Origin of the sequence: Bartonella sp. MR100HLJHH (assembly GCF_042194215.1) — a bacterium.
Lineage (GTDB): Bacteria > Pseudomonadota > Alphaproteobacteria > Rhizobiales > Rhizobiaceae > Bartonella > Bartonella grahamii.
On sequence record NZ_JBHIMR010000006.1, the window covers coordinates 57,672 to 140,658 of the forward strand.

Genomic DNA, 82,987 nt, shown 5'->3' on the forward strand with positions numbered 1-82,987 from the left:
CTTTAAATGAAAGACCTTCCGTAAACATGCGTGTTAATATATAATTACAGGTTCCATTGAGAATACCATAAATTCGAGATATGTGATTACTGACAAGTGATTCTCTCATCGCTTTGATAACAGGAATTCCCCCTGCAACAGCTGCTTCAAAATGAAGAAAAATACCTTTTTTTTCTGCAATTATAGCCAGCTCTACTCCATGTCGAGCAAGAAGGGCTTTATTGGCTGTTACAACATGATGTCCCGCCTCAAGCGCTCTCTTAACAGCGGTGTACACCACATCCAATTCACCACCAATTAACTCTACAAAAACATCAATCTCATTAGAAGCAGCCAACTCCACAGGTGAATCAAACCATTTTATATCACTGAGATCAATTCCACGATTACGGTTTTTATCGCGCGCACTAACAGCAACGACTTTGATAAATCGCCCACATTGACAAGCTAAACTATTCGCTTTTTCACATAGAGCTCGAACAACTGAAGTACCAACCGTACCAAGTCCCGCAACACCAACTTTTAAAGCTTCTGCCATTATTAACCACTGATCCCTATCTTCACTGAAAAATCGTTTAAATGATGTGCCAATCAACACAAAGAGTACTTACATCCATAAGAACAAAAGAAATACTCCGCTCTATTCACTTCATGTTCTCCAATAGAATTATCCCCGCTTGTTCAATCAACATTCCTAAAAATATAATATTTATTGTCTTCAAAGATTTCAGAATCTTTATAAAATATCTAATTCAGAATAAAAATCTGTAAAACTGATAAATGCAAGTTGCCATAAAGAAAAGTTCTAAAAAATAATCAATAACAAGTTAAAGAATATTAAGGACTTAGTAAGAAAGAATAAAAACATCTCTTCTAAATTAACAAATACGGAACAAAAAACATTCTTTCATATGATAAATTAAGAGAATGGATAAAACAAAGTAGATCAGTAAATAATAACACATTTCTTCCTACCATTCCATAGTTTGAAATATAAATCTTTAATGCAAAAATCTTAATGCACTTATATATCAAAATAGAACCTTACATTAAAGTAAAAAACAAGACTTAATATGTGCACACCATAATTCTGAAATGTTATAAATATGGAGAATAAATTTGCAAAACTCAAATATTTTACCTAAACTTACTGCCACCCCTTTGAAAAACTAGCGAATTGAAATGACAAAAACCTCAATCTACCCTTTACCCATGCTAATTCATTTTCAAATAAATAACCTTCTCAACATTTGAGGGAACAAATGAAGGGGTTTTAATTTTAATTTCCTTATAAACATGTAAAAGTAAAGATAAGAAAAATATTTTTAATATATTCTGTAAAAATTGCTTTAATATTTTCATTTTCATCATACAGAATCTATTTATATTTTTAAAACTGAAACTAAGCTATGGCTTATGCCTCAAAAAACTTTTGTATGATTGGTATTATTTGTTTATTTGGTAATAAATATTGTCTTTTTACTTCACAAATTATACAGTTTTTTGCTTTATGATAAGTTCAAATGAGAAATCTTCTGTATAAAGGCTCTTTCAGGCAAGTTAAATAATATTCTCATGTGCAAGCAAAGATAACAAACGATAAAATATGCAAAAAATAAACACATTTAAAATAATATTTTGATCATTTTTGCCTACTACTCAAACTGAAAAGAAACAATCCAAACAGGAATTGCTCAAAAATTATTCAATAAAACACACTTTTTTCAAAAAAAATGACACAGAGGGCTTGCGAAGTAAAAAGATCCTCTCTATAAGCCTCATCAATGGTTTGCGCCCATCGTCTAGCGGTTAGGACATCGCCCTTTCACGGCGGAAACAGGGGTTCGATTCCCCTTGGGCGTACCATCATCTTTTTTTCTATGTGTAATACATTCATTTTATTCGTATTTTAAAAAATGAGGAATGCATAAATAAAAACGAGGGAATAAGATTTTTAAAGGGATCTCTTCGTAAAAAAGATACAAGAATCATTAGATAACTGATTTCTTTGTTGCATTTCGAGGATAGTGTTTTACTGCGCACAGTTAATAACAATAAAAATCGATAAAATATAAAAATTAGAGGGTTATAGCTCGTGATCCGGTGAGTTTATAAGCCATATTCTTGCGTATACCGTTAATTTTTAAATTAAAACCAGCCACATCATTTATACGTTTCTTCCAACCTTCAAAACTGAAATTTACCCCAAAACGCATTTTATATGAAGCATTTCTAATTACAGTGCCTGTGCATCACATTAAACTTTTCTATAAACAAGCAGACCGTAATCTTAGAATTGAAATGCGATATAAAAATAGATTCTTATTCACCTAACACAACAAATCAAGAAACTATAATTTAGAATACGATCAACTTATTAAATGGAAACTCTGATAATAAAAATGCATAATCCCTGCCCCCAGTGATCTAACTACCTTATCTATTAAACAGATTCTTCATCAATCATAGAATAATTATAGATTTGCAAACACATCACTTCTTTTCAAAAAACTTCTATTCAAAAATTAAACCCTCCAACAAAATTTACACTCTATTGATAATATATTCTAAAAATTGATAATATATTCTAAAAGCTCATATTTGAATGCTTTTTTCCCTTGTTTTTACTTTTCATTATAAACTTGAAAGTGCTATAAAGTAGTATCGCTTAAAAAAAAAGGACTTCTAATGGCAAAGATCAAAATAGAAAACCCCGTTGTTGAACTTGATGGGGATGAGATGACCCGTATCATCTGGAAATATATCAAAGATAAATTAATCCATCCCTATCTCGACATTGATCTCAAATATTATGATCTTTCCGTCGAAAATCGTGATGCAACCAATGATCAGGTAACAATCGATTCTGCCAATGCTATCAAAAAATATGGGGTTGGTATAAAATGTGCAACCATCACACCTGATGAGGCACGCGTTAAAGAATTTAACCTAAAAAAAATGTGGAAATCACCTAATGGCACAATTCGCAATATTTTAGGAGGAGTCATTTTTCGCGAACCCATTATCTGTAAAAACGTCCCTCGCCTTGTTCCTAACTGGACAAAGCCAATTATTATCGGACGTCACGCTTTTGGTGATCAGTACAAGGCAACAGATTTTAAATTTCCAGGAAAAGGGAAATTAAGTATTAAATTTGTAGGTGATGACAATCAAGTTATTGAACATGATGTTTTTGATGCCCCAAGCGCAGGGGTTGCTATGGCTATGTATAACCTTGACGAGTCAATTCGTGATTTTGCCCGCGCATCCTTTAATTATGGACTACAACGGAATGTTCCAGTTTATCTTTCAACAAAAAATACCATTCTAAAAACTTACGATGGTCGTTTTAAAGATATCTTTCAAGAAATATTTGATACGGAATTTAAAACTGAATTTGAAAACCGTAAATTATATTACGAACACCGCCTCATTGATGATATGGTTGCTTCTGCACTTAAATGGTCAGGGGGCTATGTATGGGCATGTAAAAACTATGATGGTGATGTTCAATCTGATATTGTTGCTCAAGGCTTTGGTTCCCTTGGTCTCATGACCTCTGTTCTTATGACACCAGATGGTAAAATTGTTGAAGCAGAAGCAGCACACGGCACAGTAACACGCCATTACCGTCAGCATCAAAGAGGCGAAGAAACATCAACAAATTCTATCGCATCTATTTTCGCATGGACACGTGGACTGGCGCACCGTGCTAAACTAGATAACAACGAGAAATTAAAAAACTTCGCCAAAACATTAGAAGAAGTTTGTATTAAGACCGTTGAAGAAGGTTTTATGACCAAAGATCTCGCGCTTTTGATTGGACCTAAACAAAAATGGCTTTCTACAACAGGTTTTCTTGATAAAATTGATGAAAATCTTAAAAAAGCTGTGAACAATTAAGTTATCACTTCATTTAAATTCCAAAGCTCTGCGAAAGGAGGGCTTTGAATCTTTTCTTGGCAAATTCAGATAACTGCCTTATAAATAAAAAAGGTCAACTCTTTACTGAATAGCAAAAACAGTGAAAAAAAAAAGCTGGTCTGCACTTTTATTAGGTAAAAATGGTATTCGCTTTTTAACGTTTATAGGCGGTGTAGTGTTGCACGCTACTAACGTTTATGTGGTTATTACTATTTTACCCTCTCTTATGAGTGATCTTGGCGATGGACTGTATTATTCTTGGGTGGCAACTGTTTTTATTACAGCGTCGCTCCTTGGGACTTCGCTTGCAACAAAAATATTAGAGAAAACAGGTCCTCGCAAAGCTTATGTGATCTCTGGTTTTATTTTTACTTTTGGTACCTTCATATGTGCTACAGCTTCGGCTATGCCATTATTTTTAATAGGGCGCTTTATTCAAGGATTTGGAAGCGGCTCTTTACTATCCCTATCCTATTCTATGGTGCGTCTTGTTTTTAGTCCATCTGTATGGTCACATGCATTGAGTATCATCTCTGGAATGTGGGGAATATCAACCTTGTTAGGACCAGCTATCGGTGGCATTTCTGTACATTATGGCGTATGGAGAGCATCCTTTTGGGTTATCGGCATATTAGCGATAATCTTCTTGCTCATAGCTCTTAAAGTTTTACCAAAAGAAAATGAAAGAGAGATTCCAACATCCCCTTTTCCTCTCCTACAACTCTCCATACTCATCTTATTAATTTTTATTATTTCTGCTGGTAGTGCTATAAATACCACAATTGCGCAAATTTGCGGATTAGTTATTGGATTAACCCTTTTCTTTGTTCTAGCAAAGATCGAATCATCCACACTTCATCCCATGTTACCGCATAAATCCTTTTCCTTCTCTTCTGAGTTTTTTTCTATTTATGCATTGATACTCGTTATGACGACAGTCGTGTATAGCGTAGAGCTTTATTTTCCACTTTTTCTTCAAGAGCTTCATGGACAAGCCCCACTTATTGCTGGTTATATAGCGTCACTCATGAGCTTAGGCTGGACATGCGGTTCTCTATCAAGTGCTGGTATATCCGCAAAAAAAGTTCGCAGCATTATTGTGTATTCCCCCATATTAAGCCTTTTCGGTATAAGCAGTCTTTTATGGCTCATTCCAATAAAAGATTCTACATCTGAACATATTTTTATCATTTGCTTAGCATTGTTTTCTATCGGGATTAGCGCAGGCATAGCGTGGCCGCATTTGTTAACACGGATCTTACAATGTGCAAACAATGAAGATACTCTACGTGCTAGCGAATCCCTTACCTCTGTACAGCTATTTTCAGCCGCGTTAAGTGCAACACTTGCAGGAACAATCACCAATTTTGCTGGTCTCTTTAATCCTGGAGGAATAGTAGGAATGATTTCAGCCGCCAAGACTCTTCTTGTCGTACTCATCGGTCTTTTATTTTGTCTTGGTATTCCATTTGCTCTACGCGTTTCCTATCGCATATTAAAAAACCCAACAGGACAATCAAATAACTAAATAAATAAAAAAATATTTTTTCTCTTAATAGTTAAAAGAAATGTTAAGTATGCTTCTCCATATACCATGAGACGCAAAAAATCATTAACCCACACAAAGTCAGAACACTTCCTAAAATAGCTGTATATTCATAACTATAGCCCAATTTTAAAACTAATGCTCCAGATTCTGCACCAAGAGCGTTGGCAATATTAAAAGCAGACTGCATTAATGCTCCTGCCAAAATCTGTCCCTGTAGTGCAACATCCATAATTTTTGTTTGTATAGAAGGCATAGCAGCAAAAGAAGTCCCAACAAAAAAGCATCCTACTGCCGCTGTTAACGGAGCATAGGATAAAAAGAAAAAAAGAAAAAAAACAAATACGCTCCAAAGCATAGAAAAAAATATCATCGGCGAAATACCAATTTTAACAGCTAATTTAGGCCCCAAGAGATTTCCTACCACCATTCCCAATCCAACTAGCGGCATGATAAATGGTACCCACTCAAGTGAAACACCAGAAATATGCATTAATGTTGACTTGATATAAGTGAAAACAGAAAATAATCCTGACGCTCCCACCGAAACCATAAACAAAAGAAGCCATACCTGCTTTTGCTTTAATGCACCCATTTCGTGCAAAGGATTCGTTTTTGGAAAACTTAAATCACAAGGCAAAAAATTCCAAATAAGCAAACAACATAATAAAGCAATCATACCAACAAGGACAAAAGCAATCTGCCAACCAATAAGTTGACCAATCCAAGTAGCACTGGGTGCTCCCAAAACGGTTGCAATTGTTAAGCCAAGCATAACATATCCAACAGCTTTAGAACGTTCTTTCATTTCTACCATTGAAGAGGCAACCATAGCCGCAAGTCCAAAATAGATTCCATGGGGAAGTCCACTGAGAAAGCGTAATACTACTAATATGCTAAAATCAGAAACAAAGGCACTAGCAATATTTGCTAAAGCATAAAAAAGCATCAATCCTATCAAAACAGTTTTGCGTGATACCTGAGCTGTTGCCACAGCTAAAAGAGGTGCTCCAATCACAACTCCTAATGCATAAGCAGAAATATATTGACCAGCGGTAGGAATATCAACATATGAACTTCGTGCCATCTCTGGCAGTAGCCCCATTGCAACAAACTCTGCAGTACCAATAGCAAAACTCCCCACGGCAAGAGCTAAAATTATTAAACGCCGTATTCTCGAATCAATTCCCAATGCAAGAACTTTTTGTTTATAAGAATCCCTCATATCATCACTTCTGGATAAGAGTTTTAACTGTAGATATCTGTAATATACACAAACAAAAATTCAAAACATTGTTATACGCATGCCCAATAGTCCCCAATAAAGTTTTAGAAATATTTTGATATATAAAGCATTTTATGGAGTTTTAAGTAAGTTCTTTAACGGAAAATCTTTGAAAACCTCAAAGTTATAGATGTATTCACCTATTTTTATCGAATCTGCCAGATAATAAAATTTGTCTCCTCTTTTCAGCAGTTCCGATTTTACAGTAAAACCTTTATTTTGCAACGATATCCTATACCCTATAAATAATTCTAAAATTTGTCGAATAATGCACTTCAAACAAGTGAACCACATCTCATCATTATCTTGATACAAAAATAAAACTTCTCCCAAAATTATTGTTGCATTATTTTTGTTATCTAAATGCAGATCATCCAAATTGATAAGCTATAATTTCAACTTTACGCCATTCTTATAAATTATTATAGAATCCTTTAAGAACTCTCATGATAATAGTGCTTGGTTTCTAGATTTATTAAATATCCTCTTTTAGGCAGCTTTACCCCTCCCTCCTCTAACAGAGGAATCGCATCAGATATCTAACTCATTATCTTTAAATTAAAATATTCACGTAAATATATATGCTTATTTTCAGATAAATTCTATAAACAGAGCAGAAAACAAATATAATAATTTTTATTTTAATATATTTATCGATATTTTATAAATATGGTAATTATCGTGATTAATGTTTAAATTTTTATGACATAATATATTTTTTTATTTTATATATTAATAATATTATATAAATCTATTGTAAGTAATACTTATATTAAGATATTAAAATAATGAAAACTTAAAATATACAATTATAATATTTAAAATGTTATAATCTTAGCTTAGTTTTATTTTAATTTTCTAAAATTTATCTATACGGTTGTATATAACCCATTCTTTACCTTTAGTAATAAAAAACACAAATTAGCTCATAAAAATACAATTTTCATACTTCTTTAAGAGTTCGCTAACGCCTCATTAACATTGTTGCTTTAAACAGTCATCAGAAACAGAAATAAACTGTTTTTCTCCGGATCAGGTAGCGCGTACCGGAGTAACAGTTTCTGTTTTATATAGTAATTAGAAAAAGAATATATGCCCTATAAAACCGCACTGCTATATCTTAGGATAGTGGAATTTATAATTTTGGAAGGTGTTTCTAATTTCATATTTTTAGCTAAATTTGTAAGTGCAAGAATAAATTCAATAAAAAAATGAAACGTTATATTACGATTAATATTTTAGCGTCCTTGTGCCCATAGCGTACGAGTTTCAGCGCAAAAATCAGCATAACAGCCTTCTTCAATGGCATCACGAATTCCCTGCATCAGTTGTTGATAATAAAAAAGATTATTCCAAGTCAACAACATACCCCCAAGAGATTCACCAGATTTGATCAAATGATGCAAATAAGCACAACTATAATCATGTGCTGCTGGACAAAGTGACTGCGAATCAAGAGGATGTGGATCTTCTGCATAACGCGCATTACGCAAATTAATTCTACCAAAGCGGGTAAAAGCTAAACCATGACGTCCTGCACGCGTCGGCATAACACAATCAAACATATCAACACCACGAGCAACACTTTGTAAAATATCATCAGGTGTTCCTACTCCCATAAGATAGCGTGGTTTATCCTCTGGTAAAATCGGACAAGTAGTATCCAATACTGCTGTCATAACACTCTGCGGCTCACCAACAGCAAGCCCTCCAATAGCGTAACCTTTTAAATCCATTTCTTTTAATGCTTGAGCAGAACGTTCACGCAGTTTCATATTATCACCACCTTGAACAATCCCAAATAATGCTTTATCTGGCTGATCTCCAAAAGCTGTTTTACAACGCTGCGCCCACCGCAATGAAAGTTCCATAGCTTCTTCCATTTCTTTTTCAGTTGCAGGTAATGCAATACATTGATCTAACTGCATCTGGATATCCGCACCAAGAAGTTCTTGAATTTCGATAGAACGCTCTGGACTCATTTCATAGTAAGCTCCATTAATGTAAGAGCGAAAAATCACACCTTGTTCAGTAATTTTACGGATTCCCGCCAATGACATAACCTGAAAGCCACCAGAATCGGTTAAAATAGGTCCACTCCAGCGTGAAAATTCATGTAATCCTCCCAAACGCGCAACACGTTCAGCTCCTGGACGTAACATTAAATGATAAGTATTCCCTAAAATGATATCTGCACCAAGATCACGTATCTGATCCATATACATAGCCTTAACGGTTCCCGCCGTTCCAACAGGCATAAATGCGGGTGTACGAACACATCCTCGCCCCGTTATAATTTCGCCTCGACGTGCATACCCATCTTGAGCAATTTTTCTATAATGAAATGTCTTTATCATAACTCTCGTCTTTTTGATTCCATCAATGCATATCTCTATAGAAAGAAAAAAGGTATCCCCTTACGAGCATTGTCATAAGCTTTATGAATTAATTTTTGATTCGCTCAATATTGTAACCAGCATAAAAAATTAAACGAGATAAAAGAACATTTCTTGTTAAGAAATCACCATAATAAAGTGATAATCTAGCTCCAGAAAAATAGTAAAATCTTTATAATATCATACCTCAAAATACCTACGCTTAACGCACTAAATCCTTAATAGAACTGCAAAATTATTATCACAATAATCTCATCTTCACATACTTCCATAAGCAGTAACTTTGTACGCATAGAAGAAAAATCTGAACGCATTGTACAGCTTACAATATTCTTTACTTTTACAGATAAAAATTTTTCATCTACTGGGCACGGCGATCCTCACGCTTAATAAAAGCGCAAATGAGCATAATCATTTATCCCCTCACAATATTGAGATAATTCACAAAAAAAATTAACGTGTAATAAAAACACTTAAAAAAACTAAAAATGCTTTTTGTAAAGATTCTCAAATACCAAAAACTCTATCGTAACATTAGAGGCTGAAAAAGCGTATGATGGTACCCGCTCTTGCTCCTTCACAAGCTTTAAAGATGGTAGTGCATAATAGATTTATACTATTATAGCTTTAAAACTATAAACGCCATAAACGTCATTGTGGAAGTGAATGTTGATATGCACTGAGAAATGCTTCTTAAAAAACACGTAAATATGCAACATAAGTATATTCCGTTTGGAACGTTCCTCTATTAAAAAGCGAGAAAAATAAAAGCGTAAGGCTATGCATAACCTTCATTATTTAAATGATATTGCTTTAGATACTTTTTAAAAAAGTAAAGCTGAATTAAAAAGGAGATGGCAAGACTAGCCATTTGTTTCACCTCTGCGCCTTTATATTCTTCTAAGATTAAACTGTCTTCTTGTTTTAAAGATTACACCAATGATATATAATATAAAAGCTGTTTTCCTACCTTGCTAGGAAAACTGGAGCAGCTAGTAAGGCTCTTATCCGTATTAATATGTGTTTCAAACATGCTGCTACATTAGGATTGGATGTTGATTTACAAGCAGCAACAAAAGCACACGCTCTCTCAGGAAAGTAACATCATAAAACCATTAATAGACCGACAATGAATTGAAGAGAAATGCCGAATTTTTTATAAAACACTTTTCCAAACAACAACCATAACACAACAGACTTTGCGTTTTCTTATTCTGACAGGTGTTTGTACAAATCCTTTGCATTATACTCTTCAGGAAGATCCGATTGAAGGAAATATATGGACAATTCTTAGCTCGAAATTATAAAAGGTAAGCGTGATACTACAAAAAAGTTTTGTGTGCCTTTATTGATCAGAAAAGAGTATTTTTTCTTAGAAACTTACAATTGAAATCAGTATAATTTACACTATTTTGCATCCGCAGCAATAACGGCTTTGGTAATTGAATCTGGATCTGCAACAGGTTCACCACGTTTAATTTTATCAACATTTTCCATACCTTCAACAACCTGTCCCCATATGGAATATTGACGATCAAGCCACGGAGCATCTGCAAAACAAATAAAAAACTGAGAATTAGCAGAATTTGGATTCTGACTACGTGCCATAGAAACTGTACCACGCTTATGAGAAAGATTTGAAAACTCTGCTGTTAAATTTGGTTTTTCTGCCCCCCCCATACCCGCACGTGATAAATTGAATTTTTCACTATCCTTCTTTCCAAATTGCACATCCCCAGTTTGCGCCATAAAACCATCAATAACGCGATGGAAAATAACATTATCATAAGCACCTTCACGTACCAGTTCTTTAATACGTGCAACATGACAAGGCGCTAAATCAGCCAAAAGATCAATAACAACTCTACCCTTTGTTGTTTCAAGAATTAAAGTATTCTCTGGATTTTTATTCTCAGCCATATGGAAAGCTCCTTTGATTCATTTCTCAACTTGTAAAGTAGCAGCATTAATAACATCAGGATTTTTTACAGATCCATTATTGCTTGTCGTACCTTTTTTTATTTTATCAACAACATCCATCCCCTTTATAACCTCTCCAACAACCGTATACTGACCATTTAAAAAAGCAGCATCATCAAAACAAATGAAGAATTGAGAATTCGCGGAATCCGGATCTTGTGACCGTGCCATCCCAACAGTACCACGCTTAAACGGCTGCTTTGAAAACTCTGCCGGTATATTGGGATAATTTGAGCCACCCATACCAACGCGTTTCAGATCAAAATCTCTACTGCCTTTTTTTCCAAACTTTACATCACCAGTTTGTGCCATGAAATTAGGAATAACGCGATGAAATACAACATTATTATAGGCCCCCTCTTCTGTTAATCTTTTAATTTGCGCAACATGTTTTGGCGCCAAATCAGGACGCAGACGAATAATGACATCACCATCTTTGAGAGATAAAACAAGAAGGCTTGCATCACTCGCTGGACTAGAATTACCGGCGACAGCGGACAATGAAAAAAAACAAAACACACATAACAAAACAGCAAAAATTCTACGAGACACAATTATTCTCCCCTAAAAGATTGGAATTTCGAGCTCAAAGCTTGTGCAATATTGGGCGGTACAAATGGTGTTACATCACCTCCCATAGAGGCAATTTGGCGTACCAATGTAGAAGTTATTGCACGCCCAGAAACGCTTGCCGGCAAAAAAACAGTTTGCAATTCAGGAGCCATAACGCCATTCATCCCTGCCATTTGCATTTCATAATCAAGATCAGTACCATCACGCAATCCACGAATGAGAAATGAAGCACCAACTTCACGCGCCTTCTCAATTAGAAGGTTGCTAAAGGAAAGAACCTGCAATCGATTAGAATCCGCACCAAAAAAGTCTTTCCCTACCTGCGTAATGAAATCAACACGCTCTTCAAAGCTAAAGAGTGTTTTTTTGTCAGCCTGTATCCCTATAGCGACGACCACCTTATCAGCTAACACAAAACACCCTTTCAAAACATCAAGATGACCATTTGTAAGAGGATCAAAAGAACCTGCGTAAAGAGCAATTTTCATGATTTTACTCCATCCTCTTCAAAATTATTTTTCTTCGCTCATATCAACTGTATCAGAATGCTTCTCACCTTCATCATCTAATGAACTCGTATCATCTTCAGGTTCAGAAATACGTTCAACCGATACGACTCTTTCACCTTTGGCTGTATTAAAAATTGTGACTCCCTTAGTTGAGCGCCCAGCAGTACGAATTCCCTCAACAGGAACACGAATAAGCTGTCCTCCATCTGATACCAACATAATTTGATCTTGCGCCTTCACCGGAAAAGCCGCTACTAATTTACCAATTTCAGCTGTTTTAGATGGATCCGTTGCACGAATCCCTTTTCCGCCACGTCCGGAAATCCGGAACTCATAGGACGAAGAGCGTTTACCATAACCAAACTCACTCACCGTCAAAAGCATTTGTTCACGTGCATGAAGTTCTGTATAACGTTCATCTGTTAACTCTGTTTCAGCACCCCCATCTTCCTCATCAAGAGTTACAATATCTTCAACATCAGCATCTGCACCAGAAGCACGCCGTTCATTCATTACACGTTTAATATAAGCAGAACGCTCAATGGACGTCGCCTCGACATGCTCCAAAATTGTCATCGAAATGACTTTATCGCCTTTAGCTAAATTGATACCACGAACTCCCACAGAATTACGCCCAGCAAAGACACGAACATCAACAACTGGAAAACGGATACATTGTCCATTAGCTGTTGTTAGAACAACATCATCATGTTCTGTACAGGTTTCAACAGAAAGAATTTCATCTTCTTCATCAAGTTTCATTGCAATTTTACCATTACGATTAACTTGAATGAAATCTGATAATTTATTACGACGCACAGTTCCACGTGTCGTCGCAAACATAACATCCAATGCACTCCAGCTCGCTTCATCTTCAGGCAAAGGCATAATCGTTGTAATACGCTCATCTTGTTGTAAGGGAAGCATATTGATCAAAGCCCGCCCACGCGATTGGGGTGTCCCCAGCGGCAATCGCCAAACTTTTTCCTTATAAACAATCCCACGTGATGAAAAGAAAAGAACCGGAGTATGCGTATTGGCAACAAACAATCGCGTTACAAAATCCTCATCCTTCGTGGACATACCAGAACGCCCCTTACCACCACGTCGCTGTGCACGATAGGTATTAAGAGGCACACGTTTAATATAGCCACTATGACTCACCGTTACCACCATATCCTCTGGTGCGATCAGATCTTCACTCTCCATCTCAGCGCTACCAAAACCAAATACGGTACGTCGCGGCGTTGCAAATTCCTCACGAAGAGCACTCAACTCATTCTTAACAATACACATAATGCGTACGCGTGATGCCAAGATATCAAGATAGTCAGCGATATCCACGCCAATTTTATTCAATTCATCAGCGATTTCATCACGCCCAAGGGCTGTCAATCGTTGCAAACGCAATTCTAAAATAGCACGCGCCTGTTCTTCAGAGAGATTATAAGTACCATCCTCATGAATAATATGACGAGGATCATCAATAAGTTTAATCAAAGGCGCGACATCCATTGCTGGCCAGCGTCGCTCCATTAACTGTGCACGTGCTGTCTGCGGATCAGGAGCTTTGCGAATAAGTGCTATAATTTCATCAATATTGGCAACAGCAAGGGCAAGACCAACCAAAACATGTGCTCGCTCACGCGCTTTACGCAAAAGATATTTTGTTCGCCGACTGACAACTTCTTCCCGAAATGAAACAAATGCACGAAGCATATCAAGCAACGTCATCTGTTCGGGTTTTCCCCCATTCAAAGCAACCATATTACAACCAAAGGAAGTTTGTAGCGGCGTATACCGATATAATTGGTTTAAAACAACTTCCGCAACGACATCTTTCTTTAGCTCAATAACAACCCGATACCCATCACGATCAGATTCGTCACGCAAATCAGAGATTCCCTCAATGCGTTTATCGCGCACCAATTCGGCCATTTTCTCAATCATCGTTGCCTTATTAACTTGATAAGGGATCTCACTCACAATAATTGCTTGTCGACCACTGCGAATTTCTTCGATCTCAACTTTAGCACGCATAATGATTGAGCCACGCCCTGTTTCATAAGCTGCACGAACACCAGAATGGCCGAGGATAATGCCTCCTGTAGGAAAATCCGGACCAGGAATAATTTCAATTATTTTATCGAGTGTGATATCGGGATTGTCAATCAAAGCGATACAACCATCAACGATTTCACCAAGATTATGGGGAGGAATATTGGTCGCCATTCCCACAGCAATCCCCCCTGACCCATTAACCAAAAGATTGGGAAAACGCGCTGGTAAGACAACCGGTTCACGCTCACGCCCATCGTAATTATCCTGAAAATCAACAGTATCTTTATCGATATCAGCTAAAAGTTCTTCTGAAACTTTTTCTAAACGACACTCAGTATAGCGCATGGCCGCGGGTGGATCACCATCAACGGAACCAAAATTTCCTTGACCATCAATCAATGGATTTCTTAAAGAAAAGTCCTGCGCCATACGCACTAAAGCATCATAAATTGAAGCATCACCATGGGGATGGAATTTCCCCATAACCTCACCAACAACACCAGCAGATTTACGATATGACTTATTGAAAGAAAGCCCCATCTCATTCATAGCATGAAGGATACGTCGATGAACAGGCTTAAGACCATCACGAACATCAGGGAGTGCACGTGAAACAATCACGCTCATCGCATAATCGAGATAGGAGCGTTGCATTTCATCAATAATACTGATTGGTTCAATACCGGTTAGCACATCACGTTCTGGGTGTGGAGTAAGATCGGTCACAATTTTAAAACTTTCAAAAAAGAATCATTTCACTTTATTTATATCGAAAAATACACCAAAATGCTAATTTCTCCCCCATGACAAAAAAGAAATTTAACAATATTTTTCAATATGTTATTAATTTATGTTAAAATTACCAATAATAATCAACAATTTTCACTTCGCTAAACTTCAAAAATCTGAAACAAACAAATCATAAAGTAATCATAATACGACAAATAAAGACTCTTAAAAAGGTACGTCATCATCTAATTTGTGTGAAAAATTTTCTCCCAATTGATTATTATTTTGACCAAACGTATTTCTCTGATTTGAGTTACTATCGGCAAAGCCACCACTATAACTCCCCCCTTGACTTGCTCCTTGCTCCCCGCCCGCGGCTCCCCGCCCATCAAGCATTTGTAATTCGCCACGGTACTTTTGCAAAACAACCTCTGTTGTATAACGGTCATTTCCATTTTGATCTTGCCATTTTCGTGTCTGTAACTGCCCCTCAATGTAAATTTTGCTGCCTTTTTTTAAATATTGCTCTGCAACTTTGACAAGGTTTTCATTAAAAATAACAATATTATGCCACTCAGTGCGTTCTTTTCGCTCATTTGTATTCCGATCACGCCAACTTTCTGAAGTAGCAATACGCAAATTTGCCACTTGGTCACCAGAATTCAAACGGCGGATTTCAGGATCCGCACCAAGATTACCAATCAAAATAACTTTATTAAGGCTACCAGCCATCGCATAAACTCCAAAATTTTAATTCGTAAAATACTCTGTTTTATAACAGTTATAACCATCTCGACCTTCAATTTACATGTCTGCAATTGACCTTCAATATGGATATTGCTATCCTTTCCCAATATTGTATCCGTGTAATTATAACAAAAGATGATAAAGACGCATAGTTTATTCCACCACGAGAGAATAAAAAGCTGCTTATTTGTATTTTTCTTTTCACAAAACTTATACCTTCCTTTAACATTAAAGCAGTTAAACACATTGTAATTCTAAAAAACAGTTTTATTCCATTTTAGGCGCTCAGTTTTTGTCACATATGCCAAGGATAAAATATGACTTATCAAAAATATATCTCCATTCGCGGTGCACGTGAGCATAACCTTAAAAATATTGATCTCGATCTGCCTCGTGACAAACTTATTGTTATAACAGGACTTTCCGGATCAGGAAAATCATCCTTAGCTTTTGATACAATTTACGCTGAAGGACAACGCCGCTATGTCGAAAGCCTTTCAGCCTATGCACGCCAATTTTTGGAAGTCATGCAAAAACCCGATGTAGACCGCATAGACGGTCTCTCTCCAGCTATCTCCATTGAACAAAAAACAACCAGTCGCAATCCTCGTTCAACGGTAGGTACCGTTACTGAAATCCACGACTACATGCGTCTTCTCTTTGCACGTATTGGTATTCCTCATTCTCCAGCGACAGGACTTCCTATTGAAAGCCAGACCGTAAGCCAAATGGTGGATCAAATTATGTCCTTACCAGAAGGAACACGAATTTTTATTATGGCACCCTTGGTGCGAGGACGAAAGGGAGAATATAAAAAAGAGCTAATAGAACTTTTAAAAAGAGGATTTCAACGAGCTAAAGTTGATGGCGAATTTTATGAAATCCCTGACATTCCACCTCTTGATAAAAAGTATAAACATGACATAGATGTCGTGGTAGACCGCATTGTTGTACAAAAGGATATCACCTCTCGCTTGGCTGATAGTATAGAAACCTGTTTACAACTAGCAAATGGACTTGCCATAGCTGAAATGGCAGACCAACCTTTGACACAAAAAGAAACGACAAAAGAATCTGCTCATAAATCAAAAAATGATACACACAAACGGCTCATTTTCTCAGAAAAGTTTTCCTGCCCTATATCTGGTTTTTCTATTCCTGAAATTGAACCTCGCCTTTTTTCGTTCAATAATCCTTTTGGGGCCTGTCCTCTCTGCGATGGATTGGGTATCAAAAAGGCAGTGGATCCACTAAAAATTGTGCCAAATAAAAATCTTACCCTAAAGAATGGAGCTATTGCTCCTTGGGCTAAATCGGATTCACTTTATTATAGACAAACCTTAGAAGCATTAGGAAAAGCTTACGGTTTCAAACTCACAGATCAATGGTGTGAACTCTCTAATGAAGCACAACAGGCTATTCTCTACGGTACAAAAAAAGATGAAATTTCTTTTATCTATAAAAATAATTCTGGTTCGCATAAAACGACCCAACCTTTTGAAGGAATCATCCCCAATATGGAGAGACGCTGGAAAGAAACCGATTCTGCTTGGTCTCGAGAAGAAATCGAACGTTATATGTCTTCTTCGCCTTGCCCAGCTTGTCATGGTTATCGTTTAAAACCAGAGGCACTTGCTGTAAAAATCCACGGAATGCATATTGGGCAAATATCAGATCTTTCTATTCTAAAGGCAGATGATTGGTTTGCCAATATTCATCAATATCTCACAGAAAAACAACGTAATATCGCCATACGTATTTTAAAAGAAATTCGCGAACGCTTAGCTTTTTTAAATCATGTAGGATTGGAATATCTTACCTTGTCTCGAAATTCAGGAACGCTTTCAGGTGGAGAAAGCCAACGCATTCGGTTAGCATCCCAAATTGGTTCTGGTCTTACAGGCGTTCTTTATATTTTAGATGAACCATCTATCGGTTTACACCAACGCGATAATGAACGCCTTTTGGAAATGCTGCGTCATTTACGCAATCTTGGCAATACAGTTATTGTTGTTGAACATGATGAAGATGCTATTCTCACAGCAGATTATGTTGTCGATATGGGCCCTGCCGCGGGCGTTCATGGTGGAGAAATCATAGCGCAAGGGACACCACAGGAAATTATAGAAAATTCAGCCTCTCTCACAGGGCAATACCTTTCAGGAAAAATGGCTGTTAAAATACCCGCTGAGCGACGCAAAATATCAAAAATGAAAACACTTAAAATCATCGGCGCCAAGGGAAATAACCTCAAAAATATCAATGCGAACATCCCTCTTGGAACCTTCACATGCGTAACCGGTGTTTCTGGAGGAGGAAAATCAACATTTCTTATTGAAACGCTTTTCAAAGCAGCTTCACATCATATCATGGGCTCTCATCACAGCCCTGCCAGCTATGACAAAATTGAAGGATTAGAATTTCTTGATAAAGTCATTGATATCAACCAGTCCCCCATTGGACGCACCCCACGCTCTAATCCCGCAACCTATACAGGCGCTTTTACACCGATTCGTGAGTGGTTTGCCGATCTTCCAGAATCAAAAGCCCGTGGTTATAAAGCTGGGCGTTTTTCATTTAATGTTAAAGGAGGACGTTGCGAAGCATGTCAAGGTGATGGAGTCATAAAAATTGAAATGCACTTTTTACCCGATGTCTATGTTACTTGCGATGTCTGTAAAGGAAAACGCTATAATCGAGAAACACTAGAAATAAAATTCAAAGGACAGTCTATAGCCGATATTTTGGATATGACAATTGAAAAGGCAGAGGAATTTTTCCAAGCTATTCCCGCTATTCATAATAAAATGGAAACTCTCATTAAAGTAGGATTAGGTTACATAAAAGTAGGACAGCAAGCAACCACACTTTCTGGTGGGGAAGCACAACGTGTGAAACTTGCGAAAGAACTTTCACGTAAAACAACAGGACGTACACTCTATATTTTGGATGAACCAACAACAGGTTTACATTTTCACGATATTTCCAAACTTCTTGAAGTGCTGCATGAACTAGTCGAGCAAGGCAACACAGTTATAGTCATTGAACATAACCTTGATGTTATAAAGACAGCCGACTGGATTATTGATTTAGGACCAGAAGGTGGAGATCGTGGTGGCGAAATTGTTGCAATTGGACGCCCTGAAGACATCATTAAGGTTCCCGCTTCCTATACTGGAAAATTTCTAAAAGATGTTTTACTGCGCCCCTCTCTCTATAATTCCAATTCTTAAAAACGCTTTCCATTGTAAATACAGCATACGAACAAAGCCTGTACTTTTATTGTTACCTGTAAACACCAACACCTAAATTCCAGTGGTGCAACATGTTTAAAGCAAAGACTGAAACAAGTTAGCGCTTTATAAGCTGTTTCAGTTTTCGTATTGCCCATAGGAACGCGCGCATAATTGCGTATTTATTCTCTGTTTTTTTATATCTGAAACGGCCAAACAGCCCAATTTGGAAAGAATACGAAGTTTTAAGGGGATAAATTAAGTTCCTATCTTTACATCTCCTTTTAATTTATCTTTACGATTTTCAAAGGCATCCGCAGCAGTATCTTATAATAAAGAGTGCCCATTGCTTCACGCTTTTGTTTATCGCGTTCCTTAATGGAATCACATTCCTCACGAAGAGACAAAACGCCCCAAACAAAATATATTTGCGTTGCCAATTCACACATCTGTTTTAAAGAAATATTTCTCAACGCTCTCAAGCCCATTTCACGACGGCACCTAATGCTATAATGAGAAATCCATTATTGTACACCACCATCTTTTCCAATATTTGTCTTCCCCTACTCCCTAATATTGTAAAACCTTTAGTTATCGAAAGCTTTCATAAAAAGCATTTTATTTTTTTCAAATATTTTTATCCACACACTCGTACTATTCATGATATACAAAGGCATCGTTTTGATTGATTGACGATAAAAAGATCTAAAATGAGAAAATCTTACGCTATTAGAGTTTCTCATTCAGTGTAGAAAACGTCGAATTATCATTATAAGTCAACGTATTATCTAACAAAAAAGAAACAAAACTTTTTTATTATATTATTTTAATTCTTGTACAAGAATTGTAAGATTTTTTCCAAAAAAACAGTATTTGACTTTATTCTACAAAAGAAACTCTCCTAAAAGAGTATAGAGTGTCATTATTTTCGACTTTTTGTGCACAAAGTATCTGTTGGACATCTTACAGTTGTCAATATAATGTGATGCAGTCTAAAAAGACAAAATAACGTTGGAGATAATTTCAGCATGAAAAAAATTGAAGCCATTATAAAACCTTTCAAACTTGATGAAGTGAAAGAAGCGCTTCAAAAAATTGGGTTACATGGTATTACAGTAACAGAAGCGAAAGGTTTTGGTCGTCAAAGGGAACATACAGAACTTTATCGTGGCACGAAATATGTTGTTGACTTTCTACCTAAAGTAAAGATTGAAATTGTTGTGTCCGATGAAAAACTAGAACAAACTGTTGATGCAATACGTAAAGCAGCTCAAACAAAACATATAGGAGATGGAAAGATATTTGTCTTTTCCATTGATGATGCCATTCGTATAGGCACGGACGAAACCGGTATCGATGCCCTTTAATAAATAACGAGAAAATTCACTTTTTTATCTATCTCAACGCCATATTAAGGAAATTGAATATGACAACCGCATCAGATATTATCAAACAGATTACAGACAACGAAATCCGTTTTGTTGATTTACGTTTTACTGATCCACGAGGAAAATTGCATCACATTACAATGGATATCGCAGAGATCAGCGAAGATACTTTTAGTGATGGTGTCATGTTTGATGGTTCTTCAATTGCTGGTTGGAAAACAATTAATGAATCTGACATGGTTTTAATGCCAGATCCAGAAACAGCACATATTGATCCTTTTTTTGCTCAATCTACTTTGGTCATATTTTGTAATGTACTTGATCCTGTCTCTGGTGAATTTTATCGTAGAGATCCTCGTTCTATTGCCAAAAGGGCTGAGGTTTATATGAAATCTTTAGGCATTGGAGATACAATCAATGTAGGTCCAGAAGCAGAGTTTTTTATCTTTGATGATGTGCGCTATAAAACGGATCCTTACAATACAGGGTTTAAACTCGATTCAAGTGAACTTCCCTCCAATGATGATACGGAATATGAAACAGGCAATCTAGGACATCGCCCACGAATAAAGGGGGGCTACCTTCCTGTTCCGCCGATTGATTCCTGCCAAGATATGCGTTCTGAAATGCTCACAGCACTCAAAGATATGGGCGTACAGGTCGAAAAACACCATCACGAAGTAGCAGCAGGCCAACATGAATTGGGTATTCGTTTTGATACACTCGTTCGCGAGGCTGACAAGATGCAAATTTTTAAATATGTTGTACATCAAATAGCAAACAGTTATGGGAAAACAGCAACCTTCATGCCAAAACCAGTTTTTGGTGATAACGGCTCTGGAATGCATGTTCACATCTCCATTTGGAAAGATGGCAAACCCATTTTTGCAGGAAATGAATATGCCGGACTATCAGAAACCTGTTTATTTTTTATCGGTGGTGTTATTAAGCACGCAAAAGCAATCAATGCTTTTACCAACCCATCCACAAACTCCTATAAACGTTTGGTTCCTGGTTATGAAGCCCCTGTTCTTCTTGCCTATTCAGCACGTAATCGTTCTGCATCTTGCCGTATCCCAATGAGCTCCTCACCAAATTCAAAACGCGTAGAAGTTCGTTTTCCAGACCCAACAGCAAATCCCTATTTGGCATTTGCAGCACTTTTAATGGCTGGTCTTGATGGCATCAAAAACAAAATTCATCCCGGACATGCTATGGATAAAGATCTTTATGATCTTCCCTTAAAAGAACTCAAAGAAATCCCTACTGTTTCAGGAAGTCTGCGTGAAGCGCTTGAAGCACTTGACAAAGATCGTGGCTTTCTTAAAGCTGGCGACGTTTTTGATGATGATCAGATTAATTCCTTCATTCAAGTAAAGATGCAAGAAGTCTTGCGCTACGAAACAACACCCCATCCTGTTGAATTTGACATGTACTATTCTGTTTAAACAATCAATACGCATTCTTTTGATTTTTAAAATGGAGGCAAAAGCCTCCATTTTTGTGGATATTCTTCTCATGCAAAAGCGCAAGAGGCTTTTTGCTCATCTGCTTTTCCTTTATAATGTGTTGAATCTCTTCAAATGAATTAACAAGGTTTCTAATGCCGCGAATTTGTTTTCTCGTTCCCCTTCTTTTATGCATTGTCTTTATCACATCAACAACTCAAGCATATACAATAACCAATCAAAAACTCACTGCCCTTGAAAAAGCGACATCCGCTTATAGTAAAGCACTTAAAAATGCCGATGCAAATGCCATCTTAAATGCTATTCCTCCCCAAATCATCAACCGTTTAACCGCCAAAAAAAATCTTAGTCAATCACAATTTCGACAAATCATGAAAAGCCAAATAGAACGGTTGGCAGAAAGTTACAAGATTGAAACGATCAACATTGACCAAAAACAAAAACGTGAAGGTACACTTGATAATGGCACCCCTTATTTTGTTATACCCGTGGAACTTGTAACCACAACAAATGCTGGAAAAAAGTGCTCTATTCACACTGAAATTATTGCCCTACTTCACGATAACCAATGGTATTTTATCCGCGGTAATGACGAAACGCTCTTAAACATAACCAATGAACTATTTCCTGGACTTGAAAAAGTAAAAATCAATCCTCAAAAAGTCACAAAAATACTCTGAGCGAAAAGAATGCACGTAAATAAAAGATTTACCCCTATAAGCAAGTTGTAACAATTGTAGCCGCAGCCTTAAATTCAACTTTTTTATGAGCACGACGCACCATTGTTTCTTTATCTATTCCCCATTGTTCCATCATCCAATCTTCATCTAAATGAGCAATAGACCAAGCATGATCAGCATCAATATTTCCCGCAGCAACAGCAAGAGCAATGAGAGCAGATCCCGTTAAGGTTGTCATCATATGAAGTGCAGCAAGCATATAAGGAGACTCAACGCTACGTAAATAATAACTCACAGCTTGAAGTGCTTCTGGTGATTGTTCCACATGCATCAGCCCTTCTGTCAAATAAAACCTTGAACCCAGTTTTTTTTCTGCCCAATCTAATAAAGGATCCCATTGTTCAGATTGTTTTTGCACCAGCTCTTTAGGTGTCTGTGCACGATAAAAGATCATATCACACGCAACGAAACGCAATAAATCTTCAAAAACAACCTGCATATCATCAGCAATACCATCAATAACAGTATTAACCAAACGCGTCATCGGCATTTTTACAGGATCAACAACGTGCTTTTGGCTCTCAAATTCTTGAGCAACGTATTCAGCAAACACTTCTGTTGGCACATGAAAACGACGCCTTGCAGGCGTTTTAACGGGACGTTCATCTAATAAGATAGTAAAACTCCCTTCCTCACAAGCAATCTTCACTTGTCTATAAAATCGTTTTGGGTGCGGCTGACATGAAAGATTTTGAATCTTTTGAACAGAACTCTTTTTATTCTTATTCAATGGCATATCAAAATGATCCAAAATCTCACGCATATTTGTTTACCTCTGATCTTTTCAAGAAAACGAATGTTTTATATACTTTAATAAAATTTAATCCGACCTTCCCATGCCTCAAAGAAGGAAAAAGACCTTGCCAATCCCAATCTGATTTAAGAGTTATATTTCATGTTTCTTTTACAAACAAGACAATGATAATATCTTTTCATATATTCAATACAGTCATGACTATAGAATAATTTTTAAAATATTATCTTAATTAAAAAGCTGAATATATTGAATTTGATTGTAAAAGTGTTCACGCTTTACCACTTTTCTCATTATCCACCTACAATAATGTTATCGATACGGACAGCTTCAAAAACAATTTTTGCAAAATATTAAAACAAAAAAGTTCATCATCAAAAAAATGATAGAGCAGTACGGTTTACGTGTCATTCACCTTCGCTTAACCATTCCAATAATTCTCTAACATATCCAATAAATACCCTGCATAGAATTTTTCCTGCTCAATTACTATCCTAAACGACGATGTTTTATGGCATAATAGGATAATGATAAGGCTAAATTATATCACAATTTTCTTTCACATATACATATATTTTGTAAATCACTAAATTATTTAACTTATTTTTATTGATATACTTCACATATTGCACTATATTAAATATATTCTTATACTTAAAAAGTATATAAGTCATACAATCTGAAAATAATACTTTTATCTATACACTTGGTCCTACAGATACTAACTGCACAGCTGCAGCACAATAGTGGCTTGACAATCACAATCAAAATATTTCTTCTGCTGATTTAGAATCACGTATTATCTTATACGCAACTCTTAAAAGAGCCTTTAATGAACTTGCTCAGAAAAAGGATGGATATCTCTTAAGCTGTGCTGCTTACCCTGATTTGCATACACTCATATTTACCCGTTTAAGTAATATGCAATTATTTGACAGCTTTATCATGCCTACTCACTCTATGGTTTTAGCTAAACGCAATAACATTGATGAAATTAAAACCGTAGCGACTCATCCTGCCCCGCAATCTCTGGTAGCTCATCAATATGACAAAGTATTTGCCAACAGCAATGCTGATGCAGCCGTTCTTTGTAAGGCTGAAAAAGCCGATGCTTGTATCACAACATCGGTTGCGGCAAATCGCTATAGGCTGAGTATTGTCGAAAATTTTGGACAAGTGCCAATGGCCTTTTTGCTCCACTCACTAAAGTCAACTAATCATGAAAAAATCTGAAGCGCTTCTTTCCATTGTTAACTTGGTTGACAAATTCCGTATGCGCCAAGAACGAGATGGGAGCATTAAGGAACCAACTTCGGTAGATAGTAATATGATCAATGAATTGATTACTCTGCTGAACCACCATGCCAATATTCTTGACGGATTATCTCCAAAACTTTTAGCGACCATTTCTGATGATCTTCATCAGTGGATGATCAGCGGTTTAACGACCCCTCCTAAATTTGATAACACTTTGGCTGCTTTCAAAGCCCCATTACCAGATGCTCCCTTGTTTTTCTTGGCTCCAATGCGTGCAACAAATGGACCTGATCCAGAAGGATTCCAGCTGGAATTAGTTACAGGATATCGTCATGAAACGGACTATCTTGCTGACGCCTCAAAATATACAAATAATTATGTATCACCATTTCAATGTATAAAAATGGGAATAGCGTCAAGAGGTTTTTTAGAAGGCAATTGCATTGTTCTATTCCCAGAATCTGTAGCGACTGCTAAGAAAATTGATAAGCAAGCATTTGCTTTGTTTTTTTTCAGTAAATTCTTTGATATTTACAACAAGCAAACAACTGTGGAAGCTGAACGTTTACTCGGTCGAGATAGTAAATTTCTGTTCGGTCAATTGCATAGTCGTAACTTATCTAAAGAAGACATTTACGATGCTCGCTGTTTGTGGGGCTATTACCATGACTATGCACATCATACTGGACCGCGGCCATTAGATAAAAATCTGTATATAAAATTAAATTGGTTCACAGGTCTTCTAGAAGAAACTAAAGTTGATTTAATTACAGTGCGTATTATGCTACAAAATCATCCAAAATTTTGGAAAGAAATAACTGAATTTATCCTATTAGAACGCATATTCCGTTATCCAAAAGATTCTGATCAGCATATGACATTCGATGCTGGTACAGGGATCTTGCTTTTTGAAATGTTAACGCGGAACAAAGCATTGATTGAAACAAATCAAGGTTATCTTCAATTTGATTTGGAGCGTCTTGAAAAAGTAATAATATTGATGATAGCAGATATAGAAGCACTTGAAACATTAGATGATGACGCTTATTTGGCAGGAGCTAAGGATTATATCCAAAATAATCTTGGTAAGCCGCAAACTTCACAGTCACGATTTAATTTTTCAACATCATATTATGCACAGCGAGTGATTAGGGGATTAAATCATTGAGTTTTATAAAAGGACGGTTACTATTATTTACTTTTGCCATTCTAGCATTGTTTTCCATAAGTTGGTTATTATCTAAGAATTTGGTTAGCAATATACCCGTCATGCATGCGGTTGGACTTAGGTTGTTTGCCACCGCTGCCACCTTATGGCTGATTGCAGTATTTCGTGAGAAAGCTGTTTTCAGATCCCTACCATTGCTTTCCATGATACCTTCTTTTTTAATTCTATCAGTGTTAGGATTCTCGTTATATTTTGTATGCAGCTTTGGTGCATTAAAATCGCTCAAAGCCAGTGATTTAACTATGGCTCTCGCTACTATTCCAGGTATTACCTACATATTGGGTGCACTGACGAATAGCCTTACGTTCTCATGGTTAAAACTTATCGGTATGATAATTGTCAGTGTAGCAGCTATAGCATTTAATATAAACAGTGCAGAGGGTGGATATTACAGCCTAATAGGAATAGCTCTTGCCTTAACAGCAGCACTTTCTTACTCTGCTTATGGCTTATTGTCTAAACGTTATCTTGAAAATCTACCTTTGCTCACCTCACTGGCTTGGATCACGACAATTTCTGCAGCATCATTTATGCCATTATTTATTTTTGATCCTACCCCACTCTTATATCTTAAGTTAGAAGACATACTTAGGATATTGATTTTAGGAGCTTTTTTATCATCACTAGGTTACGTATTGTACCAAAAAGTTTTAGCCGAAAGAGACGTATTATACACCAATACTATCGGCGTATTAGCTCCTTTTGCAGTCGTAGCATGTGAACGGATAATCGGTTCGAGCACTTCTCTAAGTGCTCTCAAAATAATTGCTATGATTGTAGTTGTTATAGGGATAATACTCTTAATTTATAGACGCGTCAAAAGTATCTGGATAGCAACTAAAACACCGTTCCAAAAATTCTAAATTATAAGGAAAAAATAAAATGAAAAAACTGGCGTTAGTATGTCAGCGTAATACAAAAATACCCTTTATATTTGAAGCTGCAAAAGCAGCTAACATCGAATTAATAATGATTTATGATATTGCTGAAAGTGCACCTATTCAGCTACCAGCGGCAGTAACCTCAACTTGGCAACTTCCTGTTTTTGATAATCCAGAGTTAGCCCTAGACGCTTTTGCAGCCGGAGTGAAAGAACGCAATATTGGTGGAGTTATGACCCTTTTCGAAAAAGCCATCCTATGGACAGCTTTAGCTGCAAAAAAAATCAATACTCCCAGTATTGAGCCAGAAGTAGCGGCATTAACCCGAAACAAATATCTAATGCGTCAAGCTTTTGCTAAAGCAGGGCTGAGAACACCAAGATTTTTTTATATAGATAATCCAGAAGATCTATCACAAGCTCATACTTTAGGCTGGCCGCTAGTCATTAAACCCGTTTCTGGAGCCGGTAGTATAGGCGTAATGTTAGCTAAAAATTCTGAAGAATTTCCTGATCTCATCAAAGCGGTATGGAATGTTCAGCATAAAGATATGGCACGTTTCAACGATAACAATAAATCTTTAGGTTTAGTAGTAGAACAGTATTTACCAGGAAAAGAGTTTGTTGTGGAATGCTTTGTCGATGCAGCAGGTGTGCATGTTCTAGCTATTGGAGACAAGGGACAGCCTGAAGGACCATGGTTCGAAGAAACAATTTATCGTCAACGCCGTGATATAGATGATCCTTTAATTATTGCTTTATGTGAGGCTGCATGCTCTGGAGTTAAAGCTCTTGGTATAAACATGGGAGCTGCCCATGTAGAGCTACGCTTAGATGCTAATAACTTACCTTATGTAATTGAGATCGGCGCTCGTATAGGTGGGTCAGGTGTTTCCCATTTTATTGTGGAGCAAGGTACAGGGATTTCATTTGCAAAACTATGTATGAATGCCGCTTTAGCTGAACAAAACTTAGACCTTCCCGATATACTCCCAGCTGAAAAAGTGGCGGCAAATTACATTATTCCTCTTCGTGGTCATGGAAGGTTTTCCGGATTTTCAGGTCTAGATAAGGTTGCACAGCATCCACTAACTGCTAGAACTATCATTTTCTTTGAAACCGATCATATTTCACCACCTCCACCAGCATTCGGTGGATATCCTGGTTTTATTTTCTCTGTTCATGACTCAAACGAAGAAGCACGCAATTACCACAAATGGCTCGATGACACCTTAAGCATCATATGGAAACACCATGTTTATCAATAGTCCGATAAAGATATTTCTACTGACGCTCAACTTTGATATAAATCTTATCGATACAAATGAAGTCACAATGCGAATGCGATTGCCTAAAACTTTGCAAACATTTTCCCATTAAAGATGCATATTTCAAAAACCAAGAATTGAGGAAGATATGACCTACTTTTACACCCCATTTTAATAAAAGCTCTTCAATATTTCTATATTTGAAACAATAATGAAAACTTATAAACGACTTTTTTGATACGACCAATTTCTTCTCCCCATATCTCAAAGAAGAAAAGAAAGATCTTACCGCCTCCACTCTAATTTAAAAGTTATATTTCATATCTATTTCACAAATAAGACATGATCTTGTTCATATATTCAATACAGCTATTAGAGTAATTTTTTTAAAGGATTTGTCCTTAGAAGAACGGAAGATGTTGAATTTGATTGTAAAAGTGTTCACGTTTTACCACTTTTCTCATTATCCACCTACAATAATGCGATTGATACGAACAGCTTCAAAAATGCTTTTTACAAAATTTTAAAGCAGAAAAATGTGCATCATCCACGAAACGATAGAGCTCTATATTTTACATATCCCCTCCTCTGCTTAACAGCAAAAGCTCTTAATCAGCAACCAATATCTCCCTGCCTTTCATGATTGATATCAGCTACCTCAAATGACAGTACTTTACAGCATGATAGGATAATAATAATAATAATATTTTAAGAAGCTGATGACGAATACATCTCCAATATTTATAGCCCAAATAACACAAATAGATTTACAGTCTCATTGTAAATTTTTTTGAAGCATTTAAGCACCCCTATCAACCAGATAAAAAACAAATCAACGTGATCCTTTTATACTTATTAAAACACATGATGCCATTATTAAAAGAAGTGACTAAAATTCTGCACCATCAATGGTTTTAATCCCGACAATAAAACAAAACTTTAAAAATCACATTTATTATTTTTAAAACGATTTATTAAAAATGATAGCGCAAACCACCAGAAAAATGAACTCCAGAAAAACCAGCCTTGGTTAACCTATGCTGATAGCTAAGATCACTGTGAAGTGTAACTTTAGAAGAAAACTGCGCATTAATACCCAAACCTGTTTCTAAAGAAGAACCAAAAGAACCCAACTGGAAAACATCTTTAAAATGAACAAATTGTTTTTTACCAAAACGATTAGAAAGATGAATATTACCATAAAAACAAATGGTACGATCCTTTTCAGATGCTGAAAATGTTTTATTTAAACGCCCCCCAATACGCACCAACCATTGACCTATTTTTTTCATCTCAACATCAAATCCATCAATATCACGAAACTTATCAAATTGAAGATGTTGATAAATAAGCTGGAGTTGCGGATCAAAAATAAGATCTTCATATCCTGTCATAAACACTTTACCAGCAGAAAACGAAACGTTCAAAGGATTTGCTTTTAATGTCGCCGTTTTACCCCAAGCATGGGTAAGCACATCCCCTTTAAACAAACCATAAGATAAAAGACCATCTACATAAAAACCAGTGTTGTGTTTCACACTACCGTATGTCGTAAATGACCATTTATTAAACGTACTCTTTTGGCTTTGTTCCACGTTACGAGGTTGTAAGGAAAGCTTTCCATAGGTTCCCATAATCCCAAAAGATGTCGTACTATATGCGCTCTCTATTGTTTTGAGCAAAATGTCTGTTTTTATAGCGTTATAATCAACATTACCATCGTACCCATATTTAAGTGTAGAAAGATCTGAGACATAACGATAACTCCCACCATAACCGTGGACAGATAAAGCAAAATTCCCTTCAACTTTTAATAATTTGCGAGGAATAGACTGCGTAACTTGCAATTCCTTTTGTTGATTACTGATATCCATGAGTCCAATATGAAACAAAGCATTTGGTAACAAAAGATAGGTTGGAACTTGTGGAACAACCTCTCTGACCTTTAACTCAGAATGAGGGATAACAGACACTCCCAAAGAAGGCTGAATATACTTACTTTCAAGGCGAAAATCCCAAAAATCTCCATTTCCTTCAACCAATCTTTGAGAAATTTGTGCATTTCCAAGCGTAGAATTTGGACCATAAGCATGAAGATAATATTGATAAGGCAACCCCTCTAATGCAATATAAGCACGATTTAACTGAAAAGAATCTTCTGCCGCTTTTCCAGAAACCTGAATAAGTGAAATACTATGAGCATTTTCACCGGTTGCTATCTCCCCCTGATTTCCTGCAACAAATTGCACATAAACTGTCGTTTTTCCAGAAACATCGCCATGTATCAAAAGCCGATCAGTCTTTTTATTATCGAGCAAACCCTCACTACTGAAATGTGTATTGAGATAAATATCTGCCCTATCTTGCGCACTATAAACTTCTTTTTCTCCCTTCCCAATATGAAGTGTCTGATACTCCTGAAACATTGGAGTCTCAAAAGCAATAAAACTATCAGAAATTTTTACAAATGAAATAAATGAATTTGTGCGGTTTGCAACTTGCGAATCTATCTCTCTTCTTTTTGTCAAAAACCATTTTGATCCCCCTGTCAAATAAAGCTCAGCAATAGAATTATCGGCAACACGAGTCCCTCCTATCAATGAAGAAGAATCAGCCAAAATCGCTACAGCCCCCCCCTTTTCAACTGTTAATAATAAGTCACCAAAAATTTTTGTACCTTCTGTTACTCCAATATAACTACGACTGTTATTACTATGAACAGCTGTCCCATCTGGAACCTCAAAAATCGTCCTTTTCAAAAAGACAAACCCCTGTTCATACGCATTATTTTCCCCATCCCTCTCAAAATACATACCATGTTTGTTACCTATTGCTTTAATTGTTGAATCTTCAATATTAACCCGCGAAATTAAAATATTTCCTTCCCTGCCATTATTGGACAGTGTATTAGAATCTTGTCCAACTGTTAAAACATGAACATCCGTAGAAATAATATTAGTATTTTTTAAATAAACAGAGCCCTGATGTTTTACATTGAAAACTGTATGTGCAATCTTTTTATTTGTATTTTCATTGTCTTCTGTTTTTTGATATTTTGAAGTAATGGTAACACCATCTAAAGTCGCACTCCCCCCTCTCCCCACATAAAGCGCAGCAGCATCATTCACATCAATAAATCCGCTTTTCATCTGAATACCCGCATCAGCCCTAACGAAAAGAGCACTCTCTTGACCGATACCCAAACCTTCCACTTTAATTTTTGTATTCGTTAACGTAACAGATGCTCCTCGCTTCTCTGCATAAGCTGCAATCTGAGAAGCCTCAATTGTTCCACGATTAACCTCAATCATTCCACTATCAGCTTTAAGACCTATTGACACATTTTTAAAAGCTGAATCACTCAAAACAATTCTTCCCCCTTGTGATACAGAAACACCATAAATATCTTCTATACCCGCAGTAGCTTCAACCTCTACACGCATTGCCTGAATAACTGTATTTGGCTCCTGCACTACTATAGCAGCAGGCAACATGAGAGAACTACCCTCCCCATTCTTTTCTTTAACAGGTACCGTGAACTTATATACTTTATCACTAATTGTATGCTTTACACCATCACTGCATTTATAAGGCAATTTGTTTTCGTCACATAACAGTGATACAAATGCATGAGAATGCGCCTCAATATTTATATTTAATAAAAAAGAAAAAATAGCTGCTGTAAAAACACACAAATACAAGTGATTGTTAGATACCTTGGTTATCATTGTTTTTCAAAACTTTCTTTTTTTCAACAAAACAAAAAATGCTGGCAAAAAATAAAACCACGAATTAAGCACAATAAGAATAAAACAAACAAAATTATTTTATTTTTTCTGATAAATTATAGCGTTTCATAATATGTTTTGTATTTTATGTAAAGAAAGAACAAAAAGTTTAAAAATACCATTTAGGATGACAATCTTTTTAAAGAGTACATCCCAAGAACCACTGAGAACTGCAATACGAAATGCAAAAAAACTAATCTCAAAAAAACGCGAAAAAATGCAAATTTTTAAGAGATATAATATTCAATTTATCTCACCACCGAAAAATAAAAATATAACAAAATGAGAATAATTTTTAAGATCTAAACAATCAAAACGTTTTAATAAAAACACGACATAATGAGATATAGTATATGAAAGCTATAACAGCATCATTTCTTCAACTACAACAAAAAAATAAAAAATCGCACACTAATGTATAAGCTAATGTACACAGTTTCTGTATTAAAAATGCTAGATATCTAATAAAAAATTTGAATAAATAAATGTAATACTTTATAAATATATTATCTCAAAAAAATATCATAAAATGAAAAGATCTTTATATCAAAATTACTTGTATAATACTTTAGATCTTTTGATAAAATCTAAAATACAGTAAAACACTCACCATCTTGAAATTAAAAAACACCAAAATAAAATTTCATCAAAATCAGTTTTATGAAAGCTATCTGTTTATTATCGTTAAAGAAGATATTTTAGAAAAGCTATTATTTACCATTCTTTATATTGAATAAATTTCTCTAAACAACAACTCACTATCCTCCGCTATCATCATCTGACAACAACACTATTGCTAATCTCGTAGCTGCTGAATATAATTATATTGGAGACAAAAGAGCCGTATTTCTCTCTTCTTCCGTTTAATATTTTCATTCAATTATTGCTTTAAAATGAATATTCTACTGTTGATAATCACTTGTGCAAAGCTTTTTTTATTTACTAGCGTTTTTTATTATTCATCAAGACGTAACATCTTTTTCGTCTAATTGGTTACACCAAAAATATCATTATCTATAGCCTGCTGATACCTTACTACCATTAAATTGGCTAAAAATGAATCACTTTGTGATACTGATAAAAAATAAATTCTCTTTGAATGTTACGATTTGTATCGATAACCTTCTTTAGTCATGCATTCATAAATTGCTGCAAACTCACTTGCACACAAATCCATATTTTCAGGAAAAGCGTAGATCGGCTGCCTGCCACATTTGAACAGTGCTTGTGAGATCGTAGATTTATTGACATTGGACTTTTCTCATAATGCCAAGATCGATTGGGGGAGATTTGCTAACACATCCAGCAGCGCTTAATAAAATTATAACACTCAATAATTTCAATATTTTTCATTTCCCCTCCTTCAATATTTACGATAGAAAGGCTGAAAAGCTTGCTAGTATTTTTTCGCATGCAATATGGCTAGTACATTAAAAAAGCAACCTCGCCCCCCATGCGAGAAAAAGAACACGAGAATTATTGATTACAGAAACATCAACACCTAAGGTTGACATTCAGGTTGTTCTTTATGCTCTTTACAATGAGGACTATTCAAACGCCTCTCTACACTTCGCTGAGGAATAACTGCATCAGGCTGACAAATTGGAAGATGTTCATATTTCTCACACCACTTCACCCTTCCCAATTTATCTCGGAAACCTGCTTGGATCATACATGCATTCTCTGCCTCCTCAGCATTGAATTTCTCATCCATACTTGTTTCTGTATCAAGACGACCATCAAAATGCTGCACTCCGCATTCCAACAGAGCTTTTTTGATCTCAAGCTGATCTGCGCCGGGCTTTTCCCATGCATCTACGGCTGTTCGAGAAGGCTGCTCTTCGTAACATCCAGCCATAACAAATAAAGTTATCCCGCTTAATAATTTTAAAATATGCTTCATTTTCCTATCCTTGAGTAATTTTGATATTACGAAACAATCTATAAATTATTTTACATGCTGTTTTTTTATTTCCAAAACAATGATGGATATTATCAACCTTTATTATTTTTACCTTTCCGAAGATTATACCATTATTGTTATATCAAAAATACGGTAAAATTATTACTAAAATCATATTCTATCAACAGCATACCTATAATTATTATCAATATTTTGATTACAACAAAAATAGATATTTTTATATTATTGCGCCTACAGTTGTAGTACCCATAAATAAATAGCATTGAAATGGTGAATTAAGTCCCCCCCCCCGCACAGGCATGAGAAACATGAAGGTAGTGATTGTTGATCATCACCAGCAAAAATTAAGGCTGGCATTCAGGTGCGGTTTTATATTTTTTACAAAACGAGCTGTTCAAACGCTTCTTGACACTTCGTTGCGGGATAACAGCACTAGGACGACAAATGGGGAGGTTTTCATCTTTATTAAGTATAACACCAATATAGTCCTCCCCATTTGTAGTGGAATTTTGCTTGGATCATGCAAGAATCAATGGAAGCCTCTGCATTGAGGCTTAACTTTTTATTTTCTGGAAAGACATCATACGAGGTTGGCATGCCACATTCTAACAGTGCTTTTCCTACCTCAGTAAAGTCTGCTCCAAGCTTCTCCCAAGCACTCAAAACTCCTAGTGGGGCTTGTAGATGTTATATCCAGCGACCTTTAACAGAATGAGACCACTTAATAATTTTAAGTTTTGTTTCATTTTTTTCTCCATAAATAACCTAAACCTAAATTATCTAAAATCGAATAAATTGGCATAATATGAAGCGTTCCATACTACCTTGCACACGTATAAGGCGCATGACTATAACAATTCTAGGATCATAGCCCGCCTAGCGCTCTCCCCTCCTTTCGCATGGGAATTGCTGGTGGAAATAATACATAAGGGAACTCCGAGGGTACCTTATAAAAAGTAGGTGGATTGTGACCAAATCCTATACCAATGGGGTTAAGTAAATGATTTTGTAGGTAGACATGATCTTTTTCGCCATCATTTACGACATATAATGGATTCGCTATCGGTAGAGCCTTATCAGCTGTTCCAAAAAGATAGATATCTGTTTTCTTTGCTATATTGTGAATGCCACGCTTTTTAAAGTCACGCAATCCTTTACCTACTGTTATGGCACCTGGAGCTATGTGCACGAACAATCGCTGCTCTATTGCCATTTAGTCCGCCAATCAAACCATTGCCGATTTTGTGTTTCACATCCCCATGAGCAAAACGTTTTGCTACATCTCTTGTATCTTTTATGGTACCAAGAATGCCCACATTGACAGATCCTGTCACACCAGCAAAGGACTTTTCAGGCATCTCTTGTGTCTTAGAGATATCATAGTTTTCCGAAAGCGTGATATTATTGCCAGCATCGACGTTGACATCACACTCTGCCGAAACATTTGTCGGCTTTCATGTTTACATCATGATCAGCAGTAATCCGCACATCTCCGCGCACTTTGAAATAGGATTGAACGGAGGTATTTTCCTATTGATCGCCATTGTCTTTCACACTCGTAACCCCAAACACCAATAGAAGCACCGTTGCTCTTTTCAAACTGAAAGCCAAAGCCTGTGCGCTCTTCCTGTGTACTCGAACTATGATTATTGTGACCCACAAACACATTGACATCATGCGCTGCCGAAAGGTTAATACCCTCCCCTGCAAGATCAGAGTCTACTACGCTCACATCTTTTTTCTTGAGCGTAATGTTGATATTACAGTTAACATTGAGAGAAGAGCCTTGATGTTCAAAACTCTCTTTATTTTTTGTCTTTGTTTCGCTCCCGTATATCGAAACAAAATTTTTGCCTGAACCCACATCAAAACCTGTTGCATGCGTCTGTAAATGGCTGCTATGATGGTCTATCATGCCAACAATCGTCACACTTTCTCCCATTACATTGATATCTTGACCGGAAATCAGATGAGAAACAATAATCATAGCATCTCCGTGTAAATCCGTATCAATTTTGCCCGTTGCCTCAAGGATAGAGGAAATCGTTGTGATATGCGTTTCAGAGCTATTGGAAGATTTCTCGTGTAAAAAGCCACTTTCCGATGATTTTTTTGCTGATCGTAGTGTTCTTGAGCACCTTTTATAATAATATTGAATAATTTTGCACCACAATACAGTTGCGGAGTGCATTTTGTCCTTCTCCACTTGTGATAAAAATTACTCCCGTATCAATTTTATAAAAAATAAGTTTGATCCTTGCTCTTTTGCTCGCAATAACAACAAGAATCGTAAAACTATCACACGTTCATTGTTCTCTTTAATTTACTCTTCTTAATTTACTCTTCTATGAAATTTTATTGTGATACCTTGCTGCTCTTTATTGAAGTTTTTGCAAACACAATGATACAATGCCTCCAATGACTTTATTATCCACTATTTTCTACCAACGCCAATCCTCTTTGAGAAAAAAATAATAGAAATAAAAAACTTCTCCCCTTTACCCCATAACAACCAAAATATCCTTTTAAAGGACACAGAAGACTCCAACCCTTTTTTTCAAGAGAATACATCAAGAACTTTATCTTCGCTTCTAAAAGCAATAGTAGTTCCTTAAACAACAAAATTTAAACAACCAATTTTTTAAAGAGCTTATAAAACAATAAAAATAATTCTTACAATAACTTATCTTGTAAAACAGAAATCCATTAATGCGTTTGAAAAAAGATATCTGCCTATAATCTTGTCTCTAGTAAAATCCATTTGCGTTGTTAGGCATTTTAACATGAAAGACTTATATTGATTGCAGAGCTCACCATCAAAAAACGCCTAATATTTATATGATTTGGTCATTACCATAAGCAATGGCTCACAAAAACTCCCAAAGTAAAATAATAACGAGCAGATTTTCTTCAATCTAGATTATACTAATCTTTAGAGAATAACAATCAAACAACTCTTCTCCTGATAACATCAGCTATTTGTTTTGAGTTTAATCTCTATTTACATTTTATTGCAGTTTCTTTTGCTTAAAATTATAAAGTTTAAGTGCATAAAAACAAATAACAAGCCAAGCAATCCAACTAAAACCTATAATTAAAACTGGTCGTGTCTCATCAAAATACCATAAGAGAATAAAAATAAAAACCATAAATAAAATAGAAAAAATCGATCCTATTGGCCAAAATGGAATTGGAAATTTTAAACTATTCTGTGCTTCTTTAGGCATCTTAATTCGCATAAAAACTTGTGAAAGTAGAATCATCATCCACACAAAAACTGTCGCGAATGTTGCCATTGCAGCAATAAGAAAAAAAAGCTTTTCATGGTAAAAATAATTAAGGACAGCACCAAGAAGAAAAATACCGAAGATCATCAAAATAACAAAAATTGGTATACCATTTTTTGATAAATATTGAAACTTCTTTAAAGCATAACCTTCCTGCGATAAACCATGTATCATGCGACAAGCACCATACATTCCACTATTCATTGCAGAAATAGCCGCTGTAACAACAACAATATTTAAGATATTTGCCGCATATGAAATCCCAAGATTTTCAAAAATGGATACAAAAGGGCTGTCCATAAGACCAATCTCATTCCAAGGATAAAGTGACATTAAAATAGCTAACGTCATGATATAAAAAAGCAAAATACGAACTGGAGTAGAATTAATTGCCTTTGAAATTGTTTGATGAGGGTTTTGAACTTCCATGACTGCCATCCCAATGATTTCTATACCACCAAAAGCAAAGACAACAACACTAAAGCAAGCTAAAAAACCAAACCAACCATTAGGAAAAATACCACCATTCTTCCATAAATTATGAACAGTAACAGTAGAAGAAACTGCACTTTCACCCCAACCACAAAAAATAATTACTATTCCTAAAATAATCATTGCAATGATAGCAATAACTTTAATAGAAGACAGCCAAAACTCTAGTTCACCATATACTTCTACGGCAGCTAAATTAATACCCGTGATAATTAACGTAATACTAAATGCCCATACCCAAGGAGCAACATCAGGATACCAAAAACCCATATAAGTCGCAAAAGCTGTAATATCAGCCAAACCAACAAGAATCATTTCAAATACATATGTCCATCCCGTTAAAAAACCTGCTAATGGCGATATGTAATTTGCTGCATAACGTGCAAAAGAACCAGGCAATGGATTATGAATAATCATCTCTCCTAAAGCCCGCATAACCATAAAAATAGCTAAACCAGCAATACAATAGGCAATCAAAACACTTGGACCCGCAAGCTTAATTGCCTGTGCAGACCCATAAAAAAGACCTGTTCCAATAGCAGAGCCAAGAGCTAAAAAAATAACTTGGCGCTTACTCATACCTCGTTTCAGTTCATTTCGTGCCATTACTTTCCTTCTTTATTGAAATGTTGACGAAAATCCACACCACAATAACAGCTTTATGATAAATAAAGCCTCATGTTTCTCTTTCGAAGATATACTTTAAAAGCATTCAACAATAGCCTTCCAGGTGCTTTATCCTAGGCAATGAAAAATACTTTTATTGCGAATGATTCAGCTTTTTATAGCCTAAGTTTTGTATCATTTTATTGAAATTACGTGATAATAAAATTTTTTATAATTGTCATTTAACTCATTTTTATATTTTCTATTTTTCTGCAGAAAATGTGGGATTGAATGCAAGATAATGTAAACATTTTTATTCATAAGGATAATTTATTGTTTTATATATTGAATTGGCTCCTCAATATCATAAGATTTTCTCTTTTCCAAACCTGTTCATATTGAAGCAATCAAAACTTTTCGTTTACACATTCTAAGCGAGATTGACGTGTGAATAAAAAACACATAAAGAAAGAAATAAAAATGCCTTTTAATAAACTGTCTCAAGTACAAAAAGCTGTCGAAACTCGGAAAATAGATTATCTGATAGTATCAACTCGTATCTTCGTAACATAAAAAATAATGATGCACTATTAATCTTATACTTTTCACGAGAGTTTTTAGATTATACCAGTCACGGATGCAACCCTGACATGTAAGCTTAAGTATTGAGGAAATATTTTCTTAAAACAAACCCGTGTACGCAAAAAACAACACTGTTTTACATGAGAGGCATAAGCTTCCATTCATCATATGTGTTTTTCAAGGCTATAAATAAAAACCTTAAATTGATATCATCGTATTCAAGAGAAACATGCGTTAAACTTTCTATTAATACCGTATAAACCTTCTATACTTTTTAGTTTGTCACATCATCATAAATTGCATTCAACACCACGTGCACTCATTTTTAAAACCAATTGATATAGCTTAATCAATGATAAAGTGAATCTCGCCATTCCTCAAAGGCGTGAGAAATTTTAGCCCCAGCCCATCTTTTAAAAACTCCAGCCGCTTTAAATACAAGCTTTCCAAGCAAAAGAGCAACTGCGGCAAATATCATCTTTTCAACCTTTGGTCCAACAAGAGAGCGACTATTATTTCCACTTCTTTGATCTGAAACATTCATGATAGCTCCTCTTGTTACCTGAACAAAAATATCTTTCTCCTGTACCCATATAGCAATAAAACCACCCTGTTGAGATCTTCCTCTCCAAAAATTCGCGTGAGCCTCCACAATTTGCGAAAAACAAACAATGATTGCCATTAAAATACATAATAGACGATTTTTAGACATTTATTTTCCCTTTCTCGTGATTTAAAAGTACAAAAATTATAAACTATCTTTTAAAAAGAGAAATACTCAATAGAAATATTAATTTTAGTAAGTAATAATAAATATAATACACTCATTCATAAACTTATCTAAATTAGTTTATATCAAAAGATAAGCGTATTAAAGAGATAATTGTGAATAAACACAATACATAACAGCCAATAAATGGAAAAATATTTATTAATTATTATAAAGATATATTCATCATCTCTCCAATTTTTGTATAAAGAAATCTCATAATTAGGTCTCTCCTTCTCTTTTGAACTCAAAAATAAATATTATTTGGGTTCTAGTGAAGGAAAAATTGTTTCTGGTAAAATAGATAATAAGTGCCCTTCACGCACAAGTATATGTGCTTGATGAAGATCTGGAGCCAGATAGCGATCTTCCTTAAGAGAAGCAACATTTCTGCGTAAACATTCCATAACAGATTGCAAAAAAGCACTTGTTTTTAAAGGTGCACGATATTCAATTCCCTGTGCTGCAACAAGCGTTTCAATGCCAATAAGTGTAAAAAGATTTTCGCTCATTACCAATAACCGACGAGCTCCATGGCAAGCCATTGAAACATGATCTTCTTGATTAGCTGAAGTTGGTGTTGAATCAACGGAAGCAGGATGAGCCATTTGCTTATTTTCAGACATTAAAGCTGCTGCTGTTACTTCAGCAATCATAAAACCTGAATTAAGACCTGCATTATACGCTAAAAAAGCTGGAAGTCCATAAGAAACTGCTGGATCAACCATCAAAGCAATACGCCGTTGAGAAATAGATCCTATTTCACATAAAGCAAGAGCAATCTGATCAGCAGCAAACGCTACAGGCTCAGCATGAAAATTCCCACCTGATACAACTTCACCATTCCTTAAAATCAATGGATTATCTGTAACAGCATTTGCTTCAATAATCAGTGTTTTTGCTGCTGCTAGCAAAATATCAAAACATGCCCCCATGACCTGTGGCTGGCAACGTATACAATAAGGATCTTGTACACGCTCATCACCACGTAAATGTGCTGCACGAATTTCTGAATCCTCTACAAGCTTTTCTAATGTTTTCGATACAGCAATCTGCCCATGATGTCCTCGTAAAATATGGATATCAGGATGAAATGGCGCCGTTGATCCCATAATGGCATCTGTCGTCAAAGCTCCTGCCAGCAATCCACCACACAATGCCCGATAAGCTCGAAAAAGACCGGCAAGTGCAAGAGCTGTTGATGTTTGCGTCCCATTAATAAGAGCTAGACCTTCCTTTGCCTCTAAAATAATAGGGGACAATCCCGCTTTCTCTAATGCAACCGCTCCACTCATACGAATATTTTGAAAAAATGCTTCTCCTTCTCCCATCATAACAGCCGCCATGTGAGCAAGTGGAGCTAGATCACCTGAAGCACCAACAGACCCTTTTTCAGGAATGATAGGAATGACACCCTTTGCAAGCATATTTTCCAGCAAATTTACCAATTCTAGACGAACTCCTGAAGCCCCTCTTCCTAAAGAGATAAGCTTTAAGCTCATTATCAAACGCACAATATTTTCAGCTAAAGGCTCTCCTACCCCACAACAATGGGACAAAATAAGATTTCTCTGTAAAACAGCGACATCGTCCGCATCAATTTTAATAGAAGCCAACTTCCCAAAACCAGTATTAATACCGTACACAGGCTCACTTCCAGCAGCAATTTCAGCAATGCGCTGAGCCCCTTTCTCGATAGCTAAATGCGTGTCATTATGAAGTTTACTCACTTCACCATTAAAATAAATAGCTTCAAGTTCACTAAGCGTCACCTCGCTCGGTTTTAGTATAATAGTCATAATTTACTTTCTTTTTTAATCAAAGTATAATGTTTAGCATTATTGATCCTCCTATAAAACAAAAAAACTATAACGACTCTTTAAAACAAGAATGCTTTCTTAAAGGCATTCCTTACAATGGAGCCATTATCCAAAAGTAGAATAGTTGACGATAAATGAAAATGAAATATTGACAAGCACAACCAAGGTCATGGATTTCAAAAATAGATAACGCATTAATTTATAATCATAATCTAGCATTATTCATATTGAATGAGAAAGCCGAACATCTTAAGATTCTCCCATTCTAAATCCGTGTACGTTGAATCAGTCAAAACCATTCGCTTGCACGTCATAAGCGAGATTGGCGTATGGATAAGACTGTACAAAAAAGAACTAAAAACTCCTCTTATGAACCGTCTCAAAGGCTGTCGCAACATTGGGAGATGATAAAGTGTGTGATGGTGCAGGCTTATTCTTGTGTATGAAGCGTAAAGGGAGGACTCAATGAATTTATCATATGGATATATCATTAAGCTATTCCTACTAAACTTATAAAAATCTTAGATAGATAGCTGCCACAATCTATCATGATTGCAAAAATTAAACTCTATAGAAAATTAAAAAACTTATTTACACATCACAACATAGAAGAAATTAAGCTTATTTACCACTTCTTTGCCACTTCTAAAATTGTATTTAAAGCGCCATATTGAAACCTGAAAAGCACATCTTCAATAAAACCACACAAGGCTCGAGCTAACCCGTTATTTAAAATAAAAATAAGATGTAATAAGATGTCAATTTGAATGCTGAAGAAGAAAAAACTCTCCCTCCTCAAAATCTGCCTTAATAATGCGTTAATCTCCTGAATACCGCCTACTCTGATGTGCTAAAAGAGCAAAAGTAATCATCGATATCGGATTATCCTGCATACATATAGAGCTCACTTCGATACAAAAGCTCCAAATTACCTTGCACTTCATATTTCTTTATCAATGCAACCAATTGCCGCAAATATTCTTCCCCATAGCAAGCAATAGCGCGTTGCGCTTGCGTTGAAGAGCGGCTCATTCCAATAAAAGCTTCAGATGGGATCATCATCATCCAATTGTGCGTATGGAAAAAAATCTTTTCTGGATCTACCCCAAAGCCATCACTCATTTCCTGTAAAAAATCAAAATTACGATAATACCGAGAATAGTTCGGACTCATTTTCTCTAACAATGTCTCATAAGCCTCTAGAAATTCACTATGCTTGAAATCACGATTATTTTGAATAACAGCCATGACACCATTGACTCGAAGTTGATCTGAAACAGAACAAAGCAACTTAGGACGATCCGTCCACTGAAACGCTTGCGCTGCAATGACAAAATCGACCTCACCAATTTGAGGCAATAGGTCTTCGGCACGGCCCTGATACCACTGCACCGTAGGAAATTTTCTTCGCCCCTTCTTAATCATATCTGCCGATACATCGATAGCATGATATTGGTGCTCATTTCCTAAAAATTTAACAATTCCCTCTAATGCGATACCTGTCCCAGCCCCCACATCCACAATGGACAAATGCTTTTTGTTCTTAAAAGGATGGAGCATGGTTTTAAATAAAGTGAGAGGATAGCGAGGACGATAACGATCATAATCATTAGCCAATCCATCAAACTTTTCACTTTGCCGTTGAACACTTTCTATCACAGGATTTTCCCCTCTTTCACAATTACTACCATACATAATTAAAAACCCTTTTTTATCCGATGTATTAAGCATAACTTCTAAAGGAGGGAAAATAAGAACTGCCCTACCTTCTATCTTTCCATAAGATTGATGCTTAAATTTTTCCCTTTTTCAATTGTTATCTGCACGTTGTGAAACACAAAAAATACTACAAAAATATATAATTTTCTGTAATAATAATTGATATGAATATCATTGATCTTTTATAAGATGATCTCTATATTACCATTATTATTTTAATATCAACAAATCACTTAAGCGTGCCTAAAATGCATAGAGATGTCGGTTTATTGATAAATATACCTGTTTATAAAATTTAAAATACTTTCCACCAAAAAGATAAACCCTATATATTACATAAAATATCTGTGGAGGCATCTTTATGTTAAACGTACAAACTTCTTCAATGTTTAAAATATTAAAACAATTTTCAATCGTGATTTTTTTGGCATGGTTAGTCCCATTTTTAAGTGGGTGCGGATTTAATACGATACCAACAAATGAAGAAAAAGCACACGCAGCATGGAGTGAAGTGCTCAATCAATATCAACGTCGTACAGATCTCATCCCCAATCTTGTAGAAACAGTTAAAGCTTACGCAGCTCATGAACAAAGCGTTTTCACAAATGTAATTGAAGCACGTGCAAAAGCAACGCAAGTCAACATTAATGCAGATATGTTGAATAATCCAGAAGTGATGCAGCAATATCTCAAAAATCAAGCAAATTTATCAAGTGCACTTTCGCGGCTTATGGCTGTTGTCGAAAACTATCCGGATCTTAAAGCAAACCAGAACTTTCTTGCTCTTCAATCACAATTAGAAGGAACAGAAAACCGAATTTCCGTTGCACGCCGCGATTATATTGAAACAGTACGTGCCTACAATACTGCACTCAAAACAATGCCGACGATGATTTGGGCAAAGCTATGGTTTCGTGATGCTAAACCTATGCCTACTTTTACCATCGATACTGATAGCCAACAAACACCAAAGGTTAATTTTAATTAATGAAAATATTTCAACACTCTATACAACGTCGTACTTTTCTACGTTTATGGGTTCCTTTGAGTATTCTATATTTGATCATTGCATTGGGGAATGTCACTTACGCACACACTAAGTTTCCTCCCTTAACCGGCCATATCAACGATATGGCTCATTTACTTGATCATGCAACACAAAGAAATTTAACGGAAAAGCTAGCTACACTCGAAGAGAAAACAGGAGATCAAATCGTTCTTGTGACGCTCCCTACTCTTTCGGGCAATGATATAGAAACATACAGCAATTCTCTTTTTCGTACATGGAGATTAGGTCAAAAACAAATCAATAACGGCATATTAATCGTCATTGCACCAAATGAACGCAAAGCACGTATTGAGGTAGGCTACGGTCTGGAAGGAGAACTAACAGATGCCATTTCCTCTGTCATTATTAATAGCTTCATGATTCCTAATTTTCGTGAAGGAAATTATCAAAAAGGAATTGTCGAATCCGTTCACGCAATTATCAAAGTGATCACACAAAGTGATGCTGATTTTTCTTTTCGAATCAATCAAAAAGCTAAAGCTGTTGAAGAACAACGCAAACAAGCTGAAAAAGAAGAAATGATTATAAATACAATCACGTTTCTCATTCTCTTTATAGTCGTTGGTTTGCCCATTCTTGCTATGATTTTTGGTAAAAAAATAGGTCCACGAAAGTATCTTTGGCTGGGTATTGTCTTCACACCTTGGTTTTTAAACTTAAATGCGAGCGGTAGAGGTTCTGGTAGAATCTTTGGCGGACCTTCAGGGGGAGGAGGATTCAGAGGTGGTGGTGGATCATCAGGTGGTGGCGGTGCAACAGGAAGATGGTAAAACGAGCATAATGATTTTTTTAATAAAATTCATTGCACTTCTTATAAACTATCTCTTAATCCTGTTCTTTTTTTATTTTTCTGATTACAATACAAACTCAAACATCAAGATAAATATTACCAATGACATTTGAATTAAAACATACGGATCGTAATCACTTATCACATCATTTTAATGCAATTCTAGGAAATCCACCCGTTGAATGGAAGATAAGTAATCATCTAGTTGAGTATCCTGAAGCTCTGCGTTATATGCAAGAACGTGTAGAAAAAATTCTTGCAAAAACCGCGCATGAACAAGTTTGGCTTCTTGAACACCCTTCCCTTTATACAGCAGGGACGAGTGCAAATAAAAAAGATCTTTTGGCGCCTAATTTATTCCCTGTTTATGAAGCAGGACGTGGAGGTGAATTTACATATCACGGTCCAGGACAGCGTATTGCTTATATCATGCTTGATCTTAAACGCCGAAAACAAGACATTCGTGCTTTCATTAGTGCATTAGAAGAATGGATCATACAGATGCTTGCAAACTTTAATATTAAAGGCGAACGCAGAGAAGATCGCGTTGGTGTCTGGGTTAAACAGTCTCATTGCCCATCAAAACAAAATGATCTTTCTTCCGAAGATAAAATTGCAGCTATTGGCATTCGAGTGCGCAAATGGATAAGTTTTCATGGAGTTTCTATCAATGTTAATCCTAATTTAGCCCATTATTCAGGAATTGTTCCTTGTGGAATTACAAACCACGGTGTAACAAGCTTTCTTGATCTAGGTTACCCTGTAACAATGCATGATATTGATATTGCTCTCAAACACGCCTTTGAACAAATTTTCGGTCCAACAATTGATGTTTCCTAAGTGCATTGATTTTTAAATAAAAAACAGGCATAAAATTACTTTAATAAATATTTTATTTTATGAGGTAGATAGTTAAACGCTATGAGCGATAACAAAAAGGATCTTTTTAGTGTTTTAAATAAAGCCCAATCTCGGGTAAATACAAAAGAAAACACTCTGCAGTCTCCAATGAAATCAAAAGCGATGATTTCAAAAAAAAGTGCAAAAGATACGCAAGAAGATGACTATAATGCCCTCTCTATTCGAGTGCTTGAGGGTTTAGAGCCCGTACGTTTACGCCCTGGAATGTATATTGGTGGAACAGACAGTAAAGCGCTTCATCATTTATTTGCCGAAATTATTGATAACGCGATGGATGAAGCTGTTGCGGGTTATGCAGATTTTATTGAGGTCTCATTAGATAGGAATGGTTATATAACCGTTACAGATAATGGACGTGGTATTCCTGTCGAAAATCATCCTCAAATGCCTGAGAAATCTACTCTTGAAGTTATTATGACACAACTCCACTCAGGGGGAAAATTTGATGGAAAGGCTTATCAAACTGCGGGTGGGCTTCATGGAGTAGGAATTTCTGTTGTCAATGCTCTTTCTGATGATATGGAAGTTGAAGTTGCACGAGAACGAAAACTTTACCGCCAACGTTTCTCACGCGGTATTCCTCAATCTGGATTGGAAGATCTAGGAGATGTTTATAATCGTCGTGGTACGCGCGTTCGTTTTCATCCTGATCGTGAAATTTTTGGTGAAAAAGCAGCTTTTGAGCCAGAAAAAATCTATAAGATGGCATGCTCCAAAGCTTATCTTTTTGGTGGCGTAAAAATTCGCTGGACTTGTGATCCCGTCATACTTGAAGGCGCAAAAAATATTCCTGAAAAAGCTGTTTTTCATTTCCCTAATGGGCTTAAAGACTATTTACTCTCGTCACTAAAAGATGAATATCGAGTAACATCAGAAATTTTTTCTGGCAAAACACAACAAAATAATGGCCATGGCTCCGTTGAATGGGCTATTGCTTGGCATGGTGGTGATTCTTGTGTGCAATCTTACTGCAATACGATTCCTACAGGAGAAGGCGGAACACACGAAATAGGATTACGTCAAGCTCTTTTGCGTGGATTGAAATCCTACGCTGAGTTAATAGGAAACAAGCGCGCAACAATTATTACGTCTGACGATATTATGATTTCAACAGCCGCAATACTTTCAGTCTTTATCAGTAACCCTGAATTTGTTGGACAAACAAAAGATCGATTAGCAACCATTGAAGCACAGCGTATCGTTGAGAATGCAATCCGCGATCCTTTTGATCATTGGTTAGCAAATTCCCCGCAAGAAGCAACAAAACTTCTCGATTGGGTTATTGAACGTGCTGAAGAACGTGTTAAACGACGCCAAGATAGAGAAATAAGTCGAAAAACTGCTGTCCGTAAATTACGTCTGCCCGGTAAACTTGCAGATTGTAGCCAGAACCATGCTGTGGGTGCTGAACTATTCATTGTTGAAGGGGATTCTGCAGGAGGATCTGCTAAACAAGCAAGAAATAGAGCAAACCAAGCAATTTTACCTCTTCGTGGTAAAATCTTAAATGTCGCCAGTGCTGCACATGAAAAAATGAACTCAAGCCAAACAATTAGCGATCTTATCCTTGCTCTTGGATGTGGAACACGCTCCAAGTATCGTGAAAAAGATCTCAGATATGAACGTATTATCATCATGACAGATGCTGATGTTGATGGTGCTCATATTGCGTCACTGCTCATTACCTTCTTCTTTCAAGAAATGCCTGACCTTATTCATCAGGGACATTTATATCTCGCCGTCCCTCCCCTTTATAGAATATCGCAAGGAGGAAAAGTTGCTTATGCTCGTGACGACATTCACAAGGATGAATTACTCAAAACTGAATTTACTGGAAAAGCTAAAGTCGAAATCGGGCGTTTTAAAGGGCTGGGTGAAATGCGCGCGGAACAACTTAAAGAAACGACTATGCATCCTCAAAAACGTACATTGCTTCGTGTTTCTATTGATCCCGTGGAAATGCAAGAAACGAAAAAGACTGTAGAAAGTCTCATGGGAACAAAACCAGAAGCACGATTTCGTTTCATACAAGAAAATTCTACTTTTGCTTCTAATCTAGACATCTAATGTAAAAAATATCCCTTTCAAACCACTGCGGCTGCGTCAATCACACGCAGTTGCGGATTGGTCGTTCCATTCCAATAATTCAAACTAAGATGACCAGCTAAATGAATCATTTCACCAATATTTTCAAAAAGAAAATCACCAAGAGATGTCCCTACAGAACGAAAAGCTATTCCTTGCAGTTTTTTTCCTTCAACATTAGATACAATGAGGCGAAGATGTCCTTTACCAACTTCAGATAGATTCACCAATCGATGAGAGGGAAGAACAAAAACAGGTGTTGCATTCCCTGTCCCAAATGGCCCTGCTTTTTCAAGCAACTCAAACAGCGCTTCATTAACACCAGAAGCAGAAAGAGAACCATCTATACTAAGAGACTTTTTAGCATGCAACTCAGAAACCCTTAAAGAAACTTTTTCTTCTAGCCATTTTCGAAAGATTTCAATTTTTGTTGATTGAATTGTAATTCCTGCTGCCATACTATGTCCCCCTCCTTTTTCTAATAAATTTAATGTAACAGCTTCACGAACGAGTGCTCCTAAATCTATACCATTAATTGAACGTCCCGACCCTACGCCATTTCCATCTTCTTTTAAAGCAATAGCAAAAACAGGACAAAAAAAACGCTCTTTGAGACGGGAAGCAAGAATACCAATAATTCCCGGATGCCATTCTTTATGAGAAATTACAAGTGACAAGGGTATTTCTTGATCTTGATAAAGAGAAGCAATATAAGATTCCGCTTGTGTTAATTGAATGTTCTCCATTTCTTGGCGTTCTTGATTAAGCCGATCTAATTGTTCTGCTATTCTGTCCGCTTCATCTTTATTCTCACAGCTAAGCAAACGTGCTCCCAAAGCTTGATCACCAATGCGCCCTCCTGCATTAATTCTAGGACCTAACAAAAAACCAAAATGAAAACTATTAAGCGGCTCCCCTATTCGTGCAACCTTTGTTAAAGCTGTTATTCCTGGATTATGCATAGAACGAGCAACTTGAAGCCCTTTTATCACAAAAGCACGGTTAACCCCCTGTAATGGAACGACATCACATATGGTTGCCAATGCAACAAGATCAAGCATACTTAAAAGATCAGGCAGCTGCCCTTGGAATTGTTTTTTCCGCAGCAAATGATGAACCCAAGCTAACGTAACAAAAACAACGCCCGCTGCACATAAATGCCCCTGTTTAGAAAAATCATCAGGACGATTAGGATTGACAAGAGCAACGGCTTCTTGATGAATCTCTGACATTTGATGATGATCTAAAATCACAACATCAGCACCAGCAAGCCTCGCTGCTTTTACCGCATCTGGACTGTTTGCGCCACAATCAACAGTGATAATTAACCGAGCACCTTCTTGCACAAGCATCCTCATTGCTTGTTCATTCGGACCATAGCCTTCAACAATACGATCAGGAATATAAATTTTGACTTCAATACCAAAATAACGAAAAAAACGCGCTATGAGTGCTGAAGAACAAGCACCATCAACATCATAATCACCAAAAACAGCAACCTGTTCTTGATTGAGAAGAGCCTTAACAATACGCTCTGCAGCGCATTGCATATCCCTAAAACTTTCTGGATCAGGCATAAGCGTACGTAATGTTGGATTAATAAAAGCAACAGCCTCAGCTTCATCCACATCTCTTGCTGAAAGTACTCGAGCTAACTGATCTGGAAAACCAAATTTTTGAGAAATAGCGCGCGCATTATTTATCCCTTGAACATCAAGGGCATCTAACCAAGCTTGACCACAAGCAGAAGATTCAACATTGAGAAAATAACGAGACCACTGCATTATTGCTCATTCTATAATGAAGAAAGATAAAATACAATCATGCGGTAAAGATAAAATAGTCTTTTGCAACATTCATTTTAAGTTTAAATGGTACACAAACTTCTTTTAATGAGGTATTATAATACCATTCTCATAACATATTGTTTTATAAAGTTTTTATTTTCTCTTGACGTCAATCAAAAGACATTATATCAGAGCAAGGTGTATGCGTTAAATATTTCGCTATGGTAACAATTTTCAACGCAAAACAGTAAAAATTCCCTTATATTAAAAGGGTTCTAATAAAGGATACTTCTATGGCAACTTTTTCACAAAAGCCAACTGAAGTGGTGAAAAAATGGGTTATTATTGACGCAGAAAACCTTGTTTTAGGTCGTCTTGCCACATTTGTTGCTAACCGCTTACGTGGCAAACATAAAGCTACATTTACTCCACATGTTGATGATGGTGACAACGTTATTGTCATTAATGCAAATAAAATAGCTCTCACTGGCAAAAAATATACGGATAAAAAATATTATTGGCATACCGGCTATATTGGTGGAATCAAACAACGTACAGCACGTCAACTTCTTGAGGGGCGTTTTCCCGAACGCGTTATTGAAAAAGCGGTAGAGCGCATGATTCCTCGTGGTCCTCTTGGTCGCCGTCAATTGAAGAATCTACGTGTTTACGCTGGAAGCCAACATCCACATGAAGCACAACAGCCTGAATCTCTTGACGTTGGTGCTTTAAACCGCAAAAACAAAAGGATTGCTTGATTATGGCTGAAATTAATTCTCTTTCTGAGCTTAGCATAGTAACAAGTATTACAGAAACACATGAAAATGTTGTTCCTGTCCACGTGCAAAAGCTTGATTCACAAGGACGTGCTTATGCAACAGGAAAGCGTAAAGACGCTGTTGCACGCGTATGGATTAAACCAGGTTCTGGAAAAATCACGATCAACAATAAGGAATTTGACAAATATTTTGCTCGTCCTGTTCTTAGAATGATTCTTCGTCAACCAATTGTTGCAACAAACAGGGATACCCAATTTGATATTATTGCAACCGTTGCAGGTGGTGGTCTTTCCGGACAAGCTGGTGCAGTGCGCCATGGCATTTCCAAAGCTTTAACCTATTACGAACCAGAACTTCGCTCAATCTTGAAAAAAGGTGGTTTTCTTACCCGTGATAGCCGTGTTGTTGAACGTAAAAAATACGGTAAAGCAAAAGCACGTCGTTCTTTCCAATTCTCAAAGCGTTAATTTCATTTTTTGTACAATGCATAAAGCCTCGGACAAAAACGGGGCTTTTTTTAACTGCTAAAACAGACCTTTCGTAGAGACAAATTTATATCTGTTAGAAGAAAACAAGAATGCAAAACAACCGATTCTCCTTAGACAAGAGCTAAAAAATAGATCAAAAAATTCAAAACCTCAGTTTCAATTTTTAAAAACTTGTATTTCTCTAATAGACGTATCCACGTGCTAGAATACAAAAATATCTGTAACATAACTTTTAGTTATCTCATAAGCTTTTCAATGTCTTTTTCTATCATTACTTAACAAGATTCAGTCCAAGAAATGCTTTACCATTGTGATAAAATGCGGGACAGAAATAGGTTTTGACATATATTCTTCACATCCACTTGCACGAATTCGTTCTTCATCCCCTTTCATAGCAAAGGCTGTTACAGCAACAACGGGAATCGATCTTAGTTCTTCATCTTCTTTTAATTGTTTAATAACATCTATTCCAGAGACCTCTGGCAACTGGATATCCACAAGGATAAGAGATGGCATTGATGAACGCGCCAAATCTAATGCCATAAGACCATTCCGCGTTTCAATGGTTTCATAGCCACTCGCTTCTACGAGATCACGGAATAGCTTCATATTAAGCTCATTATCTTCCACGATCATGACTTTTTTTGACATTAGTATAACTTCCACCCTTCTTAAACAAAGTAGAAATGAATCTACATTCTCTTTGCTTAAGATAAAATGATAAAAAAAATTGTAAACCACAAAGAGACTAAAAGCTTCCAATAAAAGCTTTTTACGCAAACATTTGTAATACTCATCACTATGCTTTTTCATTTCATAAAAATGAAACCCACAAATAGTCGTAAGATTGTATTACCGTATATTTTTTGAGTTAATATGCAAAGTTTATGGATATCTCAATTAATGCATTCGCGTTTTCATCATAAAAAAATATCAGCCACAAACTTAGCTCAAATGCGTATTTTAAAGAGGAAAAAATTTAAGTAGTCTTTAAAATAGCTGTTTAGTTAAATTTAATGTGCCATATACTGCCATCCCCCAAACAATATCTTAAGGATAAACTTATCAATATCATTAAGAGTAAAATATAAATAAACCGTGATTAAATATCACGGTTTATTTATATAAAATATTCAACAACAGAATAATTCAAAGTTCATCAAGTAAAATATCTTTTAATTCAAAGCCCATGCACTATAAGCAAAAGCATCGAATGTTCTTCCACCTGTCGTTCTTCCGGGACTCGGTGGCTTTCTAGTAAAGAAATATACAAGATATGCGATTAAACCAAAAATCGCTGCCTCCATCCCCATTAAACCCGCGACTTTTTGGACATTTTTCTCAGCCCCTTGTCCTCCAAATTGGCTAATAATCATATCAACAGCTTTAATAACTCTATTTTCCTGTGTCATTACAGAAATGAAACCAGCATTTTGAAATCTACCATTTAAAGAATCGGCATTGGCTCCTAAAACCTGTGAAAAGAAAATAGCGACTGCAACCACACATACTATACAATGCTTAAATATTTTCATCATAACCACCTATTGACAATGTTTAATAAAATAAATTTTCTTTACCGCCCCCTCTAAATAGAAAACATTACGTCATCTATAGATAAAGTATATTTATCTTCTTATAATAAAAAATATAATACAAAACTTTAATTAATAATTTTATTTTAATTGCTATTTTTATATTATATTACATTTACAATATACCCGTTACATATTTATCTTAAGTTTGTCAATTATTTTATTTGTGTTTTTATATTATACAATTTAATGCTAAAATGTATTAAATTAGAATTATTTTATTGTTTTTATTATAATTTTAGTTTTATTATCATAAATATTATTATGGTATTACAGTACAAAAAATACCAACGTGTTGTTTTTTAGTTACACGTACTGTTTTTTATTTTTTATATAATATAGTAAGATAAATATTTTTAAAATTTACAGAAAACAAAAAAATACTTTATTGAAAGATTCTGATAAAATTATTTTCATTATTATAAATTAGGAAGAAATAGCTGTCCCAGTAAAAAAATTAGCGTAAACTCCAGCTTAGCTCTTTGATTGAAAAAGCTAAATCAGATACAATAAGAGATAACTTTTGGTGAACGCGCCAAATCTAATGCCATAAGGACATTACACATTTTGACGATTTCACAGCCTCTCGTTTCTACAAGAACGCGGAATAATTTTAATAAAATTCTTTAATAAAGTTCATTGTCTTCCACGATTATAACTTTCTGACTTTTATATCATCCCCCTAATCCATTAAATTTACGAATTGTTTTTTTAAAACTTATGAAAGTCATGGCAATAAAAAGAAAAGTACTCAACAGAAGATATCCAATATTCCATTCGCCTTTACCAAATAACAGTGAAACGGGCAAAGAAGCAGAAAAAGCCATAGGAAGCATAAACAAAAACCATTTTACGATGCTTAAAGGATAAATGCCTATTGGTACAAATGACAGCTCGTAAATCATTTCATGAAAATATTCGACAGGCATCTTACGGCTAATAATAAATGTTATAAAATTAAACATCATGAAAAAACAAATATTGACGATAAAAACACAAAATATTGCAACAATAAAAGAGATCCATCTGAGCTTAAGATCGGATATATTCGGTAATGATACAAATAAATAGGCACTAACATAAAGAACAAAGAGCTTGATCAGATTAAGTGGTTTACACCAACCAAACAACATCAACAACCAGATTGAAACAGGCTTTATCAAGTATGGCTCAATTTTACCATCCGCTACTTTTTCAAAAAATGTTTCAATAGAATTAGTAAAAATATTCAAAAATATTCCAAGTAAAACAAAGACAACAAAGATAAAATGAATTTCATCTGTGCTATAGTTACCGATCTTTCCTGAAAAAGAAGATATTCTATCAATAAATATGAATTGAATAAAATAATAGCATAGAGAAAGAATAAACTCCCCAGCCAAATTCTTACCATAAACAATCTGTCGGCGGATATTCAGGCTGATAAAATGAAGGATTATTTTCATCTCAACCACCCGCTCCATTATATGCTTTCATTCCTTTATTCCAAGCAATATAAATTAAGAATAAAAGACACAAAATATAAGTAAAACTTCCGAAAATAAACTGCTGAAACAACGCTAAATTTTGCGTCGCGAAAAACTCGGCAGGAGCTGATATCATGAAACGATAAGGATTAAATTGCATAAGCGGAATAAGCCATACCGGCCAAAAAGATGGTGGTAAAAGAACACCCCCAAGAAGTGCTGAACTGAGAATACTGAAAGAGAGTAATATATTGTACTCAATCACCAAAAAGCTTAATAAGGCAATTCCAAAAGAGATTAAAAAACAAAGCAATTGTGATAGAATAACAATGAGAAAAAAGAATAGAAAAGCGATGACCAATCCCAGAATATTTTCATAGGATGAAACAAGCTTAACTACAAAAAGAGCCAATAACGGGATGCTATATAATACACTCTCCCCTAAAAAAGTAAAAAGCATTTGTGTCATATAACTGAAGGGCTTTGTAAGATATACTTCTAATTGACCTTCTTTAACATGATGAGAGAAAAACTTAATCACATTATAACCATTATTTAAGCGTCCTAGGACTAAAGCAAAAGCATAATAATACATCATATCATGAAAGCTAAAGCCATTTATGGTGTTGCCCATATCAGAGAAAAGTGCATTCCATAATAGAAGTTGAATAACAAATGGCGAAAGTGTCCCAATGATAATATCGGTAAAAAACATTACTCTATCACTTAGAACAGTGAGTAATCCATTCTTGGCAAAAAGAAACATACCAAAGCAGTGGTTAGATAAATTCTTTAAATTTAACACGGAGCATCTCTTCAAGCGAGGGAGTGGATACAGAGAACGTACAGTTCAGTTCGGTTGTAATTTCGCGTACAAAACGCGCAAAATCCTCACGGGGCAGCGAAACCTCCAGCGAGCATTCTTCAGCGTTAAAGTGCTTATCCTTTAAAGAAGTAGATGATTTCAACGCAATCTCATCAATTTTTTCTACAACAGATGAAGATGTAGCTACGTGTTCACAAAAAAGCGTCATTCTCACCAAAGAAGGAATGACATTTTTAAGCGCTTGAAGATTGCCATGAAACTGTTTCTTTCCCTTATGCAAGAGAATAATATCATCAACGTATCCATCAATATCTCCCATATCATGACTCGTGATGATATACCCTGTGCCGCGCTCCCTTTTCAGTTTTTTAAGAAGCTCCCTGATTTCATGCTTAGATGTAATATCAAGACCAATACTTGGCTCATCGAGAAACAACAGTTTAGGTCTAAAGGAGAGATTAAATGCCAATTCACTTTTCACTCTCTCACCCAGACTAAGCATCCGCACTGGCTTATCCATAATATGCTCAAGACCCAGCAACTCTGTAATCTCTCTAAGATCACGGGTAAAAGAGGCGCGTTCAAGACCATATAATGGTCGAACCATATCCAGACTGTAGCGTAAGGGTAAATCCCACCACAAACAATTCTTGTGACCAAAGACCACACCCAAAGACTTGAACAGATCTTTTTTTGCTTTATAAGGATCAACACCAAGGACTTTAATACATCCCTCATCAGCATATTGTATACCAGAAAGTATTTTAATCAGTGTCGATTTACCCGCTCCGTTAGGGCCAAGAATTGCTAATGATTGCCCTGAAAAGAGGGTAAAACTCATATCTTTTAACACATGATGATTTGTATAAACCGGCTTGAAGAGAGAAACCACCTTGTTTTTAAAACCAATTCCTCTGTCAATGTTGCGATATATTTTTGAGACGTTATTAACGTCAATCAATAATGATCCCATCAGTCACTCCTAATTTCAACTTATCCCCCCCTTTGAATGTTCCCATAATAAATATCTGTTTTTGTTCACTAGACAAAACAAAAGTGTTCAAGCCCTCCTTAGAGCAATAAAACGCACCTGACGTTTTATCTCCAATTTTTTGTCTAGATATTTTTTCAATGTGATGAGTTCACTTCAATGAAGCATTAAGATACTAAAAACTTATTTCTTCTTTTATGAAAGATAATCTTTTGGATAAACTAAGTAAGTAGAAAAATAATTGCTCATTGAAAGAAGAACTTTGCTAATAAACCTTCATATAAACAAAGATACAAAGCATAAATCTATACTATAAGCATATCAAACAACATTGATAACAAACCAAACTTCCTTGACAAAAGGAATTCCTTGAGAAGATACTTTTCCTCAGCATTACTATAAAATGCCTCAATTATCTCCCATGAAAAAATTAAAATCGCCTTCACTATTTTAGTAAATATCTTTCAGATTTTATCTAACTCATCTCCCTCAACAGACACGCCTCCCCAATATATGACCTCTGTAGATAATTCAAAGGAGCAGCTTCATCAACTCAGATTATTAAACAATACATCGTATCCCAAAATAACAATACAATCAATATGGATAAAGAGCTGTAGAAAGAAAACTTACAATATTCGAAAATTTCATCACTCAAAAACACAATTTTCTTATAGCGATTTACTTATCAAAAACTTTCTCCAAATGATGCACTATTCATCTTATCAAATTTATAGACAAAATTTGTATCAATCAAAAAGAACAAATGAAGTTTCTTTACTCTGTTTCAGCATCACTCTCATTAAAAGACAAAAGATTAAAACTTTGGACCATATGAGGCGGTAAAGGTGCAACAATATCCAATATTCCTCCTGAAGGATGAGGAATACGAATACGACGTGCATGAAGATGAAGACGGTTTTGAATTCCTCCTGGTAATGTCCAATTACTATCAGAAAAAAAATACTTTGTATCGCCAATGATCGGATGATCCATATAGGCAGCATGCACACGAAGCTGATGTGTTCTCCCTGTATAGGGTTCCATTTCAAGCCACGAAAGAGCCCGCCCTCGCGTATCTAAAACGCGATAGTAGGAAACCGCATGATGTGAATCTGGCTCCCCATGTTCACAAACACGCATTTTATCACCTTGTGCAGTCATTTCCTTAACCATCCACGTTGAAATTTTGTCCTGCTTTTTTTTAGGCACGCCCCGAACCAACGCCCAATAAGTCTTTTTTGTTTCTCGCGCTCTAAAAGCAGCTGTTAAGGACTGAGCCGCTCCCCTTGATCGCGCAACAATAAAGACACCCGACGTCTCACGATCAAGACGATGAACCAAACGCGGCTTTTCACCTTTTTTATTGCGCCATACCTCAAGCATACTATCCATATGACGTGTTAAACCAGAACCTCCTTGTACAGCCAACCCAGCTGGCTTGTTAAAAACAAATACCTTTGGATCTTCATAAAGCAGCATTTTTTTCAAAACGGTTTCATCATCCTGCCCACGAAGTGTTTTATCCGTTATTGAAAGATTTTCCTTGTCACTAATAGGGAGAGGTGGAATACGAACAGCTTGCCCCATACAAAGACGCGTATCGGCTTTAACACGTCCACCATCAAGCCGTATCTGACCAGAACGCAACAATTTCTGCAAAGCTCCAAAACCAAGTCCTGGATAATGCACTTTAAACCAGCGATCTAAGCGCATTCCATTTTCATCTACCTCAACTTTTTTTATTTCTACGCCTGCCATGAAAATTCCCTTACCTGTTAATTTTCTCTGCCCAAAATTTTTTACCTGATAATTTTATTGATCTGTTTTGCGCCTTTATAAACACAAAAATTCATATTTTAGTTGGCTTTATCACACCATATTACAGTTAGTATCCAAAATTGCCTTTTCTTAACGGTCAAATTCTATTAGCTAAAAACTAAGCGTTATAAAAATCAACAGCCTTTACGCTTAATAGCGAATGGAGATAATTAACCGTGTCCTTATTCAAAACCTATGCACGTGTTCTCACTTACCTAAATAGAGAAAAAAATGCATCTCTTTTAATCTGTACCGCTAATGTTATATTAGCTATTATCACCATTGCAGAACCTATTTTATTCGGACGTGTTATTGATTCTATTTCAGAAAAATCAGCTATCATTCCTACTCTTACCCTTTGGGTTTGTTTTGGACTTTCACATATTATTGCTTATGTCCTTGTTGCTCGCGGTGCTGACCGCTTAGCCCATAGACGCCGCTTAACGGTTTTAACGGAATCTTTCGAACGTATCATTGCCATGCCTTTAATTTGGCATCAACAACGTGGGACTTCCAACGCACTCCATACACTTTTGCGCGCAATGGATTCCATGTCAACCATATGGCTTGATTTTATGCGCCAACACCTCTCAACACTTGTCGCCTTATTGGTTCTCATCCCCATAGCGTTTAATATGAATTGGCGTCTTTCAATAGTCTTGGTTGTACTTGCCATCATCTACGTATTAATTGCACGTTTAGTGATGCGAAAAACAAAAGACGGACAAGCCGCTGTAGAATGCTACCATCACAACCTTTTTAAACATGTCAGTGATTCAATCTCTAATGTTTCCATTGTACAAAGTTATAACCGAATAGAAGAAGAAACTTCTATACTGCATCAACATACAAATGCTCTGCTTAAAGCACAAAATCCTGTTCTCAATTGGTGGGCGCTGGCCAGTGGCTTAAATCGAATGGCTTCAACAATTTCAATCGTTTGTGTTCTTCTCCTTGGAGCTTTTTTTGTTGCAAAAGGTCAATTACGAGTAGGTGAAGTTGTTGCTTTTGTTGGATTTGCACAACTCATGATTAGCCGTCTAGACCAAATGAGTAATTTTATTAATTGTGCAATATCCTCACAAGCAAAACTGCAAGAATTTTTTGAAATGGAAGACTCAACCTTTCATATCAACGAACCGCAAAATCTTCCTTCCCTTCAAAATGTTAAAGGCGCCATACAATTCCATCACGTGACCTATAAATTCCCAAATTCTTCTCAAGGTGTTTTTGATGTTTCCTTTGAGGTTAAAGCAGGACAAACTGTTGCGATTGTAGGACCAACAGGGGCTGGGAAGACAACATTGATCAATCTGTTGCAGCGCGTATACGACCCTGCCTTTGGGCATATCTCCATTGATGGAATAAATATATGCTCGATCAATCGCGAATCTTTACGCAAATCTCTAGCAACAGTATTTCAAGACTCGGGTCTTTTCAACCGTACTATTCATGACAATATTTCAATAGGAAAAACGAGCGCAACAAATGAAGAACTTTATGAAGCAGCAAAAATAGCAGAAGCTCACGATTTTATTCTAAAAAAAGCTGATTGTTATAACACAATAGTGGGCGAACGAGGATCTCAATTATCAGGTGGAGAAAAACAGCGACTAGCAATTGCACGCGCTGTTTTAAAAAATGCCCCTATTCTCATTCTAGATGAAGCAACAAGCGCTCTTGATGTTGAAACAGAAGCACGTGTCAAAGATGCTCTCGATTCCATACGCCATAACCGCACTACTTTTATTATAGCACATCGCCTCTCAACAGTACGCAATGCTGATATGATACTCTTTCTGGAACATGGTTACTTAATGGAAAAAGGAAACTTTCAAGAATTGATCGATAAAGGAGGGCGTTTCTCTAAATTTTTAAAGGCAAGTGGTTTAACAATCAAACCACCAGACAGAGAAGGAGAAAATGTTATCCCCTTACACGAAGCCATAGCATCATAAAAATGATACTCTTCATAAATCTTATGCAAAAAAATCCTCCTCAATACAACAAGAGCGCTTGTATAATGCAAGTAAAAAGATTTCTAAAAATGCCACAATCCATTTCAGGTATTTAAGACAGATATTAAAACAATTTAGTATTTTCTCTGCTATTGCAATTTTACTAGATTGGGACAAAAATATTGCCCTATATCTGTGCGTATTAACGAGTATACACTCTCATTTAGGGAAAATATAAAGATGTAAAGGTAAAAATAACTTCCAGTTTTACCGTCTTCTTTTAACTCAGCTTTACGAATTTCAAAACGAACTGAAGCAATAGCTTTTTAATAATAAATATTATGTATTGCTTTTTGTTTATCACGTTCTTTATAGTCCTCTCATAAAGAACAGAATGTCATTGTTTTGCACATTCATATGGCTTTTTTAGAAACATTTCTCAATGCTCCTAAGCCCATTTCACAACGACATCCATGAGTGATTTTGATTAATTTAACATACACAGAATTTGAAACGATAAATTATCATTATAAATCAATATATTAAGATAATCTCATCATAATAAATTAGATATTAATCTAAATCTTTAGATTTGTGTAACATTCCTTTGATTTATATTGATAATTCATTATTTTATAACTTGAAATAAAGATTTATAAAGATAGGAGAATATTCTTTTCAAGACCTTTTAATGATAAATAAAAAAACTGTTTGCTTGTACATAACAAGAAAAATGAAAACAATACAATATCTCTAAGATACAACAACTCTTTTATAAGCCTTTTCAAGGAAAGGGATTTTAGTTATTTGAAAGCTAATAAAATAATGACAGCTTATAACTTTATAAGGATAATCGTATGCAATAAATCTTGTATTATCCCTTTCATAAAAAGAGATATTTCTTCAAAAAAATCTATAGGAGCAACACAATAACTAGTCTTCTTAGTAAAAGAATACACAGCAAAGCATGAAGTGCTGCATAATCTATTTTGTCTTTACAATTGGATTTTCCCCCAATTACGCTGTATCTGATTTCAGCAACACACCAGATAGATATTCGTGATACTTAGACGCCAACCCAATATAAAAATGTAAGAAACACCTATGCAGAATGATTTCATTCTTTAATTTTTTCCAGAAAATCTTTTAGTGCCGCAAATGCCTCATCAGCTTTGTTCCCCTCAGGACCACCAGCCTGCGCCATATCAGGACGGCCACCTCCACCTTTACCACCAAGCATACCTGAAAGAATACGAACGAGATCAACAGCATTTAACTTATCCGTTAAATCATCCGTAACGCCGACAACAGCACTCCCTTTTCCATCTTCTGAGACACTAATAAAAGCAACCACTCCAGATCCGATTTGTTTTTTCTCAGAATCAACGAGCGCCTTAAGATCCCGTGGTAAAATATTTTTAACAACGCGTCCGGTAAAAGAAAGCCCATTGATGATGGTAATATCACCTTGGCTCCTTTCTGTTATTCCACCACTCAACATCATTTTCTTGCGTACATCATTCAATTCTTTTTCAAGTTTACGACGATCATCAAGCAAAATTCGCACCCGTTCTTCCACGCCAGCAGAAGAAGTTTTTAAAAGATCAGCAATTTCATGAATACGTTCATCTTGGCGGCTAAGATAAAGACGTGCTTCTTTGCCTGTTAAAGCTTCAATACGCCGCACTCCAGCCGAAACAGAACTTTCAGAAAAAATATGAATCAAACCAATATCACCTGTTCGCTCCACATGTGTGCCTCCACAAAGCTCTATTGACCAATGCTTTTTTAATCTTCGCTGTTCAAGTGGCTCCCCCATAGAAACAACGCGAACTTCATCACCATATTTCTCACCAAATAATGCCATTGCACCTTCAGAAATTGCATCATCTACAGCCATGAGGCGCGTTATCACTCTACTATTTTGCAAAATAATCTCATTTGCTAAATCTTCTATTTTTTTCAGTTCTTCTGGTGAAACGGATTTTGGATGAGAAAAATCAAAACGCAACCGATCTGGCGATACAAGAGAGCCTTTTTGTGTAACATGAGATCCCAAAACTTGTCGTAAAGCTTCATGTAACAAATGAGTAGCAGAATGATTTCCACGAATTTTTTTACGACGGACAACATCAACGGTTAATTCTACACAATCAGACCTCGATGCCTGACCAGATTTCACCTCCCCAATATGGATAAAAACACCATCACCCTTTCTTTGGGTATCATGCACCTCAAAAATAAAATTTTCACCAGAAATGATACCACTATCACCAATTTGTCCACCAGATTCACCATAAAAAGGTGTCTGATTAACAACAAGCATAGCTTTCTGACCTGAAGAAATATGATCAACAAGTTTACCATCACACACGAGAGCTGTAAGAATGCCTTTAGCCGTTTCTGTTTCATAACCCAAAAATTCTGTAGCCCCCACTTTATCACGAACAGAAAACCAGATCTTTTCTGTTACAGCTTCCCCAGAACCAGACCAATTGGCACGCGCTTCCTCTTTTTGACGTTCCATCGCTTTATCAAAGGTATCAACATCAACAGATATTCCACGACGCCGCAAAACATCCTGCGTTAAATCAAGCGGAAAACCATAGGTATCATAAAGCTTGAAAGCAACTTCACCATTTAAATGATCTCCTTCTTTAAGATCGGTACTTGCTTCATTTAACAAACCAAGTCCTCGTTCAAGCGTTTTACGAAAACGTATTTCTTCTAACCTTAAAGTTTCTGAAATTAAAGATTCAGCACGCACCAATTCAGGATAGGCTTGTCCCATTTCGCGGTTTAAAGCAGGCAAAAGTCGCCACAATAAGGGCTCTTTAGCACCAAGAAGATGCGCATGACGCATAGCACGACGCATAATACGACGTAAAACATATCCTCTTCCTTCATTAGAAGGAAGCACACCATCAGCAATCAAAAATGCAGATGAACGAAGATGATCAGCAATGACACGATGACTGGCAATAAAATCACCCTTTGCCTCAATCCCTGTAATTTCTTCTGATGCAGCAATTAATGCACGAAAAAGATCAATGTCATAATTATCATGAACGCCCTGTAAAACAGCAGCAATACGCTCTAATCCCATACCGGTATCAATAGAAGGATGAGGCAAATCAACACGTTTTTCCTGAGAAATCTGCTCATATTGCATAAAAACAAGATTCCAAATCTCAATAAAGCGATCGCCATCTTCTTCCATACTTCCAGGAGGACCACCCCAGATTTCATCGCCATGATCATAAAAAATCTCCGAACAAGGACCACAAGGTCCTGTTTCTCCCATCGACCAAAAATTATCAGCCGTCGCAATACGGACAATTTTTTCATCTGGAAGACCTGAAATTCTACGCCACAGTTCAGCAGCAACATCATCACTATGGTAAACTGTCACCAACAATTTATCTTTTGGTAGGCAAAATTCCTTCGTTAAAAGATTCCATGATAAAAGAATGGCTTCTTCTTTGAAATAATCACCGAAAGAAAAATTACCCAGCATTTCAAAAAATGTATGATGGCGTGCCGTATAACCAACATTATCAAGATCATTATGCTTTCCACCCGCACGAACACATTTTTGTGCCGTTGTTGCCTGCTTATAAGGAGGTTGTTCAAGTCCAGTAAAAACATTTTTAAACTGCACCATCCCTGCATTTGTAAACATAAGTGTAGGATCATTTCTCGGAACAAGCGGACTAGAAGAAAGAACTTTATGCCCATTACGATGAAAATAATCCAAAAATATTGACCGAATATTATTAACACTATTCATACTGACACCTGCTCAATACAGCACAAAACCATAAAAGAAAAATCCCCCTCATTAAATATCCTCTTCGCCAAGCATGGAGTCAATTTAATCAAAGAATGGAATATTTGTTTTAAAAAATTGAGAAAAAAATGACTGTGTATTTAAAAACTCAAACAAAAAAACAGAAAAAAATTATAGACGAAAAAAACGCTCCATCAAATGGTTTCATCACTTTCTATATTTTCTGACCCTGCATTTTCTAACAATTCAATCGCAATCAAACCAGCATTTTGGCGCAAAGCTGCTTCAATCTCTGTAGCTATTTCCGCATGTTCACGTAAAAACTGCTTTGCATTCTCACGCCCCTGTCCTAAACGCTGAGAATTATAAGAGAACCATGCACCAGATTTTTCCACAATACCAACCTTGACACCCAAATCAATCAATTCACCTACTTTGGAAATACCTTCACCATAAATAATATCAAACTCAACCTGCTTGAATGGAGGTGCCAGTTTATTCTTCACCACTTTAACACGCGTCTGATTACCAACGATTGCATCCCTATCTTTAATGGATCCAATGCGACGAATATCTAAACGAACAGAAGCATAAAACTTTAAAGCGTTTCCACCCGTTGTCGTTTCGGGAGAACCAAACATCACACCAATTTTCATGCGAATTTGATTAATAAAGACAACCATACAGTTAGAGCGAAAAATTGCTGCTGTTAATTTTCGCAACGCTTTACTCATTAACCGAGCTTGCAATCCGGGCAAAGCATCACCCATTTCACCGTCAATTTCTGCTCGCGGTGTTAAAGCTGCAACAGAATCCACAACAAGCACATCAACTGCACCAGAACGAACCAACGTTTCTGTAATTTCCAATGCCTGTTCACCGGTATCTGGCTGAGAAATGAACAAGTTTTCTAAATCAACACCAAGCTTACGCGCATAAATAGGATCAAGCGCATGCTCTGCATCAATAAAAGCACAAATTCCACCCCCTTTCTGTGCTTCAGCAATAGCATGTAGAGCCAATGTTGTTTTCCCAGAACTTTCTGGTCCATAAATCTCAACAATACGCCCCTTCGGTAATCCACCAATCCCTAAAGCAATATCCAAGGATAACGACCCTGTTGGAACTGTTTCAATTTCAACAACCTGCTCTTTTTGCCCAAGACGCATAATCGAGCCTTTACCAAAAGAACGTTCAATTTGTGAGAGAGCAGCATCGAGAGCTTTTGTTTTATCCACGATTATATCCTTGACCGATTCATAATAACCTAAAACCTAAGTGTACACTGTACTTTTAATTTAACTAAAGGCTTGAGTTTAGATTTTCACAGACTATTTCCATTCCTATCTCCACATTATGTCCATAACATTCATGACCATCACAATAAAGAATTGGCATCGCTTATCTTATGACACAAAATAAACTCCAATAAAATAATATCCCTATGAGAGCATAGTTAACATATTTATATCTCTCTAGAAAAGGAACAATTTAAATTTAAACACAATGTTCTACAGCCCTTCTTCTTATCCCTTTGATTAAGTACTTAAGTGACTAAGAATTCTCCTGCTATTGATCACACAAAAACGCATTATCAATCAACCTCATCCCCTATCGCATCGAAGAACAAAACGCCATTGTGTTGCATATTCATGCACTTGATTTAAGAAACATCTCTCAACACCCCCAAGCTCACTTCGTGACAACACCCATGAATGCGGTATACTGTAAAGCCCTTTGGGAGCCACCATCTTTACACTAAAGAATGAGAAAGTCGGGCACCATCACACTATTTATCATCCCCCAATGTTGCGACAACTCTCGGCACTTGAGACGCTTCATAAGAAGAATTTTTAGTTCTTTCTTGTACAGTTTTTATCACACGCTAATCCTGCTTATAACACACAAGCGAATGATTTGATTGCTTCAACAAATACCAAGCTTGGAATGAGTAAAATTCACGGTATTTAGGACTTTCATTCAACTTACAAAACAGTGAGTTATCGTTATAAATCAATTATATTATTTAATAAAAACCACAAAAATAAAGCAGCTTAAAAGTTGAATAACACATTTAAATTTGATAAAAAAATATGCACTTTTGAAGATATCAAAAAAAATCTCTACGAGCAATGTAATAAATATTTAAAATATAAGCTAAACTGCTCGTACAATAACATAAGAGATAAAAGATAAATCCAAGATCAATAAAACATGTATTTCTACTCAAATTTTATTTTTGATCTTTACGTTTTTTGCGCAATTGTTTCCACCACTCAAGACGTTTCACAATTTCACGCTCAAAACCACGCTCAACTGGCTTATAATAACTCTGACGCCCAAGTTTTTCGGGAAAATATTCTTGTCCTGAAAAAGCGTCTGGTTCATCATGGTCATAACAATAACCATTTCCAAACCCTTCCTCCTTCATAAATTTCGTAGGAGCATTAAGAATATGCTTAGGAGGTGATAAAGAGCCATTTTTGCGCGCACAACGCAGTGCTGCTTTATACGCGAGATATGTTGCATTTGACTTTGGCGCAGTTGCAACATAAAGACATGCTTGCGCCAAAGCCAATTCTCCTTCTGGTGATCCTAAATAATCATAGGCATCTTTTGCTGCATTACAAATGACAAGAGCTTGAGGATCCGCCAAACCAACATCTTCAACGGCCATACGAACCAATCTTCGCCCAATATAGAGAGGATCTTCACCAGCATCCAACATACGTGCCAAATAATAAAGCGCAGCATCAGGATCAGATCCACGAACGGATTTATGCAACGCTGAAATGAGATTATAATGCCCATCTCGTCCTTTATCATAAATGGGCACACGACGCTGAATAACTTTTTGCAAAGCAACAACATCAAGAATCTCTCCCAATGGTGCAATAGACCAAACTTCCTCTGCCAATGTTAACGCTACCCGCGCATCACCATCAGACATCTCTATCAAAACGTCTCTGGCATCATTATCCAAAGGAAGAGTTTTTCCCTCCACTTCTTCAGCACGCCTTAAAAGCATGTCCAAACTTTCATGATCATGTGAAAGAAATGTTAAAACACGTGCACGCGAAAGAAGAGCAGCATTAAGTTCAAAAGAAGGATTTTCGGTTGTTGCACCTATAAGTACCACAGTACCTTCTTCCATCACAGGAAGAAAACTATCCTGCTGTGCACGATTAAACCGATGAATTTCATCAACAAAGAGAAGTGTTTTATCCCCAGATATAAAACGCCTCTGCGCAACTTCAAAAATCTTTTTAAGCTCAGAAACTCCTGTAAAAATAGCAGAAACCTGTTCAAACGCGAAATTTGTTTCAAGTGCTAACAAACGTGCAACGGTTGTTTTTCCCGTCCCTGGAGGTCCCCAAAAAATCATCGATCCAATTGAGCCAGTTGCCACCATACGTGAAAGCAAACCATCCTCTCCAATCAAATGCTTTTGTCCCACAACATCATTGAGAGAACAAGGGCGCATTCTTTCTGCAAGTGGCTGATTTTTATTAACTTGAAAATCAAAAGACGAAGTAAAAAAATCTTTCTTCAAAAAAAACCTCAACGAATAAATTGGCGAATATACATACCATCACGTTCATATTCCAATTGCCAAGTACGCGAACGAGCTTGCATAAGAACCTTTTTCAACTGATGAACTGTTTGAATTTTATGGCCATTTACAACACGTAGAATATCTCCTGACTGAAAAATTCCAGCTGCATTGCTCATGTCATCAAGGTTGGTAATCACAACCCCTTTTGCAGATATAGGAAGATGAAAACGTCGACTATTTTGCGGTGTTAAATCTAACACTTCAGCACCGGCAAGAGGACTGTCACCCGTGATTTTTTCAGATTTTAAAAATGCAGTTTCTGATATCGATGAAACTATTATTTGTGTTTTTAAAGTTTTTCCATTTCGTAAATATTCCAAAGCAAGACTATGCTCAACGTCAGCTGTCATCAAACGATACCCAAGACTATCTGGACTATCAACGCGTACCCCTTGCACACTCAAAATAACATCACCTACTTTCAATCCAGCTTTTTCAGCAGGACTATCTTTGATAACTTCAATAATCAGAGCACCATAGGGACGTTCTAAACCTAAACCACCAGCAATATCAGGTGTAACATTTTGAAAAGAAGCCCCAATATAAGGCGGCACAAAATATTTTCCACCGCGTTTAACAGTATCAAGCATCACTTTTACAAGATTAACTGGAATAGCAAAACCAATCCCTACAGAACCACCGGAACGCGAATAAATAGCTGTATTAATTCCGATTAATTGACCTTTCATATCAATTAAAGCGCCACCAGAATTCCCTGGATTAATGGCAGCGTCTGTTTGAATAAAAAAGTCAAAATCAGAAATCCCAACACGTGTACGCGCTTGCGCTGAAACAATACCACTTGTAACTGTTTGACCAACACCAAAAGGATTACCAATAGCAAGAACAAGATCACCAACTTCAACAGCATCAGAATTTCCCAAAGAAAGAACAGGGAATTGAGCATCTTTTTCCTCAACTTCAAGAATTGCAATATCAGTTGCTTCATCTTTGAGCACGATCTTACTCTCAAACTCCCGCCCATCAGAAAAAGCCACTTTAATTTCGCTTGCATCTTTAATGACATGGTAATTTGTAACAATCAAACCACGTGCATCAACAATCACCCCTGATCCTAATGACGATTGCTTGCGAACAGGAAAATTATTTTGAAAACGACCAAAAAACTGCTCAAAAAATGGATCCCCTTCAAAAGGTGAGCGTGCTCTAATTTGTCGAGCTGCATAAATATTTACAACAGATGGAACTGTCTTTTTAACTAAAGGAGCAAATGAAAGAGTGATTTCTGTTTGTGTTTGAGGTACATGAGCATATACATGATCAAATGATATCTGCATCATAATTGCAAAAAAAATCCGCACCCAAAAAGAATATCTCATAATCCACTCCTTATAAAATCAGCACATTCTGTTGAAGATTAATAGAATAAAAAAACTCATCCCCGCAAATTAAGGATCTCTATTAATATTTCATAATAGAGAATAAAAACAACCTATTTGAACAATAAATATTATAAAAATAAGATAATTCAATGTCCTATAATTTTCTCTCTGCACCTATTTCTCAACTAAAACAAACTTAAAAATGCTCACAAAAAAACCGCCTAAGACAAGGCGGCCTTTAAAAATCCAACAGAGTAAAAAACTTTACGAAGATGTCCTCTTTTCATTCTCAGAAGCCTCCATGCGAGCACGATCCCCAGCACCCTTCGCTTCAACATCACGATCAACAAATTCTATAACAGCCATGGGCGCATTATCACCGGTACGAAACCCCGCTTTCATAATACGCAAATATCCACCGTTGCGTGATGCATAACGTGGCGCAAGCGTATCAAATAATTTTGCAACCTTTCCTGCATCACGAAGTGCTGCAATTGCTTGCCGACGCGCATGCAAACCACCACGCTTACCAAGAGTAACCAGTTTTTCAACAATAGGACGAATTTCCTTAGCCTTTGGAAGCGTTGTCACAATCTGCTCATGCTCGATCAACGAAGTTGCCATATTTGCAAACATCGCTTTACGGTGACTGGCAGTACGATTCAACTTGCGTCCTGACTTACTGTGGCGCATAAGCCCTCTCCTTAAATTCTAATTTTAATATTGATCTTCATAACGTTTTGCAAGATCATCAATGTTTTCAGGTGGCCACGCAGGAATTTCCATCCCAAGATGTAACCCCATACATGCCAAAACTTCTTTAATCTCATTCAACGATTTGCGACCAAAATTCGGTGTCCGAAGCATTTCAGATTCTGTTTTTTGAATAAGATCACCAATATAGACAATATTATCATTCTTAAGACAATTTGCCGAACGAACTGAAAGTTCTAATTCATCCACTTTTTTGAGAAGAGCAGGATTAAAAGAAAGCTCAGAATCAGCCTCTTCAACAGGCTCCTTCTGTGGCTCTTCAAAGTTAATAAATAACGATAATTGATCCTGAAGAATGCGTGCTGCAAAAGCAACAGCATCCTCTCCATTAACCGCACCATTCGTTTCAATCGTTAAGGTCAATTTATCATAATCCAAAACTTGACCTTCACGCGTATTTTCCACTTTATAAGACACTTTACGAATTGGTGAATAAAGACTATCAATTGGAATAAGTCCTATACGTGCATCATCAACACAATTACGATCAGATGGAACATACCCCTTCCCTGTGTTGACAATAAATTCCATACGAATTTCAGCATCTTCATCAAGAGTACAAATAACATGATCTGGATTTAGAATTTCCATATCCCCAACGGTACTGATATCTCCCGCTTTCACGACACCAGGCCCCTCTTTATAAACAACGACACGTTTAGGACCTTCTTCTTCCATACGAAGCGCAATTTCTTTTATATTCAGAATAATATCCGTAACATCCTCACGCACACCTGGAATCGATGAAAATTCATGTAAGACACCGTCAATCTGCACAGCAGTAATAGCAGCACCACGAAGAGAAGATAACAACACGCGACGAAGTGCATTTCCTAACGTTAAGCCAAAACCCCGCTCAAGAGGTTCAGCGATCACACTTATAACATTTGGATTATCATGCGCACATGATTCAACCTTATTGGGTTTAATAAGTTCCTGCCAGTTTTTCTGGATCATATTTTTATTCCCGTTCTTTAGTTCCGTTACCATTCAATCGTAACGACCAATGTGAACATCAGAGAAATCTCCGACAACAAAAAACAACACCCAATTAAACACGCCGCCTTTTCCGCGGACGACATCCATTATGAGGAATTGGTGTTACATCACGAATAGAAGTAATGACAAAACCAACAGATTGCAATGCACGTAGAGCAGATTCACGCCCTGATCCAGGTCCACAAACTTCAACTTCCAAAGAACGCATACCATGCTCTTGCGCTTTTCTTGCACAATCCTCCGCAGCAACTTGAGCAGCAAAAGGTGTCGATTTACGCGCACCTTTAAACCCCTGAGCCCCCGCAGATGACCAAGCAATTGCATTACCCTGAGCATCAGTAATAGTAATCATTGTGTTATTAAATGTTGAATTAATATGCACAACACCCGATGAAATATTTTTACGTTCGCGACGACGAACACGTGTGGCTTCCTTGGCCATAATTTCCCTTTCAACGATCTCATCACTGCCGTAACATCAGCAGCTCCACCTTCTTTTCCTTGTCAAAACAATCAAACAAGAAACAGAATATATAAAAACCTTCCAAAAAGGCTCTTATTTCTTTTTACCGGCAATTGCCTTAGCTGGTCCTTTACGCGTACGAGCATTTGTATGTGTACGCTGCCCTCGGACAGGCAAAGACCGGCGATGACGCAATCCTCGATAACAACCAAGGTCCATCAAACGTTTAACATTCATAGCAACCTCACGACGAAGATCACCTTCAACTTGATAGCCTTGATCTATCGCCTCACGAATCTGCAGCACCTCAGCATCTGAAAGCTCATGCACACGACGCCCCAAGGGAATGCCAACTCTTTCAATAATTTCTTGAGCAAATTTTGGTCCAATCCCGTGGATATATTGAAGCGCAATAATTACACGCTTATTTGTCGGGATATTGACGCCAGCAATACGAGCCACGCCTACTCTCCTTAGTTATTTTGACAAATTGTTATAAAATACCTGATATACCTTACAGAAAAAAATAGACTCAGAAAAAAATTCTTCCGAATCCTATTATTTCACTAAAATAAATTAAACTTATTTGTGATAGATTTCATCTCAAAAGTCAACTCTTTTCATTTATTCCTAAAAAAAAATCTCATGAAAGAAAACCTCTAATCATGCGTGTCACTTCAGTAATACCAATCATTCCATCAATGACCCTCAACATTCCCCTCTCTGAATAAAATTTTGATAAGGGAGCGGTTTTTTCACGATATTCTACTAATCTTTTTGTAAAAGCAACAGGATTGTCATCTAAACGAACCTGTCCACCAGCCGCTATTGTTTCCTCAACGCGCTTCTTCATACGTTCAATCAACACGTCTTCATCAACACACAACTCAATAACAGCATCAAGCCGCATATTTTTTGACTGCAAAATCCGTTGTAACGCTTCTGCCTGCCCCACAGTTCGAGGATATCCATCCAAAACAAAACCGTTTACACAATCAGTTTCATCAATCCGATCTGATACGATTTGGTTAACAATATTATCAGGAACCAAAGCACCAGAACTTATAATAGCTTTAGCTTTTTTACCAATCTCCGTTTCTTTGGCAATCACCTCACGCAACATATCCCCTGTTGATAAATGAGGAATGTTATATTCCTCAGTCAACATTTTTGCTTGCGTACCTTTTCCCGCTCCAGGAGGACCTAAAAGAATAACTCTCATCGATTCCTTCTACCTCCACGAAGTTTTGATTTTTTTATCAACCCTTCATATTGGTGGGCAACAAGATACCCCTGAATTTGAGCAACCGTATCAAGCGTAACAGTAACAACAATCAACAAGGATGTTCCCCCAAGATAAAAAGGAACCTGCAATGCAGATATCATAAATTCAGGTAACAAACAAACCAAGATAATATAAACAGCGCCCACAACAGTAATACGCGTCAAAACGTAATCAATATACTCGGCTGTACGCTCACCTGGACGAATCCCTGGAATAAAACCAGAATGCTTTTTCAACTGATCTGCAGTATCACTTGGATTAAACACAATAGCTGTATAAAAAAAGCAAAAAAACGCCATTAAAAATGCATAAACAATCATATAAAGTGGCTGTCCATGACCAAGAGCATAAGAAATCGACTGAACCCATTGTGGCATTTTATCAGAAAAATTATTAATAGTGGCAGGTAATAATAATAAAGAGGAAGCAAAAATAGGTGGAATAACACCAGCAGTATTCAACTTTAAAGGAAGATGCGACATATCTCCTTGAAACATTTGATTCCCGACCTGACGTTTTGGATACTGGATAAGAATTCGCCGTTGCGCACGCTCTATAAAAACAATAAGCCCAATAACCAAAACAGCAATAAGAACGATTCCTATTAAAAGAAAAGTTGATAAATCAGCCTGACTATGAGCTGTCAAAAGCTGAGCAAAAGTAGAAGGGAAATTGGCTACAATCCCTGTAAAAATGATAAGAGAAACCCCATTACCAACACCACGTGACGTAATTTGCTCGCCAAGCCACATGAGAAATATCGTTCCGCCAACAAGGGTAATAACAGAAGAAATACGAAACATAAGACCTGGTTCTAAAACAATTTGAAGCCCCGTCCCTATACCGCTTTCAAGCGCAACCGCAATACCAAAAGCTTGTAGAATCGCCAATACTACTGTTACATAACGCGTATATTGATTGATAATCTTACGACCTAATTCCCCTTCTTTTTTAAGAGTTTCCAAAGAAGGAATAATAGATGTTAACAATTGCACAATAATAGATGCCGATATATAAGGCATGATACCTAGCGCAAAAATAGCCATACGCCCAACGGCACCCCCAGCAAACATATTAAAGAGTCCTAATACACCCGACGCGTGATGTTCGAATGTTTGCCGTAAAGCATCGATATTAATACCTGGAAGAGAGATGTAAGTGCCAAAGCGATATACAAGAAGCGCTGCCAGAGTAAACCAGATGCGTTTCTTTAATTCAGTTGCACGAGAAAAGGTACCGAAGTTTATATTGGAAGCAAATTGCTCTGCTGCTGATGCCATAAAACGTCTCCACTTCACTACTCCAGTTCTTTAAATCACAGAAGTATAACCCTAAAATTCATATATGCATACACAAATAAATGCAGAACTTAAAAAATTCTCCACAAAAGATCCCACAGAACAGATGTAACTCTTCTTTAGGTCTCTACTCATATTAAAAAATTATTGAGCAATATCAGGAAAAATAACCTGACCACCCACTTTTTCAATCTTAACACGAGCAGCTTGTGAAGCACCAGAAACATGAAAGGTAATCTTAGCCTTCAAATCACCATCAGAAAGAAGACGAACCCCATCTTTTTCACGACGAATAATACCAGCTTCTTTCAAAGCAATCATATCAACAGGCTTTTCAATATTCAACTTACCTGCATCAACTGCCAACTGAATACGTCCTAGTGAAACTTCATTGTAGGTTTTGGCAAAGAAATTTCTAAATCCACGTTTTGGCAAACGACGATAGATAGGCATTTGCCCACCTTCAAAACCATTAAGGGAAACACCAGAGCGCGACTTTTGCCCTTTTACACCACGACCACCAGTCTTACCCGTACCGGAACCAATACCACGCCCAACACGCTTACGATTTTTTGTTGCGCCTTCACAATCACGCAGTTCATTGAGTTTCATATCTAATACTCCCGCAACCCTTAACCTTCATCTATAACGCGAACAAGATGCCGAACCTGAGCAATCATACCCCGCACACAAAGTGTATCATCTAAAACGCGCCGACGACGCATTTTATTTAGTCCAAGCCCCTTTAAGGTTGCACGCTGAATCTGTGAGTTTCGAATAGGGCTTCCAATTTGCTCCACCGTGATAGTTTTACCACTCTGAGATTTGTTCTGAACCATTTCCTAATTCCTTTTCTGATAATCTCAGAAACTATCCTTCTAGGTCAACTAAATGGCGACGACGCGCCTGCAAAGTCGAATATTTTATACCACGTTGAGCAGCAATATCTCTAGGATGCATTTGATGTTTCAATGCATCAAATGTTGCACGAACCATGTTATAAGGATTAGACGATCCCAATGATTTTGCAACGACATCCTGCATACCAAGAGCTTCAAAAATAGCACGCATCGGTCCCCCAGCAATAATACCAGTACCAGCAGAAGCCGAACGTAGTAAAACACGCCCAGCTCCGTGACGCCCTTCAAGATCATGGTGCAATGTACGTCCAGACCGAAGCGGAACATAAATCATCCCACGTTTTGCAGATTCCGTTGCTTTACGAACGGCTTCTGGAACTTCACGGGCTTTACCATGTCCAAAACCTACACGCCCTTTTTGATCTCCAACAACAACAAGAGCAGCAAAACCAAAACGCCGACCACCCTTTACAACTTTAGCAACACGATTGATATGAACTAGCCTATCGACAAACTCATTATCGCGTTCTTCTCTCTCACCACGTTCTTTTTGTGCCATTCCTCATTCCTTTTTCTTTTCCGGAAGCACGATAACAAAGTCCCTCATCAAACTGGAAGAACTTAAACGAAATACTCTAAACTCTCCTTACTCACTCACAAATAAGAAATTTTAGAAATTCAAACCACCTTCACGAGCAGCTTCAGCTAAAGCCTTGACTCGACCATGATACACATACGCTCCACGATCAAAAACCACTTCATTAACACCCGCTTGCTTCGCACGCTCAGCAATTAACTTACCAACAGCAAAAGCTGCTTTTTTATCAGCACCACTCTTTAACGACTTTTTTAAATCACTTTCAAGAGTAGAGGCTGAAACAAGTGTACATCCCCGCAAATCATCGATAACTTGAGCATAAATGTTCTGATTTGAACGATAAACACTAAGCCGAGGACGATCATGAGAAACCACTTTAATTCTACGACGAACACGCCTTGCACGACGTTGGATAATGTCCTTAGATGAAACCATAATACAAAATCCTTATTTCTTTTTACCTTCTTTACGGAAGATGCGTTCATCTGCATGCTTAACACCTTTACCTTTATAAGGCTCAGGTCTACGATACTCACGAATCTCCGCTGCAACTTGTCCAACTTGCTGTTTATCAATTCCAGAAACAACAATTTCTGTCGGCTTAGGAACAGTTACAGTAACACCCGATGGAACTTTATAAACCACATCATGGGAAAAGCCTAGAGATAGTTGGACATCCTTACCCTGCAAAGCAGCACGATAACCAACCCCATTAATCTCCAACCTCTTTTCAAAACCATCCTTCACACCACAAAAAATGTTCTCAATCATTGAGCGCGACATACCCCATTTAGAACGCGCATCTTTTGACTGATCCCGCGGCATAACTGATATGATATTTTCCTCAAACTTGACTAAGACTTCATCATTGACGACGTAGCTCAGCTCACCTTTTGGACCTTTTGCCTTAACCAGCTGACCTTCAACAGTAGCAGTAACTCCAGAAGGAATTGAAATGGGTTTCTTTCCAATACGAGACATTGTTCTAACCTACTTTTTCTTCCGTTTTCTTGACATAACTTAGAAAACACGACAAAGGAGTTCTCCACCAACATTCTGTTCACGCGCCTCATGATCTGCCATGACGCCTTTAGGAGTCGATAAAATCGAAATACCAAGACCATTTGCCACCTGTGGAAGTGACTTAGCAGAAACATACACACGACGACCTGGCTTTGATACACGTGAAATCTCACGAATAGCAGCCAGCCCTTCAAAATACTTCAATTCGATTTCAATTTCAGCTTTCCCATCACCTAAATCAATTTGATTATATCCACGAATATAACCTTCCGACTGAAGAACATCAAGAACGTGCGCACGAAGCTTCGAAGCTGGAGTAACTACTTTACCTTTTTTACGACCAAGTGCATTACGAATACGTGTTAACATATCACCAAGAGGATCTGACATAGACATTAAATAATCTCCTCTTACCAACTAGACTTTACAATACCAGGAATATGGCCAATAGAGCCAAGCTCACGCAACGCAATTCGCGACATTTTTAATTTACGATAATAAGCCCGCGGACGACCTGAAACCTCACAGCGATTACGAATACGAACTTTCGAAGAATTACGCGGCAACTCTGCCAACTGAACAGAAGCTTTAAAACGTTCTTCAAGAGAAACCTTCTGATCCATAACTATTGCTTTCAAACGTGCACGACGGGCAGCATAACGCTTTACCATCACCTCACGACGCTTATTTTTTTCAACGGCACTTACTTTGGCCATACTTTCACCTCACTATGTCTGCCGTTACGAACGAAAAGGAAAATTAAAAGCACGCAATAACTCACGAGCCTCATCATCCGTTTTTGCTGTCGTACAAACAATAATATCCATGCCCCAAATTTGATCAACTTTATCATAGTTGATTTCTGGAAACACAATGTGTTCTTTAATACCCATAGCAAAATTGCCACGACCATCAAAACTCTTTGGATTCAAACCACGAAAGTCACGAACCCTCGGAAGAGCAATCGTAACAAGACGATCTAAAAACTCAAACATACGATCTTTACGCAATGTAACTTTAGCCCCAAGAGGCATTCCTTCACGAACCTTAAAGGTCGCAATAGAATTACGCGCACGTGTAACAACAGCCTTCTGACCTGTTATGAGCCCTAAATCCTCAGCAGCAAGGGAAGGCTTCTTCGAATCAGCAGTTGCTTCACCTATCCCCATATTTATTACAATTTTATCAATCCGCGGAATTTGCATCGCATTTCTGTAATTAAACTTCTCTTGAAGCGCTTTACGAATCACTTCAAAATAATGCGCTTTCATACGCGGTATTTGTCTTTCCTCAGCCATTAATCAACTCTCCCGAACGCTTGGCAAAACGCACTTTATTACCATCTGCATTCATACGAAAGCCTACACGTGTAGGCTTACCATCTTTAGGATCAGCAATCGCCAAATTAGACAGATGAATCGGAGCTTCTTTAGAAATAATTCCAGCTTCTTGCTTCTGCGTTTGACGTTGATGACGTTTAATCATATTAATCCCACGAACAAAAGCCTTATTCTCTTTTGGACTAACCTTAATTACTTCACCACTACATCCTTTATCCTTACCGGATAAAACAACAACTTTATCACCTTTTCGAATCTTCTGCATAACATTTACTCCTTACAGAACTTCAGGAGCGAGCGAGATGATCTTCATGTGATTCCTACCACGCAATTCGCGGGGAACAGGTCCAAAGATACGAGTACCGATCGGCTCTTTTTTATTATCCACTAAAACCGCAGCATTACTATCAAAACGAATGACACTACCATCTGCGCGACGAATATCCTTAGCAGTACGAACCACAACAGCTTTCATAACATCACCTTTTTTAACACGGCCACGAGGAATAGCATCCTTAACCGAAACAACAATAATGTCACCGACCGAAGCATATTTCCGCTTTGAACCGCCTAACACCTTGATGCACATGACACGACGAGCACCAGAATTATCAGCAACGTCGAGGTTTGTTTGCATCTGAATCATGACTGGCCACCTTCTCTTAACACATATATCCGATTGTACCTTTTATACACTCGGATTTGCCTGCCAAATAACGATAAAGTCATCGCCTTTAAATTTATCAATGATAAAAACACTGTTAAATTCTAAAACAATAAACTTAACTCATTACGCTACATTGTCTTTTACAACAATCCAACATTTATCTTTCGAAATTGGTCTAGATTCTTGAATAGAAACTTGATCCCCAATCTTGAATTGGTTGTTTTCGTCATGCGCTTTATAATTTTTGGACTGCCGAACAGTCTTCTTAAGAAGCGGATGAGAATAACGGCGCTCAACTTTGACAACAACAGTCTTATCACTTTTGTCGCTAATAACAACACCCTGCAAAACGCGTTTAGGCATCTCTCATTTCCTTAAACCTTACTTTCACTTACCTTTTGACGAAGAAAAGTTTTAATACGCGCAATATCACGACGAACTTGTCTAACACGCGCAGTCTTTTCTAATTGACCTGTTGCTTTTTGAAAACGCAAATTAAATTGCTCTTTCTTTAACTTAGCCAATTCATCTTTCATTTGGTCGAGCGTTTGCGCCCGTAATTCTGTGGCTTTCATCGCTTAACCTCATTATTCAGCAATACGCTGGATGAAACGCGTTTTTATAGGCAACTTTGCAGCACCCAATCTTAGTGCTTCACGTGCAACATCCTCAGGAACGCCATCAAGCTCAAACATGATGCGTCCAGGAGCAACACGTGCAGCCCAATAATCGACACTTCCCTTACCTTTACCCATACGAACTTCAGTCGGTTTAGATGTAACCGGAAGATCTGGAAAAATGCGAATCCATACACGACCAGAACGCTTCATATAACGCGTAATCGCACGGCGCGCCGCTTCAATTTGACGAGCAGTAATCCGCTCCGGCTCAACAGCCTTCAAACCGTAGGCACCGAAATTCAAATCCGTACCACCCTTCGCAACACCGTGAATACGGCCCTTGAACTGTTTACGGAACTTTGTGCGCTTTGGCTGCAACATTGTTCTCTACTCCAAATTTTAGTTCAATCTCAAAAACTAAGCATTTTCACGGCGACGATTCGATGAAGAACCAGATTGATCAACTTCCGTAGCACGACGTTCTGAAGCCATCGGATCATGCTCAAGAATCTCACCCTTAAAGACCCAAACTTTAATACCACAAATACCATAAGCGGTCTTAGCTTCTGCTGTACCGTAATCAACATCAGAACGCAAGGTATGAAGTGGAACACGACCTTCACGATACCATTCCATACGAGCAATTTCAGCACCACCAAGACGGCCAGAACAATTGATACGAATACCTTCCGCACCAAGACGCATAGCAGACTGAACAGCACGCTTCATTGCACGACGAAAAGCAACACGACGCTCTAACTGTTGAGCAATTGATTGCGCAATAATCGTGGCATCAATCTCCGGTTTACGAATCTCCACAATATTTAATGAAGTTTCAGCATCCGTCATTTCTGAGAGCTTACGACGAAGCTTTTCGATATCAGCACCCTTTTTACCAATAATCAAACCAGGACGTGCAGAATGAATCGTAATACGACACTTCTTATGAGGACGCTCAATAACAACCTTCGAAATAGCCGCCTGTTTAAGCTCCTCCAGCACATATGAACGAATTTTCAAATCTTCATGAAGAAGGCGCCCATATTCACCACTATCAGCATACCAACGAGAATCCCAAGTCCGATTAACACCAAGACGAAGTCCTATTGGATTGATCTTCTGACCCATTACGCGGCCTCCACTTTTTCGGTAACTTCACGAACAATAACAGTAAGATGCGAAAATGGACGTTCAATTCTACTAGCACGCCCTCGACCACGAACATGAAAGCGCTTCATCACTATCGACTTACCAACATAAGCTTCCGCCACAATAAGCGAATCAATATCAAGATCGTGGTTATTCTCTGCATTTGCAATTGCTGATTCAAGCGTTTTTTTCACAGTAGCAGCAATACGCTTGCGTGAAAACATCAAATCAGCGAGTGCTACATTAACTCTTTTACCACGAATCATTGCAGCAACTAAATTAAGCTTCTGCGGACTAACACGAATTGTCCGCGTGACAGCTCTTGCTTCATTATCTCTAAGCTGGCGCGAAACTTTAGCTTTTCCCATTCCTACTTCCTCTTCGCTTTTTTATCGGCACCATGACCATAATAAGTCCGGGTAGGAGCGAACTCACCAAACTTATGTCCAACCATCTCTTCAGAAACAGAAACAGGAATATGCTTATTACCGTTGTAAACACCAAAAGTTAAACCAACAAATTGCGGTAAAATAGTAGAGCGACGACTCCATATTTTTATAACTTCATTGCGCCCACTTGCACGTACCTTCTCTGCTTTACCAAGAAGATAGCCGTCAACAAACGGACCTTTCCACACTGAACGAACCACTTCAGACTACCTTTCTCATTTCTTGCGTTGATGACGCGTACGCATAATAAATTTATCAGTGGCTTTATTGGAGCGCGTACGCTTACCTTTCGTAGGCTTACCCCAAGGAGATACTGGATGGCGCCCCCCCGATGTACGACCTTCACCACCACCGTGCGGATGATCAACGGGGTTCATAGCAACACCACGAACATGTGGACGTTTACCACGCCAACGTGACCGACCTGCCTTACCATCATTAATATTCCCATGATCAGGATTTGAAACAGCACCAACAGTTGCAAAACAGCTACTAGGAACCAAACGCTGTTCACCAGAATTTAAACGAAGAATAGCCATACCATGATCTCGTCCAACCAACTGCGCATAAGTACCCGCTGAACGTGCAATCTGCCCCCCTTTTCCTGGCTTCATCTCAACATTATGAATAATTGTACCTACGGGCATATTAGCAAGAGGCATAGCATTACCTGGTTTAACATCCACATTTAAACCAGCCATAACAGAATCACCAACCGCAAGACGCTGTGGCGCAAGAATATAACTCAATTGCCCGTCCTCATAGCGAATTAAAGCAATAAAAGCAGTACGGTTAGGATCATATTCTAAACGCTCAACCTTTGCCGAAACATCACGTTTAAGACGCTTAAAGTCGACAAACCGATAACTACGTTTATGTCCACCACCCTGAAAACGAGCAGTAACACGACCGCGATTATTGCGTCCACCCTTTGAAGACAAACCTTCAGTCAACATCTTTATAGGTTTTCCCTTATAAAGACAAGAACGTTCCACAATAACAAGCTGACGCTGCCCAGGTGTCGTTGGATTAAATTGCTTAAGTGCCATTATTCCTATCTCCGAGCCTCTTTAAAGACCTGTCGAAACGTCGATAGTCTGACCATTGGCCAGAGTTACGATCGCTTTTTTGACATCACTTTGCCGACCAACTATACCTTTGAAACGCTTCACTTTACCCTTACGGACTATCGTGTTAACTGCTTTAACTTTTACGCTAAAAAGCGCTTCAATAGCAGCCTTAATCTCAGGCTTCGTCGCTTTCGGCGCGACATTAAAAGCAACTTGATTATATTCAGAAATCATAGTCGACTTTTCAGTAATAACTGGACTAATAATTATATCATAATGGCGAAGATCTGTCATTTAAAACGCTCCTCAAGAGCCTCAACAGCTGCCTTTGATAAAACAAGTTTGCTGCGACGCAAAATATCATAAACATTAATTCCCTGAATAGGCAAAATATCAATATTAGGGATATTAGAGACTGCACGAAAAAAGTTAATATCAATCTCTTTACCACCAATCAAGAGAGCGTTATTAAATCCAAGCTTAGAAAAATGAGAAACAAGCATTTTCGTTTTCGCATCCTTAACAGTCAACTCATCCACAATAATTAAGTCTTTTGCTTTTAATTTTGCAGATAAAGCAAGACGTAACCCAAGAGCACGAATCTTTTTAGGAAGATCATGCGCATGACTACGAACCACTGGTCCATGTGCCTTACCCCCACCTCTAAACTGCGGTGCACGGGCAGATGAATGTCGAGCACGCCCAGTTCCTTTTTGCTTAAACATTTTTGCCCCTGTTCGCGACACATCAGAACGACCTTGGGATTGATGACTCCCCTGCTGACGACGTGCAAGCTGCCAACGAACAACACGTTGCAAAATATCCTCACGTGGAACAAGATCAAAAATAGCTTCAGAAACCTTTAATTTGCCAGCTTCATTACCATCAAGAGTTTTAATTACAAGATCCATTATTAGGCTCCCTCAACTTCAGAGGTTTCCGTCACCGGAGTAACCATTTCCGTTTTCTCCTTCACAAGACGGCGAATACCAGCAGGCTTTGGAGCATTATCAGGAAGAGGCTTCTTCACAGCATCCCGTACCAAAATCCAAGAACCTTTAGAACCAGAAACAGCACCACGCACTAAAATTAAACCACGTTCACTATCCGTGGAAATAACTTCAATATTCTGTGTTGTTACACGCACTTGCCCCATATGGCCAGCCATTTTTTTACCTTTAAAAACTTTACCAGGATCTTGACACTGCCCTGTAGAACCATGAGCACGATGTGTAATCGAATTACCATGGGAAGCACGATGCCCACCAAAGTTATGCCGTTTCATAACACCAGCAAACCCCTTACCAATACTGGTACCAGTCACATCAACTCTTTGTCCTGGAACAAAATGTTCCACCGTAATCTCAGTACCAACATCAAGAAGATTGTCGGGACTTACACGAAACTCTGCTATTTTAGCTTTAGGCTCAACAGAAGCCTTAGCAAAATGTCCACGAAGAGCTTGTGAAGTATTCTTAACCTTAGCAAAGCCTACACCTAATTGAACAGCAGTATAACCATTCTTTTCAACTGTACGCTGAGCAACGACTTGACAATTCTCCAAACGAAGTACGGTCACCGGCACATGCTCACCAGCATCATTATAAATACGGGTCATGCCCAGCTTCTGTGCTATTACACCTGAACGCATCGGGTCTGTTCCTTCTGTCCTCAAACCTCAGAGCTTAATTTCTACATCCACACCAGCAGAAAGATCGAGCTTCATAAGCGCATCCACTGTTTGCGGCGTTGGATCAACAATATCAAGAAGACGCTTATGTGTTCGCATCTCAAACTGCTCACGACTCTTCTTATCGATATGCGGTCCACGATTGACCGTAAACTTCTCAATCCGCGTCGGAAGCGGAATGGGACCACGGACATTTGCACCGGTACGTTTAGCAGTCGATACAATCTCACGCGTCGACGTATCAAGAATTCTATGATCAAACGCTTTTAAGCGAATGCGAATATTTTGACTGTTCATGCTCTTTATTTCCCTGTTATACAAAGTGCCTTCAATAATGAAAGCACTCAACAAGCATTATTTATTCAATGATCTTAGAGACGATACCGGCACCAACAGTACGACCACCTTCACGAATAGCAAAAC

Annotated in this window: 70 protein-coding genes, 1 tRNA gene and 4 pseudogenes (1 of these 75 running past the window's edge); 18 read left to right on the forward strand and 57 right to left on the reverse strand. The window is 37.1% G+C overall.

All coding sequences use genetic code 11. From position 1 onward, the window contains the following. Positions 1-538, reverse strand: the beginning of a protein-coding gene (locus ACFIJ7_RS04885) for a homoserine dehydrogenase (protein ID WP_375644743.1). It extends 779 nt beyond the left edge of the window; 538 of the gene's 1,317 nt are visible here — the first part of the coding sequence; the start codon lies at positions 536-538; the stop codon falls past the left edge of the window. Between the two features lie 1,253 nt (positions 539-1,791). On the opposite strand from ACFIJ7_RS04885, the gene ACFIJ7_RS04890 reads away from it, so the two are divergent. The 3 genes from ACFIJ7_RS04890 (at position 1,792) to ACFIJ7_RS04900 (ending at position 5,452) form a co-directional block, all read left to right on the forward strand. Continuing rightward, a tRNA-Glu gene (locus ACFIJ7_RS04890) sits at positions 1,792-1,866 on the forward strand. Between the two features lie 822 nt (positions 1,867-2,688). Beyond that, positions 2,689-3,903, forward strand: a complete 1,215-nt coding sequence (locus ACFIJ7_RS04895; RefSeq protein ID WP_375635881.1) for an NADP-dependent isocitrate dehydrogenase — start codon at positions 2,689-2,691, stop codon at positions 3,901-3,903. Positions 3,904-4,024: 121 nt separating this feature from the next. Beyond that, complete coding sequence (locus ACFIJ7_RS04900; RefSeq protein WP_375635880.1) at positions 4,025-5,452, forward strand: MFS transporter; 1,428 nt, start codon at positions 4,025-4,027, stop codon at positions 5,450-5,452. 43 nt (positions 5,453-5,495) lie between these two features. Here the strand turns inward: ACFIJ7_RS04900 and ACFIJ7_RS04905 are convergent, their stop codons facing one another. The 7 genes and pseudogenes from ACFIJ7_RS04905 to ssb form a co-directional block, all read right to left on the reverse strand. Beyond that, a complete protein-coding gene (locus tag ACFIJ7_RS04905) occupies positions 5,496-6,695 on the reverse strand; it encodes an MFS transporter (protein ID WP_375635879.1) in 1,200 nt (399 codons plus the stop codon). A gap of 1,298 nt (positions 6,696-7,993) precedes the next feature. Further along, positions 7,994-9,112 (reverse strand): tRNA guanosine(34) transglycosylase Tgt, encoded by a 1,119-nt coding sequence (gene tgt / locus ACFIJ7_RS04910; protein ID WP_375644744.1) that lies wholly within the window; start codon positions 9,110-9,112, stop codon positions 7,994-7,996. Between the two features lie 1,446 nt (positions 9,113-10,558). Continuing rightward, on the reverse strand, positions 10,559-11,071 hold the full coding sequence (locus tag ACFIJ7_RS04915; protein ID WP_375635877.1) for a peptidylprolyl isomerase: 513 nt from the start codon (positions 11,069-11,071) through the stop codon (positions 10,559-10,561). An 18-nt stretch (positions 11,072-11,089) separates the two neighbouring features. Then, positions 11,090-11,683, reverse strand: coding sequence for a peptidylprolyl isomerase (locus ACFIJ7_RS04920; RefSeq protein ID WP_375635876.1), 594 nt, complete (start codon positions 11,681-11,683; stop codon positions 11,090-11,092). After that, a pseudogene (gene coaD / locus ACFIJ7_RS04925) lies at positions 11,673-12,192 on the reverse strand (pantetheine-phosphate adenylyltransferase). Before coaD ends, ACFIJ7_RS04920 begins: the two are co-directional and overlap by 11 nt. Positions 12,193-12,216: 24 nt before the next feature. Then, the gene (gene gyrA / locus ACFIJ7_RS04930) at positions 12,217-15,000 is read right to left on the reverse strand and encodes a DNA gyrase subunit A (RefSeq protein WP_375644745.1); all 2,784 of its coding nucleotides are present in this window, start codon (positions 14,998-15,000) and stop codon (positions 12,217-12,219) included. 228 nt (positions 15,001-15,228) lie between these two features. Further along, on the reverse strand, positions 15,229-15,735 hold the full coding sequence (gene ssb / locus ACFIJ7_RS04935; RefSeq protein ID WP_375633841.1) for a single-stranded DNA-binding protein: 507 nt from the start codon (positions 15,733-15,735) through the stop codon (positions 15,229-15,231). A 332-nt stretch (positions 15,736-16,067) separates the two neighbouring features. Here ssb and uvrA point away from each other — a divergent pair, with 332 nt between their 5' ends. The 4 genes from uvrA (at position 16,068) to ACFIJ7_RS04955 (ending at position 22,520) form a co-directional block, all read left to right on the forward strand. Beyond that, entirely contained in the window at positions 16,068-18,983 is a 2,916-nt protein-coding gene (gene uvrA / locus ACFIJ7_RS04940) for an excinuclease ABC subunit UvrA (protein ID WP_375635874.1), read from the forward strand. A 1,028-nt stretch (positions 18,984-20,011) separates the two neighbouring features. Next, positions 20,012-20,350 carry a P-II family nitrogen regulator gene (locus ACFIJ7_RS04945; protein ID WP_015856528.1) on the forward strand — a complete coding sequence of 113 codons (339 nt, stop codon included), beginning with the start codon at positions 20,012-20,014 and terminating at the stop codon, positions 20,348-20,350. 59 nt (positions 20,351-20,409) lie between these two features. Next, on the forward strand, positions 20,410-21,819 hold the full coding sequence (gene glnA, locus ACFIJ7_RS04950) for a type I glutamate--ammonia ligase (protein ID WP_015856529.1): 1,410 nt from the start codon (positions 20,410-20,412) through the stop codon (positions 21,817-21,819). A gap of 155 nt (positions 21,820-21,974) precedes the next feature. Then, positions 21,975-22,520 carry a hypothetical protein gene (locus tag ACFIJ7_RS04955; protein ID WP_375635873.1) on the forward strand — a complete coding sequence of 182 codons (546 nt, stop codon included), beginning with the start codon at positions 21,975-21,977 and terminating at the stop codon, positions 22,518-22,520. A 34-nt stretch (positions 22,521-22,554) separates the two neighbouring features. On the opposite strand, the gene ACFIJ7_RS04960 is transcribed toward ACFIJ7_RS04955, so the two are convergent. Then, complete coding sequence (locus ACFIJ7_RS04960; protein WP_375635872.1) at positions 22,555-23,343, reverse strand: ATP12 family chaperone protein; 789 nt, start codon at positions 23,341-23,343, stop codon at positions 22,555-22,557. A gap of 912 nt (positions 23,344-24,255) precedes the next feature. On the opposite strand from ACFIJ7_RS04960, the gene ACFIJ7_RS04965 reads away from it, so the two are divergent. The 4 genes from ACFIJ7_RS04965 to ACFIJ7_RS04980 are packed head-to-tail and all read left to right on the forward strand — an operon-like array spanning position 24,256 to position 27,967. Next, positions 24,256-24,567 (forward strand): prephenate dehydratase domain-containing protein, encoded by a 312-nt coding sequence (locus ACFIJ7_RS04965; RefSeq protein WP_375644746.1) that lies wholly within the window; start codon positions 24,256-24,258, stop codon positions 24,565-24,567. Next, entirely contained in the window at positions 24,554-25,759 is a 1,206-nt protein-coding gene (locus tag ACFIJ7_RS04970) for a DUF6421 family protein (RefSeq protein WP_375644747.1), read from the forward strand. The genes ACFIJ7_RS04965 and ACFIJ7_RS04970 overlap by 14 nt, the downstream gene beginning before the upstream one ends. Then, positions 25,756-26,682 carry a DMT family transporter gene (locus ACFIJ7_RS04975; protein WP_375644748.1) on the forward strand — a complete coding sequence of 309 codons (927 nt, stop codon included), beginning with the start codon at positions 25,756-25,758 and terminating at the stop codon, positions 26,680-26,682. Before ACFIJ7_RS04970 ends, ACFIJ7_RS04975 begins: the two co-directional genes overlap by 4 nt. Before the next feature lie 19 nt (positions 26,683-26,701). Next, positions 26,702-27,967: an acetyl-CoA carboxylase biotin carboxylase subunit family protein gene (locus tag ACFIJ7_RS04980; RefSeq protein ID WP_375635868.1), complete on the forward strand. Its 1,266-nt coding sequence runs from the start codon at positions 26,702-26,704 to the stop codon at positions 27,965-27,967. 974 nt (positions 27,968-28,941) lie between these two features. Here ACFIJ7_RS04980 and ACFIJ7_RS04985 read toward each other — a convergent pair. From ACFIJ7_RS04985 to ACFIJ7_RS05025, 9 genes and pseudogenes are all read right to left on the reverse strand, one after another. Then, positions 28,942-31,695, reverse strand: a complete 2,754-nt coding sequence (locus ACFIJ7_RS04985) for an autotransporter outer membrane beta-barrel domain-containing protein (RefSeq protein WP_375644749.1) — start codon at positions 31,693-31,695, stop codon at positions 28,942-28,944. Positions 31,696-33,256: 1,561 nt separating this feature from the next. Next, entirely contained in the window at positions 33,257-33,658 is a 402-nt protein-coding gene (locus ACFIJ7_RS04990; RefSeq protein ID WP_015856534.1) for a hypothetical protein, read from the reverse strand. Between the two features lie 365 nt (positions 33,659-34,023). Then, a pseudogene (locus tag ACFIJ7_RS04995) lies at positions 34,024-34,425 on the reverse strand (hypothetical protein). A gap of 119 nt (positions 34,426-34,544) precedes the next feature. Then, on the reverse strand, positions 34,545-34,868 hold the full coding sequence (locus tag ACFIJ7_RS05000; protein WP_375635866.1) for a hypothetical protein: 324 nt from the start codon (positions 34,866-34,868) through the stop codon (positions 34,545-34,547). A gap of 19 nt (positions 34,869-34,887) precedes the next feature. Beyond that, a pseudogene (locus ACFIJ7_RS05005) lies at positions 34,888-35,833 on the reverse strand (hemagglutinin repeat-containing protein); the annotation flags it as partial. An 854-nt stretch (positions 35,834-36,687) separates the two neighbouring features. Next, entirely contained in the window at positions 36,688-38,064 is a 1,377-nt protein-coding gene (locus ACFIJ7_RS05010) for an amino acid permease (protein ID WP_375635865.1), read from the reverse strand. A gap of 931 nt (positions 38,065-38,995) precedes the next feature. Next, positions 38,996-39,358 (reverse strand): hypothetical protein, encoded by a 363-nt coding sequence (locus tag ACFIJ7_RS05015; RefSeq protein WP_375635864.1) that lies wholly within the window; start codon positions 39,356-39,358, stop codon positions 38,996-38,998. A 317-nt stretch (positions 39,359-39,675) separates the two neighbouring features. Beyond that, positions 39,676-41,214 (reverse strand): histidine ammonia-lyase, encoded by a 1,539-nt coding sequence (gene hutH / locus ACFIJ7_RS05020; protein WP_375635863.1) that lies wholly within the window; start codon positions 41,212-41,214, stop codon positions 39,676-39,678. Positions 41,215-42,117: 903 nt separating this feature from the next. After that, the gene (locus ACFIJ7_RS05025; protein WP_375635862.1) at positions 42,118-42,930 is read right to left on the reverse strand and encodes a class I SAM-dependent methyltransferase; all 813 of its coding nucleotides are present in this window, start codon (positions 42,928-42,930) and stop codon (positions 42,118-42,120) included. A gap of 385 nt (positions 42,931-43,315) precedes the next feature. Between ACFIJ7_RS05025 and ACFIJ7_RS05030 the strand changes: the two genes are divergently transcribed. From ACFIJ7_RS05030 to parE, 4 genes are all read left to right on the forward strand, one after another. Further along, on the forward strand, positions 43,316-43,942 hold the full coding sequence (locus ACFIJ7_RS05030; protein ID WP_015856539.1) for a LemA family protein: 627 nt from the start codon (positions 43,316-43,318) through the stop codon (positions 43,940-43,942). Continuing rightward, a complete protein-coding gene (locus ACFIJ7_RS05035) occupies positions 43,942-44,793 on the forward strand; it encodes a TPM domain-containing protein (RefSeq protein ID WP_375644750.1) in 852 nt (283 codons plus the stop codon). Before ACFIJ7_RS05030 ends, ACFIJ7_RS05035 begins: the two co-directional genes overlap by 1 nt. A 122-nt stretch (positions 44,794-44,915) precedes the next feature. Then, positions 44,916-45,653, forward strand: coding sequence for a lipoyl(octanoyl) transferase LipB (gene lipB, locus ACFIJ7_RS05040; RefSeq protein WP_375635860.1), 738 nt, complete (start codon positions 44,916-44,918; stop codon positions 45,651-45,653). 81 nt (positions 45,654-45,734) lie between these two features. Further along, the gene (parE, locus tag ACFIJ7_RS05045; RefSeq protein ID WP_375644751.1) at positions 45,735-47,801 is read left to right on the forward strand and encodes a DNA topoisomerase IV subunit B; all 2,067 of its coding nucleotides are present in this window, start codon (positions 45,735-45,737) and stop codon (positions 47,799-47,801) included. A 17-nt stretch (positions 47,802-47,818) separates the two neighbouring features. Here the strand turns inward: parE and recJ are convergent, their stop codons facing one another. Beyond that, complete coding sequence (gene recJ / locus ACFIJ7_RS05050) at positions 47,819-49,603, reverse strand: single-stranded-DNA-specific exonuclease RecJ (RefSeq protein ID WP_375644752.1); 1,785 nt, start codon at positions 49,601-49,603, stop codon at positions 47,819-47,821. A gap of 296 nt (positions 49,604-49,899) precedes the next feature. Here recJ and rplM point away from each other — a divergent pair, with 296 nt between their 5' ends. Continuing rightward, positions 49,900-50,364 (forward strand): 50S ribosomal protein L13, encoded by a 465-nt coding sequence (gene rplM / locus ACFIJ7_RS05055; protein WP_375635857.1) that lies wholly within the window; start codon positions 49,900-49,902, stop codon positions 50,362-50,364. 2 nt (positions 50,365-50,366) lie between these two features. Continuing rightward, positions 50,367-50,852 (forward strand): 30S ribosomal protein S9, encoded by a 486-nt coding sequence (rpsI, locus tag ACFIJ7_RS05060; protein ID WP_015856545.1) that lies wholly within the window; start codon positions 50,367-50,369, stop codon positions 50,850-50,852. Positions 50,853-51,158: 306 nt separating this feature from the next. Here the strand turns inward: rpsI and ACFIJ7_RS05065 are convergent, their stop codons facing one another. From ACFIJ7_RS05065 to ACFIJ7_RS05090, 6 genes are all read right to left on the reverse strand, one after another. Beyond that, positions 51,159-51,524 (reverse strand): response regulator, encoded by a 366-nt coding sequence (locus ACFIJ7_RS05065; protein WP_015856546.1) that lies wholly within the window; start codon positions 51,522-51,524, stop codon positions 51,159-51,161. Between the two features lie 524 nt (positions 51,525-52,048). Next, a complete protein-coding gene (locus tag ACFIJ7_RS05070) occupies positions 52,049-52,408 on the reverse strand; it encodes a hypothetical protein (RefSeq protein ID WP_375635927.1) in 360 nt (119 codons plus the stop codon). Positions 52,409-53,142: 734 nt separating this feature from the next. Beyond that, the gene (locus tag ACFIJ7_RS05075) at positions 53,143-53,931 is read right to left on the reverse strand and encodes an ABC-2 family transporter protein (RefSeq protein ID WP_375644753.1); all 789 of its coding nucleotides are present in this window, start codon (positions 53,929-53,931) and stop codon (positions 53,143-53,145) included. After that, positions 53,915-54,739 (reverse strand): ABC-2 family transporter protein, encoded by an 825-nt coding sequence (locus ACFIJ7_RS05080; RefSeq protein WP_375635855.1) that lies wholly within the window; start codon positions 54,737-54,739, stop codon positions 53,915-53,917. The genes ACFIJ7_RS05075 and ACFIJ7_RS05080 overlap by 17 nt, the downstream gene beginning before the upstream one ends. Beyond that, positions 54,714-55,733, reverse strand: a complete 1,020-nt coding sequence (locus ACFIJ7_RS05085) for an ATP-binding cassette domain-containing protein (protein WP_375644754.1) — start codon at positions 55,731-55,733, stop codon at positions 54,714-54,716. The genes ACFIJ7_RS05080 and ACFIJ7_RS05085 overlap by 26 nt, the downstream gene beginning before the upstream one ends. Positions 55,734-56,528: 795 nt before the next feature. Continuing rightward, a complete protein-coding gene (locus ACFIJ7_RS05090; RefSeq protein ID WP_375635852.1) occupies positions 56,529-57,512 on the reverse strand; it encodes an RluA family pseudouridine synthase in 984 nt (327 codons plus the stop codon). A gap of 236 nt (positions 57,513-57,748) precedes the next feature. Between ACFIJ7_RS05090 and ACFIJ7_RS05095 the strand changes: the two genes are divergently transcribed. Further along, positions 57,749-59,530, forward strand: a complete 1,782-nt coding sequence (locus ACFIJ7_RS05095; protein ID WP_375644755.1) for a glucan ABC transporter ATP-binding protein/ permease — start codon at positions 57,749-57,751, stop codon at positions 59,528-59,530. A 1,117-nt stretch (positions 59,531-60,647) separates the two neighbouring features. On the opposite strand, the gene alaS is transcribed toward ACFIJ7_RS05095, so the two are convergent. The 32 genes and pseudogenes from alaS to ACFIJ7_RS05255 form a co-directional block, all read right to left on the reverse strand. After that, positions 60,648-63,320, reverse strand: coding sequence for an alanine--tRNA ligase (gene alaS, locus ACFIJ7_RS05100; RefSeq protein WP_375644756.1), 2,673 nt, complete (start codon positions 63,318-63,320; stop codon positions 60,648-60,650). A gap of 194 nt (positions 63,321-63,514) precedes the next feature. Then, a complete protein-coding gene (recA, locus tag ACFIJ7_RS05105) occupies positions 63,515-64,558 on the reverse strand; it encodes a recombinase RecA (RefSeq protein WP_375635849.1) in 1,044 nt (347 codons plus the stop codon). A 995-nt stretch (positions 64,559-65,553) separates the two neighbouring features. Next, the gene (locus ACFIJ7_RS05110) at positions 65,554-66,873 is read right to left on the reverse strand and encodes a replication-associated recombination protein A (protein WP_375644757.1); all 1,320 of its coding nucleotides are present in this window, start codon (positions 66,871-66,873) and stop codon (positions 65,554-65,556) included. Positions 66,874-66,881: 8 nt separating this feature from the next. Further along, positions 66,882-68,276, reverse strand: a complete 1,395-nt coding sequence (locus ACFIJ7_RS05115) for a DegQ family serine endoprotease (RefSeq protein ID WP_375635847.1) — start codon at positions 68,274-68,276, stop codon at positions 66,882-66,884. Between the two features lie 267 nt (positions 68,277-68,543). Then, on the reverse strand, positions 68,544-68,972 hold the full coding sequence (gene rplQ, locus ACFIJ7_RS05120; protein WP_273788262.1) for a 50S ribosomal protein L17: 429 nt from the start codon (positions 68,970-68,972) through the stop codon (positions 68,544-68,546). Between the two features lie 24 nt (positions 68,973-68,996). Further along, positions 68,997-70,010: a DNA-directed RNA polymerase subunit alpha gene (locus ACFIJ7_RS05125; RefSeq protein WP_015856568.1), complete on the reverse strand. Its 1,014-nt coding sequence runs from the start codon at positions 70,008-70,010 to the stop codon at positions 68,997-68,999. Between the two features lie 94 nt (positions 70,011-70,104). Continuing rightward, positions 70,105-70,494 (reverse strand): 30S ribosomal protein S11, encoded by a 390-nt coding sequence (gene rpsK / locus ACFIJ7_RS05130; protein WP_007347762.1) that lies wholly within the window; start codon positions 70,492-70,494, stop codon positions 70,105-70,107. Between the two features lie 114 nt (positions 70,495-70,608). Then, the gene (gene rpsM / locus ACFIJ7_RS05135) at positions 70,609-70,977 is read right to left on the reverse strand and encodes a 30S ribosomal protein S13 (protein ID WP_026500557.1); all 369 of its coding nucleotides are present in this window, start codon (positions 70,975-70,977) and stop codon (positions 70,609-70,611) included. A gap of 181 nt (positions 70,978-71,158) precedes the next feature. After that, positions 71,159-71,737: an adenylate kinase gene (locus tag ACFIJ7_RS05140; protein WP_375644758.1), complete on the reverse strand. Its 579-nt coding sequence runs from the start codon at positions 71,735-71,737 to the stop codon at positions 71,159-71,161. Next, entirely contained in the window at positions 71,734-73,080 is a 1,347-nt protein-coding gene (gene secY, locus ACFIJ7_RS05145; protein ID WP_375644759.1) for a preprotein translocase subunit SecY, read from the reverse strand. The genes ACFIJ7_RS05140 and secY overlap by 4 nt, the downstream gene beginning before the upstream one ends. A 162-nt stretch (positions 73,081-73,242) precedes the next feature. Then, positions 73,243-73,710 (reverse strand): 50S ribosomal protein L15, encoded by a 468-nt coding sequence (gene rplO, locus ACFIJ7_RS05150; RefSeq protein ID WP_015856572.1) that lies wholly within the window; start codon positions 73,708-73,710, stop codon positions 73,243-73,245. A gap of 20 nt (positions 73,711-73,730) precedes the next feature. Further along, positions 73,731-73,937, reverse strand: a complete 207-nt coding sequence (gene rpmD / locus ACFIJ7_RS05155) for a 50S ribosomal protein L30 (RefSeq protein ID WP_375644760.1) — start codon at positions 73,935-73,937, stop codon at positions 73,731-73,733. A gap of 31 nt (positions 73,938-73,968) precedes the next feature. After that, positions 73,969-74,517 carry a 30S ribosomal protein S5 gene (gene rpsE, locus ACFIJ7_RS05160; RefSeq protein ID WP_015856574.1) on the reverse strand — a complete coding sequence of 183 codons (549 nt, stop codon included), beginning with the start codon at positions 74,515-74,517 and terminating at the stop codon, positions 73,969-73,971. A gap of 111 nt (positions 74,518-74,628) precedes the next feature. Continuing rightward, positions 74,629-74,991 (reverse strand): 50S ribosomal protein L18, encoded by a 363-nt coding sequence (rplR, locus tag ACFIJ7_RS05165; protein WP_375635844.1) that lies wholly within the window; start codon positions 74,989-74,991, stop codon positions 74,629-74,631. A gap of 12 nt (positions 74,992-75,003) precedes the next feature. After that, complete coding sequence (gene rplF / locus ACFIJ7_RS05170) at positions 75,004-75,537, reverse strand: 50S ribosomal protein L6 (RefSeq protein ID WP_015856576.1); 534 nt, start codon at positions 75,535-75,537, stop codon at positions 75,004-75,006. 39 nt (positions 75,538-75,576) lie between these two features. Continuing rightward, positions 75,577-75,975, reverse strand: coding sequence for a 30S ribosomal protein S8 (rpsH, locus tag ACFIJ7_RS05175; RefSeq protein WP_015856577.1), 399 nt, complete (start codon positions 75,973-75,975; stop codon positions 75,577-75,579). Positions 75,976-75,989: 14 nt separating this feature from the next. Next, complete coding sequence (gene rpsN, locus ACFIJ7_RS05180) at positions 75,990-76,295, reverse strand: 30S ribosomal protein S14 (RefSeq protein ID WP_005773283.1); 306 nt, start codon at positions 76,293-76,295, stop codon at positions 75,990-75,992. A gap of 24 nt (positions 76,296-76,319) precedes the next feature. Next, a complete protein-coding gene (gene rplE / locus ACFIJ7_RS05185) occupies positions 76,320-76,877 on the reverse strand; it encodes a 50S ribosomal protein L5 (RefSeq protein WP_015856578.1) in 558 nt (185 codons plus the stop codon). After that, complete coding sequence (rplX, locus tag ACFIJ7_RS05190; protein ID WP_015856579.1) at positions 76,870-77,184, reverse strand: 50S ribosomal protein L24; 315 nt, start codon at positions 77,182-77,184, stop codon at positions 76,870-76,872. The genes rplE and rplX overlap by 8 nt, the downstream gene beginning before the upstream one ends. Positions 77,185-77,196: 12 nt before the next feature. Next, on the reverse strand, positions 77,197-77,565 hold the full coding sequence (gene rplN / locus ACFIJ7_RS05195) for a 50S ribosomal protein L14 (protein ID WP_004855715.1): 369 nt from the start codon (positions 77,563-77,565) through the stop codon (positions 77,197-77,199). 144 nt (positions 77,566-77,709) lie between these two features. Beyond that, complete coding sequence (gene rpsQ / locus ACFIJ7_RS05200; protein WP_012231991.1) at positions 77,710-77,949, reverse strand: 30S ribosomal protein S17; 240 nt, start codon at positions 77,947-77,949, stop codon at positions 77,710-77,712. An 11-nt stretch (positions 77,950-77,960) separates the two neighbouring features. Continuing rightward, complete coding sequence (gene rpmC, locus ACFIJ7_RS05205; RefSeq protein ID WP_273788260.1) at positions 77,961-78,161, reverse strand: 50S ribosomal protein L29; 201 nt, start codon at positions 78,159-78,161, stop codon at positions 77,961-77,963. Positions 78,162-78,173: 12 nt separating this feature from the next. Beyond that, positions 78,174-78,587: a 50S ribosomal protein L16 gene (gene rplP / locus ACFIJ7_RS05210; protein ID WP_015856581.1), complete on the reverse strand. Its 414-nt coding sequence runs from the start codon at positions 78,585-78,587 to the stop codon at positions 78,174-78,176. 36 nt (positions 78,588-78,623) lie between these two features. Continuing rightward, complete coding sequence (gene rpsC, locus ACFIJ7_RS05215) at positions 78,624-79,334, reverse strand: 30S ribosomal protein S3 (protein WP_015856582.1); 711 nt, start codon at positions 79,332-79,334, stop codon at positions 78,624-78,626. Continuing rightward, positions 79,334-79,723 carry a 50S ribosomal protein L22 gene (gene rplV / locus ACFIJ7_RS05220; protein WP_208439680.1) on the reverse strand — a complete coding sequence of 130 codons (390 nt, stop codon included), beginning with the start codon at positions 79,721-79,723 and terminating at the stop codon, positions 79,334-79,336. The genes rpsC and rplV overlap by 1 nt, the downstream gene beginning before the upstream one ends. Before the next feature lie 2 nt (positions 79,724-79,725). Next, positions 79,726-80,004, reverse strand: a complete 279-nt coding sequence (gene rpsS / locus ACFIJ7_RS05225; RefSeq protein WP_004855734.1) for a 30S ribosomal protein S19 — start codon at positions 80,002-80,004, stop codon at positions 79,726-79,728. Positions 80,005-80,019: 15 nt separating this feature from the next. Then, the gene (rplB, locus tag ACFIJ7_RS05230) at positions 80,020-80,853 is read right to left on the reverse strand and encodes a 50S ribosomal protein L2 (protein WP_273788259.1); all 834 of its coding nucleotides are present in this window, start codon (positions 80,851-80,853) and stop codon (positions 80,020-80,022) included. Between the two features lie 21 nt (positions 80,854-80,874). Beyond that, positions 80,875-81,168 (reverse strand): 50S ribosomal protein L23, encoded by a 294-nt coding sequence (locus ACFIJ7_RS05235; protein WP_015856585.1) that lies wholly within the window; start codon positions 81,166-81,168, stop codon positions 80,875-80,877. Further along, the gene (gene rplD / locus ACFIJ7_RS05240) at positions 81,165-81,785 is read right to left on the reverse strand and encodes a 50S ribosomal protein L4 (RefSeq protein ID WP_015856586.1); all 621 of its coding nucleotides are present in this window, start codon (positions 81,783-81,785) and stop codon (positions 81,165-81,167) included. Before rplD ends, ACFIJ7_RS05235 begins: the two co-directional genes overlap by 4 nt. 2 nt (positions 81,786-81,787) lie before the next feature. Further along, a complete protein-coding gene (gene rplC, locus ACFIJ7_RS05245) occupies positions 81,788-82,525 on the reverse strand; it encodes a 50S ribosomal protein L3 (RefSeq protein ID WP_375635841.1) in 738 nt (245 codons plus the stop codon). Positions 82,526-82,552: 27 nt separating this feature from the next. After that, positions 82,553-82,861 (reverse strand): 30S ribosomal protein S10, encoded by a 309-nt coding sequence (gene rpsJ / locus ACFIJ7_RS05250; RefSeq protein ID WP_005773267.1) that lies wholly within the window; start codon positions 82,859-82,861, stop codon positions 82,553-82,555. A 61-nt stretch (positions 82,862-82,922) separates the two neighbouring features. Then, positions 82,923-82,987, reverse strand: a pseudogene (locus ACFIJ7_RS05255) (elongation factor Tu); the annotation flags it as partial.

Coding starts and splice junctions, on each gene's coding strand:
- ACFIJ7_RS04905 (WP_375635879.1), bottom strand. CDS start 6,695: ATGAGGGATTCTTATAAACAAAAAGTTCTTGCATTGGGAATTGATTCG.
- rpsK (WP_007347762.1), bottom strand. CDS start 70,494: ATGGCCAAGGAAGCCACACGTGTTCGTCGTCGCGAACGTAAAAATATT.
- ACFIJ7_RS04915 (WP_375635877.1), bottom strand. CDS start 11,071: ATGGCTGAGAATAAAAATCCAGAGAATACTTTAATTCTTGAAACAACA.
- rplM (WP_375635857.1), top strand. CDS start 49,900: ATGGCAACTTTTTCACAAAAGCCAACTGAAGTGGTGAAAAAATGGGTT.
- secY (WP_375644759.1), bottom strand. CDS start 73,080: ATGGCATCAGCAGCAGAGCAATTTGCTTCCAATATAAACTTCGGTACC.
- rplV (WP_208439680.1), bottom strand. CDS start 79,723: ATGGGAAAAGCTAAAGTTTCGCGCCAGCTTAGAGATAATGAAGCAAGA.
- ACFIJ7_RS04985 (WP_375644749.1), bottom strand. CDS start 31,695: ATGATAACCAAGGTATCTAACAATCACTTGTATTTGTGTGTTTTTACA.
- ACFIJ7_RS05010 (WP_375635865.1), bottom strand. CDS start 38,064: ATGGCACGAAATGAACTGAAACGAGGTATGAGTAAGCGCCAAGTTATT.
- uvrA (WP_375635874.1), top strand. CDS start 16,068: ATGACTTATCAAAAATATATCTCCATTCGCGGTGCACGTGAGCATAAC.
- ACFIJ7_RS04945 (WP_015856528.1), top strand. CDS start 20,012: ATGAAAAAAATTGAAGCCATTATAAAACCTTTCAAACTTGATGAAGTG.
- ACFIJ7_RS05085 (WP_375644754.1), bottom strand. CDS start 55,733: ATGGGATCATTATTGATTGACGTTAATAACGTCTCAAAAATATATCGC.
- ACFIJ7_RS05025 (WP_375635862.1), bottom strand. CDS start 42,930: ATGTATGGTAGTAATTGTGAAAGAGGGGAAAATCCTGTGATAGAAAGT.
- rpsE (WP_015856574.1), bottom strand. CDS start 74,517: ATGGCACAAAAAGAACGTGGTGAGAGAGAAGAACGCGATAATGAGTTT.
- rpsH (WP_015856577.1), bottom strand. CDS start 75,975: ATGTCTATGTCAGATCCTCTTGGTGATATGTTAACACGTATTCGTAAT.
- rplR (WP_375635844.1), bottom strand. CDS start 74,991: ATGGTTTCATCTAAGGACATTATCCAACGTCGTGCAAGGCGTGTTCGT.
- ACFIJ7_RS05140 (WP_375644758.1), bottom strand. CDS start 71,737: ATGAGAGTTATTCTTTTAGGTCCTCCTGGAGCGGGAAAAGGTACGCAA.
- ACFIJ7_RS05075 (WP_375644753.1), bottom strand. CDS start 53,931: ATGGAGCGGGTGGTTGAGATGAAAATAATCCTTCATTTTATCAGCCTG.
- rpmD (WP_375644760.1), bottom strand. CDS start 73,937: ATGGTTCAGAACAAATCTCAGAGTGGTAAAACTATCACGGTGGAGCAA.
- ACFIJ7_RS05070 (WP_375635927.1), bottom strand. CDS start 52,408: ATGAAAATATTTAAGCATTGTATAGTATGTGTGGTTGCAGTCGCTATT.
- ACFIJ7_RS05125 (WP_015856568.1), bottom strand. CDS start 70,010: ATGATCCAGAAAAACTGGCAGGAACTTATTAAACCCAATAAGGTTGAA.
- rpmC (WP_273788260.1), bottom strand. CDS start 78,161: ATGAAAGCCACAGAATTACGGGCGCAAACGCTCGACCAAATGAAAGAT.
- rpsC (WP_015856582.1), bottom strand. CDS start 79,334: ATGGGTCAGAAGATCAATCCAATAGGACTTCGTCTTGGTGTTAATCGG.
- recJ (WP_375644752.1), bottom strand. CDS start 49,603: ATGCAGTGGTCTCGTTATTTTCTCAATGTTGAATCTTCTGCTTGTGGT.
- parE (WP_375644751.1), top strand. CDS start 45,735: ATGAGCGATAACAAAAAGGATCTTTTTAGTGTTTTAAATAAAGCCCAA.
- rpsJ (WP_005773267.1), bottom strand. CDS start 82,861: ATGAACAGTCAAAATATTCGCATTCGCTTAAAAGCGTTTGATCATAGA.
- rplX (WP_015856579.1), bottom strand. CDS start 77,184: ATGCAGAAGATTCGAAAAGGTGATAAAGTTGTTGTTTTATCCGGTAAG.
- lipB (WP_375635860.1), top strand. CDS start 44,916: ATGACATTTGAATTAAAACATACGGATCGTAATCACTTATCACATCAT.
- rplF (WP_015856576.1), bottom strand. CDS start 75,537: ATGTCTCGTATTGGAAAGAAACCCATTTCAATTCCTTCTGGAGTTACT.
- ACFIJ7_RS05235 (WP_015856585.1), bottom strand. CDS start 81,168: ATGACAGATCTTCGCCATTATGATATAATTATTAGTCCAGTTATTACT.
- rplQ (WP_273788262.1), bottom strand. CDS start 68,972: ATGCGCCACAGTAAGTCAGGACGCAAGTTGAATCGTACTGCCAGTCAC.
- ACFIJ7_RS04965 (WP_375644746.1), top strand. CDS start 24,256: ATGCAATTATTTGACAGCTTTATCATGCCTACTCACTCTATGGTTTTA.
- rplC (WP_375635841.1), bottom strand. CDS start 82,525: ATGCGTTCAGGTGTAATAGCACAGAAGCTGGGCATGACCCGTATTTAT.
- glnA (WP_015856529.1), top strand. CDS start 20,410: ATGACAACCGCATCAGATATTATCAAACAGATTACAGACAACGAAATC.
- rpsQ (WP_012231991.1), bottom strand. CDS start 77,949: ATGCCTAAACGCGTTTTGCAGGGTGTTGTTATTAGCGACAAAAGTGAT.
- ACFIJ7_RS04980 (WP_375635868.1), top strand. CDS start 26,702: ATGAAAAAACTGGCGTTAGTATGTCAGCGTAATACAAAAATACCCTTT.
- ssb (WP_375633841.1), bottom strand. CDS start 15,735: ATGGCTGGTAGCCTTAATAAAGTTATTTTGATTGGTAATCTTGGTGCG.
- ACFIJ7_RS05115 (WP_375635847.1), bottom strand. CDS start 68,276: ATGAGATATTCTTTTTGGGTGCGGATTTTTTTTGCAATTATGATGCAG.
- ACFIJ7_RS05065 (WP_015856546.1), bottom strand. CDS start 51,524: ATGTCAAAAAAAGTCATGATCGTGGAAGATAATGAGCTTAATATGAAG.
- rplB (WP_273788259.1), bottom strand. CDS start 80,853: ATGGCACTTAAGCAATTTAATCCAACGACACCTGGGCAGCGTCAGCTT.
- rplN (WP_004855715.1), bottom strand. CDS start 77,565: ATGATTCAGATGCAAACAAACCTCGACGTTGCTGATAATTCTGGTGCT.
- tgt (WP_375644744.1), bottom strand. CDS start 9,112: ATGATAAAGACATTTCATTATAGAAAAATTGCTCAAGATGGGTATGCA.
- rplP (WP_015856581.1), bottom strand. CDS start 78,587: ATGTTGCAGCCAAAGCGCACAAAGTTCCGTAAACAGTTCAAGGGCCGT.
- ACFIJ7_RS04955 (WP_375635873.1), top strand. CDS start 21,975: ATGCCGCGAATTTGTTTTCTCGTTCCCCTTCTTTTATGCATTGTCTTT.
- alaS (WP_375644756.1), bottom strand. CDS start 63,320: ATGAATAGTGTTAATAATATTCGGTCAATATTTTTGGATTATTTTCAT.
- ACFIJ7_RS05035 (WP_375644750.1), top strand. CDS start 43,942: ATGAAAATATTTCAACACTCTATACAACGTCGTACTTTTCTACGTTTA.
- ACFIJ7_RS04990 (WP_015856534.1), bottom strand. CDS start 33,658: ATGAAGCATATTTTAAAATTATTAAGCGGGATAACTTTATTTGTTATG.
- hutH (WP_375635863.1), bottom strand. CDS start 41,214: ATGACTATTATACTAAAACCGAGCGAGGTGACGCTTAGTGAACTTGAA.
- ACFIJ7_RS04960 (WP_375635872.1), bottom strand. CDS start 23,343: ATGCGTGAGATTTTGGATCATTTTGATATGCCATTGAATAAGAATAAA.
- rplO (WP_015856572.1), bottom strand. CDS start 73,710: ATGAAACTCAATGAACTGCGTGATTGTGAAGGCGCAACAAAAAATCGT.
- ACFIJ7_RS04970 (WP_375644747.1), top strand. CDS start 24,554: ATGAAAAAATCTGAAGCGCTTCTTTCCATTGTTAACTTGGTTGACAAA.
- ACFIJ7_RS05030 (WP_015856539.1), top strand. CDS start 43,316: ATGTTAAACGTACAAACTTCTTCAATGTTTAAAATATTAAAACAATTT.
- rpsI (WP_015856545.1), top strand. CDS start 50,367: ATGGCTGAAATTAATTCTCTTTCTGAGCTTAGCATAGTAACAAGTATT.
- rplD (WP_015856586.1), bottom strand. CDS start 81,785: ATGGATCTTGTAATTAAAACTCTTGATGGTAATGAAGCTGGCAAATTA.
- ACFIJ7_RS05015 (WP_375635864.1), bottom strand. CDS start 39,358: ATGTCTAAAAATCGTCTATTATGTATTTTAATGGCAATCATTGTTTGT.
- rpsN (WP_005773283.1), bottom strand. CDS start 76,295: ATGGCCAAAGTAAGTGCCGTTGAAAAAAATAAGCGTCGTGAGGTGATG.
- ACFIJ7_RS04895 (WP_375635881.1), top strand. CDS start 2,689: ATGGCAAAGATCAAAATAGAAAACCCCGTTGTTGAACTTGATGGGGAT.
- rplE (WP_015856578.1), bottom strand. CDS start 76,877: ATGGCTGAGGAAAGACAAATACCGCGTATGAAAGCGCATTATTTTGAA.
- ACFIJ7_RS05090 (WP_375635852.1), bottom strand. CDS start 57,512: ATGGCAGGCGTAGAAATAAAAAAAGTTGAGGTAGATGAAAATGGAATG.